This window comes from Mycobacterium sp. NGS51, from assembly GCF_059812525.1.
The window spans coordinates 1-115,343 of sequence record NZ_JCALCV010000017.1 but is presented as its reverse complement, the minus strand read 5'-3'; the positions used below and the strand labels follow the sequence as shown (position 1 = coordinate 115,343).

The window sequence follows — 115,343 nt, the reverse complement described above, 5'->3', positions numbered from 1 at the left end:
GCAGTCTGCTGTGACGTTGTGTCGTCGTGCTCGACCGCGAACAAACCGCCCGGCCGCAGCCACCGTGCGGCAAGACCGACGACCTCGGAAATCACCGTCATGCCATCCGGACCCCCAAATACCGCATGCTCCGGATCATGTTGGGAAACCTCGGGTTCCACCGGCGTGCCATCGGGAACATAGGGCGGGTTGGCGACGACGAGATCGACCTGACCGTCGAACTCTGAGAGCAGGCCCGGGACGGTGACGTCGGCGTGTACGAGTTCGACCGCGGTGTCCGTCGCATTCTCACGCGCGTACTCCAGTGCCGTATCGGCGTTGTCGATTCCCAGCACCCGGGCCGCCGGCCAGTACCGTGACAGGGCGACGGCCAATGCCCCCGATCCGGTACAGACGTCGACGATGACCGGATTGGCGGGAAGGCGTTGCGCGATAGCCCATTCCAAAAGTGTCTCGGTTTCAGGTCGCGGGATGAATACGCCAGGACCAACACGAAGAGTTACCGGCCCGAAATCCACGCTGCCGGTGAGGTGCTGTAGCGGCACCCGGCGCGAACGCTCGGTGATGACCGCGTCGTAACGCGCGAAGAAATCGTCATCGGGCGCGTCGAGCAGCGATAGCCTCCCGCGGTCACTACCTACCAAATGCGCAGCCAACTGTTCGGCATCGTAACGGGCAGAATCGATTCCGGCCTGTGCTAACGCAACTACAGCGGAGTCGATCGCGCGCCGCAGTGGGGTCGTCATGACTGTTGCAGCCGGGACTGCCGGTCAGCGACGCTCAGCGCGTCGAACAAGGCGTCGAGGTCGCCGTCGAGAACTTGGTCGAGATTGTGTGCCTTGAAACCGATTCGGTGGTCGGTGATGCGGTTCTCCGGGAAGTTGTAGGTGCGGATTCGCTCGCTGCGGTCCACAGTCCGGATCTGGCTGGCGCGGTCGGCCGATGCGTCAGCCAGCGCCTGCTCCTCAGCTATTGCCTGCAGACGGGCCGCGAGCACCTGCAGCGCGCGAGCTTTATTCTGCAGCTGGGAGCGCTCGTTTTGGCAGGTGACCACAATACCGGTGGGCAAATGGGTGATTCGCACCGCGGAGTCGGTGGTGTTGACGCCCTGACCGCCCTTGCCGGAGGAGCGGTAGACGTCGATCCGCAGATCCGACTCGTCGATCTGTACCTCGCCGACCTCCTCGGGCTCCGGATACACCAGCACACCGGCTGCCGAGGTATGCACGCGCCCTTGAGATTCGGTTACCGGGACGCGTTGCACCCGGTGCACCCCGCCCTCGAACTTCATCCGCGACCACACGCCGTCCGCGGAGTCGCCCTTGCTGGCAATGGTTAACGTGGCGTCCTTGTAGCCGCCCAGATCCGAGGTGGTCTCGTCGAGTACGGTCACCGTCCAGCCGTGCCGCTCGGCGTAGCGGATATACATCCGCGCCAGGTCGGCGGCAAACAACGCCGACTCTTCGCCGCCCTCCCCCGACTTGACCTCGAGCACGATGTCGTCGGCGTCGTGCGGGTCGCGGGGCGCCAGCATGTCGGTGAATTGAGTTTCCAGTTCGGCGGCCTGTGCTTCCAGCTCGGTGACCTCAGCAGCGAACGACTCGTCGGACGAAGCCAGCTCCCGCGCGGTCTCCAAATCACCGCGCACCGTCTCCAACTTGCGGTGAGTCGCGACGATCGGCGCCAACTGCGCGAACCGCCGCCCGACTTTGCGGGCGTCGGCGGGATTGCTGTGCAGTTCGGGGTCGGCCAGTCGAAGCTCGAGTTCAGCGTGTTCGGCCAGCAGCGCATCGATGGCTTGGACGCTTTGCGTCATGCTGGTCCCTTTCCGCAATGCCACCGACCCGAACACAAAACGACGCCCGACCTGTGCGGGTTCCGCGACAGGTTCGGGCGCCGGTGCTACTTGTCGGCTTCAGCCTGCTCGGTCTTGGCTGCCTTGTCGGCGCCAGCCTTGCGCTTGCCGTAGCGCTTCTCAAAGCGGGCCACCCGGCCGCCGCTGTCCAGGATCTTCTGCTTGCCGGTGTAGAACGGGTGGCACTGCGAGCAGACCTCGACCACGATGCGGCCGCTTTCCTTGGTGCTGCGCGTCTGGAACGTATTGCCGCAACCGCAGACCACGGTGGTCTCGCCGTATGCGGGATGAATGTCAGATTTCATGATTTCCTCTTCAATCGTCGGCCGCCGGGTCGCCCGCATCACATCGGCGATGGGACGTGAACCGGAACCTGAGGTGTCGGCGGTTGATTATGCCAGGTCAGCCGCCCTCATCCCAAACGCAGGGATGGGCCTGGGCATTCCCGGGCACCGGTTCGCTCAACCGGCGCTGGCCTGGCAGTCGCCTGGGCGGTCCAGGATGGCATAGGCGTTACCGCGTCCGATCCGGGTCCACAGCTGCCCGCCTTCAGGTGCGGCGCCCCGCGCCCTCAGTTCCCGTTTCAGGATCTTGTTGGTCGCCGTGCTGGGCAGGCTATCGGTGATCCAGACATAACGCGGCCACGCCTTGGGTGACAAATCGGGTTGGCCGGCCAGAAACTCGCCGAACTCCTCGGGCGTCAACCCGACGTTGTCAGCCAACACCGCCGCGGCCATCACCTGGTCGCCGACCTGCTCGTCGGGCACGGCGTAGACCGCGACTTGGCTGATGGCCGGCACCCGTTGCAGGATGCGTTCGATCGGCGCCGTCGTCATGTTCTCGCCATCGACGCGCAGCCATTCGCCGCTGCGACCGGCGAAGTAGATCCAGCCCTCCTCGTCGCGGTAGGCCAGGTCACCCGACCAGAACATGCCGTCCCGCAGCCGCGCGCCGGTGGCATCCGGGTCGTTGTAATAGCCCGCGAACAGCCCGGCGCCGGACGTGTTGACCAGCTCCCCGATCGCTTCCTCGGCGTTGGCCAGTGCGCCGTCGTCGTAGAAGGTGGCCACCGGGCATTCGCTGTTCGTGTCGGGGTTGTAGATGGCCACGCCGGGAAAGCCCCGGCCCAGCGAACCGGGCGGGCATCCGTCCTCGCGGGTGATGATGATGGCGCCCTCACTGGAGCCGAAGCCGTCCCACACCGTGCAGCCGAAGCGCCGGCCGAACTCGGCGATGTCGCGATCGCTGGCCTCGTTGCCGAATGCGACGCGGAGCGGGTTGTCGTGATCGTCGGGTTGCTCGGGCGTGGCCAGCACATAGGCCAGCGGCTTGCCGACGTAGTTCAGGTAGGTCACGCCGTAGCGGCGAAGGTCGGGCAGCAAACCGGACGCCGAGAAGGTTGCGGGCACCATCGCCGCGCCCGAGCCGACGGCCACGCTCCACCCCGCCAGTAACGCGTTGGAGTGAAACAGCGGCATCGACAGATAGCAGACACCGGAGGCGTCGACTCCGAAACGCTCGATCAGCGACGCGCCAGCGAACAGCACGGTCAGATGCATGACCTGTACCGCCTTGGGTTCGCCGCTGGTGCCCGAGGTGAAAATCATCATGAACGTGTCGGTTGCTGCGACCTCGCGGTACGGGGTCAGCTTGCCGGCACCATCCCGCACAGCCGACCAGTCGCTGCTCGCGGTGTCCACCACCTGCACTCCGGGCAGGTCCAGACCGTCGAGCAGCGCGCGGTGTGCGGAATCGGTGAGAAGTATCTGGCAATCGGCGCGCAGAATGTCTCGGGCCAGGGCGTCGCCGCGGCGGGTGTCGTTGATGCCGCACAACACATAACCGCCCAGGGCGGCCGCCGCCATCGCAGTGAGCATCTCGGGGGTGTTGCCCAGCAACGCGCCGACATGCATTGGTCGGTCGGGATCGGCGATGCCGATCAGCGCGGCGGCGGTCGCCGAGGCATCCGCCAGATGTTCACGCCAGGTCCACACCCGGTCGCCGCATTTCACCGCTGGAGCGTCGTCGGCAACTCGTTCGCGAAGCAGTTGCTGAAGAGTGTCCGCCACGGACTCGCACATTACCGACGCGACGTCCATTGCTTGGCGGTACGGCCGTGTGCCTCGCCACCGTCGATGTGCTACGTACGGTCAGTCGTTGTCTAAGCCGCCCGGCGTCGTCTTGGACACCTGCACCAGGAACTCGTAGTTGGTCTTGGTTTTCCGCAGCTGCGACATCAGCAAGTCGATGGCTTGGTGGGAATCCAGCCCCGACAGCACGCGGCGTAGCTTGTGCACGATGCCGAATTCGTCGGGCGACAGCAGCAGTTCGTCTTTGCGCGTACCTGATGGGTTCACGTCGACTGCCGGGAACACCCGCCGTTCGGAGATCTTGCGGTCCAGCTTGAGCTCGGCATTACCCGTGCCCTTGAACTCCTCGAAAATGACTGTGTCACCGGTGGATCCAGTCTCCACCATCGCGGTGGCGATGATGGTCAGCGAGCCGCCTTCTTCGATGTTGCGGGCGGCGCCGAGGAAGCGCTTCGGCGGGTAGAGGGCCGTGGAGTCCACACCACCGGACAGGATGCGGCCCGAGGCCGGCGACGCGTTGTTGTAGGCGCGCCCGAGGCGGGTGATCGAGTCGAGCAACACCACAACGTCTTTGCCCTGTTCGACGAGCCGCTTGGCGCGTTCGATGGCAAGCTCTGCGGCCTGGGTGTGATCCGACGGCGGGCGGTCGAACGTCGAGGAGATGACCTCGCCCTTGACCGAACGCTGCATGTCGGTGACCTCCTCAGGTCGCTCGTCGACGAGCACGACCATCAGGTGGCATTCCGGGTTGTTCTTGGTGATCGCGTTGGCGATGTCCTGCAGGATCGTGGTCTTACCGGCCTTGGGCGGCGACACGATCAGCGCACGCTGACCCTTACCGATCGGCATGATCAAGTCGATGACCCGGGTGGTCAGCCGATCGGGGGTGGTTTCCAGCCGAAGCCGCTGATTGGGATACAACGGGGTCAGCTTGGTGAAATCGGGACGCTTCTTGGCGTCCTCGACCGGTCCGCCGTTGACGGTGTCCAATCGGACCAGCGGGTTGAACTTCTGCCGCTGATTGGGCTGTTCACCGTCCTTCGGTAACCGCACAGCGCCGGTCACCGCATCGCCGCGCCGTAAACCGTTCTTGCGCACCATGTTCATCGAGACATAGACGTCGTGCGGCCCGGCCAGATAGCCGGACGTGCGCACGAACGCGTAGTTATCCAGTACGTCGAGGATGCCGGCCACCGGCTGGACGACGTCGTCCTCGCGCAGTTCGGCTTCGCCTCCGTCGCCCGACCGTTCGCCGCGGCGCCGCCGTTCGCGGAACCGGCGGCCGCGTCGGCCCTGGCGGCCGTCGCCGTCGTCGTCGCTGCCGCGGTTCTGCTGCCCGCCGCCGTCGCGTTGGCCTTGGTCTCCGGCTTTGTCCGAATCGCGCTCGTCGGTCTTCGTGCCCTGTTGGTCACGTCCGCGCTTGTCGGCGTCGTCTTGCTCGGCTTTGTCGGCCTGCTTGCCCTGCTCGGGTGCATCGTTGGCCGGTGATCCCGCCTGGCGTGAGGCGCCGCGGCGTTCCCGGCGCGGGGCGTCGGACTCGGAGGAAGTTGCGGTTTGGTCGGCCGAGTTGTCGTCGGACTTGCCGCTATCACCGGCCGATGCACCATTGGTGTGCCCGCGGCTTTCGCGGATCGCGGCAATCAGTTCGTTCTTGCGCATCCCGGATGTGCCTTTGACACCCGCTCGATTGGCCAGCGCGCGCAGTTCGGGCAGCACCATCGTCGACAGCGAACCGTCCGACTCCTTATTGGCATCCACCGCCGACGTAGCTTCGTCTGAGGCGGCGGGAGTGTTTGTGGTCACGGAATTCGACAGCTTCTGGTCGTCAGTGCTGTCGCCAGCCGTGATGAGGTCCGTATCAGTCACGGATTTCCTTTCTTTCCCTCACTGATCAGCTCACGCGAGGGGTTCGTAGCATTCAGCCAAATCGCCGAGTGCTGCCAACCATCGACTCTGCAACGGTGATCACCACGATCGGCGGTATATATGGCGAACCATCGTCCATGAGAAGAATTGGTGGTCGTCCTAGCCGCAATCCAGTATTGATGCAGATGCAGATGCTGCGATTGGCTGGACGGCTCCGAGGATAACCCGCTTTGTGGTCGGAAGCAAGAAACCCCCGCCCTGGCCTGTTGGGGTCAATTGGAGGCGGCAACGCCGGCGCTCCAGCGAACTCCGTCGCCGACGGTCATCTCGCTGACAGCGAACCCATTTACGAGGCCGTACTCGACGGCCTCAGCGGGCAACTCTGGCTCCGTACTCAACGCGATCACCGCAGGTCCGGCACCGGAAAGCACAGCTGCAATGCCACAACGTCGCAACAGCCGAAGATATTCCGCAGAGGTCGACATCGCGGGGGCACGCTGCGGCTGGTGCAGCACATCCTCAGTTGCCGTCATCAGCAGATCGGGCCGCTCGGTGAGCGCGACCACCAACAGTGCTGCGCGGCTGATATTGAAGCGGGCGTCATCGTGGCTGACCTGGGTGGGAAGCAGCATCCGCGTCTCGGCGGTGGAGGAGCGATCTTCGGGAATCGCGGGAAACAAGTGGATGTCGGGATGAAGTCGCAGCCGTACCGCCGCGTAGCCCGGCGGGTTGCAGCTGCGGTCGATCCACGACACCACTGCGCCACCCAGTACGGAGGCCGCGGCGTTATCGGGGTGGCCTTCGAATTCCGACGCCAACTGAATGAGTTGGGTCTCATTCAAGAGCGTCGAATCCGCTTGCGCCAGAAGGCCATTAACCGACGCCAGGCCGCCGACCACAGCCGCCGCTGATGAGCCGAGACCGCGAGAGTGTGGAATGACGTTGCGGCATCGCACCACTAAGCCGGGCGCACTGACGCCCGCCGCCCGCAGTCCGCACCGGATGGCTCGAACCACCAGGTGACGCGCGTCCCGTGGAAGCTGATCGGCATCCTGGCCCTCAACCTCAACCTGCACGCCGGAATCTGTTGTCTCTACAATGATTTCGTCATAGACACTCAGCGCCAAGCCGATGCTGTCGAAGCCCGGGCCAAGATTGGCGCTGGACGCCGCAACGGTAGCGCTCGCCAGCAGCCCGGCCGGCAGCATTTGGGTCATGCCAGTCCCAACTTCGCGCCGACAGCTACCGGATCCACCGGCACGGCCGAGACGCTCGGCATGTCCTTCAGCGCGGTGTCCGGATCCTTGAGGCCATTGCCGGTCACGGTACATACCACCGTCGATCCACGCGGCACCCAGCCGTCCTCGATGGATTTGAGCAGACCGGCGACGCTGGCAGCGGATGCGGGTTCGACGAAGACTCCTTCAGCGCGCGCCACCAAGTGATAGGCAGCGAGAATCTCGTCGTCGGTGGCGGCCAGGAAGCGTCCGTTGGATTGTTGTTGCGCCTCGACGGCCGAGGACCACGACGCAGGCGAGCCGATCCGGATCGCAGTCGCGATGGTTTCGGGGTGGCTCACCGGTTCCCCCAACACCAGCGGCGCCGCACCGGCCGCCTGGGTGCCCAACATTCGCGGCAGTCTATCGGTGATCCCCTGCCGGTGGTATTCGTTGTAGCCCTTCCAATATGCGGTGATGTTGCCGGCGTTGCCGACTGGCAGCGCGTGGACGTCCGGCGCGCTGCCCAACGCATCGACGATTTCGAAGGCGGCCGTTTTCTGTCCCTCGATGCGTACCGGGTTGACGGAGTTGACCAAGGAGATCGTCGGGAAGTCGGCCGCCATCTTGCGGGCAAGTTCCAGACAGTCGTCGAAGTTGCCGTCGATTTGAATGATCTTGGCGCCGTGCATAACCGCCTGAGCCAGCTTGCCCATCGCGATTTTGCCCTGCGGTATCAACACCGCACAGGTGATGCCCGCGCGCGCAGCGTATGCGGCCGCCGAGGCCGAGGTGTTGCCGGTCGACGCGCACAGCACGGCCTGCTGGCCGCGGGCCACCGCATCGGTGACCGCCATCGTCATGCCGCGGTCTTTGAACGAACCGGTCGGGTTGAGGCCCTCGACCTTCAAATGCACTGTGCAGCCGGTCTGCTCGGAGAGTCTGGTCGCGTGGATCAACGGGGTGCCGCCCTCCAGCAGCGTGACCGGCGTCCAGTCATCACCGACCGGCAACCGGTCGCGGTAGGCGGCGATCACGCCCGGCCAGGGCTGGTGCGTGCCGGTTTTGGCGGTGCTCGTGGGACTCATGCGCTGGTTCCTTCCAGTCGCAGCACGCTGGCGACGGCCTGAACCGCATCCAAATCGGCCAGCGCGGCGACAGTCTCCGACAATGCGCTGTCGTTGGCCCAGTGGGTGACGACCACGACGCGTGCGCCGACCCGCTGGCCGTCGTCGTCGACGACCCCTTCCTGGCGGACCTCGGCGATACTGACTTCGCGTTTGGCGAACTCAGCTGCGACCGAAGACAGTACGCCCGGTTCGTCGGTAACGTTCATCCTGACGTAATAGCGAGTCAAGATGAGGCCCATCGGGGCGATCGGCAGCTGGGCATATCGGGACTCGCGCGGGCCACGGCTGCGCATTACCCGGTTGCGGGCGGCCATCACCAAGTCGCCGGTCACCGCCGACGCCGTGGGCGTCCCGCCGGCGCCCTGACCGTAGAACATCAGCCTGCCGGCGGCTTCGGCCTCGACGACCACGGCGTTGAATGCGCCGTTGACGGTGGCCAGCGGATGCTCGAATGGCACCAGCGCTGGATACACCCGTGCTGAAACCCGTTGCTTTTCGCCGGCGCGCGTAATGCGTTCACAAATCGACAACAGCTTGATGGTGCAGCCCAGGGCCCGTGCGGCCGCGAAGTCGTCGGGGGTGACCTTGGTGATGCCTTCGCGGTAGACGTCATCGGCGGTAACCCGGGTGTGGAACGCGATCGACGCCAAGATCGCGGCTTTGGCGGCGGCGTCGTAGCCTTCGACGTCGGCGGTGGGGTCGGCCTCGGCATAACCCAGCGCGCTCGCGTCGGCCAGTGCACTCGCGTAGTCGGCACCGGTCGAATCCATCTCGGAAAGGATGTAGTTGGTGGTGCCGTTGACGATGCCGGCCACCCGCTGCACCGTGTCGCCGGCCAGCGACTGGGTCAGCGGGCGGATGACGGGGATCGCACCGGCCACAGCCGCCTCGAAATAGAGGTCCACGTTGGCGCTTTCGGCTGCCTGCGCGAGCTCCCCGGTGGAGGTCGAGAGCAGGGCCTTGTTGGCGGTGACCACGGACTTGCCGCGTTCGAGCGCCGACAGGATCGCCTTGCGGGCCGGTTCGACCGGTCCCATCAGTTCGATGACGATGTCGACATCTTCACGCGAGACCAGTTCTTCGACATTGTCGGTGAGCATCTCGACCGGAACACCCCGGTCGGCGGCGACCCGTCGCACACCGATACCGCGCAGTACCAGCGGCGCGCCGATCCGGGCCGCGAGGTCGTCAGCACTGTCTTCGATGATCCGGACGACTTCGCTGCCGACGTTGCCCAGTCCCAGTACCGCTACCCCGACTGGCGTTTCAACTCTGCTCACGACTCACCTCCAGACACAGTAGATCGTCGACCGTCTCCCGGCGCAGAATTAGCCGAGCCTGCCCGTCCCGCACCGCGACGACCGCGGGACGGCCGATCAAGTTGTAGCGACTCGACAGCGAATAGCAGTACGCGCCGGTCGCTGCGACGGCCACCAGGTCACCCGGCCGTAAGTCGGCCGGCACCCAGGTATCGCGAACAACGATATCGCCACTCTCACAATGCTTTCCGACGACGCGGGCCAGCGTCGGCGGGGAGTCGCTGGCACGAGAGACCAGCCGAACGTCGTACTCCGCCCCGTAGAGCGCAGTGCGGATGTTGTCGCTCATGCCGCCGTCGACGCTGACATAACAGCGTTGCACAGCCGCGCTCACATCGACGTTCTTGACGGTGCCGACCTCGTAGAGGGTGATGGTCCCCGGCCCGGCGATGGCGCGTCCGGGTTCGACGATCAGCCGCGGTGCGGGCAAGCCCACGGCCGCTGACTCGTTCTGCACAATCGTGCTGAGCTTGGCGGCCAGATCGTGTATCGGCGGCGGATCGTCGGGCGGGAGATACGAGATACCCAGTCCACCACCAAGATCGACGATGGACATCTGCGCGGTCTTCTCGACGCCGAACTCAGCCACCACGTCGCGTAGCAGCCCGATGACGCGGTGCGCGGCCAACTCGAACCCGCCGACATCAAAGATCTGCGAGCCGATGTGACTGTGCAGGCCGACCAGCCTCAGGTGATCGGCGGCAAAGACCCGGCGCACCGCGGTCATCGCCGCGCCGTTGGCCAGCGAGAGCCCGAACTTCTGGTCCTCGTGTGCCGTGGAGATGAATTCGTGGGTGTGCGCCTCCACGCCGACGGTGACCCGGACCAGGACGTCCTGAACGACGCCGGCCTCACCCGCGATCACGTCGAGACGTTCGATCTCGGTCATCGAGTCCAACACGACATGACCAATTCCGGCCTTGACCGCCGCGGTCAACTCCGCCACCGATTTGTTGTTGCCGTGCAGAGCGATCCGCTCAGCGGGGAACCCGGCGTGCAGCGCCACGGCAAGCTCCCCGCCGGTGGCTACGTCAAGTGAGAGACCTTCCTGGTCGACCCAGCGGGCAATCTCGCTCGACAGGAACGCTTTCGCGGCGTAGTGCACGTTGCCCCCGCCGCCGAAGGCTGCCGCGATCTCTCGGCAGCGCGAACGGAAGTCGTCTTCGTCGATGATGAACAGCGGCGTGCCGTACTCGCGTGCCAGCTCGGTCACTTTCGTCCCAGCGAGACTGACCACGCCGTCGTCGCCGCGAGTCACGTTGCGCGGCCACACATTCGGCGCCAGCTGCAGCATCTCCTGCGCGGTCTGCGGCCGCGGTGGAGCGCTGGCGTGATGACTCTCTTCGGCGTGCCGCGGACCGGCGGGATGCGCGTTCACATTCGCTCCGGAGCGCTGACACCCAGGATCGCCAAACCGTTGGCGATGACCTGGCGGGTGGCCTGGCACAGCGCCAGGCGGGCGGCGTGCAATTGGTTGGGTTCCTCGTCGCCCTGCGGCAACACCCGGCACGAGTCGTAGAAGCGGTGGTAGTCCCCGGCGAGGTCTTCCAGGTAGCGGCACACCCGGTGCGGTTCCCGCAGCGACGCCGCGGTTTTCAGTACCCGGGGGAATTCACCCAGCCCGCGGATGAGCGTGCCCTCCTTGTCGTGGGTGAGCAACTCCAGGTGACCGGTGTCAGGGATCAGTCCGAGTTCGACGGCGTTGCGGGCCAATGCGGAGAGCCGGGCATGTGCGTATTGCACGTAGTAGACCGGGTTTTCGTTGGATGCCGACGACCACAATGCCAGGTCGATGTCGATCGGGGTATCCACTGAGGACCGAATCAGGCTGTAGCGGGCGGCGTCGACGCCGATGGCCTCCACGAGGTCGTCGAGGGTGATCACGGTGCCGGCCCGCTTGCTCATCTTCACCGGCTGGCCGTCGCGGACCAGGTTGACCATCTGGCCGATGAGCACCTCGACGGTGGCCGGGTCGTCGCCGAAGGCGGCCGCCGCGGCCTTCAGCCGGGAGATGTAGCCGTGGTGGTCGGCGCCGAGCATGTAGATGCACAAGTCGAAACCGCGTTCGCGCTTGTCCAAGTAGTAGGCGAGATCGCCGGCGATGTAGGCGGGTCGACCGTCGCTTTTGATGACAACACGGTCCTTGTCGTCACCAAAGGCGCTGGTGCGCAACCATGTTGCGCCGTCCTTTTCGTAGATGTTGCCGTTTTCCCGCAGTCGGGCGATGGCGTGCTCGACACGGCCGCTGGTGTGCATCGACTCTTCGTGGGTGTAGACGTCGAAGTCGGTGCCGAACTCGTGCAGCGACTCCTTGATGTGGGTGAACATCAAGTCGACGCCGATCGCCCGGAAGGTTTCGTGCTGCTGGGCTTCGGGTTGGCTGAGCGCCTCAGGGGCTATTTCAAGCACCTGGGCGGCGATGTCGCTGATGTAGCTGCCCGCGTAGCCGTCCTCGGGCGTCGGCTCCCCCGTGGCGGCGGCGATCAGCGAGTTGGTGAACCGGTCGATCTGTGCGCCGTGGTCGTTGAAGTAGTACTCACGGGTGACGGCGGCGCCCTGGGTCGTCAGCAACCGGCCCAGCGCGTCGCCGACGGCGGCCCAGCGGGTGCCGCCGATGTGGATCGGTCCGGTGGGGTTGGCCGAGACGAACTCCAGGTTGACCCGGTGGGCGGCCTGGGTGTCGGAGTGGCCGTAGGTGGGGCCGGCGTCGATGACGTTATTGACGATGACACCCTGCGCCGAGGCGTCCAGGCGCAAGTTGATGAAGCCTGGTCCGGCCACCTCCGCCGAGGCGATGCCGTCGGCCTGGGCCAGTGCCTCAGCAAGCCACCCGGCGAGCTCGCGAGGGTTGGCGCCGACCTTCTTGGCGAGTTGCAGCGCCAGGTTGCTGGCGTAGTCGCCATGCTCGGGGTTACGCGGCCGCTCAACCGTCACCGCGTCCGGCAGCGCGGCAGCATCGAGCCCGTGCTCGGTCAGCACCGCGGTCGCGGTGGCCTTGAGCAACTCGGCCAGGTCGGCGGGGGTCACGAGGGTCCATCCTATTGGCTGGGGTGCCTGGGCCCCGAATCGCTCCGGTCGTCGGACAGCCGCTTTGATGAGTTAGTCTGTCGGAGCCCCACGGCGCAGCATGTCACGCGTGCGCCCCCGTAGCTCAGGGGATAGAGCGTCTGCCTCCGGAGCAGAAGGCCGCAGGTTCGAATCCTGCCGGGGGCACTCCCGTCGTCGCAGGTCACTCGCCAGACGATTCGGCGGATTTGGTGGCGCGAATGATCGCGGCGTGCATTCCGTCGGCGACTTGGTGAGTGAAAGTGACTGAGGCATCGGTGAATCCGGCCGCGCCTAGGCCGTCGAGGTATTCCTGTTTGGACAGGGCTCCGGCGATGCAGCCGTAATAGGAGCCGCGCTCGGCGCGGTCGGGCGGGGTCAGATGGTCCTCCGCGACAACGTCGGAAATCCCGATCCGGCCACCGGGGACCAGGACGCGAAACATTTCGGCGAGCACGGTCGCCTTGTCGACGGACAAGTTGATAACGCAGTTGGAGATCACTACGTCGACGGCAGCGTCCGGCAGCGGGATGTCCTCGATGGTGCCTTTGCGGAATTCGACGTTGGTGGCGCCGGCTTTCGCCTTGTTCGCTTCGGCAAGGGCCAGCATCTCGTCGGTCATATCGACGCCGTAGGCGAACCCGTCCGGCCCGACACGCTGCGCCGAGAGCAGAACGTCGATCCCGCCGCCGGAGCCCAAGTCAAGGACACGTTCGCCCTGGTGAAGCTCCGCGACGGCGGTCGGGTTGCCACAACCCAGGCTCGCTGCAACAGCATCAGCGGGTAATTCGGAATGTTCACCAGCGCTGTATAAGCCGGCGCCGAATGAGATGTTGAGGTCCGCCGAGCCGCCCGACGCGCAACAGCTCTCCGCAGTCAGCACGTCGGTGTTGGTCGCGCCGGTGCTCACCGCCGCCGCGGCCGCGGCGTAGCGCTCCCGTACTTGTTCGCGGAGTTCCGAGTCTTCGGTCGCCATTTCCAATGCTCCTTCATATCGATGTCTGTCGATGTGACAAAGGTGCCGCATCCATCGATGGTTGTCAATGGGTGTGGCAGAATCGGGGCGTGCCACGCACTGCTGCGCCCACGACTGCGGAATCGTCGCTCGTCGCCGACATGGCGGCGTGCTGCAGCCCGCTCACCGGTGCGGTGCTGGACAGTGCGGCCGCCGAACAGTTAGCTGCAGTGCTCAAAGCGCTTGCCGAGCCGACGCGGCTGCGCCTGGTATCCCTGATCGCGGCGCATGAGGGCGCCGAGGCGTGTGTCTGCGAGCTGACCGACCCCGTGGGTCTATCGCAGCCGACCGTGTCGCACCATTTGAAGATCCTCGTCGAGGCCGGGCTAATTGAACGGGAGCAGCGCGGCAAATGGGCGTATTACCGGCTCGTACCTGACGTGTTGGACACGCTGGCCGACACACTGGGCAGCACCACTCGGCCACATCGGCGGGTGTGAACTGCCCGAGAACCTTGATCTAGGACAGTTATTAACGCCCGCGTCGCCGCGTCACCGCGCAGCGGAGTCGGCCTGGGGCTTATCTTGGCGTCCGCGAATCTCTCTGCGTAACGCGATGATCTGCTTTTCCAGCTCGAAGATCGCGGTGCTGGTGTGCCGGATCGCGACCAACATGACGACGAGCAGCTTGAGCGGGTTGCGCCCGGCTTTCACGCCCAGCTTGGCCAGCGCGTCGCGGAGCTCGCGGCTGGTCACTGCCTCAGGATCGAGTTCATAGTTACGAATCTGGCTGAAACTTTGGTGTTCTTCCTCATCCAGCTGTTCATCTTTTTTCATAAGTCCCGACCGTAGAGCAGGACACGACAAGCGCACTGCGGTTTGGTCCCAACACCTCAGCGCATCGGTTACGTAATGTCGACGTGGACACGGGGCCAGGAATTGTTGGCGTAGCCCTTCGGGTTCCAGAGCGACGCAGCCGATTCGGGGTGAGTGGCACCCGTCGCGTCCCATGCGCGGGCCATCACCGTCAACGGTCCCGGCCGAGTCGTCACGGTCAGCGACCAGTGCTGCCACGCCCATCGGCTCGCTGGCGGGTTGAGTTCGGCTGTGCGCCAGCTGCGACCCTCATCGAGCGACACGTCAACCCGGGCGATGCCGTGATTGCCGTCGGCGAAGGCATACCCGTGAATGGTCAGCGATCCACTGGGAACTCGGCCACCGTCGGTGGGAGCAAGAATGTCGCAATTCAGCGGCACCGACGACAACGAGATGCCTTCACCCGGAGCGACGGTGTCGGGGTCGCGGTCCGCGGGCAGCAGCCGGTAGGCCACTGCTTGAAAATAGTTCTGCGACGGCGACTCTTGCACCGTGACGGTGTCGACCCATTTGACGCTGCGGGCGCCGATGTATCCAGGCACGACTACCCGCACTGGGCCGCCGTGGATCCGTGGCAGCGGTTGATGATTCATCTCCCAGGCCAGCAGCACTTCGTCCGACATGGCCTTTTTCAACGGAATCGAACCACCGAAAACCTGAGCCGGCGAGGCTATCGAAGACCTGTCGGGAGCCGCGAACGCGACGTGCAAGCCGTGGTCAGGACGGGCATCGGCGGCGTCGAGCACGTCTGCCAGTGCGACGCCGCGCCATACCGCCGTCGAGGTCGCTCCCGAGCCCCACGGATCCTCACCGACAATGTGGCGAATCTCGTTGAACTCGTCGCGCCGGTTGCCCGCGCACTGCAAAGTGGCGATAACAGTGTGGACCTTGAACGCGCTGGTCAGCTCCTCGAAGCTCAAACTCAGCGGCTTGGCGACGAGTCCATCGACACGCAGGCGCCAACTGTGGACCGGGATGTCGGGAATCGGACCGTGATTGCGGCAATAGAACGTATTCAGCGGGGTGATTTCGCTCCTGGCCAGCTCCGCGGCTGCAGCTTCAGCGTTGAACGGGCAGTGCTCGTGCACGATGGTGGCCGCGCTCTTACCCCACATCTGTCCAGCTTGCCGCAAGATCGCGGTTTGCTGAGCGATTGCGACGCGGAGCCGGCAATCTCCGCCTAAAGCTCAGCTGCGACGTCGGCGGCTCGCCTAAGTTGGTCCAGATCGGAACTGGTTGGAATGAGTTGGATTTCGTCGGTGCCGATCGCTTTGAAGCTGCGCAGCACCGCCAGCAGTTCTTCCTCACTACCGGCAAATCCCGTCGCGGGGGCCATCGCATCGACGTACTCCGCCGGTATCCAGTTCATGTAGCGGCGCAGGTGCCGGTGCACCTGTTCCCGGGCATCATCGCCGGACCCGAGCGCAAACCAGAACGACGTTGCCAAGTGGGGTGGGGCCTTGCCGGCCTCGGCCCACGCGGCCCGTGCCACGTCGAACAGCTCGTTCTGCTTTGTGGCGTCGACGTCCAACGTGGTACCGGCCAGCCCGTCGGCCCAGGCGGAAGCGCTGCGGATGGTCTTGGGCCCGATGCTGCCGACCAGCAGCGGCGGCCCACCTGGCTGCGCCGGTGCCGGCCCCACTGGCGACACCGACTCGGTGATCTTCTCGCCCGCCCACACGCGCTTCATGATCGCTACCCGCTCAGCCATGCCGCGCATCGTTTGCGTCGCCACGTCTGCGCCCACCGCCTGGTAGTCCTCGTTGCGCCCGCCTATCCCGATACCGACCGCCAGGCGGCCGCCGCACAGCATGTCCCCTGTGGCCAGCGCCTTGGCCAGCATCACGGGGTCATGCAGCTGGGGCACGATCACCGTCGTCACCAACCGGGCTCGATCGGTCCATGCGGCCAGCGCACCCAGCAGGGTCACAGTGTCGGGGTTTTCGAATGCGATCCGCTCGCCCCAGCACAGTGACGAGAACGGCCCCTCGTCGATCGCACGCGCCCAGGCCGCTAGCACACCCGCATCCAAATCCGGCTCCATCACCGGCATCGTCATTGCTATCTGCACGACCGTGATTCTGGCAGCATGTCTCGGGTGGGCATCACCACCACCTCTATTGCGCACCTTCGGCTCACCGTGACCGATATCGAGCGATCCCGCCGGTTCTACGAGAGTGTGTTCGGTTGGCCGGTTTTGCTTGAGGTGCCCGACAACGCCGGGGCCGCGACCCGCAACCAACTCGGGTTTCTATTCGGTGGTGTCATCTACGACCTGGGCGGTGCGCTGATCGGTTTACGTCCGGTTGCGAACGACCGCTTTGACGAGGACCGCGTCGGCTTGGACCATCTCGCTTTCCGGGCCGCCAGCAAGGACGAATTAGATGCTGCAGCCGAGCATCTCGACGATTTGGGTATCGACCACGAGCCGGTCAAGGACATCGGACCGTCCTACATCCTGGAGTTCCGCGACCCGGACAACATCGCCTTGGAGTTGACCGCCCCGAAGTAGTCGACACCCCCCGCGAGTGTGCGCAGAATGACATCAGTTGCGGCGTGTCGACGTACAAACACGCACGCTCGCCGGAGATCCGGAGATATGGAGCAGCACAATGCCGATTGCTTTCAACCACACCATCGTCGCGGCTCGCAACAAGCGGGAGTCGGCGACATTTCTGACCGAATTGTTTGGGCTGCCGGATCCGGTACCGTTCGGGCACTTCTTGAGCGTCCGACTCGAGCACGGCGCCGACCTCGACTACTCCGAGGTCCCCGACGGCGCGGAGATCCATCCACAGCACTATGCGTTTCTGGTTTCCGAAGAGGACTTCGACGCGATCTACGGCAAAATTCAGTCGCGCGGGCTGCAGCACTGGGCGGATCCGCGAGGCCAGCGGCCCGGCGAGATCAACCACAACGACGGCGGTCGCGGCGTGTACTTCCAAGACCCCAGCGGTCACTTCCTGGAGATCATCACCCGGCCATACGGTTCGGGCTGAAACTAATCGTCAAGTTTGCGAGCGACGCGAGCGTGCGCAAAACCGGCTTTTGACTCGGCGTGTCGGCCGCGGACACGCACGCTCGCGCGGTTACGGGCGGGGGCCGTGGCGCTGGCTTTCCTGGTCCCGATAGTCATCGGCAAGCTGCGCGACGTGTTTGGGCAGGTTGCTCGACGCCACGTCGGCCACCGTCGTTTCCTCCAGCACCGAGCGCATGCTGGCCCGCAACGCCCGCCATACGTCGGTGAGCGCGGCGGTCGGACCGGAATAGGGCAGATCGCCGAGCCCGATGTCGCGGACACTGGCCAGCGGCCCGTCAATGCAGCGCAACACGTCGCCGATGCTGATTTCGGTGCCGGGGCGCGCCAGTTCATAGCCGCCGTCGCGGCCGCGGTGGCTGCGGACCAGACGATCAGTGCGGAGGTCGGACAGAATGTCGACGAGAAACTGCGAAGGTATGCCCTGCGCTTGGGCCAGCTCGTCGGTTTTGACCAGTGCGCCGTCGTCGACCGTTGCTAGTTGCACCATCGCGCGCACCGCGTATTCCGCCTTGGCCGACATCCGCATGCTGTGGATTCTGCCACTGCTCTGCGGTTAGCCGGTCGCAGCCAACACGGCCTTGGCGTATTCGGGACGGCATACCACCACGTCGGGCAACAGCGGGTCGGCACGGTTGTACTCCAGTGGTGTCCCGTCGATCCGCGAGGTGTGCAGTCCGGCCGCCCGGGCCACTGCGACAGGTGCTGCGGAATCCCATTCGTATTGCCCGCCGGCGTGGACGTAGACATCGGCCAAACCCTGCACGACGGCGGCCACCTTGGCTCCGGCCGATCCCATCGCCACCAGGGTGCCGTCGAGGTGGTCACGGACCCGCAGGACAATGGCCGGCGGCCGGGTGCGGGATACCACGATTCGCGGCGGACCGGAATATGCCGGTGGGAACGCGACGTCGGGTGTGGCCAGCGTGACACCTTGCGCGGGCAGCGCGACCGCCCCGGCAACGAGTTCCCCAGATTCCCACAGGGCGACATGCACTGCCCAGTCATCGCGGCCGAGCTCAGAGAACTCCCGAGTGCCATCCAACGGGTCGACGATCCACACCCGGCGGGCCTGCAACCGCACCGGATTGTCGGCGCCTTCTTCGGAAAGCACCGCATCCTCGGGCCGCTCACGCGCCAGGGCATCCATCAACAAATCGTGGGAGCGCTTGTCCCCCGCCGCTTTTCGCTCGCCCTCCGTCGCGTGGGACAGCTCGTCTCGCACGGCAAGCAGCAGCTCACCGGCCTGACCGGCTAGCTGCGCGGCCAGCTCGCGATCGTTCACGCGCCGGGCTCGAGCAGGTCGATGACTTGCTGCGCCAACTCCTCGAGGCTGCGGTCCGACGCGAGCCGCAGATCGGGGTTTTTCGGCCGCTGATAGGGACTGTCGATACCGGTGAAATGCGTGATCAATCCGGCGCGGGCCTTCGCATAAAGACCCTTCGGGTCCCGTTTCTCGCAGTCCTCCAGCGGCGTGTCACAGAACACCTCGACGAATTCGAGGCCGGCCTCGACGTGGACCTGTCGGGCCAGTTCGCGGTGCTCGACAAGTGGGCTGATCGCCGGTACCAGCACGGTGTGGCCCGAATCGGCGAGCAAGGCCGCCACGTGCGCCAGCCGGCGCAGATTCTCGGCCCGGTCGGCCATGGAAAATCCCAGATCGGCGTTCAGGCCGTGCCGCAGGTTGTCGCCGTCGAGAACATAAGCAGGCACGTCTTGTTCCAGTAGCTTGCGCTCGACCAGCATGGCCACTGAGGACTTGCCCGACCCCGACAGACCGGTGAACCACACGGTGCGACCCCGCGCCATCCGGTCCTCGGCGGTCACCAGCGACGTGTGCCGCACCGTGTTCGGGCTCGCGGTGCGGGCCGAGACGTCGCGCAGCACCATGCCCGCCGCCACGGTGCCATTGGTGGCCGGGTCGATGAGGATGAACGATCCGGTGCTGGCGTTACGGCTGTATTCGTCGAGCAGCAGCGGCACCTGGGTGCGCAGTGAGATGCGGCCAAGCTCGTTGAGCTGCAATGCTGTTGCGGACTTGTCGCGGTGCAGGGTGTTGACATCGAGCCGGTAGTCCAGCTCGGTGACCCGCACCCGAGTGGTGCGGGTGGTGTGTTTGATGATGTAGTCGCGGCCGGCCTCCAGGGCCGCGGAATCGGCCATCCAGCACACCGTCGCGTCGAATTCCTGGGCCACCCTGGGCTGATTGGTGGGCCGGGCGATCATGTCGCCGCGGGATATGTCGATGTCGTCGGCGAGGCTCACCGAAACCGCCATCGGTGGGAACGCTTCCTCCACCGGTCCGGTCGCCCCTTCGATCGCCGTGATGCGACTGGTTTTACCGGTCGGCAGCACCGTTACGTCGTCGCCGGGACGCATGACCCCACTGGCCACGGTGCCGGCGTAGCTGCGGTGGTCTTGATGCTCGCGAGTCTGTGGCCGGATGACGTACTGAACGGGGAACCGCACGTCGACCATGTTGCGGTCGCCGGCGATATAGACCTCCTCGAGGTGCGACAGCAGCGCCGGCCCGTCGTACCAGGGTGTCTGGTCGGACTTGGTCACCACATTGTCGCCGTGCAGCGCCGACATCGGGATGGTGGCCACGTCATGCACGTCCAGACGCGTGGTGAAGGCATGGAACTCGTCGCGAATCGCGTCGAACACCTGCTGGTCCCAGCCGATCAAGTCCATCTTGTTGACCGCGAGCACAATGTGCTGGATGCCCAACAGCGACGCCAGGAAGGTGTGCCGACGGGATTGCTCCAGCAGGCCGTGGCGGGCATCGACCAACACGATCGCCAACTGGGCGGTGGACGCCCCGGTCACCATGTTGCGGGTGTACTGGATGTGGCCCGGCGTGTCCGCGATGATGAATTTCCGCTTGGGCGTGGCGAAGTAGCGGTAGGCCACGTCGATCGTGATGCCCTGCTCGCGCTCGGCGCGCAGACCGTCGGTGACCAACGCCAGATCGGTGTAGTCGTGGCCGCGCTCTTTGGAAGTGCGCTCCACCGATGCCCACTGGTCTTCCATGACGGCCTTGGAGTCATACAGCAGCCGCCCGATCAGCGTGGACTTGCCGTCGTCGACGGAGCCCGCCGTCGCGATGCGGAGCAGTGTCGCCATCAGAAGTACCCCTGCCGTTTGCGGTCTTCCATGCCCGACTCGGAGATGCGGTCGTCGGCCCGGGTCGCGCCGCGCTCAGTCAGCCGTGACACTGCAGTCTCGGCGATGACCTCGGCCACGGTGGTCGCAGTCGATTCCACGCAGCCGGTACAGGTGACGTCGCCAACGGTGCGGAATCGCACCGTCGTCTCGAACACCTCTTCCTCCGCGCGGGGTTGCATGTGCCGGTGGACGGCCAGCAGCATCCCGTCGCGCTCGAAGACCTTCCGTCGGTGGGCGAAGTAAATCGACGGCAACATCACCTTCTCAGCGCCGATGTAGGACCAGATGTCGAACTCGGTCCAGTTCGACAGCGGGAACACCCGAATGTGCTCACCCTTGTGATGGCGCCCGTTGTAGAGGTTCCACAGCTCTGGGCGCTGGGCCTTGGGGTCCCATTGGCCGAACTCGTCGCGGAAACTGAACACCCGCTCTTTGGCGCGGGCCTTCTCCTCGTCGCGCCGCGCGCCGCCGAACGCCGCGTCGAATTTGTTCTCCCGGATCGCACGCAGCAGCGTCACCGTCTGAATGGGGTTGCGCGACGGGATGGTCTCGACGACCCGGCCGGCATCGATGTCGTCTTGCACCGAAGCCACCACCAGTCGCACGCCTGTCTGCGCGACCAGCTCGTCGCGGGTGGCGATGACCTCGTCGAAGTTGTGCCCGGTGTCCACGTGCATGACCGGGAACGGCAGCCGGCCCGGGCGGAACGCCTTGAGCGCCAGATGCAGCATCACAATGGAGTCCTTGCCGCCGGAAAACAACAGCACCGGACGCTCGAACTCGGCGGCCACTTCGCGAATGATGTGGATGGCCTCGGCCTCCAGTAAACGCAGATGGCTGAGCTCGTATTGCCCGGGAACCGGGCGGCGATCATCGTGTCCGGCCGCTGGGCCGGCGGTCACATGGCTGGTCATGGGCCCCCGCAGGATTCTGGGTAAAGTAGGCTGGATTGGCCATCTTTCTGAGCTTTACCACGTATAAAACCAGCGGTGACCGCGGCTTGTCAATCAACTGGCGCGCGGGACAGGAAGCTCAGGCCGGCGCGCTCGTCCCCGCGCCTAGACGGTGACCTCGTTCAGCTTGCCGGTGGCGACGTCGAAGACGAAGCCGCGCAGCGACTCGTGCTTGGTGACGAACGGGCTGGACTCGATGCGACGTAATGACTGCCGAACATCTTCGGCCGAGTCGGGAAAGGATTCGGCGGCCCAGGACGGTCTGATACCGGTCTCGTCGACAATGCTGCGCTTGAAGTCGTCATCGGTGAAGGTGAGCATTCCGCAGTCGGTGTGGTGAATCAGGATGATCTCCCGGGTACCCAGCAACCGCTGGCTGATCGCCAGCGACCGGATCGCATCGTCGGTAACCACGCCGCCGGCATTGCGAATGACGTGCGCCTCGCCCTCCTCAATCCCGAGCATGCGATAGACGTCCAGTCGTGCATCCATACACGCGACGATTGCCACGTGTTTGCTTGGCGGCATCGGCAGCGGCCCGTTGAAGGAATTTGCGTATTCGGCGTTGTGAGCCAGGTAGTCATCGGTAACCGTCACGCCAATCTCCTTGATTTGTTTGCTGGATCAAGCACTCGGGTGGCTGATTTTAACAATCGGCGACTCCGGTTTCACCGGTCCGAATCAACCGGATCGGATCTGTTCGCGTGAATCGGTGAGTGCATCTCATACCCTGTGCCCATGCGACACGGGCGGGGCCGGCGGGCATGATCGGCTTCCTGGTGCGCCGGTTACTGAACTACATCGTGCTGTTGGCGTTGGCGTCGTTTTTGGCGTTCTGCCTGACCTCGCTGACCTTTCATCCGCTGGACAGTCTCATCCAGCGCCACCCAACGCCGCCGCCGGAGGCCATTCACGCCAAAGCCGCTCAGCTTGGCTTGGACAAGCCCATACCCGTCCGGTACGCACACTGGATATCCGGCGCGGTCCGCGGTGACTTCGGCGCCACGGTGGACGGTCACCCCGTCTCCGAACAGCTGTGGCGCCGGATCGGGGTCAGTCTGCGGCTGGTCGTGATCGGTTCGGTGCTGGGCACGGTGATCGGCGTCGTCGCGGGGGCCTGGGGAGCGATTCGGCAGTACCGCTTGAGCGACCGCGTGGTCACGGTGTTGTCGCTGATCACCCTGAGCATCCCCACCTTCGTGATGGCGGGTCTGCTCATCCTGGCCGGGTTGCGGGTGAACATGCTGACCGGGGTGCGCATCTTTCTGTACACCGGTGAGACGTCGCCGATTCCGCTCGCTGGATTTTGGGACCAGTTCGTCGACCGCGCGCAGCACATCGTGCTGCCGACGCTCGCACTGGCACTTGGCGCGATCGCGAGTTTCAGCCGCTACCAGCGCAACGCGATGCTCGACGTGCTGGGCGAGGACTTCATTCGGACCGCTCGCGCCAAAGGCCTGAGCCGTCGGCGCGCCCTGTTCAAACACGGCCTGCGCACCGCGCTGATCCCGATGGCCACGCTGTTCGCCTACGGGGTCGCCGGGCTGGTCGTTGGCGCGATTTTCGTCGAGAAGATCTTCGGCTGGCATGGCATGGGCGAATGGGCGGTGCAGGGCATCTCGACTCAAGACACCAACGTTGTCGTGGCGATCACGGTGTTCTCCGGCTCGGCGATTCTGCTTGCCGGACTCTTATCCGACGTCATCTACGCGGCGCTGGATCCGAGGATTCGGGTGTCATGACGCAGGAAGCTGCCACACCGGTGCGATCGGCCACGCACCCGGCCGTATTCATGTCGCGACGAAACCTCGTGGTACGTCGGTTCCTCCGCAACAGGCCCGCGGCGGTGGCATTGGCTCTGTTGGTGTTGCTGTTCGTCGGCTGTTACGCGCTGCCACTGCTCCTTCCCTACGGCTACACCGCTCTCGACTACGACGCGCTGCTGCAGCCGCCGTCACTGCAGCACTGGTTCGGCACCAACGCGCTTGGCCAGGATCTGCTGGCGCGGACCCTGCGCGGCATGCAGAAGTCGATGCTGATCGGTTTCTGCGTGGCAGTGATCTCGACCAGTATCGCCGCCGCCGTGGGGTCGGTGGCGGGTTACTTCGGCGGCTGGCGCGACCGGACGCTGATGTGGCTGGTGGACCTGCTGCTGGTGGTGCCGAGTTTCCTCCTGATCGCGATCATCACCCCCCGCATCAAGGGGTCAAGCAGCATTCTGTGGCTCGTCGTGTTGCTCGCGCTGTTCGGCTGGATGGTCAGCTCGCGGATGGTGCGCGGTTTGACGATGAGCTTGCGTGAACGCGAATTCGTCCGGGCGGCACGGTATATGGGAGTGCCAAGCCGCCGCATCATCATTCGTCACATCGTGCCGAACGTGGCTTCGATCCTCATCATCGATGCGACGCTCAACGTCGGCTTCGCGATCTTGGCCGAAACGGGCTTGAGCTTCCTGGGGTTCGGTGTTCAACCACCCGACGTGTCGCTGGGCACGCTGATCGCGGACGGCACCCCTTCGGCCACCACGTTCCCGTGGGTCTTCCTGGTTCCGGCGGGGGCGTTGGTGCTGATCGTCTTATGTGCCAACCTCGCCGGAGACGGTCTACGGGACGCACTGGATCCCGGCAGCCGATCACCAGGCCGCAAGAAGCGACACCCACGGTGAGTGCGCTGCTGGAGGTGACGGATCTGAACGTCAGCTTCGAAACCGACGACGCGCGCGTGCCCGCGGTACGCGACATGAGTTATCACATCGATCCGGGTGAAGTCGTCGCTATCGTCGGCGAATCCGGCTCGGGCAAAACCACTGCCGCGATGGCCGTCGTCGGATTGCTACCCGAAGACGTTGACGTGTCGGGATCAGTACGGTTGCACGGCGAGGAGCTGCTCGGGCGGTCCGACCAAGCGATGTCACGGATTCGCGGTAAGGCGATCGGCACCGTGTTTCAAGACCCGATGTCGGCGCTGACGCCCGTCTACACCGTCGGCGACCAGATAGCCGAGGCCATCGAGATCCACAACCGCCAGATCAGCCGAGCCGGTGCCCGCAAGCGCGCCGTGGAACTGCTCGAACTGGTCGGCATCGCGCAGCCAGGGCGCCGGGCGAGAGCCTTCCCGCACGAGCTGTCCGGCGGCGAGCGGCAGCGGGTGGTGATCGCGATCGCGATCGCCAACAATCCGGACCTGCTGATTTGCGACGAACCGACCACCGCGCTGGACGTCACCGTGCAGGCGCAGATCCTGGACGTACTGCGAACCGCGCGCGACGCCACCGGCGCCGGCGTGCTGATCATCACCCACGACCTGGGTGTGGTGTCGGAGTTCGCCGATCGCGCGCTGGTCATGTACGCCGGACGTCCAGTCGAAATCGCTGCCGTCGACGAGCTTTACCGTGACCGTCGGATGCCGTACACGGTCGGGTTGCTGGGTTCGGTGCCGCGACTTGACGCCCCGCAGGGCACCCGGCTGATTCCGATCCCGGGCGCGCCGCCAGTGATGACGGCGCTGCCCCCTGGAGCCTGTCCGTTCGTTCCCCGCTGTCCGCTGGCGATCGACGAATGCCGTTCGGCCGAGCCCGATCTCGTCACTGTCCGGGATGGCCACTGGGCAGCCTGCATCCGCACCGACGACGTCGCGGGACGCAGTGCGGCCGAAGTCTTCGGCGTGTCAACGGAACCGGTGACCGGCGACAACACGGACGGCGAACCACCGGTGGTGCTGCACGTCACCGACCTTACCAAGACCTATCGACTCACCAAGGGTGTGGTTTTGCGCAGACAGGTAGGTGAGGTACGTGCGGTCTCTCGCGTCAGCTTCACTGTGGAACAGGGCCGCACCCTGGGCATTGTCGGTGAATCCGGTTCGGGCAAGTCGACGACGCTGTCCCAGATTCTCGAGCTCGCCAAGCCCCAGGCGGGTTCCATCGAGATTCTCGGCACCGACGTTGCGACCCTGAGCTCGGCTGCCCGTCGCAAGCTGCGAACCGAGTTGCAGGTGGTGTTCCAGGATCCGGTCGCGTCGCTGGACCCCCGGCTGCCGGTGTACGATGTCGTCGCGGAACCGTTGGCCGCCAATGGGTTTGACAGAAGTCAGCGCGAGAAACGGGTCGCCGAGCTGCTGACGATTGTTGGACTGAACCACGCCGACGCCAGCCGCTATCCCGCCGAGTTCTCCGGCGGGCAGAAACAGCGGATCGGTATCGCGCGGGCACTGGCACTGCGGCCGAAGATTCTGGCGCTCGACGAACCGGTGTCGGCACTTGACGTGTCGATCCAGGCGGGCATCATCAACCTGCTGCTGGACTTGCAACAGCAATTCGGATTGTCGTATCTGTTTGTATCGCATGACCTTTCGGTGGTCAAACACCTGGCACACCGGGTGGCGGTGATGTACCGGGGAACGATCGTGGAACAGGGTGACGGCGAGCAGGTGTTCACCAACCCGCAGCACGAATACACCCGTCGACTACTGGCCGCGGTCCCGCAGGCGCACGCAGATGTTCGTTAGCATCGTCCGGGTGATCGTTCGCTGGCTTGCGCTGCTGGCTTGTGTGATCGTTGCGGGCTGCTCAGCCGGGTACCAGGACGTGCCTGAGACACACGCCGCACGGGTCGGCACCACCAGTGACATCAACCCCCGCGACCCGGCGACGCTGCGCGACGGCGGCGACCTGCGACTCGCGCTGACCTCTTTCCCGCCGAACTTCAACAACTGGAACATCGACGGCAACACGGCCGACCTCGGTTCGGTTATCTCCCCGACGCTGCCGGGGGCGTTCATCACCCAAGCCGACGGGTCGCTCAAACTCAACACCGACTACTTCCTCGGCGCCGAGCTGACCGGTACCGACCCTCAGGTCGTCACGTACACCATCAACCCGAAAGCAGTGTGGAGCGACGGCACCCCAATCACCTGGGAAGACCTCAAATCGCAGGTCGACGCGTGCAGCGGCCGCGACAAGCGGTATTTGATCGCCAGCCGAGCCGGGTTCGAACAGGTGAAGTCGGTGACCAGAGGCGTTGACGAGCACCAAGCGGTGATCACGTTCGACAAGCCGTACGCGGAGTGGCGCGGGATGTTTGCCGGCGGCATGCAACCACGCAGCATGACAGCGAACCCCGACGTCTTCAACAAGGGCCAACTCGACGCTCCGGGCCCATCGGCCGGGCCGTTCATCGTGACCACGATCGACCGGACCGCGCAACGCATTGTGTTGAACCGAAATCCGAGCTGGTGGGGCGCCAAGCCGCGGCTGAACTCCATCACATTTTTAGTCCTCGACGCCACCGCCGTCATCCCCGCCCTGCAGAACAACGCGATCGATGCCGCCGGCGTAAGCACGCTCGACGACATGGTGACCGCGCAACGCACCCCCGGCATCGTGATCCGGAGCGCACCGGCACCTACCTGGTATCACTTCACCTTCAACGGCGCACCCGGATCCATCCTGGCCGACGAGAAGCTGCGGCTGGCGATCTGTCGAGGCATCGACCGTCAGGCCATCGTCAGCATCGTGCAGCACGGGCTGACCGGCAATCCGGCGCCGCTGAACAACCATATTTACGTCGCCGGCCAGGTTGGTTACGAAAACAACAGCGCGCCAGCAGCTTACAACCCTGACCAAGCGCGCAGGGACTTGGACGCGCAAGGATGGAAGCTCAACGGCTCAGTGCGCGAGAGGAATGGCAAACAGCTCGTTATCCGCGACGTGTTCTACGACGGCCCATCGGCGCGCCAGATCGCCTTGGTGGCCCAGCAGAACCTGGCGCACATCGGTGTCAAGCTGGTACTCGACCCCAAGCCGGGCACCGGGTTCTTCAGCCAGCACGTGGCCGTCGGCGACTTCGACATGGTGCAATTCGGTTGGGTGGGTAACGCTTTCCCGCTGTCTGCGCTACCGCAGATCTACACCTCGGACGGCGACAGCAATTTCGGCAAGATCGGCAACCCCACGATCGACGCCAAAATCGACGAGACGCTATCCGAGCTGGACCCGGACAAGGCCAGCGTGCTCGCCAATCAGGTCGACACGATGATCTGGCAGGAAGGCTTCAACTTGCCGCTGTTCCAATCGCCCGGCGACATCGCGGTGCGCAGCAATCTGGCCAACTACGGCGCGCCCGGACTGGCCGACGTGGTGTACACCGCGATCGGGTTCTTGCGAGAGTAAGCCGATCGCCGAGTGTGAAACCACTGCGAAAAGCCCGCGAAAACATCGCAACAGCTTCACGTTCGGCGAAGCGCACTAACCGCGGATCAAATCCGCCGCCTTCTCCCCGATCAGGATCGACGGCGCGTGGGTATGCCCGCGGATGGTGCTCGGCATCACCGACGCGTCGGCAACTCGCAGCGCATCGACGCCGCGGACCCGCAGCTGCGGGTCCACCACGCTGGCGTCGTCGCTGCCCATCCGGCAGGTGCCGACCGGGTGATACAGGGTGTGCGAACAGGTCTCGAGCGCGTCCTCGAGGGTGGCCTCATTGAGCTCGCCGGCATTGCGCGGTCGTGCGATCGCACCGAGCCGGCCCTTCAGCGCCGGGGCTTCGGCGATCTGCGCGCAGATTCGCAGGCCGGCCATCATCGCGGCGCGGTCCACGCCGGCGGGATCGGACAGATACCGCGGTTCGATGGTCGGCTTGGCGTGCGGATCGGCCGAGCGCAACAGGATCTGCCCGCGGCTTTCCGGTCTGACCAGGATCGGTCCGAACACAACACCATGCCCGGGCGGTGCGGGTAGCAGCCCCTCGTCGTAAAACGGTGCGGGGGCGAAGATCAACTCGAGGTCAGGCAGGGCCAACTCGGGCCGGCTGCGGACAAAACCATATGCCTCACCGACATTGGAGGTGAGCATGCCCCGGTGCCGGAGCAGGTAGTTGATCAGCTGTTTGGGCTTCTCGGCGGCGAACAGGCTGTCCTCGGCTACCTCGAACCCCAGCGGCGTGACCAGGTGGTCGCACAAATTCTGGCCGACCTCGGGCGCATGGCACACCGTGTCGATGCCGTGGTCGTCGAGGTGGTCGCGGTGGCCGATGCCGGAGAGCATCAGCAACTGCGGGCTGTTGATGGCGCCGCCGCAGAGCACCACCTCCCGGCGCGCGTGCGCCATGCGCCGTTGGCCGTCGTGTTCGAATTCGACACCGACTGCCCGGCCACCGTCGATGACGACACGGGTCGCGGTGGCCTCAGTAAGCACTTGCAGGTTCTTGCGACGCATCGCCGGCCTGAGATAGGCGTCGACGATGCTGCACCGGCTGCCGTTACGCTGAGTGACGACCGTTTGGCAGAAGCCTTCCGGCTCAGCGGAATTCGGGCGCGCAGCACCGAATCCGCATTCGCGTGCCGCTGCCAGCCAGGCCGCCGTCAACGGACGCGCGCTGCGCTGTGGCGACACATACACTGGACCGGTCACTCCGCTGTCGTCACCGCTAACGAACGGCCACGCCGACGTGACGTTCTCGATGCGCCGGAAGTAGCCCAGCGCCTCGGCGTAGCCCCATTCCCGTCCCGCGTGCTCGGCCCACTCGTCGTAGTCAGCCTGGAATCCGCGCACCCACATCATCGCGTTCATCGACGACGAGCCGCCGAGTACTTTGCCTCGCGGCCAATATATTTCGCGACCGCCCAGCTCTTTCTGCGGTTCGGTCAGATAATCCCAGTCCACCTCGCTGCGGTATAGCTTGGAGAACGCCGCAGGGATACGGATGAATCTGTTTTTGTCCGGCGGTCCGGCTTCCAAAGCCAGCACCGTGGTCGCTGGATCCGCGCTGAGCCGATTGGCGAGCACCGAACCCGCCGAACCGGTTCCGACGATCACGTAGTCGCAATCGACGTCTGCCATGATGTCTCCCCTATTGTCCTGCTCATTGAATCAGCTATCGGCTCACGTGGCTGCCGGATTTGTTGGGACACGATCCGTGATATTGGCCAGAGTTCAGCGACATCGACACTGCTCAGCCGGACAGGTGGGCCATTGCTACTGTAATGCTACCTAGGTAGTATTCGAGTATGAAGCTGAGCGTGAGCTTGTCCGAGGAGGACATCGCGGTGTTGGACGCGTACGTCAAGAAAGCGGGTCTGCCGTCGCGGTCGGCGGGGTTGCAACGCGCGGTATCGATGCTGCGCTACCCCGCCCTCGAGGACGACTACGCCGCAGCGTGGGCGCAGTGGTCGGCAGACGAGGATTCCGCTGCATGGGAGGGCACCGTTGGAGACGGCGTGACCGATGCTGCGCGGTGAGATATGGCAGGTCGATCTGGATCCCGTCCGCGGGAGCGAGGCGAATAAACAGCGCCCGGCTGTCATCGTCAGCAATGACCGGGCGAACGCTGCCGCGACACGTCTCGGCCGAGGCGTGGTCACTGTCGTCCCAGTGACCAGTAACACCGACAGGGTCTATCCATTCCAGGTGCTGTTGTCGGCGGCGGCAAGTGGTCTCGCCGTTGATTCGAAGGCGCAGGCCGAGCAGGTCAGATCCATTGCGACACAACGTCTGTTGCGTCGGATTGGTCGCGTCTCCCCTCCCGAGCTGACCGATCTCGACGATGCGCTCAGACTCCACTTAGCGCTGTAGCCGTGGGAATGTGCAGAAATCAAATATGCAGGGTTAGCGGTCCGCCCTGTTTATTCGACGGTGCCGCCTCCCGTGGCGAACCGGCCACCGCGAGCGTTAAGCGCTCAATTCGATACGGTGCGCACCCTTGACGCCGTCGTAGCGGTGGGGAGTGCAGGTCAGCACGATCACCTGTCCGTCAGCGCCCAGGGTGTCGAAGACCTCGCCCATCTTTGCCAGCCGCGCCGGGTCGGTGAACCCGAGCGCGTCGTCGATGAGCACTGGGACGGTGTCCTCTTTGGCCACCAGCGCCGCTCCGGCCAATCGCGCCAGGATTCCGAGTTGCTCTTTGGCCCCGCCCGACAGCGACTCGTAGGGCACCGTGCACCCGTCGAGGGTGCGGCTACGGATGCACAACGCGCTGTCGACATCGACCTCGAAACTCGGACCGAACACCGGTCGCCCGAGCCGCTCCAACTCGACGCGGAACGGCTCGACGTAGCGCAGCCGCGTGGTGTCGCGGTGACGCACCATCACCGACCGCAACAGCTGCGCAGCACGGGCTCGCCGGCCCACCCGGGTGTACTCGTTGTGCGTGTGTTCGCGCTTGATTTCGGCGGCGTCAAGCTTGCCCTGACGCCCCTCGGTGCCGAATACCGTGAGTTCGACCGTGATCTCGCGTAGCGCGCGATCGGCCTCGTCAAGGCGGGCCCGCAGTGCCTCGGCCGCCTTGGTAGCCTCGGCCAACTCGGTGGCCACCGCATCGGGCGAGGCAGCGGCCAGCTGCTCGGACAGCTCGGCGACGCGTTGCTGCGCTGCTTGCGTCGCGCATTGATCGGCAACGGCGGTAGCCGCCAGATCGTCGTCGGCGCACGATGCCCGTTGCTGGGCCAGCCGGTCGGCAACCGCAGTCAGCTCCACGCGTTGGGAGGCCAGCTTGTCGCGCAGAACGGTTGCCTGCGTGATGATCTCGGAGAGCTTATGGCGCGCTGCGGCCGCGACTCGTCGGTGTGTTTCGCAGTCTTTCGTGGCTTGCACGCTGGCCGCGTCGGCCGCCTCGAGTTCGGCACGGGCCGCCGCACTATCCATCGCAGCGCCGACCGGATCGGGTTGATCGGCTCGCAGTTGCGCCAATTGCCCACGCAGTTGCCCGATCTGGTCCTCGCCGCACAGCCCGACCAGAGTGGCAGCGAGCCGGTCGCGGTTGTGCTGCAACCCGCGGCGTCGCTGGTCGGCGTTTCGCGCGGCTGCGAGGTCAGTGACCTGCCCCGCAGTCAGTGCAGCCGCCAATTCGTCGTGTGCCGCAGCGTAGGTGGCCTGGACCTCGGCTGCGGTGACCGCCGGACTGAACCGTACCGTCAAGACGCCGGGCAGCTCGACCTCGGTTGCGGCGCTGGCTGTCAGCGACCAGCTCTGACCGGCGGCCAGCGACACCTGTTGCTCATCGACGGACAGGTCGACGTCGGCGGCCGCAGTGAATTCCACCGTCGTCGAAATCAACGTGAGTTGCCCGTCGGCCCGGTCGACGGCGGCAGCGGCCTGCTCGATGCGCTGCGTCGCCTCGTCGGTCAGCGCGATGGCGGCCAACTCGCCGCAGATCTGGTCATGTTCGCGCTGGGCGGCGTCGATCTTGTCCAGCCGGGCCGCCAACCGCTCGGCTTCGTCGCGGCGCGACAGCTCGTCGACGATCCGCCGGGCAGAGCCGGCCCGCTGCTGGGTAGCTGCCAGTCCCTGCTCGGCGTGTTCGACAGCGGAGTCAGCGGCCGCGACGACCTCAGCAGCCGTCGACTCCGCATCGGCGGCTTCGTGCACCTCGGCCTCCAGCGCGGCGATCGTTGCGGTGCGCGTGCCGATTTCGTTGCCCAACCGCACCCGTTCGCTGTGCGCGGCCGTCGACGCGGTACTGGTGGCGGCCGCGGCCGCAGCGATCAGCTCGGCTTCCCGCAACTGTTCGGTGAGCCGGCTGATGTGGTCTGCCGCGGCCTGAGCTGCGATGTGCCGCTCGCCGGTAACGTGCTGCTGCTGCGACAACTCCGCCAACTCCGCGGTCAGGGCGGCATGCCGATACAGGCGGTCGTCGATCTCGGCGACCGCAGCGGCGCACCGCTCCACTTCGGCCTCGGCATCGCGCAGCGCCGACATCGCGGCCGACCACTCTCCCGTCGGCCGTCCGGTCGCGGTGAAGTAGCGGGCGTACTCGGTGTCGATCCGTTCGACGAGCGCCGGCTCGCTGCCCGACAGCGTGACCGCGTCGCCCGCAGCAAGGTCGAGCGCCCGGGACAACGCGTCGCAGCCGGACAGGTCGACCGCCGCCGTCGAGGCTGCCTGCAGCACCCGCTGGGCCTGCCACAACTCGGTGTCGACTGTCTCGGTCAGCATCGCCCGCACCCGCTCGTGCGCCTCGTCCCCGGTCAGCTGTTCGCGGCGGGGCGCCAGCACCGTCAACTGCGTCTCAGGCCTTTTGTGGAAGCGCTTGTGATAGACGAAACGGTAAGGGCCGGTGCTGATCTCGGCGGTGATCTCGGAGCCGACGTCGGCGTGAGTCGGCTTGACCTGCTTGACGTCTTTTTTCGTCGAGCGGTCCTTGGATTCCAGCAGCAGATCCAGCGCCTCGATCATCGACGACTTGCCGACCTCATTGGCGCCATACACCACGACCACGCCATGGTCCGGAAAGTCGACTTCGCGGTGGCCGATGCCGCGGTAATTGGTCAAGACCAGCCGGTGCAACTTCACGCCGCACCTCGGTCTGCGAGCCGTAGCAGCAGCGCCAGCGCCGCCTGGGCATCCTCGGCTTCGGCGTTGTCCGCACGTGCCGTCGCGACCAATTCCGCGACGGCCGCCGCGGCAAATCCCCCGATCCCGAGGTCGTCGAACTCGCCGTCGCCCGGGATCACCGCCAACTCGGTGTGACGATCCCAGCAGCCCAGCCAGGCGAACAACCGCGAATATCGGTCCAGGCAGGCATCCAGGGCAGCGCGGTCGGTGACGGTCAACGAGCCCTCCAGGGCCAGTCGGATCACCGTACGGTCCTTGTCGCCGATCTGGTCGAGGTTGAGGTCCAGATCGACGATGTCGCGGTTGTTGTCGAGGTGATGGCGCAGGGTGAGAAACCGCCACCGGCCAACCCGGCGGGCGTCGATGGTCACCTGGCGCTGCGGATCCGCTTCGTCGATGTCGACGACCAATACGTGTCCCGGTCGCGGTTCGATGTCATCGAAGTTGGTGACTTCCGGTGACCCGGAATACCAGACCCGACCGCTGCTGCCCACGTCGGTGACCGAATGCTTGTCACCCAACGCGACGTAGTGGATGGCGCCGCGGGCCAGCGCGTCGTCGACCCCGGCCAGCCGAATCAAGGATGGCTTTCCGGGATCCGGGTCGAGCACATCGAGGCCGCCGTGCGCGACCAGCACCCGGGTGACGCCGTCGGCCGGCAGCGACTCGAGCACCTCGCCGGTCAGGTCGGTGGTGGGTGCTTTCGACCGCCACGGGGCGGCCACGAGCTGCAGACCCGGGCGCACTTCATGGCTTCCGGCCCGGCTGAGGACCACCACGTTGTCGGGACATTCGGCGATGAAAAGTGCGCTGGTGTAAACCGATGCCGCATCCAGCGGGTCATGGTTGCCCGGCAACAGGTAGACCGGAATACCGATGGCGCGCATGGCTTCCAAAGACTGGCTGACGACCTGCGGGGCGAGCTGGTTGTGTTCGAAGACGTCGCCGGCGACAACAATGAACTCGGCGTTGACCTCGGCGGCCAGCGCGCCGAGGCCGACCACCACGTCGCGCCGCGCTGCCGAGTATCGGGGCTGGGCTTCGCCGGCGAGGAAGTGACGGGTCATGCCGAGCTGCCAGTCGGCGGTGTGTAAGAACCGCATGTCGATCCCGTCCCCTCTGCCCTTCGTGATCAGGCATCGCGAGTGTAGGACTGGGCCCCGACAAGTGTGGGGAGGCCGCTCGGCAGGTCTGAGTTCAGTAGCGGTGCGGTGCCTTACCGTTGGTTGAGTGACTGGTCGACGCCACATGCTGGTGCTGCTGCGGCATGCGAAATCCGCGTATCCCGATGAGGTAGCCGACCACGATCGGCCGCTGGCACCGCGCGGCGAAAGGGAGGCGGCATTGGCCGGTGATTGGCTGCGCGCCCAACTGCCCGCCGTCGACGCCGTGCTGTGCTCGACCGCCACCCGCGCCCGCCAGACTCTGGCGCGAACGGCTGTCGATGCGTCGGTGCAATTCGTCGAGCGGCTCTACGGCGCCAGCCCCGGGACGGTGATCGATGAAATCAACGCGATCGACGACGAGATCGCCACGCTGCTCGTTGTCGGGCACGAGCCGACGATGTCTGCAGTGGCGATCATCCTGGCCGGCGCCGAGGGCACCAATGCGGCTGCCGTCGACGCGGTTGCGGCGAAGTTTCCGACGTCGGGCATCGCGGCCCTGCGGGTCGTCGGTTCGTGGAAGGATCTCGCGCCCGGCGGCGCCGCGCTGATCGACTTTCATGTGCCCCGCTGAGGCGAGTGGCACCCGCCGACCTTCTTCGATAAGGAGAACATTAGTGAATACGCGCTTCCCTCAGGTTTATCTCAGCTACTCTCGGACAAGCCGAGTATTGCCTGAGAGCGCCTTTAACGCTGAGTAGCGACTGCCGTCAGAGGACATGGTCATGGAATCAGTCGTCCGCCCGTATGCGGTGGCGACCGTGCTGCTCATGGGTGCCGGCATCGTCATCGCCAATCCGGTGAGGCCGTCGTTGCCCGAAGTGCAGACGCCCTCGACCGAGCTCACCACCAATGAATCGGTGTTCTTCAATCCCGGCGGTATCAGTGCCGACCACGAAGTCCTCGCGCCGGGAAGCGAGGCCCTGGGCGGATCTGGGCCGGGCGGCGGCATCAGCCAGGTGCCGATCCTCGACGACTTCGACCCGCTCCCGATGCAGGTGGAGGTGTTCGGCAACTCGCCAGATTCGCCGCCGATGATCGGCGACGGCGAGGCCGACGATCCCGGTGCCGGACCAACCCCTGGTGACGAGTAATTCCCGTTAGGAGTTTGTCGACAGCGTCAGCTCCATGAGCTTGATCGCCTGCGCACACGCGTCGATACCGGGCGCCTGCGGGTTGACCCACCACCCCACGACACCGGCAGCGTCGCTGGCCACACCGCATGAGCCGTTCGGGTCGTTGGGCCGCATCACGATCGATGGCACACCGTTGATCGACCGGGTTTCGATCTGGTACTTCAGCCCCTCGGCGACCTTGCGCTCGTTGTCGAGGCTGCCCTGCTCGAACCAGAAGCGGGTGATGTCGATCAGGCCGGCCGGGTTGGCCGCCTGCCAACGGCAAATCGCACCGACGAAGGTGCTCTGGATATCGAGCGGGTCGGCGCCCACGGTCTTGGCGAGGAGGTCGGTAGTCAGCACCTCACATTCCTTGAGCAGGTTCGGGTACTGCTGTTCGGAATTGTTGTTGCGCTGGACGTCGCCCGAGCCCGCTTTGACGGCGGTGCCGCCCACCGACCTGGTGCAGCCGGTCAGTACAGCCAGCGCGGCGAGTACAACGGCCGCAGTGACGAGCAGATGGTGCCGCGCCGATCGACTCATTTCGAGTTCGCAATCGATTGCCGCGTCAGTTCTTTGGCGACGTTGCACGGGTCGGGAAACGGCTTCTGGTTGAAGCTGACCGACCATTCGATGAAGTCGTCCTGGAACTGGATACCGATCTCGCACAAAGAGTCACCCAACGTCGGCTCGCTGCCGATAGCGATGAAACCGCCATGGCCATTGATGTTGATGTCTTCGACGCTCGACCGCGACAACTCCTCGGTCTTGCGTTCCCGCCCGATCGGGCTGCCGCGATACCAGGAGAAGGAGAAGTGTGGGCCGAGGATGCCGCCGCCCGCCAGCCACTGGCAGCCAACCGAGTTCTGGGCGGTGTTGATCAGCCCGCTCATCTCGGTCAGCTGCCCCACCGTCTCGTCGCTGATACCGCCACATTGCGGGAAGAACGGGCCATGATGTCCCTGCGCGGAGGCCGGCCGCGAGGTATCGCTCGACTGCGGCTGGTCGGAGTTGGAATCGGAACAGGCGGCCACCGTCGGGATCAAAGTCGCTACCGCGAGGGTCAGCGCTGCCACATTGCGTCGCACCACTACGCGCACCTTCTGCTGATCACACGATGCACTGTAGCGGCAGCGCCGGTGGTCAACCACCGACACGCGCGCTGACCTGGACTTTGTTATCCCATCACGGGTGCGAACCGTGCACCGATCCAACCGGCGGTCGTCCCGAGTCGACGCCACCGGATGTGGGACAGTTACCAAATGCTTCTGGCACTGCTGCGCCAGTACGTCCGGCCGTACCGCTGGCTGGTCGCGGCGGTGATGACGCTGCAACTGATCAGCACGTTGGCGTCGCTGTATCTGCCCACGTTGAACGCATCGATCATCGACGACGGGGTCACCAAGGGCGACACCGGCGTGATCGTTCGGTTGGGCGCGGTGATGCTGGCAGTCACCGGACTGCAGGCGGTGTGCGCGATCGGCGCGGTCTACTTCGGCTCCCGCACCGGAATGGGGTTCGGGCGGGATCTGCGCTCGGCGATGTTCCATCACGTCACCACGTTCTCTGACCACGAGACGGCCCGGTTCGGTGCGCCGTCGCTGCTGACCCGGACTACCAACGACGTCCGCCAGATCCAGTTCCTGGTGCAGATGAGCTGCACGGTGCTGGTCACCGCACCGATCATGTGTGTCGGCGGCATCTTCATGGCCATTCATCAAGACGCCGGGCTGTCCTGGCTGTTGCTGGTCAGCGTCCCGGTCTTAGCCGTGTCGAACTACTGGATCGTGTCGCACATGCTGCCGATCTTCCGCAGCATGCAAAGGCTGCTCGACAACATCAACCGGGTGATGCGCGAGCAGCTTTCCGGCGTGCGGGTGGTCCGGGCATTCGCGCGGGAGCCGTTCGAACGTCACCGATTCGATGAGGCCAACCTCGCCTTGTCGAACACTGCGCTGGCCGCCGGAAACTGGCAAGCGCTGATGTTGCCGCTCACGACGCTGACCATCAACTGTTCCAGCGTCGCGCTGATCTGGTTCGGCGGCCTGCGCATCGACCAGGGCCAGATGCAGGTCGGCTCGCTGATCGCCTTTCTGGCGTACTTCACCCAGATCCTGATGGCGGTGCTGATGGCGACGACGCTGGTGATGGTATTGCCGCGAGCCTCGGTGTGTGCGGACCGGATCACCGAGGTGTTGGGCACCCGTCCGGCAATCAGCAACCCGTCGAACCCCGCGCGCCCACCGGCAGATCTGCGCGGGGTGGTGCAGCTCGACCGGGCAACGTTCTGCTATCCGGGCGCGGATCGTCCGGTGCTGCAGGATATCTCGTTGACCGCGACACCGGGCACCACGACCGCCATTGTCGGCAGCACCGGTTCGGGCAAGTCGACGCTGGTATCGCTGATCTGCCGGCTCTACGACGTCACCACCGGTTGCGTTCGTGTCGACGGTGTCGACGTGCGTGACCGCGACATCGAACAGCTGTGGGCAGGCATCGGCCTGGTGCCGCAGCGCGGGTATCTGTTCTCCGGCAGCGTCGCCGACAATCTTCGGCTGGGCGCGACCCCGGGACAGGTCGTCACCGACGAACAGATGTGGGAAGCACTGCGGGTAGCCGCCGCCGACGGATTCGTGCGGGCACACGATGACGGCTTGGCGATGCGGGTTGCGCAGGGCGGCATCAACTTTTCCGGCGGGCAGCGGCAGCGGCTGGCGATCGCCCGCGCGGTGATTCGCCGTCCGGCCATCTACCTGTTCGACGACGCTTTCTCGGCCCTCGACGTGCACACCGACGTACGGGTACGCGCGTCGTTACGCGAGATCGCCGCGGACGCAACGGTGATCGTCGTCGCGCAACGTATCTCCACTGTCACCCAGGCCGATCAGGTAATCGTCGTCGACGACGGACGGGTGGTCGGCACCGGCACGCATGAATCGCTACTGGCCGACTGCGCAGCCTATGCGGACTTTGCCGAGTCGCAGTCGATGTCGGCCGGTGTGGGAGATACCCGATGACCGCTGCAATGAACCGGCCGATGCGCGGTGTGGTGCAGGCGCCGACGGAGCGGTCCCGCGACTTCTGGACTTCAGCCATCCGGTTGGTGAAACGCCTGGCGCCGCAACGCGGGTTGGCGTCGGCGGTCATCGCGCTGGGGGTCTGCGGCACCGCGATAGGAGTAGTGGTTCCGCGGATACTGGGACACGCGACTGATCTGCTGTTCAACGGCGTGATCGGCCGACAGTTGCCGGCCGGTCTCAGCAAGGCAGAGGCCGTCGCGGCGGCCCGGGCGCGTGGCAATAACACCTTCGCCGATCTGCTGTCCGGGATGAATGTGGTGCCGGGTCAAGGGGTGAATTTCTCCGCTGTGGCCCGTACCCTGGCGCTGGCGCTGGCCTTGTATCTCATTGCGGGCCTGATGATTTGGGCGCAGGCCCGGCTGCTCAACGTCACGGTGCAGCGCACGCTGCGGGCGCTGCGCTCCGACGTCGAGGCGAAGGTCCACCGGTTGCCACTGGCTTACTTCGACGGGCGGCAGCGGGGTGAGGTGCTCAGCCGGGTCACCAACGACATCGACAACGTGCAGACTTCGCTGTCGATGACAATCACCCAGTTGTTGAGCGCGGTGCTGACCATCACGACGGTGCTGGTGATGATGCTGACGATCTCGCCGCTGCTGACCGGGATCATCCTGCTGACCGTGCCGTTGTCACTGTTGGCCACTCGGGCGATCACCCGCCGCTCGCAGCGGCTGTTCGTCGCCCAATGGGCCAACACCGGGCGGCTCAACGCTCACATCGAGGAGACCTACAGCGGCTTCACACTGGTCAAGACATTCGGTCACCGGACCGAGGCCGAGGATCAGTTCTGCCGCCTCAACGACGACGTGTACCAGACCAGTTTCGGCGCCCAGTTCTTCTCCGGGCTGGTGTCACCGGCCACGATGCTCATCGGCAACCTGAGTTATGTCGCGGTGGCGGTGATCGGCGGGCTGCAGGTGGCGACCGGCCAGATCACTGTGGGCAGCATCCAGGCGTTCATCCAATATGTCCGCCAATTCAATTGGCCGCTGACCCAAGTGGCGGCGATGTACAACACGCTGCAGTCCGGAGTGGCCAGCGCCGAGCGGGTGTTCGAACTGCTCGACGAGCCCGAGGAAAGTCGCGATCACCCGGCGCTATTGCCGTTGCTCAATGGCCAAAGCCCCACCGGACGAGTGGAATTCGAGCACGTGAGCTTCGCCTACCGCCCGGGAACACCGGTGATCGATGACCTGTCGCTCGTCGCGGAACCCGGCAGCACCGTGGCGATCGTCGGGGCGACCGGGGTGGGCAAGACCACGTTGGTGAACCTGTTGATGCGTTTCTACGACCTGGACTCCGGCCGGATCCTGATCGACGGTGTCGACATCGCTTCGGTGAGCCGGCATTCGCTGCGATCCCGTATCGGCATGGTGCTGCAGGACACCTGGCTGTTCGGCGGGACGATCGCCGAGAACATCGCCTATGGCCGGCCGGGCGCCAGCGACGATGAGGTGATCGCGGCGGCCAAAGCGGCCTACGTGGACCGGTTCGTGCACACGCTGCCGAACGGCTACCAGACTCGGGTCAGCGACGACGGCGGCAACATCAGCGCCGGCGAAAAACAGCTGATCACCATCGCGCGTGCTTTCCTGGCCCGACCGCAACTGCTGATCCTCGACGAGGCGACCAGTTCGGTGGACACTCGCACCGAGCTGCTCGTCCAGCATGCCATGCGCGAGCTTCGGCGTGGCCGGACGAGTTTCCTTATCGCTCATCGTCTTTCGACGATCCGCGACGCCGATGTCATCCTGGTGATGGAGTCGGGCAAGATCATCGAGCGCGGCAGCCACGCCGCGCTGATGGCGCGCCGGGGCGCCTACTGGGAGATGGCGAGGGTCTAGCGGCGGGTCACCTTAAAGCTCGGGGCCCTCCGCTCGGAGGTCGTCGACTGCCGACATAGCGTCACGCAGCTTGGCCAGCCAGTCTTCGGTGTGCTCACCAACCAGCTTGACCGCCCACGCCAGCGCATCCGATCGGGACCGGGCCACCCCGGCGTCGACCAGGGTATCGAGCACCTGGCGCTCCGGTTGCTTGAGCCGGGTCATGACCGGAACCGCGATGTGGGTGAACAGGATCCGCTCGCCGGCGACCTCCACTCCCCAGGAAACCTTGCGGCCGTAGCGTTCCTGCGCCTCGTCGGCGATGTTCATGCGCTCCGCGCGGGTGTCTTCGCGGAACCGCGAGACGCGGCCGGAGGAACGCGCTTCGCTTTCTTGCGTATCGGACGCCGCGGGCAGTCTGCCGATGACCGTGATTTCTTCGCGGTCGACGATGACCGCGGGATCGCCGTCGAACCAGCCTTCGGGCAGTCGTCCGGCGAACCAGTCCGCGGCGTCGCCGGCGTCGGGTTGATTGGCTTGCTGCCAGCCACCAGGGCGGCCGTAGCGCCGCCCGTGTACATGATGATGTCGCATGCTTACATAATTACATCGTTACAGTCATTGCGAAAGGGCATTTCACTGGCGGCGAACGCGGTCAGTTGCCCACCACGGGCGGCGCCCCGAAAGCCTGGGCCAGAACCGGCCGTAAGGCCGATGTCGATGGGCGAAAACCGTTGATATGGCGCGTCGCGAGTTGTAGCTTTAAGGGCGAAGCAGGTCCGGAAGTGGCTAATCCAAAGTGCCGGCATCAGGGGTGACAGAGCCGGCCGCGCGGCATAAGAGAGACGCAACCCCAGTGCCCTCCGGGCCTGCCTCATGTGGTCTGGCGACCGAGGCGCTACGCCCCGTCATCAACGCCGTCGCCGCGGCGGGCGCGATACAGCTTTACTTCGCCCTTGATGCCTTTGAGGTGGCGTGCCCCGGCGAATGACCAGCTGAAACCGTTGCCGTCGCCGACTGCGGTCTGCACCGACTCGGCGACCAGGACGGCACCCGCGCGCGCCACCCCGGTCACCCGGCTGGCGGTATTCACCGGGCTCCCGAACCAGTCACCGGCCCGGCTCACCGCCTGCCCGCAGGCGACACCGGCGCGCAGCCGGGGCAGGCCCTCGTCGGTGTCTGTGACTTCGACCAACTTCAGCACCGCGTCCAGCAGCGGAACCGGATCCGGGCAGACGAGCATCACCGCGTCGCCGATGGTCTTGACGAACCGCACCGGCGGCACGGCCATGTCACGAGCGAGGTCGGCCAGTCGGTTCGCGAGCTGCTCCAAATCCTCGGGTGGGACCGCCTCCCCCAGTCGGGTGAAGCCAACGAGATCGGCGAACGCGATCGTGACCTCTCGGGCGCCCGGCAAGGCACTGCCTGCCGCACGCTCACTGGCGTTGACGGCCTCGGTTTCCATCTGGTGCCGCAGATGCATGAACAGCATGTCTTCGATCCACGGACCCAGCAACGGGGCGATCTGGCTGACCAGCGCCTGAGATCCCTTGGCGATCTCCAGTTCAGTCGCACCGGGTCGCAGGATCGCCGCGAGTGCGGTGTAGCGCATCACCTCAGCGGCATGCGAAAGTCCCTCGGCGAGCACCCGAACGACTTGTACCAGGTGGTCTGGATCCAGCCCGGTCTCGAGGAACCGTTGCACATGGGCGGCGGCCTCAGCGTCGGCCCGCATGTGCACAGCCGCGTCGGGATCCTCGACCCTGGCCAACCCGATGGCACGTTGCACGCGTTGCAACAAACCAAGGTCGATGCCGTAGCGTTCGCTGATTTCCCGCGTCGAGACGTAGACGCCGTCGTCACCGACGACTCGGCGCGACGCCAGCAGCATGGGCGGATCGGCGGTCCTGATCTCATCGACGGTGATCCCCTGGTCGAGCAGCCACTCGATCAGCTCGGCGCGCTCGCTGCGCGCGGTGCCGTCAAGACCGTCGAGCAGCGGCTCGATGTTGGGATCGGACACAGTGGCCAAGGTATATCGTCGGCAGGCCATCATGTGAGGTGATGGCCGCCACCAGTGCTGCCGTCCACCAGTCCGGCTCGCGCGATGCGGCACGGCGAGAAGCTGGCCGCCTGGCGGGTGGTTGCCGCGTCATGACACCGGTGGGCGGCGCTGCGTCCACGGCCGCGCCGCTTCGATCTGGGCGCTGAGCGCCAGCAGCGTCGCCTCGTCGTAGGGGCGGCCGATCAACTGGACCGACAACGGCAGGCCGGCGGCGTCGAGATCCCACGGCACCGCGGCGGCCGGTTGACCGGTCAGATTCCAGATTTCGAAGAACGGCACCCGGGCCGAAACCAGCAGCAACGAGGAAATCGCCCCGCGGCGTTGGTAGGCGCCGACACGCTGTGGCCCGGTGGCGTTCGCAGGAGTGACGAGCACGTCGACGTCGTCGAAGATCGACTGGATGCGCGCGGCCAGCGCCGCCTCGCCGGCACGCACCGACGCCATCCGCCGGTCGGAGAACAAGCGCCCGATCCGCGCCATGTTGCGGGTGCGCGCCTCCAGCCGCTCCGGATGAGGCAATGACCGAAAATCGTTGTAGATACCGCGGAAATAGCGTGGCAAATAGTTGCGGTAGATCGCCGTCGGCGGGTAGTCGGGGTCGCGGGCGATGACGTGGTGGCCCAAGTCGCGCAGCAACGCGCCCGCCTGCTCGACCGCCGCCCGCTGCTGCTTGCCGCATCGCACCATCAACGGTGGTGGAACCTTGGTGCTCAACGCGATTCGCAGCCGGCCGGGCGTCCCTGCCGCGGCCGCGACGAATCCGCCCTCGGGGCCCGGCACCGTCGTCGTCGCATCCAGGAACAGTGCGGCGTCGGTCACCGAACGTGCAATCGGGCCGCTGACGCTGAGGCCACACCAGGCGTCGTCGTGCGGCGCCAGCGAGACGCGGTCGCGCTGCGGTTTGAGACCGAACACACCACACCAACTCGACGGGATGCGGATCGAGCCGCCACCGTCGGAACCCAATGCCAACGGGGCCAGCGCGGCGGCCACCGCTGCGCCGCTACCGCCGCTACTGCCGCCCGGTGTGCGAGACACATCCCATGGGTTGCGGGTTGCACCGAACGTCACCGATTCGGTGTAGGGCATCATCATCAGCTCGGGCACGGCGGTCTTGCCGAGGATCACCGCGCCGGCCGCGCGTAACGCACGCACCACCTCGGCGTCATGGGTTACCGCCGGACCATGTGCGCTGGTGCCGTAAGCCGTTGTCTGCCCGGCGATGTCGACGTCGTCCTTGATCGCGACCGGAACCCCGAGCAGCGGCAACCGTTCGCCGGCGTCGAGGCGGCTCTGCGCCGCCAGCGCCTCCTCACGCGCGGTGCCGGCCAGCACGGTGCGATACGACCGCAGCTGCGGGTCCAGCTGTGCGATGCGATCCAGGTAGACCTCGAGCAGTGCGGGAGCGGTGACCGTGCCGGCAGCCAACATTCGGGCCTGCTCGGCCGCCCCGGCGAAGGCGAGCTCGCGAGGGTCCATGTGCAGGCACACTACTGGTATGCCGGACAGGACGTTCGATCTGTTGACCGAGGACCAGCTGCGCGGGCGCAACACCATCAAGTGGAACTTCTTCGGTCCCGATGTGTTGCCGCTGTGGATCGCCGAGATGGACTTCCCCACCGCACCGCCGGTGCGCGACGCAGTCCGCGCCTGCGTTGACAACGAGGAGTTCGGCTATCCGCCGTTCGGCGAGGACGAACTGCCGCGGGCGACCGCCGAGTGGTGCCGACAGCGCTACGGGTGGCAGGTGCAGCCCGAGTCGGTCCGCGTCGTTCCCGATGTGCTCAAAGGAATGGAAACCGTCGTCAATTTCCTCACCCGGCCGGAGAGCCCGGTGGTGTTGCCCGTTCCGGCATACATGCCATTTTTCGACGTGCTGCGGGTCACCGGCCGGCAACGCGTGGAAATCGTGATGAATCAAGACGTTTCGGGCCGGTACGTGATGGACCTGGACGCGCTTGATGCGGCGTTCGCCAGCGGGGCCGGGTCGTTGATTCTGTGCAATCCCAACAATCCGCTGGGCACCGCGTTCACCGCCGATGAGCTGCGCGCCATCGTCGACATCGCAGCCGCCCACAACGCGCGCGTCATCGCCGACGAGATCCACGCGCCACTGGTCTACGGGCGACCGCACGTGGCCGCCGCCTCGGTCTCCGAGACGGCTGCCGATACCGTGGTCACGCTGCTGTCGGCATCCAAAGGGTGGAACCTGCCCGGCCTGATGTGCGCCCAGGTGGTGCTGTCCAATTCCCGTGACATCGACGAGTGGGACCGGATCAACATGCTGCACAAGATGGGCGCCTCCACCGTCGGTATCCGCGCCAACATCGCCGCCTATGCCCACGGCGCGGCATGGTTGGACGAGGTGCTGAGCTACCTGCAGACCAATCGCGACCACCTGGCCCGCGCCTTGCCCGAGTCGGTTCCCGGAGTGCGGATCAACGCTCCGGAGGCCACCTATATGTCGTGGGTGGATTTTCGCGCGCTGAATCTGCCCACTGAGCCTGCGGGCTACCTGTTGGCCAAGGCCAAGGTGGCGCTGTCTCCCGGCATCCCGTTCGGGCCCACGGTGAGCTCCGGGTTCGCGCGGCTGAACTTCGCGACGCCGCGGGCAATCCTGGATCGCGCACTTGCGGCGATGGCGGCCGCCTTGTCGGCCTGATCTGTCGCTACCGTGGCCTTATGTCCTGTGTGTTCTGCGCGATCGTCGCCGGAGAAGCCCCGGCCATCCGCATCTACGAAAACGACGACTACCTGGCGATCCTCGACATCCGCCCATTCACCCGGGGCCACACGCTGGTCGTGCCCAAACGGCACACGGCCGATCTGACCGACACTCCGCCGCAGACACTGGCCGACATGGTGACAATCGGACAGCGCATCGCCAAGGCGGCCCGCACCACCGAGTTGGCCGACGCCACCAACATCGCGATCAACGACGGGCGCGCCGCGTTCCAAACCGTTTCCCACATCCACTTGCATGTGCTGCCGCGCCGCAATGGCGACAAGCTGGCGGTGGCCAAGGGAATGCTGCTGCGCCGCGACTCCGACCGGGACGCCACCGGGCAGATGCTGCGCGACGCGCTGGCGCGAATCGACGCCCGGCAGTCAGACTGAAGGAATGAATATCTCCGGATGGGTCGAGCAACGCGTCGGACCGTTACTGCTGCGGGCGCACGACGCGATCTACAAGGCAACCAATGGCCGCATTGGTCACCGGATACCTGGCATCCCGCCAAGCTTGTTGCTGCATACGGTCGGCGCCAAGACCGGCAAGGCGCGAATCAACGCACTATCGTATGCACGCGATGCCGACAGCTACCTCATCGTGGCGTCCAAAGGGGGTGACCCGAAAGCGCCGGGCTGGTATCACAACCTGAAAGCCAACCCGAACGTCAAAATCAATGTCGGTCCAAAGCGTTTGGCTGTTACGGCGCGGCCGGTCCTGCCTGGCGACGCTGACTACGCCCGGTTGTGGGAGGTTGTGAACAAGAACAACGCCAACCGCTACAAGGCCTATCAGGAAAGGACGTCGCGGCCAATTCCGGTGATCGTGCTGACGCCTTAGCGCCGAGCGTGAAGCTGTTGCGAAAATTTTCGAGTTTTTTCGCAACAGCTTCACATTCGGCGATGGTCGGCCCGCTTAGAACAGCTCTTTGGCCAGCAGCTCCAACGTGGTTTCCCGACCGGGAGCGGTCGCCGGGTCGGTGCCGCGACGGGCCGCGGCCACCGGGTTGACCATCACTTCGTCGACGTCGAACCGCGCAGCCAACCCACGCGCTTGTTCGGCCGCCTCGGCCGGTGTGCCGACGACCGCGCGCCGCAGGCCGCTTTCGACGATGTGCTGCTGTTGCGGTGTCAGATTGGCGTTTTCGGCGTCTTCGACGAGCTGTAAAGGCCCCAACGGTTGGCCGGTGCGCAACCGCGCCATCATCTGCAGGTTCGGCAGCATCAATGCCGTTGCCTCGTCCCGCGTTTCGGCGACCACGGCGTTGACCGTCAGAAACGTGATCGGCTCGGCGGCCAGCTCGCTGGGCACGAACTGCGACCGGTAGAGCGCCAGCGCCTCGTCGGTCCCCTTGCCGGAGAAGTGGTGGGCAAACACATAGGGCAGCCCCTTGGCTGCGGCCAGCCGCGCCGAGTACATCGACGACCCCAGCAGCCACAACCGCGGCTCGGTGGCTGCGGCCGGAGTGGCCTTGAGCAGGTACTCACCGTCACGCAGTTGCACCCGCACGCCACTGCTGCTCATCATCGCCCGCACGTGGTCGAGATAGTCCGGGAACTGCTCGATATCTCGGTCGTCGCGGCCGGCTGCGCCGCGCAGCATCACCGATGTAACCGGGTCGGAGCCGGGCGCCCGCCCGATGCCGAGATCGATGCGGCCCGGCGCGGCCGCTTCCAGCAGCGCGAACTGTTCGGCCACGGCCAGCGGCGCGTGATTGGGCAGCATGACACCACCGGACCCCAGCCGCAGCCGGGTGGTCTGGGCGGCGAGGTAAGCGATCAGCACCGGCGGGCTGGTGGCGCCCACCGACGGCATGTTGTGATGCTCGGCGACCCAATAGCGGGTGTAACCCAGCCGGTCAGCGACCTGCGCCAGTCGTACCGTGGCCGCCAGCGCATCGGCGGTGGTCTGGTCGGTGCGCACCGGGACGAGATCGAGAACGGAAAGCCGCATGTTGCCCTCAACGCCGCCGGTCATCGGGATAGTCCGGCCAGCACGGCGGCCCGGCCGAAAACGTCGTCGAGCATCGCGGTGGTCAGCTTGCCGGTAAAGGTGTTCTGCTGGCTGGGGTGATAGCAGCCCACCAGCGCCACCTCGCCGTGGGCGGCCCGCACCGTCGCGGTGGCACCGTGCCCGAACTTCGGTAGCGGCCGCGGAACCTGGCCGCCGCCCGAGCGGACCATGTCCAGCGCCGATCGCCAGCCGAAGCCACCCAGCGCAACGATGACCCGCACGTCGTCGCCGGTCAGCCGCCATTCAGCGGTCAACCACGGCGCGCAGGTGGCCCGCTCGGCGGGTGTGGGCGCATTGGCCGGCGGTGCGCATCGCACCGCGGCCGCGATCCGCGTGCCGTGCAGCATCAACCCGTCGGCGGCGTCCACACTGACCGGCGAGCTCGCCAACCCGGCCCCGTACAACGCCGCATACAGCACATCGCCGGAGCGGTCGCCGGTGAACATCCGGCCGGTCCGATTGGCGCCATTGGCGGCCGGAGCCAGGCCGACGATCAACACCCGCGGCCGCTCGACACCCCAACCCGGCACCGGCCTGCCCCAATACGGCTGATCGGCGAACGAGCGCCGTTTAGTCAGAGCCGCCTGTTCGCGCCACTCGACCAGTCGCGGGCAGGCCCGGCACACCGACACCTCCGCGTCGAGTTGGTCCACCGTCTCGGCGGCCTCGGCCATCGCAGCGACCTGGGCCGCCGCGGAAGCCACCGCGGTGTGGGGGGTGGCGGGATCACCAGGCCAGCCGGTCCCGGGCGGCACCGGCGAATCGAACAACGCTCCAGTGCGCGGGTGGGCAAGGCTCACCCGTCTACTGTGCACGCCGAACGAAATTCAACGGCCGACCGGGGTCGGCATTGTTTCCCTCATCACGCGAACGGCTAGTCACCGGGGATGCCGCAGACGAGGATTGATCCATGAATGCACTTCGCTCACCCGAGCGGTCCGCCCGCGACGTCGGCCCGCTGCTCGAAACGTTGGCGCGGCACGTCGAAGCTGCCGACGGCAGTCGGCACCGGCAGATCACCAATGCGATGACCGGCGAGCCGCTGGGCAAGGTGCCGCACTGCTCGGCAGCCGATGTAGCAGCCGCCGCTTCGCGCGCCCGCGCTGTCCAACCGGACTGGGCGGCACGTCCGATCGGCGAGCGGGCAGCCGTGCTGCTGCGTTTCCATGACCTGGTGTTGGCACGCCAGGACGAGGTGCTCGACCTGCTCCAATTGGAGAACGGCAAGGCGCGCCGGCACGCCTTCGAGGAGGTCATCGACGTCTGCCTGACTGCCCGTTATTACGCGCACACCGCCGAGGAGTACCTGAAGCCCAAGCGGCGCCAGGGTGTGCAATTGGTGCTCACCGAAGTCTGGGAGCACCGCCACCCGAAGGGGCTGGTCGGCATCATCTCGCCGTGGAACTATCCGCTGACCCTCGGCATCAGCGACGCGATTCCGGCGATCGTCGCCGGCAACGCGGTGTTGGCCAAACCCGATGACAGGACACCCTTTTCGGCGCTGTGGGCGGTCAGCCTGCTCGAGGAGGCCGGGATGCCGAAGGGTTTGGTCCAGCTGGTCACCGGACCTGGATCGGAGTTGGGCACCCCGATCATCGAGCAGGCGGATTATTTGATGTTCACCGGTTCCACCAATACCGGACGCCATGTCGCCAAGCAGGCCGCCGAGCGACTCATCGACTGCTCGATGGAACTCGGCGGCAAGAACGCGCTCCTGGTCCTCGACGACGCCGACGTCTCGCGCGCGGCAGCCGGGGCGGTGCGGGCCGCGTTCTCCAACGCCGGCCAACTGTGTATTTCCATCGAACGCATCTATGTGGCCAAGTCGCTGTGGGAGGACTTCGTCGGCGCATTCGTCAAAGCAACCAAGGCGATGACATTGTCAGGCGCACTGGACTATTCAGCGGACATGGGATCGCTGATCAGTGAGACACAGTTGCAAACCGTCACCGATCACGTCGACGACGCGGTGGACAAGGGCGCCACCGTGCTGGCGGGCGGACGACCACGACCCGACATCGGCCCCTACTTCTACGAGCCCACCATCCTGAGCGGCGTGCGTGAGGGCATGGACGCATTCGCCGACGAAACCTTTGGGCCCGTGGTCTCGCTTTATCCCGTCGAGTCGGAGCAAGAGGCCATCGACAAAGCCAACGACAGCGACTACGGGTTGAACTTCGCGGTGTGGACCAACGATGCGGCCCGGGGCCGGCGGGTGGCCGCGCAACTGCAGGCCGGCACGGTGAACGTCAACGGGGCGTACGCCGCAGCCTGGGCGTCCGTCGACGCCCCGATGGGCGGCATGAAGGACTCCGGCGTCGGACGGCGGCACGGCGAGCACGGGATCCTGAAGTACACCGAGTCCCAGACCATCGCGACCGAACGCTTGCTGCCGGTGGGTGCCCCAACCTGGGCGCGCGCCGACCGGTATGCGCGAGTGATGACCACCGGTCTGCGGTTGCTGCGCCGGTTGCCCGGGGTGAAATAGGTCGCGGTCCGTAGGATCGCCTGCGTGGGTGCGGAAGTGCTGGCGGGCCTGATCGCCGAGTTGCCGGACGGGATGGTGGTCACCGATCCGGCCGTTACCGAGGGCTATCGGCAAGACCGCGCGTTCGACCCGTCGGCGGGTAAACCGCTGGCGGTGGTGCGGCCGCGCCGTACCGAAGAGGTGCAGATCGTCATGCGCTGGGCCAGCGAGCACCGGGTTCCGGTGGTGACCCGCGGCGCCGGCACCGGCTTGTCGGGCGGGGCCACCGCCGTCGACGACGGGATCGTGTTGTCGACGGAGAAGATGCGCGACATCGTCGTCGACCCGATCACCCGGACCGCGGTGTGCCAGCCCGGTTTGCTCAATGCCGAGGTGAAGAAGACCGTCGCCGAGTACGGACTGTGGTATCCGCCCGACCCGTCGTCCTACGAAATCTGCAGCATCGGCGGCAATATCGCGACCAACGCCGGCGGGCTGTGCTGCGTGAAATACGGCGTCACCACCGACTATGTGCTCGGCGTGCAGGTGGTACTGGCCGACGGCACCGCGGTGCGACTGGGCGGCCCGCGGCTCAAGGACGTCGCCGGGCTTTCGCTGACCAAGCTGTTCGTCGGCAGCGAGGGCACCCTGGGAGTGATCACCGAGGTGACGTTGCGGCTGGTTCCGCCGCAGCAGCCGTCGTGTGTGGTGGTGGCCAATTTCGCGTCGGTGGAGGCCGCTGCCGAGGCAGTGCTGGCGGTGAGTGGGCGAATCCGCCCCGCGATGCTGGAGTTCATGGACTCTGTCGCGATCAACGCGGTGGAGGACAAGCTGCGGATGGGGCTGGACCGCGGTGCCGCCGCGATGCTGCTGGCCGGCTCCGACGAGCGCGGCCGGGCGGGCGCTCAGGACGCCGAGTTCATGGCCGGCGTGTTCACCGAACACGGTGCCTCCGAAGTGTTTTCCACTGACGACCCGGAAGAGGGCGAGGCGTTCGTCGCTGCCCGCCGATTTGCGATTCCGGCAGTAGAGGCCAAAGGCCCACTGCTGCTCGAAGACGTCGGTGTCCCGCTGCCCGCGCTGGCCGACCTGGTCGGCGGGATAGCCCGGATCGCCGCCGAGCGCGAGCTGATGATCTCAGTGATCGCGCACGCCGGCGACGGCAACACCCATCCGCTGATCGTCTACGACCCCGCCGACCCGGCGATGACCGAGCGGGCGCAGTTGGCCTACGGGGAAATCATGGACCTGGCCACCCGACTGGGCGGCACGATCACCGGTGAACACGGTGTCGGCCGGTTGAAGCGGCCCTGGCTGGCCGACTATCTCGGCCCGGACGCGATGGCGCTGAACCGCCGCATCAAAGACGCACTGGATCCGCAAGGCATTTTGAACCCCGGCGCCGGGGTATGACGGCGCCGGCGCGGTCCTGGTGGGGCTGGGGCGCCGTCGCCGACGAGTTGTCGCAGACCGAGTCCGCCGACCTGGTTGCCCGGACCGCGGCGATGTTGCCCGGCCATGACTTCACCGATCATCCCCCGCCCGACCCGGCGACGCTCGGTGTCGCCGCGGCCCGGGTCCGTCCGCCGGCCGCACTGGCACAGCTCTGCAGCGACGACCCCGTCGACCGACTCTCCCATGCCCGCGGCAAGGCGTTTCGAGACGTCGTGCGCAATCTGCTCGGGCAGCTCGATCATGTACCGGACCTTGTCGTCCGGCCCCGCACCGAGCAAGACGTGATCGACCTGCTGGACTGGTACTCGGCCACCGCCACACCCGTGATCCCTTATGGCGGCGGCAGTTCGGTGGTCGGCGGCGTCGAGCCTCGGTTCGACGGTCCGGCAGTCTCACTCGATCTCGGTCACCTCGATCGCGTCGTGGACGTCGACCCGGTCAGTCGCACCGCGCGGATCCAAGCCGGCAGCTACGGGCCCGCCCTGGAGAACGCGCTTCGCCCGCACGCGCTGACGTTGCGGCACTACCCGCAGTCGTTCGCCTACTCCACCCTGGGCGGCTGGTTGGCCACCCGCGCAGGCGGACACTTCGCCACGCTCTACACCCACATCGACGACCTCACCGAGTCGATGCGGATCATCACCCCGTCCGGCGTCGTCGAATCACGGCGACTGCCCGGCTCGGGCGCCGGCCCCTCGCCGGACCGGATGTTCCTCGGCTCCGAAGGGATCCTCGGCGTCATCACCGAAGCCTCGATGCGCCTCCAGCACCGGCCCCGCTGGCAAGTCACCGCGTCGATCACGTTCGAGCAGTACGAGCACGCGGTCGCAGCCACCCGGTCGATCGCCCAAGCCGGGCTCTACCCGTCGAACTTCCGGTTGCTCGACCCCGCCGAGGCCTTCATCAATGCCGGCGTCACCGTCGGCGGGGGTCTGTTACTGGTCGCGTTCGAATCCGCGGATCATCCGGTGGACGTCTGGCTGGACCGCGCGGTGCAGCTCGCCGCCGACCACGGCGGCACCGTCACCGCCCGGCGAAGCAAAGACGCCGACCGCGATCCCGACGACTCGGCGTCGACGTGGCGCTCAGCCTTCCTGCGGATGCCCTACCAGCGCGACGCGCTGGCCCGCCGCTCGATGATCGTGGAAACATTCGAGACCGCATGCACCTGGGACCGTTTCGAGTCGTTGCACCAGGCCGTCACCGCGGCCGCGCATGCCGCCATCGCCGATGTCGCCGGCGCCGGGCTGGTGACCTGCCGGTTCACCCACGTCTACCCCGACGGGCCCGCGCCCTATTACGGCATTTATGCCGCCGGCCGCTGGGGCAGCACCGTCACACAGTGGGACGACATCAAGGCCGCCATCTCGCAAGCCATCCTCGACAACGGCGGCACCATCACCCACCACCACGCCGTCGGCCGCGACCACCGGCCCTGGTATGACCGGCAGCGCCCCGATCCGTTCGCGGCCGCACTCGCCGCGGCCAAAGCCGCGCTGGACCCAGCCGGAATCCTGAATCCCGGCGTGCTGATCCCCGCCCGGGGTTGACACATACTGCCCATTGTCGTACCAATGAGACATGACAGCTATAGTGTCTCATCAGCCACGGTTCGAACTAGCCACCGCCGAGACCTGGCCGAACCCCTGGCCGATGTACCAAGCACTGCGCGATAACGATCCTGTGCACCACGTCGTTCCGGACACCAGACCCGACGACGACTACTACGTACTGTCCCGCCACGCCGATATCTGGGCAGCCGCGCGCGACCACGAGACGTTCTCATCAGCCCAGGGCCTCACCGTCAACTACGGCGAACTGGAACTCATTGGGCTGCAGGACAACCCACCGATGGTGATGCAGGATCCCCCGGTGCACACCGAATTTCGCAAGCTGGTGTCGCGCGGCTTCACTCCGCGCCAGGTCGAAGCGGTGGAGCCCAAGGTGCGCGAATTCGTCGTGCAGCGCATCGAGCGGTTGCGCGCCGACGGCGGTGGCGACATCGTCGCCGAGTTGTTCAAACCGTTGCCGTCGATGGTGGTCGCTCATTACTTGGGCGTTCCCGAAGAGGACCGGACCCAGTTCGACGGTTGGAGTCAGGCCATCGTCGCGGCCACCACCTCCGACGGTGGGGTGGTCAGCGCTGGTGACGCGGTCGGGTCGATGATGGCTTACTTCTCCGGGCTGATCGAACGACGCCGGACCGAACCCGAGGACGACACGGTTTCGCATCTGGTTGCCGCCGGCGTCGGGGCCGACGGCGACATCGCCGGGACGCTGTCGGTGCTGGCGTTCACCTTCACGATGGTCACCGGCGGTAACGACACCACCACCGGAATGCTCGGCGGATCAACCCAATTGCTGCATCAGCGCCCCGACCAGCGTCGGCTGCTCGTCGACAATCCCGAGCTGATTCCGGATGCGGTGGACGAACTGCTGCGGCTGACCTCGCCGGTGCAAGGCTTGGCCCGCACCACGACCCGCGACGTGACGATCGGCGACACCACGGTGCCGGCCGGCCGTAGGGTCCTGTTGCTCTACGGATCGGGCAACCGCGACGAGCGCCAGTACGGGCCGGACGCCGGTGAACTCGATGTGCGCCGGTGTCCACGCAACATCTTGACGTTCAGTCACGGCGCCCACCACTGCCTGGGCGCCGCGGCCGCCCGCATGCAGTCGAGGGTGGCATTGACCGAATTGCTGGCCCGCTGCCCGGATTTCGATGTCGACGAGTCCGGCATCGTGTGGTCCGGAGGGAGTTATGTGCGGCGCCCGCTGTCGGTGCCGTTCCGGGTCAGGTCGTGATGGCGGGCAACGACTGGCTGGCGGCCCGTCGCAGCGAAGTGGCTGCCGACAAGATCCTCGACGCCGCCGAGGAACTTTTCACGCGCCAAGATCCCGCGTCGGTCGGCATGAACGAAATCGCCAAGGCCGCAGGGTGTTCCCGCGCGACCCTATACCGCTACTTCGAGAACCGCGAGGTGCTGCGGTCGGCCTACGTACACCGTGAGACCTATCGGCTCCACCACGCGATCAAATCGCACATCGGCGGCGTCGACGACCCACGCGAACGACTGGTCGCCGGCATCACCACCACATTGCGCCTGGTTCGCGAGAGTCCTGCGCTCGCCGCCTGGTTCGCGGCTACCCAGCCGCCACTCGGTGGCGAGATGGCCGAGCGGTCCGACGTGATCACCGGCCTGGCTGCTGCGTTCGTCACCTCGTTGGGCGCCGACGCTTCAGCGGCAACCGAACGCCGTGCGCGCTGGCTGGTTCGGGTGATCACGTCGCTGCTGATCTTTCCGGGCCGCGACGACGTTGACGAGCAGGCGATGATCGAGGAGTTCGTGGTCCCGATCGTGACGCCGGCGGCTCATTCCATCGAGCGTCCCACCATCCAATAAGCCCGCGACGCAATCGATTTGCGCGGGATCCCGAAGTCTTCACGGAGCACCTTGGCGACCGACCGGGTGGTGCGAGAGTCGCAGGCGACCCAACCGAAGTGCTCGCTGGCGTCGAAGGCCGCCGACCGCACCGTTTGCACCAACGCCTCGCCCGCATTCTTGCGGTCCACCCAGTTGACGTCGGCACCACGTGCCACCGGTAGGTCCTTGTCCTCGTCGTATCCCGCCTCGAGGAACACCTGCGCCGGAGCGTCCCCGATCGCCCCGAGCAGTGAGTTGATCGCCGGCAATGAAGCGGCGTCTCCGACGATGACGTACCCCGCCGGCGGCGGCTCCGGAATGGCGAACTTACTGCCCATCACGGTCGCCTCGATGGTGTCACCGGGCTGCGCATTCCGCGCCCACTGCGACGCTATCCCGCCGTGCAGTGCGAACTCGATATCCACCGTATCGGCGGCCGGGTCGGGGTTGACCAGCGTATAACCGCGCTGGTGGGCTTTGCCGCGGTTGGCGAACCACATCCGGATCCACATCGTCGGATGCACGGAGTGGTCGGCGAGCATCCCGCCGGCGTCGAAGCTCAGGCGCAGGTAATGCGGGCTGATCTCGCGCTTACCGGTCACGGTCAGCCGATAATCACCGGCGCCCATCAACTTCAGCACCGCGCCCGCGAAACCACGGGACCCCTTCTGATCGGCCATTCGCCTTAACGTCCCTTCCGTGTGACTTAGGCGAGCCTATCCTATTATGGAGCGGTCAGCGCCGCACCCGGGTAAGCCGATGCAACAGCCACGCCAGCGGAGTGGTGATCACCAGCGTCGCCACGAACAGGTTCACCGCCGACCCGGTGTAGATCCGATAGCGCACGATCTCAACCATCGCGATCTCCATCGTCACCAGATGGATCAGGAAAATCTCGTAGGAGATCTCGCCCAGCCACACCATCGGACGGCTCGCCAACAGCGAGCTGTACCAACCGCGGTCACCCAGCGCCAGCGGCGCGACCGCCAGGGTGGCGATGGCCGCATAAAACCCGGACTTGACCAACGCCTCGACCAACCCCTGCGGTGATGTGGTCGGTGCGCCGGCGATCGGCGTGGAGACGATGAAGTAGCTGATCACCGCCAGTGGTATCGCGACGACGGCGTAGCAGCGCGCGCCCATCGCCTGCAGCACCGCCAGCATCATGCCGCCGATGAACCAGGCCAGGTAGCCGGGCAGCCACACTCGTGCCCCGTTGGGCACCGAGGTGGCGACATGCACGAAGGCCAACCACGCCGGAGTGATCAACGCCAGTACCCCAAGTGCGACCAGCAATCGCACCGGCTGCCATTGGCGTTTGCACAGCACCACCAACAGCAGGTAGGCCAGCAGCGGAAGGACGGCATAGAAGGCGACTTCCACTGCCAGGCTCCACATTTGGGTGAGTCCTTGATGCAGATACGACATCAGGTAGTTGCCCGTGTAGATCTGCGTCAGGGTGAGGTTGCGAAACAGCCCAAGCCAAGTGTGCCCGGGGTTCGGACCGGCGGTCCGGAACTGATAGACCAGGTAGGCGGCCAGCACCGCGACGATATAGGCGGGCATGATGCGCCGAACCCGATGCCACGCATAACGACTGACCGACGGTGCGGGCGCGCCGGTGGCGACCGACTGCACCCAGGGACGAAACAGCAGGAATCCGGACAGCACGAAGAAGATCGGCACACCGATCTCCATTCGCGATCCGACCAAACCGAAATAGCCCTGGACGTACTTTCCGGTGGTGTAGGCGGCGTGGGTGCCGACCACCAGCAGTGCGGCGACCGCGCGGATGCCGGTGAGGGACGCGACCCGGTCCGGCCCGGAAGTCTGTTCCAGCCCGCCCTGGGCGGTGGTGGGTTCTGAGACGGTCATCCGGTCTTTTTCCGGCGTGTTTTGCCGGTGCTGGGTCCACTATGGCGGTGGTCGGGTCGAAGATTGATGAGCACTCCCGAAATACGGGTGCGTTCAAGGGCTTTAAGCGCTGCACGAGGTAACTTCGCGGGAAGTTCCACTAGTGAGAAGTCCGGCCCGATGGTGATGTGGCCGAAATCGCTACGGTGCAAACCGCCCTCGTTGGCGATAGCGCCCACGATGGCGCCAGGACCGACCTTGTGCCGCTTGCCCACTGCGATGCGGTAGGTGGCGAATCCCTCCTTCGGCCCTTGGCCCCGTTTGGATTTGGCCGGCCGGTCGCGATGTTCTTTAGCGCGCCGCTCGGGCGGTGGTTCGGGAGCCATCAGGAACGCGTCGCCGTCGCGTGACTGCAGCGCCAGCGCCGCTGCGATGTCTGCCATCGGGACGTCATGTTCGCGTTCGTAATCCTCGATCAGGCTGCGGAACAGCTCGATTCCCGGCGAGCCAAGCGTGTCGGTGATCGAGTCGGCGAACTTCGCCACCCGCTGGGCGTTGACGTCCTCGACGGTGGGTAGTTCGGCTTCGGCGAGCTTTTGCCTGGTCGCCTTCTCGATGGCCTTGAGCAGGTGGCGTTCTCGCGGGGAGACGAACAGCAGCGCGGCGCCCGACCGCCCGGCCCTGCCGGTACGCCCGATCCGGTGCACGTACGACTCGGTGTCATGCGGGATGTCGTAGTTGAGCACATGCGAGATGCGCTCCACGTCCAGTCCACGGGCGGCCACATCGGTGGCGACCAGAATGTCCAGGCCGCCGTCCCGCAGCGCGGCGATGGTCCGCTCGCGCTGGGCCTGCGGAATGTCGCCGTTGATGGCGGCGGCGGAAAACCCTCGGGCACGGAGCTTTTCGGCGACTTCTTCGGTGGCCTGCTTGGTACGGACGAAGACGATCATCGCCTCGAACGGCTCCACCTCGAGGACTCGGGTCAGCGCGTTCATCTTACGCGGACCGGCGACCTGGATGTAACGCTGCGAAATATTCTCTGCCGTCGCGGTTTTCGTTTCAACGGTAACCTCGAGCGGCTCATGCAGGTATTTGGCCGTCAGTTTGCGGATCGCCGGCGGCATCGTCGCCGAGAATAAGGCGACCTGCTTGTATTCCGGGGTATCCGACAAGATGCGCTCGACGTCTTCGGCAAACCCCATGGTGAGCATCTCGTCGGCCTCGTCGAGCACCAGGTAGTCGACCCGGGACAGATCCAGCGTTCCCCGTTCGAGGTGGTCGATGACTCGGCCGGGAGTGCCGACGACGACCTGTGCGCCGCGTTTGAGCCCGGCCAACTGCACGGCATAGGACGACCCGCCGTAAATCGGCAGCACATTGATCCTCGGCAGATGCGCGCCGTAGCGGCTGAAGGCCTCCGCCACTTGCAGCGCCAGTTCGCGGGTCGGGGCCAGCACCAGCGCCTGGGTCGCTTTGCTGCCGGTGTCGATCTTGGACAGGATCGGGATCGCGAAGGCGGCCGTCTTGCCGGTACCGGTCTGTGCCAGGCCCACGACGTCGGACCCCGCCAGCAGCGCCGGGATCGTCGCTGCCTGGATCGCCGAGGGCGACTCGTAGCCGACGTCGACGACGGCCTGCAGCACCGAGGGGTGAATCTGCAGGTCGGCAAACGTCGTAGTCGCGGTATCTGGGGAGGTCATCGGACCTGCAGTCTAGTGGTCGCGACGCGACGAGATCGTTCTCAGCCGCGCCTGCCACGCCCGCATGTCTCGTGGCGGTACGGTGCAGCGTTGTGTGCAGGCATGCCGGACGCGTCGTGGTCGTGCTCTTGGCCGCGGCGCTGGCCGGTTGCAGTCCGGGCGACTCGACGGTGTCCAAGACGCCACAGGCGTCGACGCCCCCTGCAAGTGCGCCCGCCGGCAAGCCCGGCGGCCCGGTCCAAACTGCCCCGACCAGCACCTCCGCCGGGCCGGCCGACCCGTGCGCGATCGATCTCGCCGATCCCGCGATCGCCCGGGCGGTTTCGGAGTTGCCCCGCGATCCGCGCAGCCAGCAGCCCTGGAACCCCGAGCCGCTGGCGGGCAACTACAACGAGTGCGCTCAACTGTCCGCGGTGATCGTCAAGGCCAATACGAACGCCACCAATCCCAATACCAGAGCGGTGATGTTCCATCTCGGCAAATACATCCCGCAGGGGGTGCCCGATACGTTCGGGTTCAACGGCTTGGACACGGCGCAAAGCACCGGCGACACCGTGGCGCTGACATACTCCAGCGGCATCAACGGCTTGGCCAGCGTGGTGAAGTTCCGCTGGAACGGCAATGGGGTGGAGTTGATCGGCAACACCCCCGGCTGAGCCGGCCACTCTGCCGCGAGTGTGCGTGTCGCCGGTCGACACGCCGTTGAATTTCCCGGGTCTGCGCACCCTCGGGCCGAGTTGACGGCCCGATTCTGTCGGTGGCCTCACCTACAGTTGCTGCTGTGTTCGTGACCGGCGGGGATGTCATCTACAGCGCGTCGGACCTCGCAGCAGCGTCCCGATGCGAATACGCGCTGCTGCGCAACTTCGACGCAAAGCTCGGCCGCGGACCCAAACTGGCCGTCGAGGACGAAATGCTGGCCCGCACCGCCCGCCTCGGCGACGCGCACGAACGACGCCGGCTCGAGCGGTTTCGGAGCCAATTCGGCGCCCGGGTCGCCGTCATCGGCCGTCCGGCATACACCGCTGCCGGGTTGACCGCCGCGGCCGCGGCCACCAAACATGCCATCGTCGGCGGCGCGCCGGTGGTGTATCAGGCGGCGATGTTCGACGGGCGTTTCGTCGGGTTCGCCGACTTCCTGGTGCGTGACGGCGAGCGGTACCGCGTCGCCGACACCAAGCTGGCCCGCTCGGCCAAAGTCACCGCGCTGCTGCAACTGGCCGCCTATGCCGACACGCTGGCCCGCTCGGGTGTTCCGGTGGCGCCGGAAGCCGAGTTGATCCTCGGCGATGACACTGTGCTGCGCTACCGCGTCGACGAGCTGATCCCCGTCTACCACGCCCAGCGCGCGTCGGTGCAGCGGCTACTCGACGAGCACTACGCCGCCGACGGGCCGGTGCGCTGGGACGACGAGCGGGTGCGGGCATGTTTCCACTGCCCGGAATGCACCGAGCAAGTCCGCGCCGCCGATGATTTGCTGCTGGTCGCCGGCCTGCGCGTCAGCCAGCGGGCCACGCTGCTCGACGCCGGCATTGGCACACTGGCCGACCTCGCCGATCACACCGGACCGGTGCCGGACTTGGCGACGCGGACGCTCGACAACCTTACCGCGCAGGCTAAACTCCAAGTGCAGCAACGTGATACCGGAATCCCGCAGTACGAAGTCGCTGATGCTAAGCCGTTGGCGCTGCTGCCCGAGCCCGACGACGGCGACCTGTTCTTCGACTTCGAGGGCGATCCGCTCTGGACGGCAGACGGCGGTGAATGGGGACTGGAGTATCTGTTCGGCGTACTGGAAGCCAGCGGCGCATTCTGCCCGCTGTGGGCGCACGACCGGGTCGACGAGCGAAAAGCGTTGGCGGATTTCCTCGCGATGGTGGCTGACCGCCGCAAGCGACACCCCGACATGCATATCTACCATTACGCGTCGTACGAGAAGACCGCACTGCTGCGCCTGGCCGGACGGTATGGCGTCGGCGAGGACGACGTCGACGACCTGCTGCGCAGCGGCACCCTGGTCGACTTGTATCCCCTCGTGCGCAAGAGTATTCGAGTAGGCGCCGAGTCTTTCAGCCTCAAGGCGCTGGAGCCGCTGTTCATGGGACGAGAGCTGCGCTCCGGCGAAGTCACCACGGCCACCGATTCGATCACCCAGTACGCCCGATTCTGCGACCTGCGGGCTGAAGGCCGCGCCGACGACGCGGCAACCGTGCTGAAGGAAATCGAGGACTACAACCACTACGACTGCCGTGCGACTCGTGCGCTCCGCGACTGGCTGCTGAGGCGGGCATCCGAATCCGGTATCACACCGCTTGGCGCCCAACCGGTATCGGACGGGGAAGACATAGAACAATACGACCCGCTGACGACGGCCCTGGCGGAGTTCACCGGCGATGCCGCCGCCGCCGACCGCAGTCCAGAGCAGACCGCGGTTGCCCTGATGGCCGCAGCCCGCGGCTACCACCGTCGCGAGGACAAACCCTTCTGGTGGGCACACTTCGACCGCTTGAACTACCCCGTCGACGAATGGGCAGACGACTCCGACGTTTTCATCATCGACGGCGGTTCGGTGGCGGTCGACTGGCATACGCCGCCACGCGCGAAGAAGCCGCAGCGGCGAGTACGACTGACCGGCGCACTGGCACGCGGGGAACTCAAATCGTCGGTGTTCGCACTATACGAAGCGCCGGCGCCGGCCGGCATGGCCGAAGATCCGGATCGCCGAGCCGCCGGCAAAGCCGAAGTTATGGAGGTCGACGACCCCACAGTCCCCACCGAAGTGACAATCCTCGAGCGAACGCACAAGAACGACGATACGTTTCACCAACTTCCGTTCGCACTTACCCCGGGGCAGCCCATCCCGACAAACAATCAGCGGGACTCGATCGAATCGGCGGCCGCCGGCCTCGCCGCCGCTTTACCCAAACTTCCCCACACCGCCGTCTTCGACATCCTGTTGCGCCGCGCGCCGCGAACCCGCAGTGGCGCCGCGCTGCCACGCAGCACCGACACGGCAGCAGATATCGCCACCGCGGTGCTGGACCTCGACGCGTCGTACATCGCGGTGCATGGACCACCCGGAACCGGCAAGACCTATACCGCCGCCCGGGTCGTCACCCGGCTCGTCGCCGAACACGGTTGGCGCATCGGCGTTGTCGCACAATCACACGCCGTGGTGGAAAACCTGCTGGACTGCGCGGTCTCAGCGGGAATCGACCCGCAGCGGGTCGCCAAGAAACGACACGGCCACAAAGAGCCACAATGGCAGCACATCCACGAGAGCCAGTATCCCGGATTCATCGACAACACCGCCGGCTGCCTGATCGGTGGCACGGCATGGGACTTCGCCAACCGCAATCGTGTCCCACCGGCCAGCCTGGACCTGCTGGTGATCGACGAGGCCGGCCAATTCTGTTTGGCGAACACCATCGCGGTGGCGCCGGCAGCCAAAAACCTGCTGCTGCTGGGTGATCCACAACAGCTGCCTCAGGTCAGCCAGGGCACCCACCCCGAACCGGTCAACGCCTCCGCGTTGGGCTGGCTGGTCGACGGGCAGCGCACGCTGTCGGCCGAGCGCGGATACTTCCTCGATCGCTCATACCGCATGCATCCCGCCGTCTGCGGGCCGGTCTCGAGGCTGTCGTATGAAGGCCGACTGGAGTCGTATGCCGAGCGCACCGCCGCACGCCACCTTGACGGGTATGCGCCCGGAATTCATGTGGTGGCGGTCCGCCATGACAACAATTCGATCGAAAGCCCGCAGGAAGCCGAGGCGATCGTGGCCGAGATCGCGCGCCTGCTCGGCTCGTCGTGGACCGATGAGGACGGCACGCGTCGGCTGCGCGGCGCCGATGTGCTGGTGCTGGCGCCCTACAACGCCCAAGTGGTGCTGCTGCGACAGTACTTGAGCGCCGCGCGTCTCGGCGACGTCCAGGTCGGAACCGTCGACAAGTTTCAAGGCGCCGAAGCGCCGGTGGTCTTCATCTCGATGACGGCGTCGTCCATCGAGGATATCCCGCGCGGAGTTCCATTCCTGCTCAACCGAAACCGGTTGAACGTAGCAGTCAGCCGTGCGCAATACGCGGCGGTGATCGTGCGGTCTGAAACGCTCACCGACTACCTGCCGACTACTCCGGGCGGCCTGGTGGACCTGGGTGCGTTCCTGGCGCTGACATCGACCGGCGCGCCGACTGGCTAGTCGTCGCGGAACGAGTGCCTTCCAAATCCCGGCGGCCTTTCGGGATCGGTTCGGTCGGGATCGGTTCGGTCGGGATCGGTTCGGTAATGCTTGTTGCGCGGGGGTTCATCGTCACCGAATCGGTGGCGGGCGACGTCGCGGTGGTGATTCGCCGGCGGCGAGAACTGCGCGATCGACCGCAGGCGGCGCTCCTCGTCGACGTGGAAGCCGTTGTGGGCGAAGCCAATAGGACCGGCGGAGTCGGCGGGTGAGTATCGGCGTTCTCCGGCGGGGGCTCTGAGCGGCTCCGTATCGCTGTCGTCGGCATCCGGCTGTCGGGGCGGTCGGCGCGGCGCACGGGGAGCGCGAGGCACCAGGTACTCCACGTAATCGTCGAAATCGTCTGAGACGTTCGGCATCGCACGCAGCCGGCCGGTTCGAGTAGCCAAACGATCGCCGGAAACGTCGTCGTCGGCATCGCTACGCCGGGAACTACGTTGGCTGCCAACGGCCGAAGCGCCGAAGCCGAGCATGAACATCGCAGCGGCCACCCCGAACAGCGCGATGAAGGCGGGTAACAGCATCGACTGGGACATCGCGGCCGCGAACGGATCGCGCAGGAACTCGGGCAACTGCAGGGCCCCGCCGTCCGCAGCTTCTGGGTGCAGACCGCCCGGCATCGGCGGCAACTCCGCAGTGATCCGTGAGGTCATGAATGCGGCGACGCTGGCGCTACCGAGCACCGCGCCGACCTGACGGGTCGCGTTGTAGACACCCGAACCCGCACCCGCCAGGCTGGGCGGCAGGTTCCGTGTTGCGGTGGCGCCCAGCGGTTGCCACACGAACGCCATCCCGAACCCCATCGCGATGAACACCAGCACCAGCTGCCAAATCGGGGTGGACGGTGTCATCTCGATCGAGAGCCAGGTCAGCGCGATCGCCAATACCGAGAAGCCGAAGCCGACAACCGACCGCGGATGGGCCCGGTCGACGATCCTGCCGACGATCGGGGCGAGCAGGCCACTGGTGATCGCCATCGGCGCGGTCAGCAGAGCCGAGCGAGTGGGAGACAATCCGCATACCGCCTGCGCATAGAACATCAATGGCAACACCATCGCCGTGGAGGCGAACCCGATGACCGCTACGCCGAGGTTGGACAGGCTGAAGTCGCGATCGCGGAAGATGTCCAGCGGGATCAGCGGTTCGCGGGTGTTCACCGACTGCCAGTACACGAACGCCACCATGAACCCGATACCTGCCACGATCACCGCCCAAATCCAGGGCGCCCACCCCGCGGACTGCCCCTCCTGCAGAGCGAAGACGATGAGGAACATGCCCACCGCGGACAGCGCGACACCGGCCAGATCGAATCGGTGAGTGTGCATGGGCAACTGCGGAATCAACCAAACTCCGAGTCCCAGCCCGATGATGCCCACCGGGACATTGACGAAAAAGATCCACTCCCAGCCCAGCGCGTCGACCAGCAGGCCGCCGGCCAGCGGTCCGACCAGGGTGGCGACGCCGGCGGTGGCGCCCCACACGCTCATGGCCATCCCGCGACGCTCGGCGGGGAAGATTCGGGTGATCGTCGACAGAGTCTGCGGGGTCAATACGGCGGCACCGATTCCCTGGACCACCCGGGCGCCGATCAGCATGCCGATGCTTCCTGACAGGCCACACAGCATCGAGGCAGCGGTGAACACGGCCAGACCGGCCAAATAGAGGTTCTTCGGGCCGAAGCGGTCACCGAGTCGGCCCGCCACCAGCAGCGGCACCGCGTAGGCCAGTAGGTAGGCGCTGGTCACCCAGATCACGGTGTCGTATCCGGTTTCCAGCCTTGTCATGATGCTGGGATTGGCGACTGCGACGATCGTCGAGTCCAGCAGGATCATGAAGAAGCCCACCATCATCGCCCAGAGCGCGTTCCAGGGGTTCGGCGTGTTCGCGCGCGTGCGCGGCGCCGTCGCAGCGCCGCGGTACGGACCGCCGGCGGATCGCGCCCGGACCCTCGCCCCGCTCGGCGCCGTCATATTCCCACCTCGTCTCGGCTTGCCATGCTCGTGTCAGCTCGGACCGACTGCGGCCACGGCAGCCGACCGGAACGCAGCGACTCGGCAAGCCCTCGCAGCCAGACAACTTCGGCTTCCACTGTCGCCAGCAGGTAGTCGAACGCCAGTTGGTGGGCGCTGGCCGGTGCGACACCACCGTCACGGAGCGCCATGATTTCGGCGGCCCGGGCCTCCATCGCCCCGACGCGGTCGTCGACGGCGTTCGCCGCGGCTTCCGGATCGAGCGTATCGATCGCGGCAAGCGCGGCGGCGAATTGCGGGAACTCCTCGACCGGAGTGGCCACCATGCGGCGCACCCGCTCGCCGAGCATCTCCACGCCGGCGTCGGTGATCTCATAGATGGCGCGCTCGGGCCGGTTGCCCTCGCGCCCGGCGGTGGCGCAGCGAATCAACTTCTCCTCGGTCAACCGGTCGACAACGTGGTACAGCGATCCCGGCCGGATTTTCACGATGCGGCCCGCCTGCCGCTGGATCAAGGTCTGGAACATCTCGTAGCCGTGCATCGGGCGCTCCTGCAGCAGCGCCAACACCGCGACGCCCAACGAGGTCGGTTGGTAGGCCATTGCGTGCTTCCTGTTCGCCCGAAGTAGTCGGCCCGGATTATTCCGGGTGGAGTAATCGACCTTGATGCCTCCCCCGGCTTTGGCTGGAGCGGCGCTAACCTGAGGTGACGCCATCTCGTCCGGCAGCGATGCGGATCGTGCAATGGTCCGAGGGAAGGCCGGGCACTGGATTCGGAGGCACTATGAGCGCCCGACGGACCGGGTCAGCGGGGATTCCCCAGACCGCCGGCAACAACAAGCCAAAAGCATCGGTGCGCGCTTTGGCGCACGTCATCGAACGCACCGCGCGGGCACAGGAGCCGGTGGCCAGGGCTTACGTGGAACGGCTGCGCCGCACAAACCCCGGGGCCAATCCGGCCGCCATCGCCTCGAAGCTGGAGAAGCGTTACCTGGCCGCAGTCACCGCCAGCGGTGCGGCGGTCGGGTCGGCAGCAGCCTTGCCGGGCATCGGCACCCTGGCGGCGCTGTCTGCGGCCGCCGGAGAAACCGCGGTTTTCCTCGAGGCCACCGCATTCTTCGCGTTGGCGACGGCCACGGTACATGGCATCCCCACCGAAAACCGGGAACGGCGCCGCGCCCTGGTGCTCGCTGTGCTGGTCGGCGACGACAGCAAGCACGCCATCGCTGAGCTGATCGGCCCGGGCCGCACCAGCGGAGCCTGGCTATCCGACGGCGTGGCGTCGCTGCCGATGCCGGCGGTGTCGCAGCTGAACTCGCGACTGCTCAAGTACGCCGTCAAGCGCTACACACTTCGCCGCGGCGCTCTGCTGTTCGGCAAACTGCTGCCGGCCGGTATCGGTGCCCTCATCGGCGCGATCGGCAATCGGATGGTCGGCAAGAAGATCGTCGGTAATACCCGTAAGGCGTTCGGCGGGCCTCCCGCTCGGTGGCCGGTGACGCTACATCTGCTGCCGACCGTTCGCGACGCAGCCGGCTAGCCGGCGATGCACGATTGGCGGGCTGTCCTCGGCGCGCCTGGCAGATCGTCGGCAAAGAGTTAGCCTTTATGGGGCGGAAGCGGTCGGGTCCGCCGCGGGTGGCAGATGCGCCGGTACACCCGGCGCAATGAGTGGCAAGCGTCGCTTGGCGCGCGTGCCGGACAGAGGAATCGAGGCGAGCAGCTGCCGTGAGCAGTACAAGTTCACCATTCGGGCAGAACGAATGGCTGGTCGAGGAGATGTACCGCAAGTTCCGGGACGACCCCTCCTCGGTCGATCCGAGCTGGCATGAGTTTTTGGTCGACTACAACCCCGAGCCGACGATTGACACCCCGACCACGAGTGACGGGCAACCGGCCACCTCAGCTCCAACCGCTCCAGAGCCTGCACCGAGCCCCAAACCGTCTGCACCACCCACCACCACCGCAGCGCCGGGCAACGGCGCCGCCAGCGCACCGGTCGCGCCGGCCAAGCCGGCCGGCCCGACACCGGGCGAGGGTGATGAAGTCCAGGTGCTGCGGGGCGCCGCCGCCGCAGTCGTCAAGAACATGTCCATGTCGCTGGATGTGCCGACGGCGACCAGCGTGCGCGCAATCCCGGCCAAGCTGCTGATCGACAACCGAACCGTCATCAACAACCAACTCAAACGCAATCGCGGCGGCAAGATCTCGTTCACCCACCTGCTCGGGTATGCGGTGGTGCAGGCGATCAAAGAGTTCCCCAACCTCAATCGGCACTTCGCCGAGGTCGACGGCAAACCCAGTGCAGTGACACCGGCGCACACCAATCTCGGGCTGGCGATCGATTTGCAGGGCAAAGACGGTAAGCGTTCGTTGGTGGTGGCCGGCATCAAGCGCTGCGAGAGTATGCGATTTGCGCAGTTCGTCACCGCATACGAAGACATCGTGCGTCGCGCGCGCGACGGCAAGTTGACCGCGGAAGATTTTGCCGGCGTGACGATTTCGTTGACCAATCCCGGCACCATCGGCACCGTGCATTCGGTGCCGCGACTGATGGCCGGGCAGGGTGCGATCATCGGTGTCGGCGCAATGGAATACCCGGCCGAGTTTCAGGGCGCCAGCGCCGAACGCATCGCCGAACTCGGGATCGGCAAGCTGATCACGCTGACCTCGACCTACGACCACCGCATCATTCAGGGCGCGGAATCCGGCGACTTCCTGCGCACCATCCACGAAATGCTGCTCTCGGACGGCTTCTGGGACGAGATCTTCCGCGAACTGTCCATCCCGTATGAGCCGGTGCGCTGGCGCCCGGACAATCCGGATTCGATCGTCGACAAGACCGCACGGGTCATCGAATTGATCGCCGCCTACCGCAACCGCGGGCACCTGATGGCCGACACCGATCCGCTGCGGCTGGACAACACCCGGTTCCGCAGTCACCCCGACCTGGACGTGCTGACGCACGGGCTGACACTGTGGGATCTCGACCGGGTGTTCAAGGTCAACGGTTTTGCCGGCGCGGAATACAAGAAGCTGCGCGACGTGCTGTCGGTGCTGCGCGATGCCTACTGCCGTCACGTCGGTGTGGAGTACACCCATATCCTCGAGCCCGAACAACAGCAGTGGCTGCAGGAACGAGTCGAGGTCAAGCACGACAAGCCGACGGTGGCCCAACAGAAATACATCCTGTCCAAACTCAACGCCGCCGAGGCGTTCGAGACCTTCCTGCAGACGAAATACGTTGGACAGAAGCGGTTCTCGTTGGAGGGTGCCGAGACCGTCATCCCGATGATGGACACCGTCATCGACCAGTGCGCCGAGTACGGACTCGACGAGGTCGTCATCGGCATGCCGCACCGCGGGCGGCTCAACGTGCTCGCCAACATCGTCGGCAAGCCGTACTCGCAGATCTTCACCGAGTTCGAGGGCAACCTGAACCCGTCGCAGGCGCACGGCTCCGGCGACGTCAAGTACCACCTGGGCGCCAGCGGCGTCTACATCCAGATGTTCGGCGACAACGACATTCAGGTGTCGCTGACCGCCAACCCGTCGCACCTCGAAGCCGTCGACCCAGTGCTGGAGGGGCTGGTGCGGGCCAAGCAGGACCTACTCGACAAGGGCACCAGCGAGAGCGGGTTCTCGGTGGTGCCGATGATGCTGCACGGTGACGCCGCCTTCGCCGGGCAAGGCGTGGTGGCCGAGACGCTGAACCTGGCGCTGCTGCCCGGTTACCGGGTCGGGGGCACCATCCACATCATCGTCAACAACCAGATCGGCTTCACCACCTCACCGGAGCACTCCAAGTCCAGCGAGTACTGCACCGACGTCGCGAAAATGATCGGGGCGCCGATCTTCCACGTCAACGGCGACGACCCCGAAGCCTGCGAGTGGGTGGCACGGCTGGCGGTGGACTTCCGGCAGAAGTTCCACAAGGACGTTGTCATCGACATGCTGTGCTACCGCCGCCGTGGTCACAACGAGGGTGACGACCCGTCGATGACCAACCCGGCGATGTACGACGTGATCGACGCCAAGCGCGGTTCCCGCAAGAGCTACACCGAGGCGCTGATCGGCCGCGGCGACATCTCGATGAAGGAAGCCGAGGACGCCCTGCGCGACTACCAGGGCCAGTTGGAGCGGGTGTTCAACGAGGTTCGCGAGCTGGAGAAGCACGGCGCACTACCCAGCGAATCGGTGGAGTCTCATCAGATGATTCCGGCGGGATTGTCCACCGCGGTGGACAAGTCGCTGCTGGCCCGGATCGGCGACGCGCACCTGGCCGTTCCCGAGGGGTTCACCGTGCACCCGCGCGTCAAGCCGGTGCTGGAGAAGCGCCGGGAGATGGCCTACGAGGGGAAGGTCGACTGGGCGTTCGGCGAGCTGCTGGCGCTGGGATCGCTGGTGGCCGAGGGCAAGCTGGTGCGACTGTCGGGCCAGGACACCCGTCGCGGCACGTTCTCCCAACGGCATTCGGTGATCATCGACCGCATGACCGGCGCGGAGTTCACCCCGCTGCAGCTGCTGGCCACTAATCTCGACGGCAGTCCGACCGGCGGCAGGTTTCTGGTCTACGACTCACCGCTGTCCGAATTCGCCGCCGTCGGTTTCGAATACGGCTACACGGTCGGTAACCCGGACGCAGTCGTGATGTGGGAGGCGCAGTTCGGCGACTTCCTCAACGGCGCCCAGTCGATCATCGACGAGTTCATCAGCTCCGGCGAAGCCAAGTGGGGCCAGTTGTCCAACGTGGTGCTGCTGCTGCCGCACGGCCATGAGGGCCAGGGTCCCGATCACACGTCCGGCCGCATCGAACGCTTCCTGCAACTGTGGGCGGAGGGGTCGATGACCATCGCGATGCCGTCGACCCCGGCGAACTACTTCCATCTATTGCGCCGGCACGCGCTGGACGGAATTCAGCGGCCGCTGATCGTTTTCACCCCGAAATCGATGCTGCGCAACAAGGCCGCGGTCAGCGACATCAAGGACTTCACCGAGATCAAGTTCCGTTCGGTGCTCGAGGAGCCGACGTACGAGGACGGCGACGGTGATCGGAGCAAGGTCAGGCGCATCCTGCTGACCAGCGGGAAGATCTACTACGAGTTGGTAGCCCGCAAGGCCAAGGACGAGCGCGACGACGTCGCGATTGTGCGGATCGAACAGCTGGCGCCGCTGCCTAAACGACGGCTCAACGAAACCCTGGACCGCTATTCCGACGTCAAGGAATTCTTCTGGGTGCAAGAGGAGCCGGCCAACCAGGGTGCCTGGCCGCGGTTCGGTTTGGAGTTACCCGAGTTGCTGCCGGACAAGTTGACCGGGATCAAACGGATTTCGCGCCGGGCGATGTCGGCGCCGTCGTCGGGCTCGTCGAAGGTGCACGCCGTCGAGCAGCAGGAAATCATCGACCTGGCCTTCAGCTGAGTTTTATTGCGCCGAACTGACGCCTTTGCGCCGAGCGTGCGTGTCCCCGCACGACACGCCGAGCCGATCGCGTGTTTTGCGCACGCTCGTGGCGAGCATTGCTCACAGGTCGAGGACGAGGTCGTCACGCGGCGCCGCGCAGCAGATGAGCACTGTCCCCTGCGGCGGCTCTTCCAGCGGCGGTTGCAGGTAGGCCGGCGTGCCCGCGACGATCCCGGTGACGCAGGTGTGGCAGACGCCGCTTCGACAGGCGAATCGTGTTGGCACGTCGCATGTTTCAGCGAGCTCCAGAATGGACCCGTAATTCGCTGACCAGTGGACGGTGAGCCCGCTGCGCGCGAAGGTGATTGCCGGGCCCGCCCCCGGGGCGCCCGGGGGCGGATGCGGGCGTGTGGTCTTCGGCGCGGAGACGACGCCGGGGTTGATGGCAGGCAATGCGCCGAACAGTTCGGTGTGGACCTGCCCGGAACTGAATCCGCAGGCAGCCAGCCCGTCGCGCATGGCATCCATGAATGCCTCTGGGCCACAGAGGTAGACAGCCGCGTCGGTGGGTAGGTTCAATGCGGCAATCGATTGCCGGTCCAGATGACCGAGGGTGACGCCGTCGTCGGCCTGCATGGCGGCTGTGTAGAAAACGAATTGCCGAGCATCGGGTAACGAGGTGATCAGACCAGTGACTTCTGCTGCGAAAGCGTGGCTCTCGGCGTTGCGTGTCGTGTGCAGCCACCTGATGCAGCGGTTGCTGTTGGCCGCGGCCAGAGCGTGCAACATGGCCAGCACCGGAGTGGCACCGATGCCGGCCGAGATCAAGACGACGGGAGCGCTGCCGTCGGTGAGGCAGAAGTCGCCGCGCGGGGCGGCCGCTTCGACAATCGAACCGACTTTGACATGGGCATGCAGCCAACGACTCACCAGGCCGCGGTCTTCGCGTTTGACGCTGATGCGGTAGTCGCTTGCTGCAGGGTCACCCGAGAGTGAGTAACTGCGCATCGGCGGTGGATCACCCGCGGCGGGGATCCGCACCGTGAGGTACTGCCCGGGAAGCGGCCTCGGCAGCCCGGCGTCGTCGTCGGATTCAAACCGAATCGACAACACCGCGGCGGTCTCGTGGTCGATTGCGCTGACGCGCAACGGCCTGAATCCCGTCCATCCGGGTTCGACGCCGGTTGACGGCGCCGCCGGCGCACCCGAACTCTGCGTGAGCATGTCATGGAACGACTGCTGCCAGCCCGGGCTGAGTGCCGCCACGTCGACGGCTTTGCGGAGTTGGGCCATGTCGCGGTCGGGTAGGTACAACAGCGCGTCGACGTCGGCGACGCTGAGCTCGTGTGGGCCGCGCCGGGTCAACACGATCGCGTCGCCGGCTTGCACCTGACCTTCGGTGATCACCCGGAAGTAGAAGCCGGGGCGGTGATGTGCCACCAGCAGATTGGGCATGTCGGGTTCGCCGAGGCGCATGCCGACCCGAAAGCAGGTGACGCGTGGCTGGGTAACCTCAAACTCAGCATCGCCGATGCGGTATCGGTCGCCGATACAGACGTCCCGGTCACTGAGCCCACGGATAGTGAAGTTTTCGCCGAAGTGGGCCGGCCGAAGGTCGTCGCGGCGCAGGTGGGCCTTCCAATAGTCGTACGACTCAAGTTGATAGACCAACACCGCCCGTTGTTCGCCACCATGTCCGGCAAGATCGCCCTGGCCGTCGCCGTCGATGTTGAGCCGGCGCACCATGACCGGGCCGTCCACGGGGGCCTTCCAGATTCCGGTGTGCACCGTCTTGCCTCGCCATTGCACGTCTTTGGGCATGCCGACATTGACTGACACAAGCCGCGCCACCGCTGGCTCCGCAGATTTGCGTACACGCGAAACCGCATCGTCGACCTTGAGCGCCGCCATCGGATCGCCTCCGAGCCTCGGGACAAAATTGGGATGGCCCGCCCAGAATATGCAGGATTCGGCGAATGCGTCAACAGGTACTGACGCCGCTATTGCGAAACGCCGCCGATGGTGCATACTGGGATGTGCAACCCAGAACAATGGCGCGCAAAAGCGCTTCGACGAATCGACCCAGGAGGATCGCTCATGCCGAGCGTTCATCATCGCTACGCCGCCATCGGTGATCACCGGTTGTTCTACCGCGAGGCCGGTGACGCCGACGCCCCGGCGCTGGTTCTCTTACACGGATTTCCGACCAGCTCCTACATGTTCCGTCAACTGATACCCGCACTGGCCGACCGCTATCACGTGATCGCGCCCGATCATCTGGGCTTCGGGCTCTCCGACGCGCCGGGCATCGCGGACTTCGACTACACCTTCGATGCCCTGACCGAGTTGACCGCCGGCTTGCTGCGCACGCTGGGCATCGATCGGTATGCGATGTATGTGCAGGACTACGGCGCTCCGATCGGGTGGCGACTGGCCCTTGAGAACCCGACCGCGATCACAGCGATCATCAGTCAAAACGGCAACGGGTACGACGCCGGCTTCGTGGAAAGTTTTTGGAAAACGGTGTGGGACTACCACTCTGCGCAGAATCCCGAAACTGAGGCGGCGGTACGACAGTTTCTCACCCTCGACGCCACCCGATGGCAATACGTCACCGGCGTTCCTGACGAGACACTGGTCGACCCGGAATCGTGGTATCACGACTATGCATTGATCTCCCGGCCGGGCAACGCCGAGGTGCAACTCAAACTGTTCCTCGACTACGCGACCAATTCCCCGCTGTATCCGCGGCTGCATGAGTACTTCCGCTCCAGCAGGGTGCCACTGCTGGCGGTGTGGGGTCGCGGCGACGAGATATTTGGTCCAGCGGGCGCCGACGCCTTCGCCGACGACTTACCCGACGCTGAGATCCATCTTCTCGACGGCGGACATTTCTTGCTGGAGTCCGCGCTCGACGAAGTCACCGAATTGATCCGAGGGTTTCTCGCCAAGCACCTACCCGCAGCTGACGCCGACCGATGATGACAAGTGGGTTGGATATCCCATAGTCCCGGGGCGGAGCGGCTAGCCTGAGCACATGGTTAGCGCCGAGATGCCCGGCGGAGAACGGTTGACCGCAAAAGGCCGCGCCACCCGCGACCGGATCGTGAACGCGGCGGCGGAACTGATCATCCGCACGGGATGCTCGACGCTCACTATGGACAACGTACGCAAGGCTGCGTCGGTCAGCGGCTCTCAGCTGGCCCATTATTTTGCCGACAAGCAGGAGTTGGTGCGCGCGGTCATCGCCCGCCAGATCAACGTGGTGCTCGACTTCCACCGCCAGCCGCGGCTGCACGGGCTGACATCGTTGCAGGACTTCGAGCGCTGGATTGACCTGAATATGCGTCACTTACGGCGCATCGGCTATGCCGGGACACCGACTTACCATGCGCTCGCAGGCCAGCTCGCGAAGTCCGACGACGCGATACGCGACGAGCTGGCGGCAGGCTACCGGCAATGGGTCGCGTTGCTCGAGCGCGCGATCGAGCAGCTGAAGAATCAGGGCGTTCTGGTCGCCGAGGCCGACGCGCGCCAACTGGCGCTGGTGATCGTTACTGCCCATCAGGGCGGCGCCACCTTAACCTTTACTTACCGCGAGGATTGGCCGCACGCCGACGCAGTGCGATTCGCGGTGAACTATCTTCGGATGTTCGCGGCCGATCCGGCGGAACGGGCGGCCCGGCCACCGCGCCGGCCCCGCACGCGACGCGAAAGACACTGAGCCGCCATGCCGTCGCGCGTCGCAACCCGGTGCCCGGCTGACGGGCGGTACAGTCGCGAACCCGACGACCAGTGACAACTCCCGATTGACGCGTGCCAAAGGCGTGCCCATGGTGTCCGACGACTCGCGATTGACCCGCAAGGGACAGGCAACTCGAGCTCGCATTGTCGACGCCGCCGCCAAGCTCATGTTCGAACGCGGTATCGCGGGCACCAGTATCGATCAGGTCCGCAGCGCCGCCGACGTCAGCGGCTCCCAGGTCGCGCATTACTTCAGAAATAAACGTGATCTGACTCGTCAGGTCGTTGCGGCCCGCCGCAATGATGTCGTGGCGTTTCATACCGCTCCCCCGCTGGCTCCGCTGGACAGCCTTGCAGCGCTGCAGGCCTGGGCTGACACCTGCGTGGCCGACGCCGACACCGTGTACCGGCGGGGCGGATGTGTTTATGGTTCGCTGGCCGGTGAGCTGATCGAAGCCGACGAGGATGTCCACCACGACATCGCCACCGGCTACGAGCAATGGATCGCGCTGTTTTGCGCCGGGCTCACGGCGATGCGCCGTCGGGGCGACCTGCGCCCCGACGCCGACCCCCGACATCTCGCCGTCGCACTGGTTGCCGCGCACCAGGGCGGGGCGATGCTGACCTACACCACCGGCAGTGCAGAGCCGCTGCGCGCCGCGGTCAATGCCGCCGTCGACTACGTGCGCTCTTTCGCGCCGGGCCGACTGGCGGCCGCAGCGCCGCGAACATCCGAACCCTGACTTTCGCACCCTCGTCGCGTCGCTCAGACGGGATCATTCTGCTGCTGGACAACCGTTGTGCAGATAACTCATAATATTGGGTTAGGTATCCCATTCCGGGAGGAGCACATGTCGGCCTGCGATCCGTCGCTTCCAACAGCTCGACCCGGCAATCTTTGACACCGCTTCGCTGGCGTCTTGGACGCCGTTCCGCGGCAATAGCTTTCCGCGCACGAAAGGAAATGCGATGGGTTTGGCATGGCAACAGGGGCCGTTGAACACCGGTTCATTAGGACACTTCCTCACACCGCAGCCACTGCCGGAGCGACTGCTCTATGCCGAGCCGTTGCGCCGCCGGATGCGTGTGCGGTTCGCCGACGAATGGATCGCCGACAGCGAAGATGTGGTGCTGCTGCACGAGCCGGGCCGCTATCCGGTGGCCTACTTCCCCCACCGCGACATCCGCCCCGACACGCTCGTCGATGAAGACCGGACCACTCAGCACCGCGAGTTCGGCAATGTGCAGTGGTTCTCCGTTCACGCAGCGGAGCACGTGGCCAATCACGCCGCCTGGCACTACCCGGCGTTACCCGACTACGCCGATATTCTCGGCGGGCGGGTAGCGTTCGCCTGGCGGGCGATGGACGCCTTCTACGAAGAAGACGACCGCATCGTCGGGCATGCCTCGGACTTCTACCACCGCATCGACGTCCGCAACACCTCACGTCATCTGGTGGTGCGCCACGGTGATCAGGTCATCGCCGATACCCGGGCACCGCTCGCCTTATACGAGTCCGGCTTTGCGCCGCGCTGGTACGTGCCCCGCGCTGACATTGATGAAGCAGCGCTGAATCCCGTTGACGGGCAGACCTTCTGCCCTTACAAAGGCCTGGCCAACTACTACAACATCGGGGACCGCAAACGCGCCGCATGGTCTTACGTCAACGCCTGGCCGGAGGTGGCCGCAGTGCGCAACCTGGTGTCCTTTGAACCCGACAAGATCGACGTCTACCTCGACGGCACCCAGCTGCACCTCGAGCCCGGTCAGACCGTGGTCTCCCACGGCATCGATCGCGGGCTGGACCCCGAAGAAATCCTGCAGAAAAGCGCGGTCTGAGGGTTCGGCGATGAAGGCACAACTGGAAGTCGTGATTTTGCCGGTCTCGGATCCCGATCGGTCGCTGCGGTTCTACCGCGACCAGGTGGGCTTCAGCCTCGACGTCGATTACGCCCCGTCAGCTGATTTCCGGGTCGTTCAATTGACACCCGCGGGTTCAGGAACGTCGATCCAATTCGGCGTGGGACTGAGCGACGCACCAGCGGGCTCGGTTCGCGGCCTCTACCTCGTGGTCTCCGATATCGAAGCGTCTCGACAGGAATTGGAGGACCGCGGAGTCACCGTCAGCGAGATCCGGCACAAGGACACCAACGGCGGCTGGCGCGGCGGCTTCCACCCCGGCATCGACCCGGGCCGCGCTGACTATGCGAGTTTTGCGGACTTCCAGGACCCTGACGGCAATGCCTGGGCCCTGCAAGAACGCGGTCACGTCCCGGCGTGACCACGTCGTCGATGCCGAGCTTGCCGGCAGTGCTGGTATTCGATGACGCCAGCGTCTGGCCATCGCACCAGGATGAAGCCGGAGACTGCGGTGACTGAGCGAAGAATCAGCCCAGACCGGCTCAGGCTGTTCTCCGATGCCGTGTTCGCGGTCCTCATCACGATCCTGGTTCTAAAGCTCAAGCCGCCCGACAGCGCCACCTTCGGTGCCCTATTACCGCTATGGCCAACAGGTTTGAGCTACGTGGTCAGTTACCTTTTCATCGCGATCGTCTGGGTCAACCACCATCACGTGCTCAGCTACGCGGAAGTGGCGACGCCCCGGCTGGTGTGGTCGAACTTCGCCCATCTCTTCTCCGTCTCGCTGATTCCCTTCACCACCGAATGGATCGCGGACAGCAGGCTGGCCGCGGCCCCGATGGTCCTCTATGCGGCTGTGTTCGTGTTCGTCGATGTCACCTACCTCGCACTCTGCTGGGAAGCCGTCGATCGGCCCGCTCGTGACGATGTGCCGACGCGTATGCGCCGGTTGCTGCGCATGCGATCGTTCATCACCATCGGTGTATTCGCCGCCGCGGCAGCGGTCGCGGTCAGATGGCCGGTGGCAGCGATGGGAATGGTTTGCCTGTGTCTGGCCGGATACTTGCGGCCGGATTTTCCAGTACCGAAAGCCACCCCGACGAGAGGAAAAGCAATGGAGATTGCCGGCAACCACGGTTCGCCGACGCCGAACCAACTGCCGACGGCCTCGGACCAACTGCCGACGGCGCCGGCGGTGGTGCGTGAGCAACCGGGGGGAGCCACCATGCGGGCGATCATCCTCGAGAAGTTTGGCGGGCTGGACAGTTTGGTCTACACCGATATCCCCAAACCGCTACCGAAAGACGGCGAAGTCGTCATCCAGGTCAAAGGATTCGGTGTCAACCACGCCGAGATGCACATGCGCCGGGGAGAATGGGCAGAGGCCGCCGAAGTAAGTGGCATCGAATGTGTCGGCATCGTCGAGTCGTGCCCCGGCGGGGAGTTTCCGGTGGGTGCCAAAGTCGCTGCACTCATGGGTGGCTTAGGGCGAACCATCAACGGCAGTTATGCCGAATACACCCGCGTGCGCGCCGGCAATGTCGCGCTCATCGAGTCCGACTTGCCGTGGTCGCAACTGGCTGCGCTGCCTGAAACCTATGCGACCGCCTGGACATGTCTGTTTCGCAACCTCAATCTCGCTGCCGGGCAAACCCTGGTGATCCGCGGTGCGACTTCATCTTTCGGTCAGGCTGCACTGAAAATGGCGGTCGCCGCCGGTGCGCGGGTCATAGCCACCACCCGCAGCCGTGAGCGTTTTCGCCTGCTCGAAACACTCGGCGCCGAACGCGTGGAATTGGAACGGCGCGACTTGGCTCAGCACATCGCCGAAGCCAAACAACTCGACGCAGTCCTTGATCTGGTCGGCAACAGCACCATTCTTGATTCGCTCGACATGTTGCGCCGCGGCGGCACCGCCTGTCTGGCGGGATGGTTGGGTGGACTGGCTCCGATCGCTGACTTCAATCCGCTCCTGCAGATGGCCAGCGGCGTGTACCTGTCGTTTTTCGGTAGTTTCGTCTTCGGCACGCCCGGCTTTCCGCTGTCTGATGTGCCGTTGGCAGACATCGCACGGCAAGTCGCCGACGGCCGCCTCGAGGCGACGCCGGCCCGGGTCTTCTCGTTCCACGAGATCCACGATGCCCACCGGGTCATGGAGGCCGGCGAAGCCAACGGAAAGCTGGTGGTCGTCGTCGAATGAGCGGCCGCTGGCCCGATCGGGTCCGCGAAGTCCTCACATCGACCCAGGCCCGCATAGGCCGTACCGGGGGTACCGACTAGCCTCGACGGCAATCAACGAACAAGGAGTATCCATGGAGGGTTTTGCCGGCAAGGTCGCCGCGGTCACGGGCGCGGGATCGGGCATCGGCCAGGCGCTAGCCATCGAGCTGGGCCGCTCGGGCGCCAAGTTGGCGATCAGCGACATCGACAGCGAAGGCCTGGCGCAGACCGAGGAGCGGCTCAAGGCCATCGGCGCACCCGTCAAAGCCGACCGCCTCAACGTCGCGGAACGCGAGTCCTTCCTGACCTACGCCGATGCCGTCAACGAGCATTTCGGCAAGGTGAACCAGATCTACAACAACGCCGGCATCGCATTCACCGGGGATATCGAGGTCAGCCAGTTCAAGGACATCGAACGGGTGATGGACGTCGACTTTTGGGGAGTCGTCAACGGCACCAAAGCGTTTCTGCCGCATCTGATCGCCTCCGGCGACGGACACGTCGTCAATATCTCCAGCATCTTCGGGCTGTTCTCGGTTCCCGGCCAAGCTGCCTACAACTCTGCCAAGTTCGCGGTCCGCGGCTTCACCGAGGCCTTGCGGCAGGAGATGGCACTCGCCAAGCATCCGGTGAAGGTGACCACCGTGCATCCCGGCGGCATCAAGACCGCGATCGCCCGCAACGCCACGGCGGCCGAAGGGATAGACGCCAATGAGCTGGCCCACTTTTTCGACACCCGACTTGTCTTCACCAGCCCGCAACGAGCGGCGCGGATCATTTTGGCCGCGGTCCGCAAGAACAAGCCACGGGTGCTGGTCGGCCCGGATGCCAAGGCGCTGGACCTGATCGTGCGCGCGACCGGCTCGGGTTACCAGGGACTGTTCTCCGCGGTAGTCGGCCGGATGCTGCCGTCGACGCGCTAGCCACCCGTCGTCCTGGCCGCCGCGAGCGTGCGCAAAACACGTGATTTCGGGCGGCGTGTCGGCCGGGGACACGCACGCTCGCGGCAAATAAAGGGGTTAGCGGCCGAGGGGGTGTTCGCCCAGCCACGCGTCGGCCACTTTTTGCGGGTCGGCGCCGTTGGCGACTTGGCGGCGCATGTCGACCAGCGCGGCGGTGTCCAACACACCGGCCACCTCGTTGATCGCCAGCAGCTGCCGATCAGTCAGCACGTTGCGCCGGTAGAGCGGCACCACGTTTTCGGCCTGCACCAACGCCGGCTTGCCGTCGGCCAGCACCACCACGTCGGCGGGCATGTCGGGTGCGGCGGTGGTGGTCCACGCCGCGGTGACCCGCCCATCCCGCAATGCGGCGAACATCGCTGCGGAATCAGGGAATTCGCGCGGAGCAGGCAATTGACACCGGCTCACCTTCGCGGGCGTCTGGATGCCGCGGATCGCCCCGATGACGAGGCCAGCACAGTGCCGCGGCAGTGCGCTGAGCTCAGTGCCGCCCCACGCCCTGGCGGTTGCCGGGGTCACCGCCAACGCGGGCTTGTCCTCGGCGGCGGTGGTGTAGTCGCCGGCCGCGATCCCCTCCGGCAGCACGCCGATCATCGCTCGGTAGACCTGCTCGTCTGATCGCACCTTCGCGCCCGGCTGAAAGACCTGTAACACCTGCCCGGTGAAGCCCGGAACGACGGTGAACGCTCCGGAATCCAACCCGGTCAGCGGGTCGGGCGCCGGCTCGTTGCGCGCCGGAAAACCGTACGAACGCAGCGCCCCGACGTAGATGTCGGCGAGCAGCACCGAGTCGGGATGCGATCCGACCACCAGCTCGCGCGGGTGATGTTGGGTGTCGCCGCATCCGGCCAGCGCCAATGCCGCGACGAGCACCACTGCGCAACACGCAGCGGCTCGCCGCCGAAAAACAAGCCGGGCGCTCACTCCGCGGTGTCTGCGGCGGCCGCCACCGCGGCGGCAACCGTCGGGCCGACCTTTGGCTCCAGCGGGCTCGGGACGATCCGGTCGGGTGCCAGGTCATCGGCGACGACCGAGACGATCGCCTCGGCCGCGGCCACCTTCATCTTTTCGGTGATCTTGCGGGCACCGGCATCCAGCGCGCCGAGGAACACCCCGGGGAAAGCCAGCACATTGTTGATCTGGTTGGGGAAATCACTTCGGCCGGTCGCGACAATGGCGGCGTGCCGGGCGGCCACATCGGGATGGACTTCGGGGTCCGGGTTCGACAACGCGAACACGATGCTCTCCGGGGCCATCGACGCGATCAGCTCTTCGGGCACCACGCCGGCGGATACGCCCAGGAAGACGTCGGCGCCCTTCAGGGCCTCCACCATGCCGCCAATGAGGCCGTCCGGATTGGTGCGCCGTGCCAAGTCGGCTTTGACAGTGGTCAGATCATCGCGGTCCGGATGCAGGATGCCGCGCGAGTCCAGCACGGTGATGTGCGAAATACCTGCGGCCATAAGGATTTTCGCGCAGGCCACGCCGGCCGCACCGACACCGGAGATCACCACGCGCAGCGAGGCCATGTCCCGCCCGAGTACTTTGGTGGCGCCGATCAGCGCCGCAAGCACCACGATGGCGGTGCCGTGCTGGTCGTCGTGCATCACCGGGCAGTCCAGCGCATCGATGAGGCGGCGTTCGATCTCGAAGCACCGCGGCGCCGAGATGTCTTCGAGGTTGACCGCGCCAAAGGTCGGCCGCAGCCGCACCAGCGTCTCGACGATCTCGTCGGGATCCTTGGTGTCCAGCACGATCGGGATCGAGTCCAGACCGGCGAATGCCTTGAACAGCGCGCTTTTGCCCTCCATCACCGGCAGCGCTGCCGCCGGCCCGATGTCGCCGAGGCCCAGCACCGCGCTGCCGTCGCTGACCACGGCCACCAGTCGGTTCGCCCAGGTGTAGCGGGCCGCCAGGGTGTGATCGGCGGCGATCGCGCGACTGACCTGTGCCACGCCGGGGGTGTAAGCGATCGACAGCGCGCGCTGGGTGTCGAGCGGAGCCCGCAACTGCACGGCAAGCTTCCCGGCTACATGAGCCTCGAAGATCTCTTCGTCTGTTAAGACGATATGCGGGCTGTCCGCAGGGATGCTTTCAGACACTGCCTCAGGGTACTGCCGCTCAGATCAGGCCAAGATCGGTGACCGCGGTGCGCTCGTCGGCAAGCTCAGCGGTCGACTTGTCGATCCGGCCGCGGGAAAACTCGTCGACGTCCAGGCCACTCACGATGCTCCAGTTGCCGTCCTTGGTGGTCACCGGGAACGACGAGATCAAGCCTTCCGGCACGCCGTAGGAGCCGTCGGAGATGACCGCCATCGACACCCAGTCACCTGCCGGGCTACCCAGCAGCCAGTCGCGGGCAGCGTCCACGGTTGCCGAGGCCGCCGAAGCCGCCGAGGAGGCTCCCCGCGCGTCGATGATGGCCGCTCCGCGCTTGGCGACGGTCGGGATGAAGTCGTTCTCAATCCAGCTCTGGTCGTTGACCACCTCGGCGGCGCTGCGGCCGTTGATTTCGGCGTGGAAGATGTCGGGGTACTGGGTGGCCGAGTGGTTGCCCCAGATCGTCATCTTCTTGATGTCGGTGACCGCCGCACCGGTCTTCTGGGCCAGTTGCGAGATCGCCCGGTTGTGGTCGAGGCGGGTCAGCGCCGAGAACCGCTCCCGCGGAATGTCGGGGGCGTTGCTCATCGCGATCAGCGCGTTGGTGTTGGCCGGGTTACCGGTGACACCGATGCGGATGTCGTCGGCGGCGACCTCGTTGAGGGCTTTGCCCTGCGCGGTGAAGATCGCGCCGTTGGCCTCCAACAGGTCGCTGCGCTCCATGCCCGGCCCGCGCGGACGTGCGCCGACGAGCAGCGCGAGGTTCACACCGTTGAAGATCTTGTTCGGGTCCGCGCCGATCTCGACGCCGGCCAGCAGCGGGAAAGCGCAGTCGTCGAGTTCCATCACGACGCCCTCGAGCGCCTTGAGGGCAGGCTCGATTTCGAGCAGGTGTAGCTCGATCGGGCGGCCGGGCCCCAGCAGCGAGCCGCTCGCGAGGCGGAACAACAGGCTGTAGCCGATCTGACCGGCGGCACCGGTGACGGCGACCTTGAGGGGAGTTGTGCTCACGTCGTTGGCTCCTTGTGCAGGGTTGCGTCGGGTCGAAACTAGCGCACCGAAGCCGGCCGGCAATCCCCCGGTCCCCCGAGCGGCTCACAGGCAGTGCCACGCTGCGGCGCGTAGCATTGCCGACGCTTGGTCAGCTGCGGCGGGAGGTGACCCGATGCCATCGTTTCGAGGGTTGTCACCATCACTGCGGCCGGTCGCCCGGCCTAAGGTCACCGCTTCTGGCACGCCGCCGGTTACCCAGGTCATGGTCGACTGCGGTGTCTACGTCGACGGGGTGCGACTGGCCGGCACCTATACCCACGCCGAGGCGCTGGCCCAGGTACACGAGGTCGAGCAGACCGGCCAGAACGCATTCGCCTGGATCGGATTGCACGAGCCCGATGAACGCCAGATGCAGGATGTGGCCGACGTTTTCGGGATCCATCCACTGGCCGCCGAGGACGCGGTCCACGCCCATCAGCGACCCAAACTGGAGCGCTACGACGAGACTCTTTTCCTGGTTCTCAAGACGGTCAATTACGTTCCGCACGACTCGGTGGTGCTGGCGCGCGAGATCGTCGAGACCGGCGAGATCATGATCTTCGTCGGCAAGAATTTCGTGGTCACTGTCCGGCACGGCGAACACGGCGGGCTTTCCGAGGTGCGCAAGCGAATGGACGCCGAGCCCGGCCACATGCGGCTGGGGCCCTATGCAGTGATGCACGCGATTGCCGACCGGGTGGTGGACCACTACCTGGCGGTCACCAACCTGATGGAAACCGACATCGACACGATCGAGGAGGTGGCGTTTGCGCCCGGCCAGCGCACCGACGTCGAACCGATCTACCACATCAAACGCGAGGTCGTCGAGCTGCGCCGCTGCGTCAACCCGCTCTCGATTCCGTTCCAGCGGATGCAGACCGAACACAAGGACTTGATCTCCAAAGAGGTACGGCGCTATCTGCGGGACGTCGCCGACCACCAGACCCACGCCGCTGACCAGATCGCCGGCTACGACGAAATGCTCAGCTCGCTGGTGCAGGCCGCGCTGGCCCGGGTCGGCATGCAACAGAACACCGATATGCGCAAGATGTCGGCCTGGGCCGGCATCATCGCAGTGCCCACCATGATCGCCGGGATCTACGGCATGAATTTCGATTGGATGCCCATCCTGCACCGCCCCTGGGGCTATCCGGTGGTGCTTGCGGTGATGGCCACGTTTTGTGTGGTCTTGTACCGCACCTTCCGCCGCAACCGCTGGCTCTAACGGCGAGCAGACGCAAAAGCACCCAATTTCGGTGAGAATCCGGGACTTTTGCGTCTGCTCACGCGGAAGCGGCGCGACGGTTGGGGTCCAGAACGTCGACGCCGTCGGTCTGCCAGGCCTCCCGCATGGCGTCGGCGCCCTTCAGTCGCACCCAGGCCGCCTCGGTCGCGGTGATCGGCGTCGCCGTGACAAAGCTCACCGGATCGCGGGGCGGATCCAGCGGCAACTCGGCAATATCGCTGCGGCCCAACAACACCGCGGTGAACGGTGCCCGCCCGGAGGGCCGCGTCCACAGCGGCGAACCGAGGTCGATCAGGGCGTCCGGCACCAAAACCACGCCCTCGACCGCGGGAGTTGCCGCTACCACTGCCAGGCTTCGGGCCAGCCCGGCGGCCGGCCCGGGATCATGCAGCTGCAGAACGACTTCGGCGCGCGGACCACGCAGCGGATCGGCCAGCAGCACCGTTGGATCGACCATCGGATGCCGCGAGCAGCCCAGCGACACATAGTGCACCATCCCGTCCGCGGCGGCCCGGAAGCGCAGCACCTCGATGGGCTGGGCACCCACAAACGTCACGCTGGCGACGTCGGGCTCCGCCTCGACGCCCGCTGCGGCAAAGTGGGCGCGCACATGCGCACGCACTTTGGTCAGCTCCGGTGTCACTCGACTTCGGGTGGTGGCGGAACGGTCAGATTGACGCCCGAATCGGCATCGAAGATTGCCAATTTCAGGGTGTCGAACGCCAATTCGATGGACTGTCCTTTGGCGGCCTTGGACTCCGACGGGACCCGCGCCACGAATTCGTGTTGGTCGCTGCTGGATTCGGCGTCGTCGTCGGCCAACTGGTCTGAGTGCACCGCGGCGCCCTCGGTGGTGAAGTACACGTATTTGTCTGCTCCCAGCGACTCGACCAGGTCGACCTTGGCCTCGAAGACCAGCGCTCTGATGCGCTGATAGCCGTCGATCAGGGCGGCATCAGCCAGATGCTCCGGGCGGATGCCTACGATCACGTTGTCCGGCGCAGGGTGCTGCGCGAGGACGTCGTGCACCGGCTGGGTCAGCGTCACCTCACCGAACGGCAGGTTCAGTCCGGTGGGCGTCAGGGTGGCCGGGAAGAAGTTCATCGCCGGGGAGCCGATAAAGCTGGCGACGAACAAGTTGGCCGGCCGCTCGTACAGCTCGTCGGGGGTGCCGATCTGCTGCGCCACCCCGCCGCGCATCACCACCACCCGATCGCCCAGCGTCATCGCTTCGGTCTGGTCGTGGGTGACATAGACGGTGGTGGTACCCAGTCGCCGTTGCAGTCTGGCGATCTCCCCGCGCATCTGTACACGGAGTTTGGCGTCCAGGTTCGACAGCGGTTCGTCCATCAGAAATGCCTTGGGATGACGCACGATGGCCCGGCCCATCGCGACCCGCTGACGCTGACCACCCGACAATTGGGACGGCTTGCGATCCAGAAAGTCAGTCAGGTCAAGGATTTTCGCAGTCTCCTCAACCTTCTGGGCGATCTCCGCTTTCTTCATCTTGGCCAAGGTCAGTGGGAAGGCGATGTTCTGCCGCACCGTCATATGCGGGTAGAGCGCGTAGGACTGGAACACCATCGCGATATCGCGGTCCTTGGGGGGCTTCTCGTTGACCCGCTCGCCGCCGATTCGCAGCTCGCCGGATGAAATATCCTCCAGTCCGGCAATCATATTCAGCGTTGTGCTCTTGCCACAGCCGGACGGCCCGACCAGAATGACGAACTCGCCGTCGGCGATGTCAAGGCTCAGCTCCTTCACGGCCGTCGCGCCGTCGGGGTAACTCTTGGTCACGTGAGCCAACACAATCTCGGCCATCGAGTTACCCCTTCACCGCGCCGGAGGTCAAGCCAGCAACAATTCGTCGTTGGAAGATTAGAACAAAAACGATGATCGGGACGGTGATCACCATCGCGCCGGCCGCGATCGAACCGGTCGGTTCCTCGAATTGCGAACTTCCGGTGAAGTTGGCGATCGCCACCGGCGCAGTGATCGCCGCCTTGGTTGCCGTCAACGACAACGCCAGTAGCAGGTCGTTCCAGGCGAAGATGAACACCAGGATCGCGGCGGTGACGATCCCCGGTGCGGCGAGCGGCGCGATCACCTTGCGGAAGGCCTGACTCGGGGTGGCGCCGTCCATCTTGGCGGCCTTCTCCAGATCCCAAGGTATTTCCCGGAAAAACGCCGATAGTGTGTAGATGGCCAACGGCAACGCGAAGGTGATGTAAGGAATGATCAGGCCCGGCCAGGTGTCGAACAGGCCGAGGCTACGTTCGATGTTGAATATTGGTGTGACGAGCGAAATCTGCGGGAACATCGCGATCAGCAGGGCCGCACCGATCAGCAGATTCTTGCCCGGGAACGCCAGCCTCGCCACCGCGTACGCCGCCATCGCGCCGATCACCACCGCAATCGCCGTCGTGATCACCCCGATTCCGATGGAATTGACCAGCGCCGAGCTGAAGAAGTTGCCGTGAAAGATCCCTCGATAGTTGTCAAAGGTCACCGAGTCCGGAATCAGCTTGCCGTCCTTGACCGTTGACGTCGACTTGAGCGACAACGACAAGATCCACAGCACCGGAAACAGCGCGTAGAGCACCACCAAGGTGTCGATCACCACCCAGCTGGTGGCCCGCCGGACATCGATCCGCTCAGCCATCGCCGTCACCACCGGGGGCCGAGGCGCCGAACACCTTGACGAACAGCAACGCGATGATGGCCACGCACACGAAGATCAACACCGAAATCGCCGATCCCAGGCCAACATTGAAGGCTTTGAACAAGTTGTCGTAGCCCAGGATCGACACCGAACCGGTGTCGTTGGAGCCACCGGTGAGCACATAGATGTTGTCGAAGATCCGAAACGCATCCAGGGTGCGGAACAGCAATGCGACCAGGATCGCCGGTTTGATCAACGGCAGGATGATCTTGACCAGCCGTCGCCACGCGCCGGCACCGTCGACTTGGGCGGCCTTCAACAGGTCATCGGGCACCAACGCCAGCCCCGCCAGCAGCAACAGCGCCATGAACGGCGTCGTCTTCCAAACCTCGGCGAGGATCACGATGCCCAGCGACGGGATCTGTTGGGTCAGTGGGGCGCTACCCTGCGGCAGCAGGTTGGCCAGGTAACCAGTCCCCGGCGTCCAGGCGTAGTACCAACTGTAGGAAGCAGCCACCGTGACGATGCCGTAGGGAATCAGCACTGCGGTGCGCACCAGACCTTTACCGACCAGACTTCGGTGCATCACCAGTGCCAATGACAAGCCCAACACGAACTCGACCGCCACCGAGATCACCGTGATCGCCGACGTCACGGCCAACGCGGTCCACCACAACCGATCGGAAAGGATGGTCTGGTAATTGGCCAGCCCGACGAATGCGGTCTGGCTGGGTGTCGTGAAGTTATAGCGCTGCAGGCTCAGCCATACCGCGTAGCCGATCGGGTACGCCGTCACCGCCAGCATCAGGATCACCGCAGGGGCGACGAGGAAGAACGCCAACCGCCGCTCCGCCGTGCGGTTCTCGGTGGAAGCGGCAGCGGTCGCGGTCACGGGATCAGCCCCTTGCCGTCAATAGCTTTCTGCACCTGCCTGGTGAGCTGGTCGGCCGTGTGCTCGGGATCGATCTTGGTGATCGGAGCCAGCGTCGCCGAGATCCGCGTGGACACGGCCTGATAGACCGGTGTCACCGGCCGCACCGCGGCGTTGGTGAGCTGCCGGCGAATAACGTCATACATCGGGAACTTGGCCTGAAACTGCGGATCGGAGTACAGCGACGTGCGTACCGCCGGCAAGCCGCCTTCGATCGAGACGTACTTCTGGTTGGGCAGACTGCGCAGACAGCGCACCGCCTCGAAAGCTTCCGCCCGGTGCCGCGTCGTCTTGGCCACTGCCAGGTTCAGCCCGCCGATCGTCACCTTGGCCGGCCGGCCGGGCTGCACATCCGGATAGGGAGCGAACCCGAACACCGACTTGGCGGCTTGATAAGCGGCGCGGAACTGCTGATCGGTCGGCGCGAAACCGCCCAGTTTGTCGATGCTGCCGGCCAACTCCGGTCGCTGGTTCAGCGGTAAAAACCGCACGCCGCCTTTGACCGCGTTCTCCAGCAAGGACGGCAGCACGAACGGCCAGTTGACCTCCAACGCGGCCTTGCCTTCCTCGAACGCCAACCGTGCGGTGCCTTCGTCGGTCTGGGTGATCGACGGGTCGGCGCCCGGCGCGGTGGCCACCGACCTCAGAATCTGCAACGCCTTGACGGTCGCCGCCCGGTGGGCGGGCGTGTCGGTCAACGTGACGGTCTTGCCGTCATCGGACAGCACCTGTCCCCCGGCGCTGACCAGCAGCGTGTTGAACCATGCCACCAGCCCCTCATACTGCTTGGCCTGCACGGCAATCCAACTGGGTTTATCGGCGGCGTGCAACCGGGTTGCCTCCGCCACCATGGCGTCCCAAGTGGTCGGCGGCTTGTCCATCAAATCCGCGCGATACCAAAGCAATTGGGTGTTCGTCGTCATCGGCGCGGCGTACAGCGTGTGCTGTCGACGGGCCGTGGCCAGCGGTCCCGGCAGCGTGTCGGACGTGGCGTCGGCCTCCGCTCGTCCGGCCGGATCCTCGGACAGCGGCAGGGCCCATCCCGCGTCGGCGAATTCTGCGGTCCACACCACGTCGAGGGCCATCACGTCCAACGTGCGGTCATTACCGGTGAGCCGACGGGCCAGTTGCAACCGCTGGTCGTCGGCTGAGCGGGGCAGGCTGAACTGCCGAATGGCGAACCGCCCGCCGAACTGGCCGGTGCAGCGCTGAGCGATCTCGGTGAACGTCGCGCCTTCGTTGGCCGGGGTGTAGAGGCTGATCACCACGCCGTTGTCAGCCGATCCGCACGACGACAACACCGACGCGGTGGTCAACGCCGCCAACGCAGCCGCAGCCAGCCTGCGTGGGCGCCAGCGACGCTTCGCCACCACACCTGCCTCTCGTCCGTCCCCCCCGTGGCCCCGCGCCAGAACGGTAGAGCGAGGTGCGCGTGAGATGCAACACGTCGGCGGGCGCGTCGCGCTCGTCGGCGCTGCTATTCAGATCGCCAGGTGTGCGAGCAGATCGCGGGCCTTCTCGGCATTCTGCGGATCGCACAACACGTCGTATCGACCGGCGACCAATTGCATCGTCGAGCTGAAATCCCGGGTGCCGCGCGCCATCGCATAGGGGACCGCGGAGGTGATCAAGCCGAAGAACACCCCGGCAACCAGACCGGTGCCCAGCGCGCCCCAGGGGTTGGGGCTGAAGAAGCCGAGGATCAAACCGATGAACAGGCCCAGCCAGGCGCCGGTCAACACGCCGCCGCCGAGCACCTTGGGCCACGTCAGCCGGCCGGTGACCCGCTCGACCTGCATCAGGTCGACGCCCACGATCGTCACTTGCTGCACCGGGAATTCTCGCTCGGACAGGTAGTCCACCGCTCGCTGCGCCTCGGCGTAGGTGGGATAGGAGCCGACCGGCCAGCCTTTCGGCGGGGTCGGCAATCCGGGCGCGCCGCGGCGGCCCGCGGCCGGGCCGGCGGATGTGGCACCGGGAACCTGTCCCGGCTGGTAAGGGCTGGTCATGCTCCCATTCTCCTCTGCCGACGCGGTGGCGGACGGTGCGGCCGTCAACCGCCCGCATCATTTAGGTTGAACAGCATGACAGTTCCCGGCGGCGACTCCGGCGAGAAGCCGCAAGGCGAACCAGACCAACCTTCGCAGCCTGGACAGACGCCGTTTGGTCATCCGCCGCCCTATCCGCCGACGCCGCCGCAGTACGGCGGGCCGCCGCCGGGGTACAGCCAGCCCTACCCGGGTGGCCCGGGCGGCTACGCCGGACCTCCGCCGCCCTGGTATCCCGACCCGTACGATCCCTACCGCGCTGTCCGGCCGACGGGTACCAACCCGTTGGCGATCGCATCGCTGGTTACCTCGATCATGGGATTTCCGCTGCTGTTCGTCTGCTACATCGGGATCGGAGGCTGGATCGCCGGGATCGTGCTGGGCATCGTCGCGCTCGGTCAGATCAAGCAGACTCAGCAAGACGGATACGGCCTGGCCGTGGCGGGCATCGCTGTCGGTGCCGTCGCGCTGCTGCTGGCGGTAATCGGCCTGATCGTGTTCTTCGGCCTGGTCGCCGCATCGGCCTGAGCCGTACGGGCTTTAGCCGCCCGGCGGCACGAAGGAGTCCGATTGGCGCCGCATGCCTGCTGCGCGTCCCTTGGCCGCGATCACCAGCGCCATCTTTCGGCTGGCTTCGTCGATCATCTCCTCTCCGAGCATGACCGCGCCGCGGGCACCGCCCGCGCTGGAGGTGTGCCATTCGTAGGCTTCCAGGATCAGCTCGGCGTGGTCGTACTCGTCTTGGCGGGGGCTGAAGATTTCGTTGCCGGCAGCGATCTGGTCGGGGTGCAGGACCCATTTGCCGTCGTAGCCCAGGGCCGCCGAGCGGCCCGCCACCCGCCGGAACGCCTCGATATCGCGGACCTTGAGATAGGGCCCGTCGACGGCGGCAACGCCGTGGGCGCGCGCTGCCACCAAAATCGTCATCAATGCGTGGTGGTAGGCGTCGCCGACGTCGTAGCCCTCCGGCTGTTCGCCGACGACCAGCGTGCGCATGTTGAGGCTGGCCATCAAATCAGCGGGACCGAGCACCAGCGCCTGTACCCGCGGCACGGCCGCGATCGCGCCGACATTGCACAGACCCCGGGCGTCTTCGATCTGCGCGTCGATACCGATGCCGCCGACCGGAAGGTCATGAAGCGTCTCCAACTGGGTCAGCAACAGATCGAGTGCCTGGACATGTGAGACATCGGAGACCTTGGGCAGCACAACGACATCGAGTTTCGCGTCGGGTGCAGCACCGACGGCCGACACCACTTCGATGATGTCGGCGTGGGTCCACGGCGTGGTCCAGCCGTTGACCCGAACGCCGCGCAGTTGTCCGGCCCAACCCGGCCCGGCGAGCGCGGCGGCCACCCGGGAACGGGCCGGCGCCTTCGCTTCCGGCGCAACGGCGTCCTCCAAATCGAGAAACACCTCGTCGGCCGGCAGACCTTTGGCCTTGTCGATCATCTTCTGGCTGCTGCCCGGAACCGACAGGCAGGTCCGGCGGGGCCGATAGGCGTTATTCACCGTTCCACTCCTACAGTTTGAACCATGACGTCGATCAACCGGGTGTACGCGGCGCGGCTGGCGCGAATGCTGGTACTCGGCCCGATGGGCGAGTCGCTCGGCCGCGTGCGCGACGTCGTGGTCAGCATCAGCATCGTGCGCCAACAGCCACGTGTGCTTGGCCTCGTCGTCGATTTGCCTTCCCGCCGAAGGATTTTCGTGCCGATCGGTCGAGTGTCGGCGATTGAACCCAATGCGGTGACGCTCAATACCACCAGCCTGTCGTTGCACCGGTTCGAGCAGCGGCCCGGCGAGGTGCTGGCACTGGGTCAGATTCTCGATACCAAAGTGCGGGTCAACGACCCAGAGTTGCCGCAGCTGGCCGACACCGAGGTGGTGATCACCGACCTCGGCATCGAGCAAACCCGAACCCGCGACTGGATGGTGACCCGGCTCGCCGTCCGCAATCAGCGCCGGCTGGGCCGCCGGGCGAACGTCTACGTCGTCGACTGGCACAACGTGGTGGGCCTGACCCCGTCAGCACTGGCGATGCCCGGCCAAGGCGTGGCGCAGTTGCTGCACCAGTTCGAAGAATGGCGGCCGATCGAAGTGGCCGACGCTCTGCGTGAACTGCCGCCGAAGCGGCGCTACGAGGTGGTCACCGCGCTCGACGACGACCGGCTCGCCGACATCTTGCAGGAGCTCCCTGAAGACGACCAGGCCGATGTGCTCAGGCAGCTGGGCACCGAGCGCGCCGCCAGCGTGCTCGAGGAGATGGATCCCGACGATGCCGCCGACCTGCTCGGCGCAATGAATCCGACCGATGCCGAGCTGTTGCTGGGCCGGATGGACCCGGGGGAATCCGATCCGGTGCGACGGCTGCTGAAGCACTCACCCAACACCGCCGGCGGCTTGATGACGTCGAATCCGGTAGTGCTGGGACCCGACACGTCGGTTGCTGAGGCGCTGGCCCGGGTCCGCGATCCCGACGTCACGCCGGCGTTGTCGTCGCTGGTGTTCGTGGTGCGCCCGCCCACTGCCACGCCGACCGGCCAGTATCTGGGTTGTGTGCCGCTGCAGCGGCTGCTGCGTGAGCCGCCGGCCGCGTTGACCGGCGGGATCATCGACACCGACTTGCCGTGGTTGGCGCCGGAAACCTCGCTGGCCGCGCTGACCCGCTACTTCGCTGCCTACAACCTGGTCTGCGGGCCGGTCGTCGATGAACAGAACCACCTGCTGGGTGCAGTGACGGTCGACGACGTGCTCGACCACTTGCTGCCGCATGACTGGCGCGAAAGTACCGAGGAACCCGCGCTGAATGCGGCCGGAGGGGCGCCGTGAGCAAATCATCGGCACGGCAACGGCTCTACACGCCGCGGACCTCGCGAATTTTCGCGCCGCGGGTGGACCCCGAGACCGTCGGGCAGGTCACCGAATCGGTCGCGCGCTTCTTCGGCACCGGCCGGTATCTCCTCATCCAGACCCTCGTGGTGGTGGCCTGGATCGTGCTCAACGTGTTCGCGGTCCGACTGCGCTGGGACCCGTACCCGTTCATTCTGCTGAACTTGGCTTTTTCCACCCAGGCCGCCTACGCGGCGCCGCTGATTCTGCTGGCTCAGAACCGCCAGGAGAACCGGGACCGGGTGACCTTCGAAGAGGATCGCCGGCGCGCCGAGCAGACCAAGGCCGACACCGAGTATCTGGCCCGCGAGTTGGCCGCATTGCGGTTGTCCATCGGCGAAGTGGCAAAAACGCGCGAATACCTGCGCCATGAGCTGGAAAGTCTGCGGGTCCTGTTGGAGGAGCGGCAACCGGAAGGCGCGGACACCGCCGCGGTGCGTGCCGGCGACGGCAGCGACGGTCGCGCCAAGAAATCGAGCTAGCCGGAATACAGGCTCACATACTCCGCCATTGTTGCCACTGGCGTCACAACTGTTATGTATGGTGACTTAGTTCACGGGGCCGGCATGGCGTCGGGAGCACCCGGATACGACTCGAATACTCAAGGACGGTCGAGTGCGCATAGGGGGACGCTGGGATGCACGCCCGGCCCTAGCCCGGCGTGCCGCCCACCTGCGTGAGGCGGTGCAGCGGTCCGCTACTCGTGTAGCCGGGACGCCGGCATTCGGTCTTGCGGTGATCATCCCGCTGGTGCTGGCCGGGGCGGTCGGTGGTGCGCCGCCGTTCCCCGCCGCCACACACACAGTTCGCGACACCGGCATCACGCCGGTCGCGGCCGTGGCACCCGCGCCGCGTGACCTTTCCGGCCCATCGGTCATCGCTGTCGCGCGTCCACCGGATGCCTTCCACATCGCGGCGGCCACCGCGACGGCTCCGCCGCCAACCGTGGTCGTGAGCGCGCCGGGCGCACTGCGCATCCCGACGATGGCGCTATCGGCGTACCGCAACGCCGAGCAGATGATGGCGAGCTCCTACCCGGCGTGCGGCATCAGCTGGAATCTGCTGGCCGGGATCGGGCGCATCGAGTCGATGCACGCCAACGGCGGGGCCACCGACGCCCGCGGCACCGCGGTACGGCCGATCTATGGACCCACGCTGGATGGCACCCTGCCCGGTAACGAGGTCATCGTGCAGGGCAATGCCGGAGGCCGGGTCACCTACGCCCGCGCGATGGGGCCGATGCAGTTCCTGCCCGGCACGTGGGCGCGTTATGCCTCAGACGGCGACCGCGACGGCGTGGCGGATCCACAGAACCTGTACGACTCGACGTTGGCCGCCGCCCGCTACCTGTGCAGCGGCGGACTGAACTTGCGGGATTCGACCCAGGTGATGTCGGCGATCCTGCGGTACAACAACTCGATGCCGTATGCCCGCAACGTGCTGGGCTGGGCGGCCGCGTACGCCACCGGCGTCGTGCCGGTCGACCTGCCGCCGCTGACCGGGCCGGCGCCGCCGATCGCCGACCCGCGTCTCGAGCATCTCGAGCACCCGGAAGGCCTTGGCCCCGGCTTGCCGCTCAACATGCACGGCCTGCCCTCCACCGACCCGTTGTCGCGGTCGCCGCTGATCGATCTCAGCCAGTCCGCCGCGCCGACCCAACAACCGATGTGGCCATGGCAGTCGCCCGCTCCTCGCCCCGCTACCTGCACGGTGATCTGCATCGGGGCACAAGAGGCGGCGCCGGCGCAACAGCCGTCGACGCCACCGTGGCTCGCCCCGCCGCCAGCTGAGCCCCCGGCTCCGGCTGCCGTACCTCCGGCCCCCGCCGCCCCGCCGGGCCCGCCGGCCGCGCCCGCACCCCCGGCACCTGCTGCCGCGCCTGCCGCGCCATCACCGGCCGGACCGCCACCGGCCGCCGCGCCAGCAAACCCGCCGTCCGGACCGGGGCCCTTACCTGGCCCAACCGGCTGACTCCCGAGCGGAGTGACCCCCGTCTCACGCCGTCTCGATCCGCGTCGCCGCGGCACTACACTCGGCGGTGATGTCTGGAACTCATGATGACGCCGAACTGACTTCGGCTGTCCGCGCCGCGCTGGGCAAGGTGATCGACCCTGAACTGCGACGGCCCATCACGGAACTCGGGATGGTCAAAGGTGTCGAGATCGCCCCGGATGGCGGGGTCCACGTCGAGATCTACCTGACCACGGCCGCCTGCCCGAAGAAGACCCAGATCACCGAGGAAGTCAGCGGAGCCGTCGCCGATGTGCCCGGCACCGGCGCGGTGAAGGTCAGCTTGGACGTGATGAGCGACGAGCAGCGCACCGAACTGCGCAAGCAACTGCGTGGCGACACCCGTGAGCCGGTCATCCCGTTCGCCCAGCCGGGGTCGCTGACTCGGGTCTATGCCGTCGCCTCCGGCAAAGGCGGCGTCGGCAAGTCGACCGTGACGGTCAACCTGGCCGCCGCGATGGCGGCGCGCGGGTTGTCGGTGGGGGTGCTCGACGCCGACATCCACGGTCACTCCATTCCGCGGATGATGGGCACCACCGACCGGCCCACTCAGGTCGAGTCGATGATCCTGCCGCCTATCGCCCATGAGGTGAAGGTCATCTCGATCGCCCAATTCACCCAGGGCAACACCCCGGTCGTGTGGCGCGGACCGATGCTGCACCGTGCGTTGCAGCAGTTCTTGGCCGACGTGTACTGGGGCGACCTCGACGTGCTGTTGCTTGATCTGCCGCCGGGAACCGGCGACATCGCCATCTCGGTGGCCCAGCTGATTCCGAGCGCCGAGATTCTGGTGGTGACCACACCCCAGCACGCCGCCGCCGAAGTGGCCGAGCGCGCGGGCAGCATCGCGTTGCAGACCCGTCAGCGGATCGTCGGCGTGGTTGAGAACATGTCCTGGCTGATGCTTACCGACGGCTCACAGCTGCAGGTGTTCGGCGAGGGCGGCGGTCAGCAAGTGGCCGAGCGGCTTTCGCGTGCCGTCGGCGCCGACGTGCCGCTGCTGGGGCAGATCCCGCTGGATCCCGCGCTGGTCGCCGCCGGCGACTCGGGCGTGCCGATCGTGCTCAGTGCACCCGACTCGGCGGGTGGCAAGGAACTGCGCAGCGTTGCCGACGCTTTGTCGTCGCGGCGCCGCGGACTGGCCGGAATGTCGCTGGGCTTAGACTCCACGCGGCGGTAAGCGACTGTGGTTCCATACGCTTGCCGCGGCGTGTCGCGTATGAAACTCTCGCCAGAGGTTTTGCCCGACGACCTAGGTCGCGTCGGTGTCGAACGGCGCCGGGCCGGCGCGCGGGGGTTCCGGCTCACCTAACGGCGGGTGGGCGGCCGGCTCGGGCACACCTTCCTCAACCCGGTCGAATTTTCCGGTGAACAGCGAATCGTCGCCGTCGAGTAGGTGCTTGGTCAGCGCCGCACGCGGCGTCATCCCGCGCAGCTTCTGCAATTCGCGCAGCGGCTCCCGCAGATCTTCGAACTCGGGGCCGATGTCTTCGCGTAGCTGCGTCGTCATTCCGCTGAGGTAGTCGCGGGCCTGGCGCAACGCGTTGGCACTCCACCTGATGGCGCCCGGAAGCCGCTCGGGGCCGAGCACCACCAGCCCGACCACGACGAGGACGAGCATTTCCCCCCAGCCGACATTGGCGAACACTTAGCCGTTGTCCGGGCCGGGTTTCACCGTCAGCGTGACGTGCCGGCCGTCGCGCACCACCTCGATCGGCGCATCCTGCCCGATCGTCAACTGCCGCACGGCAACCACCATCTCGTCGGCGTCGGCGACGGCACGGCTGCCAACCTTGACGACGACGTCGTTCTCCAGGATGCCGCCCTGCTGCGCGGGGCTGCCCGCCTTCACGTTGGCCACTTGAGCGCCGGAGGCGACCGCGTTGCTCACCGACCGGGTGCTCAACCCCAGCGTCGGGTGCACGATCTTGCCGTCCTTGATCAGCGTCTCGGCAACCTGTTTTGCCTCGTTGACGGGGATCGCGAAGCCCAACCCGCTGGCGCTGTCCGACAACGACTTCCCGGCGGTGTTGATGCCGATGACCTGCGAATCCATCCCGATCAGCGGGCCACCGGAGTTGCCGTGGTTGATCGACGCATCGGTCTGCACCGCGTCGATCACCGTGTCGGTGTCCGAACCGTCACCCGACAACGGGATCGGGCGGTGCAAGGCGCTGATGATGCCGTGCGTCACGGTGCTCCGCAGTCCCAGCGGCGCGCCGGCCGCCAGCACCTCGTCACCGACCCGCACCTTGTCCGAGTCGCCGAGCCGGGCCACGGTCAAGTTGTCGACGTTGTCCACCTTCAGGACGGCCAGGTCTGTTTTGGGATCGCGGCCGACCAGGTTGGCGGGCACTTCCTTGCCGTCGTTGAAGACAACGCTGGTCTTGAACTGGCTGGGGTTGTTGGCCGCCTCGGAGATCACGTGGTTGTTGGTGACGATGTAACCGCGACCGTCGATCACCACCCCGGAGCCCTGCATGCCCTCCTGGTCGCTGACCGACTCGACAGTCACCACGGAGTCCGCCACCGCGGCGGCGACCTTGGCGAATCGGCCAGCGGGCCCTTCGCCGTTGTCGCCGGTGGACAGCGTGACCTTCGACGTGGTGAACGCCTCGGCAACCTCGGCGGTCTTGTTGCCCACCCAACCGCCCAGCACTCCGATCGCCAGCGCGATGGCGGCGAGCAGCGCCAAGGCACGGTAGGAGACTTTGCCGCCAAACAGCACGTCGCGGGCGCCGAGCTTGCCCTGAAACCGGCCGCCGCCGCGCGGGGCGGACGGCGTCAGCGCTGGGCCGCCCAAGGCGGCGGCCGCTCCCGGGTCGCGCCAGGGGTCGTCACCGTCCTCGGACTGGTCTTTGTCCTTCTCGCCGTCCAGCGCGCCGGCGTCGGTGGGATGACGCTGCAGCGAGTCGGCGCCCGGGAACGGCCGGCCGAAGGCTTCGGCCATCACCGGGTCAGCCGGCTCGTCGTGCGGCGTGAAATCACGCTGGTCGCGGTACTTCTGCGGACGGACCAGCTGGGAGATGAACGATCCGCGCACGCCCTCGGGACGGCTGAAGGTCTGCTGCGAAGCGGGATCGACCGACGGCCGCGAGACGGGCCGCGGCGCCAGGCGGTGGCCGCCGTACTTGTCCTGGTCGGAGGTCACGTCATCCTCTTCCGAGCAGTTGGGAAATACGCGCTATGACAACGAGCGCGGCGTCAGACACCGGCTCAGCCAGCCTAGTATCCACCAGGCTACCGGCGCTTACGCCGGTCAGGCGTGGTGTCGTCGGCCAAGTGATCCGAGAAGGCCGCGGCTTCGTCGGGCGGCGAATGCGGAATCTGCGACAGCATTCCGAGCAGGGTGCTGGGGATGCTGATCGGGCTGGAGTCGCGCAGCGCGGCACTCGCTCGGCCCTGATCCTCCACTTCGGTGGCGCACTGCGGGCACAGCGAAATGTGATGGGCGGCGCGCAGGTGGGCGTTCATTCGCAGCTCACCGTCGACGAATGCAGCGATGGCCTCGGTGGACAGGTGCTCGGTAGAGCCGAACTGGCGCGGCGCACCGACCGGCGCGTCGCTCTGTGAGGCGAACTGGGACGGGAGCCAGGAGAACGCACGGCGGAACACATGTCCCCGGTCGGGCATCACCAGCTCCTCTCGACACTGCGTTGTGTATGCATGGCGGCACTACCTTGAATGTAGCGCGCTGCCCGCGACGCGACAGCACTGAACAGCCGAGAAGCCCGAGTGTCGCCGGTTAGGCGCTGGCGCCCTCGGATCGCTCGGTGTGCTCAGGATGGGCCGCCAGATAGTCGCGCAACGCCTGCCGTCCACGGTGTATCCGGCTACGCACGGTGCCGAGCTTGACGCCCAGCGTCGCACCGATCTCCTCATAGGAGAGACCCTCGATGTCGCACAACACCACCGCGGCCCGGAATTCCGGCGGCAATGAATCCAGCGCCGCCTGCAGGTCAGCGCCCAGCCGCGCATCGTGGTAGATCTGCTCGGGGTTGGGCTCGTCGGCGGGCACCCGGTCGTAATCCTCGGGCAACGCCTCCATCCGAACCCGGCTGCGCCGGCGCACCATGTCCAGAAACAGGTTGGTGGTGATGCGGTGCAGCCAGCCCTCAAAGGTCCCCGGCTGATAGTTCTGCACCGATCGGAACACCCGGATAAAAGTCTCCTGAGTGAGGTCCTCGGCGTCGTGCTGGCTGCCCGAGAGGCGGTAGGCCAGCCGGTACACCCGATCTGCGTGCTGACGCACCAGCTCGTCCCAGGACGGCATCGCCGCCTTGTCCCCGGTTGCGTCGAAGACCGCAGTTCCGTAGGGCTCGTCAGCTGGCTCGACCCAGTCGGCGTCGCGGTACCGCTCGGGGTGCGACATGCTCGCCGGGCTCATCAATGTGGTGATGTTCGGATCCTCCGGGTTGATCTTGCCGTCAAAGGTGGACAGTGCGTCACCGCGGGCAACACGCAGACACCCGGCTGTATTCCCGGCCCAGCGCTCTCCGCGTTCCATATAGCTACCGTCGCTTATCGGCGTGTGGCCGATATGTGATGGCACTGTGCATTCACTGAGAAACCGGCCAGGCAGCCCTTTGCGCTGGGGGTTTAGCGCGCGATGTGACATTGTGCGGCTTGGACTTCCGGGCGTGTCGCGGCTCACGGGGCCAGACCGTCGTTCGGGCGCGCCTGCCCGCGTGGAGCATAGGTTGGTCTTACGCTGCGGGCATGGCCAGCACCGACGACGCAACCGGCCGGACGGCCCAAACCAGTCGGGCCGCAGCGATCTCCGCGCATGCCGAGGGGTCGATCTCCGAGGATGCGGTTTTGGCGGCAGCGCGAGACCGTGCCGTCGAGATCGGCGCCGGCGCCGTCACGCCCGCCGTCGGCGCGTTGCTGAGCTTGCTGGCCAGGCTAAGTGGCGGCAAAGCCGTCGTCGAGGTCGGCACCGGCGCCGGGGTCAGCGGATTGTGGCTGCTCTCCGGTATGAGCGACGACGGTGTGTTGACCACGATCGACATCGAGCCCGAGCATCAGCAGACCGCCAAGCAGGCGTTCAGCGACGCCGGGATCGGTCCGTCGCGCACGCGGCTGATCAGCGGTCGTGCCCAAGAGGTGCTGACCCGGCTCGCCGACGAGTCGTACGACCTGGTGTTCATCGACGCCGACCCGGTCGACCAGCCGGACTACGTGGTCGAAGGTGTACGGCTGCTGCGCTCCGGCGGGGTGATCATCGTGCACTGCGCGGCGCTGGGCGGCCGGGCCAATGATCCAGCCGCCCACGACGTCGAAGTCACCGCAGTCCGCGAAGCCGCGCGGCTGATCGCCGAAGACGAACGCCTCAACCCCGCGTTGGTGCCGCTCGGCGACGGCTTGCTCGCTGCTGTCCGCGACTGACATCTTCTGGCGCTGATGGTCTGGTGAGTCATGCTTGACAGTCGACTGAACGCGCGTTTAGCCTACTGAACATGCGTTCAGCCGACTTGACCGCAGCCGCACGAATCCGTGATGCGGCCATCGAGCAATTCGGTCAGCACGGTTTCGGGGTCGGACTGCGCGCGATCGCCGACGCCGCCGGGGTGAGCGCGGCCTTGGTCATTCATCACTTCGGATCCAAAGACGGCCTGCGCAAGGCCTGCGACGACTACATCGCCGAAGAGATCCGCAGCGGCAAGTCGGAGGCGATGCAGTCGACCGACCCAGGCACCTGGTTTGCTGCGATGGCCGAAATCGAGTCGTACGCGTCGATGATGGCCTACCTCGTTCGCTCCATGCAATCGGGCGGTGGCCTTGCAAACACATTGTGGCGCAAGATGATCGACGATGCCGAGGAATACCTTGACGAAGGCGTGCGGGCGGGCATACTCAAGCCCAGCCGAGACCCCAAGGCGCGGGCAAAATATTTGGCGATCACCGGCGGGGGCGGCTTCCTGCTCTATCTCCAAATGCACGACTCCCCGACGGATTTGCGCGCAGTGCTGCGCGACTACGCCCGCGACATGGTTCTGCCCGCTCTGGAGATCTACACCGACGGCCTGCTGGCAGACGACACCAGGTACAACGCATTCCTCGCCGCAGCAGAACAGGGAGAATCCAATGCCAGTTGACAACGGCCAGGCGGCAATCGAAATCCACCACCTGACAAAATCCTTCGGCGCAGTGCGGGCACTCGACGGGCTCGATCTGACGGTCCGCCAAGGTGAAGTGCACGGCTTTCTCGGGCCCAACGGCGCCGGGAAATCGACGACGATCCGCATCCTGCTGGGCGTGGTGAAGGCCGACTCCGGTACGGCCCGACTGCTCGGCGGCGACCCGTGGACCGACGCTGTGGAATTGCACCGCCAGATCGCCTACGTGCCTGGTGATGTGACGCTGTGGCCCAACCTCACCGGCGGTGAGACCATCGACCTGCTCGCCCGCATGCGCGGTGGTATCGACGAGCAACGCCGAGCCGAACTCGTCGAGCGCTTCGAGCTCGATCCGCGCAAGAAGGCGCGCACCTACTCGAAGGGCAACCGGCAAAAGGTCTCTCTGATTTCGGCGTTCTCGTCGCGGGCCCGGCTACTGCTGCTCGACGAGCCCAGCAGCGGCCTGGATCCTCTGATGGAAAACGTGTTTCAGCAGTGCGTTGCCGAGGCCCGCGATCGCGGCGCCACGGTCCTACTGTCGAGCCACATCCTGGCCGAAACGGAGGCACTCTGCGAACGGGTGACGATCATCCGGGCCGGCCAGACCGTGGAGAGCGGGTCGCTGGATTCGATGCGCCACCTCAGCCGCACTTCGATCAAGGCTGAAATGATCGGCGACCCCGGCGATCTCACCCAAATCAAGGGCGTGGAGGACGTCAGCGTCGAGGGAACCACACTGCGCGCACAAGTCGATGGTGAGAGCCTCGGCGAACTCATCCGGGTGCTCGGCGACGCCGGAGTGCGCAGTCTGATCAGCCAGCCCCCCACGCTGGAAGAGCTGTTTCTGCGTCACTACGGCACCGATGGTCAGGATGTGCACAGCGGAGAACAGGTGCCCGCATGAGTACCGCCACGCTGGATCGGCCGGCTCATCAAGCGCCGCAGCGTAGTTCGAGCTTTTCAGGCACCGTAGGGATGCTGCGGCTATATCTGCGCCGCGACCGAGTCGTGTTACCGCTGTGGGTGCTGTTGCTTTCGCTGCCGCTGGCCACCGTTTACATCGGCAGCATGGCGAAGGTGGCGCCCACCCAGGCAGAGCGCGCGACGTTCGCATCGTCGATCATGGCGAGCCCGGCTCAGCGCGCGCTGTACGGACCGGTCTACAACGACAGCCTTGGCGCGGTCGGCATTTGGAAGGCCGGGATGTTCCATCTACTCATCGCGGTCGCGGTCATCCTCACCGTGATGCGTCACACCCGTGCCGACGAGGAGACCGGACGCGCCGAATTGATCGACTCGACGGCGGTGGGGCGCTACGCCAGTTTGACCGCCGCGCTACTGCTGTCGTTCGGCGCGTCGATCAGCACCGGCGCGATCGGTGCGGCCGGACTGCTCACCACCGACGTCGCACCCGGCGGATCGCTGGCATTCGGGGCGGCGCTGGCCGCCTCCGGGTTGGTGTTCACGGCGGTGGCCGCGGTTGCGGCACAACTGTCGCCGAGCGCCCGATTCGGCCGGAGCGCGGCATTCACCGTGCTGGCCGCCGCGTTCACCGTGCGCGCTGTCGGTGACGCCGGTTCGGGCACCTTGTCCTGGCTCTCACCTTTGGGCTGGTCGCTGCAGGTCCGGCCGTATGCCGGAGACCACTGGTGGGTCCTGGCGCTGCATCTGGTGACGACGGTGCTGCTCACCGGGCTGGCCTACCGACTGCTCGCCGGCCGCGATGTCGGCGCCGGGCTGATCGCCGAACGCCCGGGTCCGGCGCGAGCCGCAGCGACATTGCGCAGCGTGTCAGGGCTGGCGTGGCGGCTGGACCGCGGTGCGCTGCTGCTGTGGACGGTCGGACTGTGCCTGTATGGCTTGCTGGTCGGCAGCGTCGTGCACGGGATCGGCAATCAACTTGGCGACAGCACCGCCGCGCGTGACATCGTGACCCGGATGGGCGGCACCAACGCCTTGGAGCAGGCGTTCATCGCGATCGCGTTCGCCATGCTGAGCATGGTGGCCGCCGCGTTCGCCATCTCGCTGTCGCTGCGATTGCACCACGAGGAAACCGGCCAGCGGGCTGAAACGCTGCTGAGCGGTGCCGTGAGCCGAAGCCGTTGGCTGGCCAGCCATCTGATGACTGCGTTGGTGGGATCTGGCGCCGCGATGCTGGTTTCCGGACTGGTCGCCGGACTCACCTACGGCGTCGCCGCCGGCGATATCAGCGGCAAACTGCCCGCAGTCGTCGGCACCGCGGCCGCACAGCTGCCCGCGGTGTGGCTGCTTGCCGCCGTGACGCTGGCGTTGTTCGGGCTGGCGCCACGGTTGACTCCGGCGGCGTGGGGCGTGTTGGTCGGATTCATCGCGTTGTACCTTGTCGGTTCATTGGCGGCTTTGCCGCAGTGGCTGTGCGACCTCGAGCCGTTCGCACACATTCCCCGAATCGGCGATGGTAGTTTCACGGCGGTTCCGCTGCTGTGGCTGCTGGTGATCGACGCGTCACTGATAGGCCTCGGCGTGGCGGCTTTCCGGCGCCGCGATCTTAGAAGCTGAGGAGGCTGCTATGAAAACCGTTGTCAAGGCAGCACTTTCGAGTGTGTGGGGACTTGTGGTGTTTGGGTTGGTGGTGTTTCTGCCGGCCAGCACCTTCCATTACTGGCAAGCGTGGGTTTTCCTTGGCGTATTCGTCGTGTCCACCTGGATTCCCGGCATCTACCTATTGCGAACGAACCAGGACGCCCTTGATCGGCGGATGCGCGCGGGACCGTTGGCCGAGGACAGAACACTGGAGAAGGTCATCATCTCCGTCGCCCTGTTTTCGCTGGCTGCCATGTGCGTAGTCAGCGCCCTGGACCACCGGTTCGGGTGGTCATCGGTTCCAACCGCGGTGTGTTTGGTAGGCGATGTTTTGGTCGCGATCGGTCTTGGCCTCTCGATGCTGGTGGTCATCCAAAACGCTTATGCGGCCGCCAATGTCACCATCGAGGAGGGTCAGCGGGTCGTCTCCACCGGCTTATACGGGATGGTGCGACACCCGATGTACACCGGAAACCTGATCATGATGCTGGGGATCCCGCTGGCGCTCGGCTCGTATTGGGGGCTGGTTTTCGTCATCCCGGGCCTGGTCGTGCTGGCTGTTCGCATTCGCGATGAAGAACAGCTCCTGCAAGAGGATTTGAGCGGATACCGGCAGTACACCGAGCAGGTGCACTACCGGCTGTTGCCTTACGTGTGGTGACCGAGCGCCGCACCCCCGCCGCGACCGTGCGCAAACCCGGTAAAGAGCTCGGCGTGTCGACCGGGGACACGCACGGTCGCGGAAAAATGGCGCGGGTTAGATCCAGACGCCTTTGCCCACCGCGACCACTCCGCCGGCGCTGATCGCGAAGCGTTCGCGGTCTTTCTCCAGGTCCACCCCGACCATCTCGCCCGGTCCGACGACCACATTTTTGTCCAGGATCGCGTGGCGCACCACCGCACCGCGACCAACCCGGGTGCCCGGCATGATCACGCTGCCCTCCACGATCGCGCCGTCGTCGACGACGACGTTCGACGACAGCACCGAGTTACGCACCGACGCCGCCGAAATGATGCTGCCCGCGCCCACCACCGACTCCTGGGCGGATCCGCCGTTGACGAACTTCGCCGGCGCCAGGTTCTCCGTCGCACCGTGGATCGGCCAGCGTCGGTTGTACAGGTTGAACACCGGATGTACCGATACCAGGTCCATGTGGGCGTCGTAGAACGCGTCCAGCGTCCCCACGTCGCGCCAGTAGCCCCGATCGCGATCGGTGGCACCGGGCACCTCGTTGTCGGAGAAGTCGTAGACCGCGGCCATCCCGTCGGACACCAGCCGCGGAATGATGTCGCCGCCCATGTCGTGGTCGGAGTGGTCGTCTTCGGCGTCGGCGCGGATGGCGTCGATGAGCACCTTGGTGGTGAAGATGTAGTTGCCCATCGAGACGAACGTGGCCTCGGGATCGTCGGGCGTGCCCGGTGGCTCAGTCGGTTTCTCGACGAAGCTGTGGATGCGGCCGGACTCGTCGGCGTCCAGACACCCGAATGCAGTGGCCTCCGCCCGCGGCACCCGGATCCCGGCCACCGTCGCGCCCGCCCCGCTGCGAATGTGAAATCGCAGCATCTGCTCGGGGTCCATCCGGTAAACGTGGTCAGCGCCGAAAACCACGATGTATTCCGGGTCTTCGTCGAAGATCAGATTCATCGACTGATAGATCGCGTCGGCGGAGCCGGTGTACCAACGCGGGCCGAGCCGCTGCTGCGCCGGAACCGGGGTGATGTACTCGCCGGCCAGGCCGCTCAGTCGCCAATTCTGTGAGATGTGCCGGTCCAGCGAATGCGACTTGTATTGAGTGAGAACGCAAACCCGCAGGTAGCGGGCATTGACAAGGTTGGACAGCACGAAGTCGATCAGCCGGTAGGCGCCGCCGAAGGGAACCGCGGGTTTGGCCCGGTCTGCGGTCAGCGGATACAACCGCTTGCCCTCCCCGCCGGCCAGGACGATGCCCAGCACGTGTGGCGCTTCCCTCATGGTTTCAAACCTATCGGCCGCTGAACACTGCTGCCACGTCAATCGACTGATTACCCGGCGTGGACGGGCTGTCCGTCAAGGTATTTGGTTCGGCGCGACGCGCCGCAACCGTTACCGTGCGGAGTATGCGGGTGGCGATGATGACTCGGGAGTATCCCCCTGAGGTGTACGGCGGCGCCGGGGTGCATGTCACCGAACTGGTCGCGCAACTGCGCAACCTGTGCCGCGTCGACGTGCACTGCATGGGCGCCCCCCGGCCGGGGGCCTTCGTTTACCAGCCCGATTCGCGGCTAGAAGGCGCAAATCCGGCGCTGGCGACGCTGTCGTCCGATCTGGTGATGGCCAACGCCGCCCTGAACGCCGACGTGGTGCACAGCCACACCTGGTACACCGGCCTGGCCGGGCATCTGGCCGGTCTGCTCTACGACATTCCGCATGTGTTGACCGCGCATTCGCTGGAGCCGTTGCGGCCGTGGAAGGCCGAACAGCTCGGCGGTGGCTACCGGCTGTCGTCTTGGGTGGAACGCACTGCCATGAGTGCAGCCGATGCGGTGATCGCCGTCAGCTCTGGGATGCGCGATGACGTCTTGTCCACTTATCCGGCTTTGGATCCGTCCCGGGTGCATGTGGTGCACAACGGTATCGACACCGACGTGTGGCATCCCGTCGAGCCGAAACCAGGCGAGTCGCTGCTGGCCGAATTGGGGGTCGACCCTCGCCTGCCCACGGTGGCGTTCGTCGGGCGGATCACCCGCCAGAAGGGCGTTGGTCATCTCTTGGCCGCCGCCCACCGGTTCAGCCCCGAGGTGCAGTTGGTGTTGTGCGCCGGGGCGCCCGACACCCCTGAGATCGCCGCCGAAGTCGCGGCGGCCGTCGCCGAGCTGGGTCAGCGGCGCAACGGCGTGTTCTGGATCCGCGAAATGCTCCCCATCTCGCGGCTTCGTGAAATATTCTCGGCGGCAACGGTTTTCGTATGCCCATCGGTATACGAGCCGTTGGGAATCGTCAACCTCGAAGCAATGGCTTGCGCGACGGCCGTGGTGGCCTCAGACGTCGGTGGGATACCTGAGGTGGTGGCCGACGGCGTCACCGGCTCGCTGGTGCACTACGAGGCTGACGATTCAGCCGGTTACCAGAGCCGTCTGGCCGAGGCGGTCAACGCTTTGGTCGCCGACCCCGAGCGGGCAAAGCGCTACGGTCAGGCCGGACGACAGCGGGCTATCGCGGAATTCTCCTGGGCGAACATCGCCGAGCAGACGTTGGAGATCTATCAAAAGGTGGGTAGCTAGCGGCGGGCGCTCAGCTGGTGACGCCCTTGAGTTCGTCGCCGAGTGCGGCGGCTTCGTCGGGCGTCAGCTCGACGACGAGTCGGCCACCGCCCTCCAGCGGCACCCGCATCACGATGCCGCGCCCCTCTTTGGTCGCTTCCAGCGGACCATCACCGGTCCGGGGCTTCATCGCCGCCATCGAGTGCTCCCTCCAGGTTCGAGCTGCCCCGCCGTCAACTGCCAATTCACCCCCCCATTGTTCCCTATCGACACCGGCAGGGTGTACAAGACCCGGGTGCTGGCCTACGCGGGCGTGTCTAACCCGCTAGCCGATGGCACCCAGCAGGTGCGCAGGTGGTCGTCGACCATCCCCGTCGCCTGCATCAAGGCATAGGCGGTGGTAGGTCCCACGAACCGGAATCCGCGCCGCTTCAATTCCCGGGCCATCGCGGTGGATTCCGCGGTCGCCGACGGCACTTCGGAGGCGTCGGCGGGCCGTCGCGAGATGGGTCGCGGCGGCGGCGCAAACGACCACAACAGGTCGGAGATATCAACTCCGCTGGCGACTCGCGCGTTGGCGATGGTCGCCTCGATCTTGGCGCGATTGCGCACGATGGAATCGTCAGACATCAGCCGGGTCACGTCGGCATCGGTGTAGCGCGCGACCGACTCGATGTCGAAACCGGAGAAGGCGCGGCGGAAGTTCTCCCGCTTCTTGAGGATGGTCAGCCAGGACAGCCCGCTTTGAAACGCCTCCAGGCTCAGCCGCTCGAACAGCGGCACCCGGCCATACAGCGGCCGGCCCCATTCGTTGTCGTGGTAGTCGCAATAGAGGTCACCGGTTGCCCAACTGCAGCGGCTGCGTCCGTCGTCGGTCACTCGGGGTCCTCATCGGCGTCCGGTTGTCCGGCCTGCACCGACGCGAGTTGGCCGCGCAACTGGTCGAGCTCCCGGCCGAGCCGGTCCAGTACCCAGTCGACCTCGCTGGTCTTGTAGCCGCGCAGCACCTGGCTGAACTTCACTGCGTCGACATCGGCCCCGGTGACACCGGAGGCCGGCAGCACCGTCGCGGTCGTCGCCCGGGGCAGCGGCGGCAGCTGCTCCCCGCGGCCGTACAGCATGCTGGCCACGCCGAACAGCACGATCGCCACCAGGATCAGCACCACCAGATACAGCAACACCAACGCCACGTCACCGATCCTGCCTTATCCCGGCCTGCTCAGCGCGGCCGCAGCGTACTCATTGGTGGGCGGTCGGACAGCGACACCGGCGACGTGCGCGGCGTGAACCCGTCACCGTCGACGAAGAACTGGGTCAGGCCCACCCCGGAATCGGGGATGCCGCAGCGGGAGAGCAGCGTGGCCACCACCTGCCGGCTCATCGGGCCCAGTTCGGCAAGCGGCCGGTTGCGGTGGGCCCGCACGCCGAGGTTGACCTGGGCGATTGCATCGAAGCCCAGCCTGTCGTAGGTGTCGACCAGCAGGCCGATCTCCACTCCGTAGCCCGGCGCGAAGGGCAGTGACATCAGCAGTTCGCGAGTGGCCGCGTATTCGCCGCCCAGCGGTTGCAGCACCCGGGCCAGCTCGGGCCGCAGTGCCGCGAGCAGCGGCCGCGCCACCAGCTCGGTGACCCGACCCCCGCCGGTGCCGTCGGTGTTGAATGGCCGCCGGTAGAAGCTTTTGACCAGATGGACGCCGTCGCCGGCGAGCAGCGGGCCGACCAGCCACGGCACGAACATCGGGTGCGGGTCGATCAGGTCGGAGTCGACGAACACGATGATGTCGCCGCTGGTGGCCGCCAGCGAGCGCCACAGCACCTCGCCCTTGCCGGCACGCGGGGCGACATCGGGCAGCGCTTGTTCGCGGGTGACGACCCGGGCGCCGGCGGCGATGGCGCGGATCTCGGTGTCGTCGGTCGAGCCGGAGTCCAGCACGATCAGCTCGTCGACCAGCCCGCCGAGCACCGGCGAGATGCTGTCGATGACCGATTCGATGGTGCTTTCCTCGTTGAGGGCGGGCAGGACCACCGAAATGGTGCGGCCGGCCTTCGCGGACACCAGCTCGTCGACCGTTTTGGGGTGACTCCAACTGCGGTCGGGCAGCCAGGTGTCGCCGGGCAGCGCGGCCAGGATTCCGTCGCCGACGAGATCGACCAGCTCTGATGCCGTCATGCCAATCCTCTCACCGTGCGTGTCGGCGGTCGTCGTCCTTGAATCGACGCCACCATCTCCAGCACGCGTCGGGTGGGGCCGACCTCATGCACCCGGAACATCCGGGCGCCGGCCGCGGCGGCCAGCGCGGTCGCGGCCAGGGTCCCCTCCAGCCGTTGCGTCAGATCCACGCCCAGAGTCTCCCCGACGAAATCCTTGTTGCTCAACGCCATCAACACTGGCCAGCCAGTGTCAACAAGATCGTCCACATGACGCAACAACGCCAACCCGTGGAACGTGTTCTTTCCGAAGTCGTGGGTCGGGTCGATCAGTACCCGGTCGCGGTCCACCCCGGCGGCGACGGCTCGTTCAGCGGCGGCGGTGACTTCACCGATCACGTCGTCGACCACGCCCCGGGTGCTCAGGCCGTAGCTGACCCGAAAGGGCCGGGTGCGCGGAGACACGCCGCCGGTGTGTGAACAGACCAGGCCGGCGCCGAATTCGGCGGCCACCTCGGGCATCTCGGGGTCGACGCCGCCCCAGCTGTCGTTGATCAGATCGGCACCCGCCCGGCAGGCTCGTCTGGCCACCGTGGAACGCCAGGTGTCGACGCTGATCAGTTGGTCGGGGTAGGTCTCGCGCAGCCATTCGATGAACGGCACCACCCGGGCGGTCTCGGTTTCGGTGTCGATGCTCTCCCCTGGGCCGGCCTTGACGCCGCCGACGTCGACGACGTCGGCCCCATCGGCGATGACCCGGTGCGCGGCGGCCTTGGCAGCATCGTCGCTGAAAGTGGCGCCGCGGTCGTAGAACGAATCCGGGGTGCGGTTGACGATCGCCATGATCAGCGCACGGTTGGCCGCGACCGGGCGGCCGCACAGTGTTGACTGCACCCGTCTATGGTGCCTGCCCTGGCCATCGAGACTGCGCTCAGGGCGCGCTAGCCTTGCGGTCGCTTACCGGCTGCGACCTCGTCGGGGTAGTCGTCGTAGAACGGCACGTAGCCGTCGTCGCGGCCGGCCAGTACGTACAGCGGGTCGTCGATGCCGGGGCCGTAGGCCTGCTCACGCAGATCCACCTTGCGGCTCTTGAAGGTCGTGGTGTGCTCCATGGACTCCACCACCCGCACGAACAACGGCAGCGCATACACCGGCAACCGCTCGTAGAGGGTGCGCGCCAACGCCTGGCCGTCGAACTCGGCGCCGTCGCGCAGCTTGACCGCAGCCATCCCCGCGCGGCCACCGGTGCGCGGGATTTCCACGCCGAAGACCGCGGATTCCTCGACAGCCGAGTCGAGTCCCAGCGCCGCTTCCACCTGGGTGGTGGCGACGTTCTCGCCCTTCCACCGGAACGTGTCGCCGAGCCGGTCGACGAACGCGGCATGCCCCATGCCTTGCGGATTCATCACGTCACCGGTGTTGAACCAGCAGTCGCCCTCACGAAAAGCGTTGCGCACCAACTTCTTCTCGCTGGCAGCGGGGTCGGTGTAGCCGTCGAACGGCTGCAGTTTGTTGACCGGGCTGATCAGCAGACCGGGCTCGCCGGGAGGGACCCGGCGCACCCGGCCGTTCTCGTCGCGCAGCGGGGCTCCGGTGTCGGGGTCGTACTCGACGTAGGCCAACGGCAGCGGTGAGATCCCGGTCGTCTTGGGCACATTGAAGATGTTGATGAACGCGGTGTTGCCCTCGCTGGCGGCGTAGAACTCACAGACCCGCTCGATGCCGAACCGGCTGGTGAACTCTTCCCAGATTTCCGGGCGCAGGCCGTTGCCGGCGATCAGCCGTACCTTGTGTGCGCGGTCGGTCGGCTTGGGTGGCTGGTTGAGCAAATAGCGGCAGACTTCGCCGATGTAAATGAACGCCGTTGCGTCGTAGGCGATCACCTCGTCCCAGAACTGCGACGCTGAAAACTTCTTACCCAGCGCCAGTGTCGCCCCGGAGTTGATCACCGACGACACCGCAACCGTCAACGCGTTGTTGTGGTAGAGCGGCAGGCAGCTGTACAGCGTGTCGCTGCTGTGCAGTCGCAGACCCAGCCCGCCGAACGCGGCCAGCGCGGCCAGCCACCTCCGATGGGTCATCACACTGGCCTTGGGATGCCCGGTGGTGCCGGAGGTGAAGATGTAGAAGGCGGTGTCCTTGGCCAACACCGCCGAGGCCGACGGCGGATTGGTCGTGGGCGCGGTGGCGGCCAGTCGCTCCAGTTCCTCGATGGTCAGCGGCTCGGCGCCGGGAGCGCCGCATTCACTGATGACGTCGACCAGGTCGGACTCGGCGACCAGCACCTTGGCGTCCAGCAGACCCAGGCTGTGGGCCAACACCTCGCCGCGTTGGTGGTAGTTGATCATGCCGGCGACGGCGCCGCATTTGACCACGGCCAGCATCATCAGCACCGCGTTGGGCGAGTTGCGCAACACGATCCCGACGACGTCGCCGTGGCCGACACCGCGGGCGGCCAGCACCGCGGCGTAGCGATTGGCCGTCGCGTTGGCCTCGGCGTAGGTCAGTTGCTGCTCACCGAACCGGAGGAACACCCGGTCGCCGTAGCGGGCAGCCCGGTCCTGAAACACCTTGCCGATCGACGCCTTGGACGTGGGCCGGGCCAGCAGCCCGGTCAGCGCTCCGCGCACCATCACCGGCACGTCGGCGATGAGGCCAGGCACCCGGCTTGCGATATCGACCAGCCCGACTTCGGACACGTTCTTCCTCATTTCGCTGCATACGTTCTCTGGCGGCGAGCCTAACCCCGTGCTGCTCAACCGGGCGCGCAGGCGTCCAAGGCGGCATCGACCTCGTCGACCACGATCAGTCGGTCCAGCGCGGCCTGAGCGACGTAACCGGTATCGATCAGCCCGTAGAGCCAGGCCCGTAGCCCGTCGAAGTGCCCGCTGGGGTCGAGCATCACCACGGGTTTGTCGTGCATACCGAGGTATCCGCCGGTCCAGGCCTCGAACAGTTCCTCGAGTGTGCCGATGCCGCCCGGCAGGGCCAGGAACGCGTCGGCGCGGTCTTCCATGACTTGTTTGCGCTCCCGCATGGTGTCGGTGACGATCAGCTCGTCAGCGTCGGTATCGGCGAGTTCGCGGTGGACCAGCGCTTTGGGGATGACGCCGACGGTCCAACCGCCGCGGGCTCGGGCCGCGGTGGCCAGCGCGCCCATCGCCGAGACGTTGCCGCCGCCCCACACCAGCGTCCAACCGCGGTCCGCGATCGCCTCACCCACCTCGGCGGCCAGGGCCAGCAATTCGGGGTGCGTGGGTCCCGAGGCGCAGTACACGCACACCGTCCGGTTCACACCCGAAAGGTTATCCGGCCCCGTAAACTCCGCGGCGATGCCGATCCGGTGGAATGTTCCCCAACACGCAGCCGCCCTGGAGCAACTAAAGACTGCGGTAGAGGACACGGCAGGGGCCGTCGTACTCGGGCCCGACGGTATCGGCAAATCCACATTGGCCCGGTTGGCTGCCGAGCATGTCGTCCAACAGCACCCGGCCACGCTCACCCAGTGGGTCACCGGCACGCCGACCGAGCGCGTCGTGCCGTTCGGAGCCTTCAGTCATCTGGTCGAGATCGCCGACATCGGCAAGCCGGCCGCGCTGTTGCGCGCGGCCCGGCAATCGCTGGCCCGCGGCGCGCAGGAAAGCGATCTTTTGCTCGTCGTCGACGACGCACACCACCTGGACGTGCTCTCGGCCACGCTGGTCTACCAGTTGGCCCTGGCCGGTGTGGCCCGGATGGTGGTCACCGCCCGTGCCGATGCCGCGCCGGCGGCGATCGCCGCGTTGTGGACCGACAACCTGCTCGGTCGCGTCGACATCGAGCCCCCCGCCGGCGCCACGTCTTCCACGGAGGTCGACGCGTATCTCAACGAGTTGCCCGCCGGCGCCCGCTCGGTGCTCGACTATCTCGCGGTACAAGAGCCGCTGGCGCTTACCGACCTCACCGCCCTGACCGGCGACGGCGCTATCGAGCAGGCCATCGAACTCGGTGGGGCCGAGACCCGGGTGCGCGGCGGGCAGAGCGCGGATCCTGTCGTGTACACCGCTCACCCGCTGTTCGCCGAACGTGCGCTGATCGCCCTCGGCAGCGAGGGCACACGGCGACTGCGCACCGAGGTGGTGGCGGTGCTGTCGCGGCAGACCTCGACCCATGTCAGCGACCGGCTGCGGCTGGCGTCGCTGGCGGTGGACAGCGATGCGCCGCCGCCCGTCGACGAGGTGACAGCGGCCGCGCAGCAGGCGTTGCGGCTGGGCGACCTGCCGTTGGCCCACCGGTTGGCCGCCTCGGCCGTCGACCGCGGCGCCGGGTTGCCGGCGCGGCTGGCGCTGGCCTATGCGCTGGCGTGGCAGGGCCGGGGACGGGAGGCCGGCGCGGTGCTGGCCGCCGTCGATCCGGACACGTTGTCGGAGACCGAGTTGATGGCCTGGGCGCTGCCGCGGGCGGCCAACCAGTTCTGGATGCTCAGCGAGCCGGAACGGGCGACCACGTTCCTGCAGACGACCCGTAACCGGGTCACGGCGCCGGCGGCGCGGGCCATGATCGACGGTCTGGCGGCGACCTTTGCCATGAACGCGGGCTCCCCCCTGCGGGCGTTGCGCGTGGCCGATGAGGTGCTGGCTTCCCCGCATGCCGGCGACATCGGGTGGGCGGCTTCAGCCGCGGCGCTGTGCTCGGCCCGGATCGGCCGCTTCGGCGACGTCGAGTCGCTCGCAGCCAGAGCGGTGGCCGCCGAGCATCCGGGTTTGTTGAGGTTCACCAGCGGCTTCGCCCGGGTCACGGCGCTGCTGATGGCCGGGCGGCTGGACGCGGCGCGCTCGTTGGCGCAGCGCCATACCGATTTCGCCGAGCTGCAGCAGCCGGGACGGGCGATCGGCGAGGTGTTGGTCGGGTATGTGGCGATTGCCCAGGGCGACTTCGGCACCGCGGTGACGCTGCTGGAGCCCGCTGCCGCCACGCTGGAGCGCACCGGCTATTCATGGGGTCCGCTGTCGCTGTCGCTGCTCGCGCAGGCGCTGGGCCAGCAAGGCGAACAGCTTGCGGCGGCAAAGGCTTTCAGCCGCGCGGAGTCGAGGCACGGTCTGAAGTCGGCACTGTTCGCTCCGGAGCTGGCATTGGCCAAGGCGTGGTCGAAGGCGACGCGCAGCGATACCACCGGCGCCATCGTCGCCGCCCGGGAAGCCGTGCAGGCCGCCGAACGCGGCGGGCAGTCGGCGATCGCGCTACGGGCGCTGCAGGACGCTGCCCGACTCGGCGACACCAGCGCGGTGTATCGCGCCGAACGCCTGGCGCTCGAAGTGGACTGTAAGCTCGGCCGGCTCACGCTGGCTCATGCCCGCGCGCTGGCGGCCGGTGATCCGGTCGCGCTGGCCGATGTGTCCGCCGCCCTGGCCGATGCGGGATTGCTTCCGGCGGCCGTCGATGCCGCCGGGCAGGCCAAGCGTGCCGCCAACGAATAGAGGCGAGTATGTTGGCGATGTATGCTTGTTCGATACATCACCAACAGCATCGGAGGTTGCCGTGTCGGTGACACAGATCGACCTCGACGACGAAGCGCTGGCCGAGGTTATGCGGATCGCCGGGGTGCATACCAAGAAGGAAGCCGTGAACCTCGCGATGCGTGGTTACGTCGAGCAGTTCCGGCGCATCGAAGCGCTGGCGCGCTCGCGTGAGCAGGCCAAGGACTGGGACTACGAGGGTTGGCTCGCGGCGCGGGCCGACGAGAAGTCCGTCGGAACTTGATCCACTTCCTGGTGGACTCCTCCGCGGTCTGGCGTCTCCAACGACAACCCGAATTCACCGCGGACTGGAACCCGTTGCTTCTCAGCGGGGCGGTCGGCTCGTGCGAACCCCAACGAGCCGAGTTCCGTCGATCAGCGCGGAATACGGACGAATTCGATCAGATGAACCAGGCTTTTCGTGACATTTACCCTGATGTGCCTGTGCCCAAATCCGTGTGGCGGTGGATCGATTCGGCGCAGCATCGACTTGCCGGCGTGGCTGCGGTGCGTGCCCTCTCAGTCGTCGATCTTCTGGTCTGCGGCACCGCGGCGGCCCGGGGTCTGATAGTCCTCCACGACGACACCGACTACGAACTTGCCGAGCGCCACCTGCCCGATGTCAGAGCGCGACGGGTCGTGAGCACCGGCGCCCTCTAGCTCGTCAAATAACGACGCAACATGTCCACCGCGGCGCTGATCTGCCCAACCGGCACCCGCTCGTCGCGACAATGCGCCACGTTGGGGTCACCAGGACCGTAGTTGACAGCGGGGATACCGCGGGCCGCGAACCGCGAGACGTCGGTCCAGCCGTATTTCGCCCGAACTTGCCCGGCAGCCGCCTCGACCAACGCCTTGGCGGCGGGCTTGGCCAGGCCCGGCAGCGCGCCGGCGGCGGAGTCGGTCTGTTCGATCCGCACATCGAGCCCGTCGAACACCTCGTGCACGTGTTGCAGCGCGGCCTCCGGCGAGCGGTCGGGGGCGAACCGGAAGTTGACCGTCACCGACGCCGCATCGGGGATGACATTGCCGGCCACGCCGCCGTCGATGCGCACCGCCGAAAGGCCCTCGCGGTAGGTGCAGCCGTCGATGTCGACGTCGCGGGCCCGATAGGCCGCAAGCCGGTCGAGCACCGCGCCCAACTTGTGGATCGCATTGTCGCCCAACCACGATCGCGCCGAATGAGCGCGTGTTCCGTTCGCGTGGATCACGACGCGCAGCGTGCCTTGACAGCCGGCCTCGATGTAGCCGGCGGTCGGCTCGCCGAGGATCGCCACATCGGCGGCCAGCCATTCCGGCAACTCACGCTCGATGCGGCCCAAACCGTTTGAGGCGGCGTCGATTTCCTCACAGTCGTAGAACACCAGGGTCAGGTCGTGCGCCGGGTCGGTGACGGTGGCCGCCAGGTGCAGGAACACCGCGTCACCGGACTTCATGTCGGCGGTGCCGCAACCGTAGAGCAGGTCGCCGTCACGGCGGCTGGGCACGTTGTCGGCGATCGGAACGGTGTCGAGGTGCCCGGCCAGCAGCACCCGCGTCGGGCGGCCGAGGTCAGTGCGGGCCAGCACGGCATCACCGTTACGCACGATTTCGAACCCCAGAGACCGGGGCGACTGAGCGCGCAGCGCGGCCTCGACCTCGTCGGCGATGAGCGCTTCGTGCCGCGACTCGCTGGGGATGTCGACCAACGCCGCGGTCAGCTCGATCGGATCCCCGGCTAAGTCCAGCACACTTCCAGCCTAGTAGCGTGGCCACCGTGACTGCAGCTTCGGGTATTGGGCTGGCGACACTCGCCGCCGACGGGTCGGTGCTCGACACTTGGTTCCCCGCACCAGAACTGATCGATGCCGGTGAAAGCGGCACCGTACGACTGTCGGTGGCCGAGGTTCCCGACGAGTTCGCCGCCTTGGCGGGCCGCGACGACGACCGCGGTACCGAGACCGTCGCGGTGCGCACGGTGATCGGTTCGCTGGACGACAAGCCTGCCGACGCCTACGACGCCTATCTGCGCCTGCATTTGCTCTCGCATCGGCTGGTCGCGCCGCACGGGCTCAACGCCGACGGGTTTTTCGGCGTATTGACCAATGTGGTGTGGACCAATCACGGGCCTTGCGCCGTCGAAGGTTTCGAGGTGGTGCGGGCACGGCTGCGCAGTCGCGGACCGGTCACCGTCTACGGCATCGATAAATTTCCGCGGATGGTCGACTACGTGGTGCCGGCCGGGGTGCGGATCGCCGACGCCGACCGGGTGCGGTTGGGCGCGCACTTGGCGCCGGGCACCACGGTGATGCACGAGGGATTCGTCAACTACAACGCGGGAACGCTGGGCGCGTCGATGGTGGAGGGCCGCATCTCGGCGGGCGTGGTGGTCGACGACGGCTCCGACATCGGCGGCGGCGCGTCGATCATGGGCACGCTGTCGGGCGGCGGCACCGCGGTCATCTCGATCGGCAAGCGTTGTCTGCTCGGCGCCAATGCGGGGTTGGGCATCTCGTTGGGCGACGACTGTGTCGTGGAGGCCGGCTTGTATGTCACCGCCGGCACCAAGATCGCGATGCCCGACGGCACTGCAGTCAAGGCCGGTGAACTGTCCGGCGGCAACAACATGCTGTTCCGCCGCAATTCGCTGAGCGGCGCGGTCGAGGTGGTGTCCCGCGACGGACAGGGCATCGCGCTCAACGAAGACCTGCACACCAACTGACTTTCGCCGCGAGCGTGCGTGTCCCCGTACGACA

The 115,343-nt window shown here is 66.1% G+C and carries 104 protein-coding genes, 1 tRNA gene and 3 pseudogenes (1 of these 108 running past the window's edge); 50 read left to right on the top strand and 58 right to left on the bottom strand.

Going from position 1 to position 115,343, the window contains the following annotated elements:
- From prmC to argS, 10 genes are all read right to left on the bottom strand, one after another.
- Positions 1-746, bottom strand: partial view of a peptide chain release factor N(5)-glutamine methyltransferase gene (prmC, locus tag AC5Y5W_RS19770; RefSeq protein ID WP_500012166.1) — the 5' portion only. The gene continues 103 nt to the left of window position 1, outside the view; the window shows 746 of its 849 coding nt (coding positions 1-746); the start codon lies at positions 744-746; its stop codon lies beyond the left edge, outside the window.
- Complete coding sequence (gene prfA / locus AC5Y5W_RS19765) at positions 743-1,816, bottom strand: peptide chain release factor 1 (RefSeq protein ID WP_500012164.1); 1,074 nt, start codon at positions 1,814-1,816, stop codon at positions 743-745. The genes prmC and prfA overlap by 4 nt, the downstream gene beginning before the upstream one ends.
- Positions 1,817-1,902: 86 nt before the next feature.
- The gene (gene rpmE, locus AC5Y5W_RS19760) at positions 1,903-2,160 is read right to left on the bottom strand and encodes a 50S ribosomal protein L31 (RefSeq protein WP_500012203.1); all 258 of its coding nucleotides are present in this window, start codon (positions 2,158-2,160) and stop codon (positions 1,903-1,905) included.
- Positions 2,161-2,316: 156 nt separating this feature from the next.
- On the bottom strand, positions 2,317-3,924 hold the full coding sequence (gene fadD1, locus AC5Y5W_RS19755) for a fatty-acid--CoA ligase FadD1 (protein WP_500012162.1): 1,608 nt from the start codon (positions 3,922-3,924) through the stop codon (positions 2,317-2,319).
- Between the two features lie 81 nt (positions 3,925-4,005).
- Complete coding sequence (gene rho, locus AC5Y5W_RS19750; RefSeq protein ID WP_500012160.1) at positions 4,006-5,811, bottom strand: transcription termination factor Rho; 1,806 nt, start codon at positions 5,809-5,811, stop codon at positions 4,006-4,008.
- 272 nt (positions 5,812-6,083) lie between these two features.
- The gene (thrB, locus tag AC5Y5W_RS19745; RefSeq protein WP_500012158.1) at positions 6,084-7,028 is read right to left on the bottom strand and encodes a homoserine kinase; all 945 of its coding nucleotides are present in this window, start codon (positions 7,026-7,028) and stop codon (positions 6,084-6,086) included.
- Complete coding sequence (thrC, locus tag AC5Y5W_RS19740; protein ID WP_500012156.1) at positions 7,025-8,116, bottom strand: threonine synthase; 1,092 nt, start codon at positions 8,114-8,116, stop codon at positions 7,025-7,027. Before thrC ends, thrB begins: the two co-directional genes overlap by 4 nt.
- Positions 8,113-9,438 (bottom strand): homoserine dehydrogenase, encoded by a 1,326-nt coding sequence (locus AC5Y5W_RS19735; protein WP_500012154.1) that lies wholly within the window; start codon positions 9,436-9,438, stop codon positions 8,113-8,115. Before AC5Y5W_RS19735 ends, thrC begins: the two co-directional genes overlap by 4 nt.
- Positions 9,425-10,771, bottom strand: coding sequence for a diaminopimelate decarboxylase (gene lysA / locus AC5Y5W_RS19730; protein WP_500012201.1), 1,347 nt, complete (start codon positions 10,769-10,771; stop codon positions 9,425-9,427). Before lysA ends, AC5Y5W_RS19735 begins: the two co-directional genes overlap by 14 nt.
- Positions 10,772-10,851: 80 nt before the next feature.
- Positions 10,852-12,504 carry an arginine--tRNA ligase gene (gene argS / locus AC5Y5W_RS19725; protein ID WP_500012152.1) on the bottom strand — a complete coding sequence of 551 codons (1,653 nt, stop codon included), beginning with the start codon at positions 12,502-12,504 and terminating at the stop codon, positions 10,852-10,854.
- Positions 12,505-12,617: 113 nt separating this feature from the next.
- Between argS and AC5Y5W_RS19720 the strand changes: the two genes are divergently transcribed.
- Positions 12,618-12,690, top strand: a tRNA-Arg gene (locus tag AC5Y5W_RS19720).
- A gap of 16 nt (positions 12,691-12,706) precedes the next feature.
- Here AC5Y5W_RS19720 and arsM read toward each other — a convergent pair.
- The gene (gene arsM / locus AC5Y5W_RS19715; RefSeq protein WP_500012150.1) at positions 12,707-13,498 is read right to left on the bottom strand and encodes an arsenite methyltransferase; all 792 of its coding nucleotides are present in this window, start codon (positions 13,496-13,498) and stop codon (positions 12,707-12,709) included.
- A gap of 140 nt (positions 13,499-13,638) precedes the next feature.
- Between arsM and AC5Y5W_RS19710 the strand changes: the two genes are divergently transcribed.
- Positions 13,639-13,977, top strand: coding sequence for an ArsR/SmtB family transcription factor (locus AC5Y5W_RS19710; RefSeq protein WP_500012199.1), 339 nt, complete (start codon positions 13,639-13,641; stop codon positions 13,975-13,977).
- A gap of 51 nt (positions 13,978-14,028) precedes the next feature.
- Here the strand turns inward: AC5Y5W_RS19710 and AC5Y5W_RS19705 are convergent, their stop codons facing one another.
- The 3 genes from AC5Y5W_RS19705 to AC5Y5W_RS19695 all read right to left on the bottom strand — a co-directional run bounded on the left by AC5Y5W_RS19705 (position 14,029) and on the right by AC5Y5W_RS19695 (position 16,411).
- Positions 14,029-14,313: a hypothetical protein gene (locus AC5Y5W_RS19705; protein WP_500012148.1), complete on the bottom strand. Its 285-nt coding sequence runs from the start codon at positions 14,311-14,313 to the stop codon at positions 14,029-14,031.
- A 68-nt stretch (positions 14,314-14,381) separates the two neighbouring features.
- Positions 14,382-15,467, bottom strand: coding sequence for a sulfite oxidase (locus AC5Y5W_RS19700; protein WP_500012146.1), 1,086 nt, complete (start codon positions 15,465-15,467; stop codon positions 14,382-14,384).
- A 65-nt stretch (positions 15,468-15,532) separates the two neighbouring features.
- Positions 15,533-16,411, bottom strand: a complete 879-nt coding sequence (locus AC5Y5W_RS19695; RefSeq protein ID WP_500012197.1) for an LLM class flavin-dependent oxidoreductase — start codon at positions 16,409-16,411, stop codon at positions 15,533-15,535.
- 39 nt (positions 16,412-16,450) lie between these two features.
- On the opposite strand from AC5Y5W_RS19695, the gene AC5Y5W_RS19690 reads away from it, so the two are divergent.
- Positions 16,451-16,864: a VOC family protein gene (locus tag AC5Y5W_RS19690; RefSeq protein WP_500012145.1), complete on the top strand. Its 414-nt coding sequence runs from the start codon at positions 16,451-16,453 to the stop codon at positions 16,862-16,864.
- 100 nt (positions 16,865-16,964) lie between these two features.
- On the top strand, positions 16,965-17,351 hold the full coding sequence (locus AC5Y5W_RS19685; RefSeq protein ID WP_500012143.1) for a VOC family protein: 387 nt from the start codon (positions 16,965-16,967) through the stop codon (positions 17,349-17,351).
- 90 nt (positions 17,352-17,441) lie between these two features.
- Here AC5Y5W_RS19685 and AC5Y5W_RS19680 read toward each other — a convergent pair whose 3' ends face one another.
- The 5 genes from AC5Y5W_RS19680 to AC5Y5W_RS19660 form a co-directional block, all read right to left on the bottom strand.
- The gene (locus AC5Y5W_RS19680; RefSeq protein ID WP_500012141.1) at positions 17,442-17,918 is read right to left on the bottom strand and encodes an Rrf2 family transcriptional regulator; all 477 of its coding nucleotides are present in this window, start codon (positions 17,916-17,918) and stop codon (positions 17,442-17,444) included.
- Positions 17,919-17,945: 27 nt separating this feature from the next.
- On the bottom strand, positions 17,946-18,674 hold the full coding sequence (locus AC5Y5W_RS19675) for a 3'(2'),5'-bisphosphate nucleotidase CysQ (RefSeq protein WP_500012139.1): 729 nt from the start codon (positions 18,672-18,674) through the stop codon (positions 17,946-17,948).
- Positions 18,671-20,515, bottom strand: coding sequence for an adenylyl-sulfate kinase (gene cysC / locus AC5Y5W_RS19670; protein ID WP_500012137.1), 1,845 nt, complete (start codon positions 20,513-20,515; stop codon positions 18,671-18,673). The genes AC5Y5W_RS19675 and cysC overlap by 4 nt, the downstream gene beginning before the upstream one ends.
- Positions 20,515-21,471 (bottom strand): sulfate adenylyltransferase subunit CysD, encoded by a 957-nt coding sequence (gene cysD / locus AC5Y5W_RS19665; protein ID WP_500012135.1) that lies wholly within the window; start codon positions 21,469-21,471, stop codon positions 20,515-20,517. The genes cysC and cysD overlap by 1 nt, the downstream gene beginning before the upstream one ends.
- A gap of 144 nt (positions 21,472-21,615) precedes the next feature.
- Positions 21,616-22,107: a beta-class carbonic anhydrase gene (locus tag AC5Y5W_RS19660; RefSeq protein WP_500012133.1), complete on the bottom strand. Its 492-nt coding sequence runs from the start codon at positions 22,105-22,107 to the stop codon at positions 21,616-21,618.
- Positions 22,108-22,274: 167 nt separating this feature from the next.
- Between AC5Y5W_RS19660 and AC5Y5W_RS19655 the strand changes: the two genes are divergently transcribed.
- The 4 genes from AC5Y5W_RS19655 to AC5Y5W_RS19640 are packed head-to-tail and all read left to right on the top strand — an operon-like array spanning position 22,275 to position 27,679.
- Positions 22,275-23,252, top strand: a complete 978-nt coding sequence (locus tag AC5Y5W_RS19655; RefSeq protein ID WP_500012131.1) for an ABC transporter permease — start codon at positions 22,275-22,277, stop codon at positions 23,250-23,252.
- On the top strand, positions 23,249-24,175 hold the full coding sequence (locus AC5Y5W_RS19650; protein ID WP_500012129.1) for an ABC transporter permease: 927 nt from the start codon (positions 23,249-23,251) through the stop codon (positions 24,173-24,175). Before AC5Y5W_RS19655 ends, AC5Y5W_RS19650 begins: the two co-directional genes overlap by 4 nt.
- The gene (locus AC5Y5W_RS19645; protein WP_500012128.1) at positions 24,172-26,016 is read left to right on the top strand and encodes a dipeptide ABC transporter ATP-binding protein; all 1,845 of its coding nucleotides are present in this window, start codon (positions 24,172-24,174) and stop codon (positions 26,014-26,016) included. Before AC5Y5W_RS19650 ends, AC5Y5W_RS19645 begins: the two co-directional genes overlap by 4 nt.
- A 1-nt stretch (position 26,017) precedes the next feature.
- Entirely contained in the window at positions 26,018-27,679 is a 1,662-nt protein-coding gene (locus tag AC5Y5W_RS19640) for an ABC transporter family substrate-binding protein (protein ID WP_500012195.1), read from the top strand.
- Positions 27,680-27,754: 75 nt separating this feature from the next.
- Here the strand turns inward: AC5Y5W_RS19640 and AC5Y5W_RS19635 are convergent, their stop codons facing one another.
- Positions 27,755-29,347, bottom strand: a complete 1,593-nt coding sequence (locus AC5Y5W_RS19635) for a GMC family oxidoreductase (RefSeq protein ID WP_500012126.1) — start codon at positions 29,345-29,347, stop codon at positions 27,755-27,757.
- Between the two features lie 167 nt (positions 29,348-29,514).
- Between AC5Y5W_RS19635 and AC5Y5W_RS19630 the strand changes: the two genes are divergently transcribed.
- Both AC5Y5W_RS19630 and AC5Y5W_RS19625 read left to right on the top strand, forming a co-directional pair.
- The gene (locus tag AC5Y5W_RS19630) at positions 29,515-29,745 is read left to right on the top strand and encodes a ribbon-helix-helix domain-containing protein (RefSeq protein ID WP_500012125.1); all 231 of its coding nucleotides are present in this window, start codon (positions 29,515-29,517) and stop codon (positions 29,743-29,745) included.
- The gene (locus AC5Y5W_RS19625; protein ID WP_500012123.1) at positions 29,732-30,079 is read left to right on the top strand and encodes a type II toxin-antitoxin system PemK/MazF family toxin; all 348 of its coding nucleotides are present in this window, start codon (positions 29,732-29,734) and stop codon (positions 30,077-30,079) included. Before AC5Y5W_RS19630 ends, AC5Y5W_RS19625 begins: the two co-directional genes overlap by 14 nt.
- A 96-nt stretch (positions 30,080-30,175) precedes the next feature.
- Here the strand turns inward: AC5Y5W_RS19625 and AC5Y5W_RS19620 are convergent, their stop codons facing one another.
- Both AC5Y5W_RS19620 and AC5Y5W_RS19615 read right to left on the bottom strand, forming a co-directional pair.
- Entirely contained in the window at positions 30,176-32,794 is a 2,619-nt protein-coding gene (locus AC5Y5W_RS19620; protein ID WP_500012121.1) for an AAA family ATPase, read from the bottom strand.
- Positions 32,791-33,939 (bottom strand): metallophosphoesterase family protein, encoded by a 1,149-nt coding sequence (locus AC5Y5W_RS19615; RefSeq protein WP_500012119.1) that lies wholly within the window; start codon positions 33,937-33,939, stop codon positions 32,791-32,793. Before AC5Y5W_RS19615 ends, AC5Y5W_RS19620 begins: the two co-directional genes overlap by 4 nt.
- Before the next feature lie 145 nt (positions 33,940-34,084).
- Between AC5Y5W_RS19615 and AC5Y5W_RS19610 the strand changes: the two genes are divergently transcribed.
- Together AC5Y5W_RS19610 and AC5Y5W_RS19605 are read left to right on the top strand one after the other, a co-directional pair.
- The gene (locus tag AC5Y5W_RS19610; RefSeq protein WP_500012193.1) at positions 34,085-34,573 is read left to right on the top strand and encodes a SixA phosphatase family protein; all 489 of its coding nucleotides are present in this window, start codon (positions 34,085-34,087) and stop codon (positions 34,571-34,573) included.
- Positions 34,574-34,724: 151 nt separating this feature from the next.
- Positions 34,725-35,093, top strand: a complete 369-nt coding sequence (locus AC5Y5W_RS19605) for a hypothetical protein (RefSeq protein WP_500012117.1) — start codon at positions 34,725-34,727, stop codon at positions 35,091-35,093.
- A 6-nt stretch (positions 35,094-35,099) separates the two neighbouring features.
- On the opposite strand, the gene AC5Y5W_RS19600 is transcribed toward AC5Y5W_RS19605, so the two are convergent.
- Positions 35,100-35,657: a DUF3558 domain-containing protein gene (locus AC5Y5W_RS19600; RefSeq protein ID WP_499891412.1), complete on the bottom strand. Its 558-nt coding sequence runs from the start codon at positions 35,655-35,657 to the stop codon at positions 35,100-35,102.
- Positions 35,654-36,202: a DUF3558 domain-containing protein gene (locus tag AC5Y5W_RS19595; RefSeq protein ID WP_499900263.1), complete on the bottom strand. Its 549-nt coding sequence runs from the start codon at positions 36,200-36,202 to the stop codon at positions 35,654-35,656. The genes AC5Y5W_RS19600 and AC5Y5W_RS19595 overlap by 4 nt, the downstream gene beginning before the upstream one ends.
- A 174-nt stretch (positions 36,203-36,376) precedes the next feature.
- Between AC5Y5W_RS19595 and AC5Y5W_RS19590 the strand changes: the two genes are divergently transcribed.
- Positions 36,377-38,131: an ABC transporter ATP-binding protein gene (locus AC5Y5W_RS19590; protein ID WP_500012115.1), complete on the top strand. Its 1,755-nt coding sequence runs from the start codon at positions 36,377-36,379 to the stop codon at positions 38,129-38,131.
- Positions 38,128-40,038 (top strand): ABC transporter ATP-binding protein, encoded by a 1,911-nt coding sequence (locus AC5Y5W_RS19585; RefSeq protein WP_500012113.1) that lies wholly within the window; start codon positions 38,128-38,130, stop codon positions 40,036-40,038. Before AC5Y5W_RS19590 ends, AC5Y5W_RS19585 begins: the two co-directional genes overlap by 4 nt.
- Positions 40,039-40,050: 12 nt before the next feature.
- Here the strand turns inward: AC5Y5W_RS19585 and abmR are convergent, their stop codons facing one another.
- The 3 genes from abmR to AC5Y5W_RS19570 all read right to left on the bottom strand — a co-directional run bounded on the left by abmR (position 40,051) and on the right by AC5Y5W_RS19570 (position 43,561).
- Positions 40,051-40,611: an ATP-binding transcription factor AbmR gene (abmR, locus tag AC5Y5W_RS19580; RefSeq protein ID WP_500012111.1), complete on the bottom strand. Its 561-nt coding sequence runs from the start codon at positions 40,609-40,611 to the stop codon at positions 40,051-40,053.
- 304 nt (positions 40,612-40,915) lie between these two features.
- Complete coding sequence (locus AC5Y5W_RS19575; RefSeq protein WP_500012109.1) at positions 40,916-42,040, bottom strand: adenylate/guanylate cyclase domain-containing protein; 1,125 nt, start codon at positions 42,038-42,040, stop codon at positions 40,916-40,918.
- 129 nt (positions 42,041-42,169) lie between these two features.
- Positions 42,170-43,561, bottom strand: a complete 1,392-nt coding sequence (locus AC5Y5W_RS19570; protein WP_500012107.1) for an amidase — start codon at positions 43,559-43,561, stop codon at positions 42,170-42,172.
- Between the two features lie 19 nt (positions 43,562-43,580).
- Here AC5Y5W_RS19570 and AC5Y5W_RS19565 point away from each other — a divergent pair, with 19 nt between their 5' ends.
- From AC5Y5W_RS19565 to AC5Y5W_RS19555, 3 genes are read left to right on the top strand one after another with little or no spacing between them, the layout of a single operon-like run.
- Positions 43,581-44,744, top strand: a complete 1,164-nt coding sequence (locus AC5Y5W_RS19565) for a MalY/PatB family protein (protein WP_500012104.1) — start codon at positions 43,581-43,583, stop codon at positions 44,742-44,744.
- Between the two features lie 20 nt (positions 44,745-44,764).
- A complete protein-coding gene (locus tag AC5Y5W_RS19560; RefSeq protein WP_500012102.1) occupies positions 44,765-45,199 on the top strand; it encodes an HIT family protein in 435 nt (144 codons plus the stop codon).
- Between the two features lie 4 nt (positions 45,200-45,203).
- Positions 45,204-45,650 (top strand): nitroreductase family deazaflavin-dependent oxidoreductase, encoded by a 447-nt coding sequence (locus AC5Y5W_RS19555; RefSeq protein WP_500012100.1) that lies wholly within the window; start codon positions 45,204-45,206, stop codon positions 45,648-45,650.
- 75 nt (positions 45,651-45,725) lie between these two features.
- Here the strand turns inward: AC5Y5W_RS19555 and AC5Y5W_RS19550 are convergent, their stop codons facing one another.
- Positions 45,726-46,763: an LLM class flavin-dependent oxidoreductase gene (locus tag AC5Y5W_RS19550; RefSeq protein ID WP_500012191.1), complete on the bottom strand. Its 1,038-nt coding sequence runs from the start codon at positions 46,761-46,763 to the stop codon at positions 45,726-45,728.
- A 20-nt stretch (positions 46,764-46,783) separates the two neighbouring features.
- Complete coding sequence (locus tag AC5Y5W_RS19545) at positions 46,784-47,623, bottom strand: uracil-DNA glycosylase (RefSeq protein WP_500012098.1); 840 nt, start codon at positions 47,621-47,623, stop codon at positions 46,784-46,786.
- A gap of 110 nt (positions 47,624-47,733) precedes the next feature.
- Here AC5Y5W_RS19545 and AC5Y5W_RS19540 point away from each other — a divergent pair, with 110 nt between their 5' ends.
- From AC5Y5W_RS19540 to AC5Y5W_RS19520, 5 genes are read left to right on the top strand one after another with little or no spacing between them, the layout of a single operon-like run.
- Complete coding sequence (locus AC5Y5W_RS19540) at positions 47,734-49,311, top strand: succinic semialdehyde dehydrogenase (RefSeq protein ID WP_500012096.1); 1,578 nt, start codon at positions 47,734-47,736, stop codon at positions 49,309-49,311.
- Positions 49,312-49,335: 24 nt separating this feature from the next.
- A complete protein-coding gene (locus AC5Y5W_RS19535) occupies positions 49,336-50,703 on the top strand; it encodes an FAD-binding oxidoreductase (protein ID WP_500012094.1) in 1,368 nt (455 codons plus the stop codon).
- Positions 50,700-52,295, top strand: a complete 1,596-nt coding sequence (locus tag AC5Y5W_RS19530) for an FAD-binding oxidoreductase (RefSeq protein WP_500012092.1) — start codon at positions 50,700-50,702, stop codon at positions 52,293-52,295. The genes AC5Y5W_RS19535 and AC5Y5W_RS19530 overlap by 4 nt, the downstream gene beginning before the upstream one ends.
- Before the next feature lie 31 nt (positions 52,296-52,326).
- Complete coding sequence (locus AC5Y5W_RS19525; protein ID WP_500012090.1) at positions 52,327-53,550, top strand: cytochrome P450; 1,224 nt, start codon at positions 52,327-52,329, stop codon at positions 53,548-53,550.
- Positions 53,550-54,149 carry a TetR/AcrR family transcriptional regulator gene (locus tag AC5Y5W_RS19520; RefSeq protein WP_500012088.1) on the top strand — a complete coding sequence of 200 codons (600 nt, stop codon included), beginning with the start codon at positions 53,550-53,552 and terminating at the stop codon, positions 54,147-54,149. The genes AC5Y5W_RS19525 and AC5Y5W_RS19520 overlap by 1 nt, the downstream gene beginning before the upstream one ends.
- Here AC5Y5W_RS19520 and AC5Y5W_RS19515 read toward each other — a convergent pair.
- Genes AC5Y5W_RS19515 through AC5Y5W_RS19505 form a run of 3 tightly spaced genes read right to left on the bottom strand, consistent with a single transcriptional unit; the run spans position 54,119 to position 57,727 of the window.
- Positions 54,119-54,850 (bottom strand): siderophore-interacting protein, encoded by a 732-nt coding sequence (locus tag AC5Y5W_RS19515; RefSeq protein ID WP_500012086.1) that lies wholly within the window; start codon positions 54,848-54,850, stop codon positions 54,119-54,121. The genes AC5Y5W_RS19520 and AC5Y5W_RS19515 overlap by 31 nt on opposite strands.
- A gap of 55 nt (positions 54,851-54,905) precedes the next feature.
- Positions 54,906-56,045 (bottom strand): acyltransferase family protein, encoded by a 1,140-nt coding sequence (locus AC5Y5W_RS19510; RefSeq protein WP_500012084.1) that lies wholly within the window; start codon positions 56,043-56,045, stop codon positions 54,906-54,908.
- A complete protein-coding gene (locus tag AC5Y5W_RS19505) occupies positions 56,042-57,727 on the bottom strand; it encodes a DEAD/DEAH box helicase (RefSeq protein WP_500012082.1) in 1,686 nt (561 codons plus the stop codon). The genes AC5Y5W_RS19510 and AC5Y5W_RS19505 overlap by 4 nt, the downstream gene beginning before the upstream one ends.
- Positions 57,728-57,819: 92 nt before the next feature.
- Between AC5Y5W_RS19505 and AC5Y5W_RS19500 the strand changes: the two genes are divergently transcribed.
- Positions 57,820-58,383, top strand: coding sequence for an LppP/LprE family lipoprotein (locus AC5Y5W_RS19500; protein ID WP_500012080.1), 564 nt, complete (start codon positions 57,820-57,822; stop codon positions 58,381-58,383).
- 125 nt (positions 58,384-58,508) lie between these two features.
- Positions 58,509-61,925 (top strand): TM0106 family RecB-like putative nuclease, encoded by a 3,417-nt coding sequence (locus tag AC5Y5W_RS19495; protein WP_500012078.1) that lies wholly within the window; start codon positions 58,509-58,511, stop codon positions 61,923-61,925.
- Here the strand turns inward: AC5Y5W_RS19495 and AC5Y5W_RS19490 are convergent.
- Positions 61,922-63,934 (bottom strand): MFS transporter, encoded by a 2,013-nt coding sequence (locus AC5Y5W_RS19490; protein ID WP_500012077.1) that lies wholly within the window; start codon positions 63,932-63,934, stop codon positions 61,922-61,924. The two genes, AC5Y5W_RS19495 and AC5Y5W_RS19490, sit on opposite strands and share 4 nt — an antisense overlap.
- Entirely contained in the window at positions 63,931-64,536 is a 606-nt protein-coding gene (locus AC5Y5W_RS19485; RefSeq protein ID WP_500012075.1) for a PadR family transcriptional regulator, read from the bottom strand. The genes AC5Y5W_RS19490 and AC5Y5W_RS19485 overlap by 4 nt, the downstream gene beginning before the upstream one ends.
- 182 nt (positions 64,537-64,718) lie before the next feature.
- On the opposite strand from AC5Y5W_RS19485, the gene AC5Y5W_RS19480 reads away from it, so the two are divergent.
- Both AC5Y5W_RS19480 and AC5Y5W_RS19475 read left to right on the top strand, forming a co-directional pair.
- Positions 64,719-65,474, top strand: a complete 756-nt coding sequence (locus AC5Y5W_RS19480; protein WP_500012073.1) for a hypothetical protein — start codon at positions 64,719-64,721, stop codon at positions 65,472-65,474.
- A 188-nt stretch (positions 65,475-65,662) separates the two neighbouring features.
- On the top strand, positions 65,663-69,355 hold the full coding sequence (locus AC5Y5W_RS19475; protein WP_500012071.1) for a multifunctional oxoglutarate decarboxylase/oxoglutarate dehydrogenase thiamine pyrophosphate-binding subunit/dihydrolipoyllysine-residue succinyltransferase subunit: 3,693 nt from the start codon (positions 65,663-65,665) through the stop codon (positions 69,353-69,355).
- Between the two features lie 102 nt (positions 69,356-69,457).
- Here AC5Y5W_RS19475 and AC5Y5W_RS19470 read toward each other — a convergent pair whose 3' ends face one another.
- On the bottom strand, positions 69,458-71,188 hold the full coding sequence (locus AC5Y5W_RS19470) for an MOSC domain-containing protein (protein ID WP_500012069.1): 1,731 nt from the start codon (positions 71,186-71,188) through the stop codon (positions 69,458-69,460).
- A gap of 246 nt (positions 71,189-71,434) precedes the next feature.
- On the opposite strand from AC5Y5W_RS19470, the gene AC5Y5W_RS19465 reads away from it, so the two are divergent.
- The 8 genes and pseudogenes from AC5Y5W_RS19465 to AC5Y5W_RS19430 all read left to right on the top strand — a co-directional run bounded on the left by AC5Y5W_RS19465 (position 71,435) and on the right by AC5Y5W_RS19430 (position 78,084).
- The gene (locus tag AC5Y5W_RS19465) at positions 71,435-72,319 is read left to right on the top strand and encodes an alpha/beta fold hydrolase (protein WP_500012067.1); all 885 of its coding nucleotides are present in this window, start codon (positions 71,435-71,437) and stop codon (positions 72,317-72,319) included.
- Positions 72,320-72,374: 55 nt separating this feature from the next.
- Positions 72,375-73,061 (top strand): TetR/AcrR family transcriptional regulator, encoded by a 687-nt coding sequence (locus AC5Y5W_RS19460; RefSeq protein WP_500012065.1) that lies wholly within the window; start codon positions 72,375-72,377, stop codon positions 73,059-73,061.
- A 109-nt stretch (positions 73,062-73,170) separates the two neighbouring features.
- A complete protein-coding gene (locus AC5Y5W_RS19455) occupies positions 73,171-73,824 on the top strand; it encodes a TetR/AcrR family transcriptional regulator (protein WP_500012063.1) in 654 nt (217 codons plus the stop codon).
- 226 nt (positions 73,825-74,050) lie between these two features.
- On the top strand, positions 74,051-74,920 hold the full coding sequence (locus AC5Y5W_RS19450; RefSeq protein WP_500022522.1) for a DUF427 domain-containing protein: 870 nt from the start codon (positions 74,051-74,053) through the stop codon (positions 74,918-74,920).
- Between the two features lie 10 nt (positions 74,921-74,930).
- The gene (locus AC5Y5W_RS19445) at positions 74,931-75,362 is read left to right on the top strand and encodes a VOC family protein (RefSeq protein WP_500022521.1); all 432 of its coding nucleotides are present in this window, start codon (positions 74,931-74,933) and stop codon (positions 75,360-75,362) included.
- A 42-nt stretch (positions 75,363-75,404) separates the two neighbouring features.
- A pseudogene (locus AC5Y5W_RS19440) lies at positions 75,405-75,722 on the top strand (TMEM175 family protein); the annotation flags it as partial.
- A 333-nt stretch (positions 75,723-76,055) separates the two neighbouring features.
- The gene (locus AC5Y5W_RS19435; protein WP_500022524.1) at positions 76,056-77,141 is read left to right on the top strand and encodes a zinc-binding alcohol dehydrogenase family protein; all 1,086 of its coding nucleotides are present in this window, start codon (positions 76,056-76,058) and stop codon (positions 77,139-77,141) included.
- A gap of 112 nt (positions 77,142-77,253) precedes the next feature.
- Positions 77,254-78,084: an SDR family NAD(P)-dependent oxidoreductase gene (locus tag AC5Y5W_RS19430; RefSeq protein WP_500012057.1), complete on the top strand. Its 831-nt coding sequence runs from the start codon at positions 77,254-77,256 to the stop codon at positions 78,082-78,084.
- A 96-nt stretch (positions 78,085-78,180) separates the two neighbouring features.
- On the opposite strand, the gene AC5Y5W_RS19425 is transcribed toward AC5Y5W_RS19430, so the two are convergent.
- The 3 genes from AC5Y5W_RS19425 to AC5Y5W_RS19415 are packed head-to-tail and all read right to left on the bottom strand — an operon-like array spanning position 78,181 to position 81,234.
- On the bottom strand, positions 78,181-79,047 hold the full coding sequence (locus tag AC5Y5W_RS19425) for a glycine betaine ABC transporter substrate-binding protein (protein ID WP_500012055.1): 867 nt from the start codon (positions 79,045-79,047) through the stop codon (positions 78,181-78,183).
- Positions 79,044-80,225: an NAD(P)-dependent malic enzyme gene (locus AC5Y5W_RS19420; RefSeq protein WP_500012053.1), complete on the bottom strand. Its 1,182-nt coding sequence runs from the start codon at positions 80,223-80,225 to the stop codon at positions 79,044-79,046. The genes AC5Y5W_RS19425 and AC5Y5W_RS19420 overlap by 4 nt, the downstream gene beginning before the upstream one ends.
- Before the next feature lie 19 nt (positions 80,226-80,244).
- The gene (locus tag AC5Y5W_RS19415; protein ID WP_500012052.1) at positions 80,245-81,234 is read right to left on the bottom strand and encodes a malate dehydrogenase; all 990 of its coding nucleotides are present in this window, start codon (positions 81,232-81,234) and stop codon (positions 80,245-80,247) included.
- A 154-nt stretch (positions 81,235-81,388) separates the two neighbouring features.
- On the opposite strand from AC5Y5W_RS19415, the gene corA reads away from it, so the two are divergent.
- Positions 81,389-82,480, top strand: a complete 1,092-nt coding sequence (gene corA, locus AC5Y5W_RS19410) for a magnesium/cobalt transporter CorA (protein WP_500012050.1) — start codon at positions 81,389-81,391, stop codon at positions 82,478-82,480.
- A 58-nt stretch (positions 82,481-82,538) separates the two neighbouring features.
- Here corA and AC5Y5W_RS19405 read toward each other — a convergent pair whose 3' ends face one another.
- From AC5Y5W_RS19405 to AC5Y5W_RS19380, 6 genes are all read right to left on the bottom strand, one after another.
- Entirely contained in the window at positions 82,539-83,132 is a 594-nt protein-coding gene (locus tag AC5Y5W_RS19405; protein WP_500012189.1) for a suppressor of fused domain protein, read from the bottom strand.
- An 8-nt stretch (positions 83,133-83,140) separates the two neighbouring features.
- Positions 83,141-84,322 (bottom strand): ABC transporter ATP-binding protein, encoded by a 1,182-nt coding sequence (locus AC5Y5W_RS19400; protein WP_500012048.1) that lies wholly within the window; start codon positions 84,320-84,322, stop codon positions 83,141-83,143.
- Positions 84,323-84,326: 4 nt separating this feature from the next.
- Positions 84,327-85,151 carry a carbohydrate ABC transporter permease gene (locus AC5Y5W_RS19395; protein WP_500012187.1) on the bottom strand — a complete coding sequence of 275 codons (825 nt, stop codon included), beginning with the start codon at positions 85,149-85,151 and terminating at the stop codon, positions 84,327-84,329.
- 4 nt (positions 85,152-85,155) lie between these two features.
- A complete protein-coding gene (locus tag AC5Y5W_RS19390) occupies positions 85,156-86,055 on the bottom strand; it encodes a carbohydrate ABC transporter permease (RefSeq protein WP_500012046.1) in 900 nt (299 codons plus the stop codon).
- Positions 86,052-87,464 carry an ABC transporter substrate-binding protein gene (locus tag AC5Y5W_RS19385; RefSeq protein WP_500012186.1) on the bottom strand — a complete coding sequence of 471 codons (1,413 nt, stop codon included), beginning with the start codon at positions 87,462-87,464 and terminating at the stop codon, positions 86,052-86,054. Before AC5Y5W_RS19385 ends, AC5Y5W_RS19390 begins: the two co-directional genes overlap by 4 nt.
- 111 nt (positions 87,465-87,575) lie before the next feature.
- Positions 87,576-88,103, bottom strand: coding sequence for a YflT domain-containing protein (locus tag AC5Y5W_RS19380; RefSeq protein WP_500012044.1), 528 nt, complete (start codon positions 88,101-88,103; stop codon positions 87,576-87,578).
- 75 nt (positions 88,104-88,178) lie between these two features.
- On the opposite strand from AC5Y5W_RS19380, the gene AC5Y5W_RS19375 reads away from it, so the two are divergent.
- Positions 88,179-88,670, top strand: a complete 492-nt coding sequence (locus tag AC5Y5W_RS19375; protein ID WP_499886401.1) for a DUF4190 domain-containing protein — start codon at positions 88,179-88,181, stop codon at positions 88,668-88,670.
- Between the two features lie 12 nt (positions 88,671-88,682).
- Here the strand turns inward: AC5Y5W_RS19375 and AC5Y5W_RS19370 are convergent, their stop codons facing one another.
- On the bottom strand, positions 88,683-89,654 hold the full coding sequence (locus AC5Y5W_RS19370; protein ID WP_499886402.1) for an HpcH/HpaI aldolase/citrate lyase family protein: 972 nt from the start codon (positions 89,652-89,654) through the stop codon (positions 88,683-88,685).
- A gap of 24 nt (positions 89,655-89,678) precedes the next feature.
- On the opposite strand from AC5Y5W_RS19370, the gene AC5Y5W_RS19365 reads away from it, so the two are divergent.
- The 4 genes from AC5Y5W_RS19365 to AC5Y5W_RS19350 all read left to right on the top strand — a co-directional run bounded on the left by AC5Y5W_RS19365 (position 89,679) and on the right by AC5Y5W_RS19350 (position 94,224).
- Entirely contained in the window at positions 89,679-90,974 is a 1,296-nt protein-coding gene (locus AC5Y5W_RS19365; protein ID WP_499886404.1) for a magnesium transporter MgtE N-terminal domain-containing protein, read from the top strand.
- Positions 90,971-91,516: a DUF1003 domain-containing protein gene (locus tag AC5Y5W_RS19360; RefSeq protein ID WP_499886406.1), complete on the top strand. Its 546-nt coding sequence runs from the start codon at positions 90,971-90,973 to the stop codon at positions 91,514-91,516. The genes AC5Y5W_RS19365 and AC5Y5W_RS19360 overlap by 4 nt, the downstream gene beginning before the upstream one ends.
- Before the next feature lie 133 nt (positions 91,517-91,649).
- On the top strand, positions 91,650-93,005 hold the full coding sequence (locus AC5Y5W_RS19355) for a lytic transglycosylase domain-containing protein (RefSeq protein WP_499886408.1): 1,356 nt from the start codon (positions 91,650-91,652) through the stop codon (positions 93,003-93,005).
- A gap of 70 nt (positions 93,006-93,075) precedes the next feature.
- Positions 93,076-94,224, top strand: a complete 1,149-nt coding sequence (locus AC5Y5W_RS19350) for an Mrp/NBP35 family ATP-binding protein (RefSeq protein ID WP_500022520.1) — start codon at positions 93,076-93,078, stop codon at positions 94,222-94,224.
- Between the two features lie 72 nt (positions 94,225-94,296).
- Here AC5Y5W_RS19350 and tatB read toward each other — a convergent pair whose 3' ends face one another.
- The 4 genes from tatB to sigE form a co-directional block, all read right to left on the bottom strand.
- Positions 94,297-94,692, bottom strand: coding sequence for a Sec-independent protein translocase protein TatB (gene tatB / locus AC5Y5W_RS19345; protein WP_500012037.1), 396 nt, complete (start codon positions 94,690-94,692; stop codon positions 94,297-94,299).
- Positions 94,693-96,195 (bottom strand): serine protease HtrA, encoded by a 1,503-nt coding sequence (gene htrA, locus AC5Y5W_RS19340; RefSeq protein ID WP_500012035.1) that lies wholly within the window; start codon positions 96,193-96,195, stop codon positions 94,693-94,695.
- An 89-nt stretch (positions 96,196-96,284) separates the two neighbouring features.
- The gene (gene rseA, locus AC5Y5W_RS19335) at positions 96,285-96,677 is read right to left on the bottom strand and encodes an anti-sigma E factor RseA (RefSeq protein ID WP_500012033.1); all 393 of its coding nucleotides are present in this window, start codon (positions 96,675-96,677) and stop codon (positions 96,285-96,287) included.
- A 112-nt stretch (positions 96,678-96,789) separates the two neighbouring features.
- On the bottom strand, positions 96,790-97,551 hold the full coding sequence (gene sigE, locus AC5Y5W_RS19330) for an RNA polymerase sigma factor SigE (RefSeq protein WP_500012031.1): 762 nt from the start codon (positions 97,549-97,551) through the stop codon (positions 96,790-96,792).
- 212 nt (positions 97,552-97,763) lie between these two features.
- On the opposite strand from sigE, the gene AC5Y5W_RS19325 reads away from it, so the two are divergent.
- From AC5Y5W_RS19325 to AC5Y5W_RS19305, 5 genes are all read left to right on the top strand, one after another.
- On the top strand, positions 97,764-98,432 hold the full coding sequence (locus AC5Y5W_RS19325) for an O-methyltransferase (RefSeq protein WP_500012029.1): 669 nt from the start codon (positions 97,764-97,766) through the stop codon (positions 98,430-98,432).
- 71 nt (positions 98,433-98,503) lie between these two features.
- Positions 98,504-99,142, top strand: a complete 639-nt coding sequence (locus AC5Y5W_RS19320) for a TetR/AcrR family transcriptional regulator (RefSeq protein ID WP_500012027.1) — start codon at positions 98,504-98,506, stop codon at positions 99,140-99,142.
- On the top strand, positions 99,132-100,067 hold the full coding sequence (locus AC5Y5W_RS19315; RefSeq protein WP_500012025.1) for an ABC transporter ATP-binding protein: 936 nt from the start codon (positions 99,132-99,134) through the stop codon (positions 100,065-100,067). Before AC5Y5W_RS19320 ends, AC5Y5W_RS19315 begins: the two co-directional genes overlap by 11 nt.
- The gene (locus tag AC5Y5W_RS19310; RefSeq protein WP_500012023.1) at positions 100,064-101,701 is read left to right on the top strand and encodes an ABC transporter permease; all 1,638 of its coding nucleotides are present in this window, start codon (positions 100,064-100,066) and stop codon (positions 101,699-101,701) included. The genes AC5Y5W_RS19315 and AC5Y5W_RS19310 overlap by 4 nt, the downstream gene beginning before the upstream one ends.
- A 10-nt stretch (positions 101,702-101,711) precedes the next feature.
- A complete protein-coding gene (locus AC5Y5W_RS19305; RefSeq protein WP_500012021.1) occupies positions 101,712-102,386 on the top strand; it encodes a methyltransferase family protein in 675 nt (224 codons plus the stop codon).
- A 96-nt stretch (positions 102,387-102,482) separates the two neighbouring features.
- Here the strand turns inward: AC5Y5W_RS19305 and glgC are convergent, their stop codons facing one another.
- Positions 102,483-103,697: a glucose-1-phosphate adenylyltransferase gene (glgC, locus tag AC5Y5W_RS19300; RefSeq protein WP_499886420.1), complete on the bottom strand. Its 1,215-nt coding sequence runs from the start codon at positions 103,695-103,697 to the stop codon at positions 102,483-102,485.
- A gap of 125 nt (positions 103,698-103,822) precedes the next feature.
- Between glgC and glgA the strand changes: the two genes are divergently transcribed.
- Positions 103,823-104,986 carry a glycogen synthase gene (gene glgA / locus AC5Y5W_RS19295; RefSeq protein ID WP_499886421.1) on the top strand — a complete coding sequence of 388 codons (1,164 nt, stop codon included), beginning with the start codon at positions 103,823-103,825 and terminating at the stop codon, positions 104,984-104,986.
- Positions 104,987-104,996: 10 nt separating this feature from the next.
- Here the strand turns inward: glgA and AC5Y5W_RS19290 are convergent, their stop codons facing one another.
- From AC5Y5W_RS19290 to log, 7 genes are all read right to left on the bottom strand, one after another.
- A complete protein-coding gene (locus AC5Y5W_RS19290) occupies positions 104,997-105,164 on the bottom strand; it encodes a DUF3117 domain-containing protein (RefSeq protein WP_003406247.1) in 168 nt (55 codons plus the stop codon).
- Between the two features lie 104 nt (positions 105,165-105,268).
- On the bottom strand, positions 105,269-105,844 hold the full coding sequence (locus AC5Y5W_RS19285; protein WP_499886422.1) for a DNA-3-methyladenine glycosylase I: 576 nt from the start codon (positions 105,842-105,844) through the stop codon (positions 105,269-105,271).
- Complete coding sequence (locus AC5Y5W_RS19280; RefSeq protein WP_499886424.1) at positions 105,841-106,155, bottom strand: DivIVA domain-containing protein; 315 nt, start codon at positions 106,153-106,155, stop codon at positions 105,841-105,843. Before AC5Y5W_RS19280 ends, AC5Y5W_RS19285 begins: the two co-directional genes overlap by 4 nt.
- A 29-nt stretch (positions 106,156-106,184) precedes the next feature.
- On the bottom strand, positions 106,185-107,135 hold the full coding sequence (locus AC5Y5W_RS19275) for a glucosyl-3-phosphoglycerate synthase (protein ID WP_500022519.1): 951 nt from the start codon (positions 107,133-107,135) through the stop codon (positions 106,185-106,187).
- Positions 107,132-107,956: a dihydropteroate synthase gene (gene folP, locus AC5Y5W_RS19270; protein WP_500022523.1), complete on the bottom strand. Its 825-nt coding sequence runs from the start codon at positions 107,954-107,956 to the stop codon at positions 107,132-107,134. The genes AC5Y5W_RS19275 and folP overlap by 4 nt, the downstream gene beginning before the upstream one ends.
- A gap of 98 nt (positions 107,957-108,054) precedes the next feature.
- A complete protein-coding gene (fadD6, locus tag AC5Y5W_RS19265; RefSeq protein ID WP_500012011.1) occupies positions 108,055-109,812 on the bottom strand; it encodes a long-chain-acyl-CoA synthetase FadD6 in 1,758 nt (585 codons plus the stop codon).
- A gap of 56 nt (positions 109,813-109,868) precedes the next feature.
- Positions 109,869-110,408: a cytokinin riboside 5'-monophosphate phosphoribohydrolase gene (gene log / locus AC5Y5W_RS19260; protein WP_500012010.1), complete on the bottom strand. Its 540-nt coding sequence runs from the start codon at positions 110,406-110,408 to the stop codon at positions 109,869-109,871.
- A gap of 37 nt (positions 110,409-110,445) precedes the next feature.
- On the opposite strand from log, the gene AC5Y5W_RS19255 reads away from it, so the two are divergent.
- From AC5Y5W_RS19255 to AC5Y5W_RS19245, 3 genes and pseudogenes are all read left to right on the top strand, one after another.
- A complete protein-coding gene (locus AC5Y5W_RS19255; RefSeq protein ID WP_500012008.1) occupies positions 110,446-112,569 on the top strand; it encodes an AAA family ATPase in 2,124 nt (707 codons plus the stop codon).
- Between the two features lie 61 nt (positions 112,570-112,630).
- Positions 112,631-112,783, top strand: a pseudogene (locus AC5Y5W_RS19250) (type II toxin-antitoxin system VapB family antitoxin); the annotation flags it as partial.
- A 97-nt stretch (positions 112,784-112,880) separates the two neighbouring features.
- Positions 112,881-113,268: pseudogene (locus AC5Y5W_RS19245) on the top strand (PIN domain-containing protein).
- Here the strand turns inward: AC5Y5W_RS19245 and dapE are convergent.
- Positions 113,265-114,338 (bottom strand): succinyl-diaminopimelate desuccinylase, encoded by a 1,074-nt coding sequence (dapE, locus tag AC5Y5W_RS19240; protein WP_500012006.1) that lies wholly within the window; start codon positions 114,336-114,338, stop codon positions 113,265-113,267. The pseudogene AC5Y5W_RS19245 and the gene dapE sit on opposite strands and share 4 nt — an antisense overlap.
- A 17-nt stretch (positions 114,339-114,355) precedes the next feature.
- On the opposite strand from dapE, the gene dapD reads away from it, so the two are divergent.
- The gene (gene dapD, locus AC5Y5W_RS19235; RefSeq protein WP_500012004.1) at positions 114,356-115,309 is read left to right on the top strand and encodes a 2,3,4,5-tetrahydropyridine-2,6-dicarboxylate N-succinyltransferase; all 954 of its coding nucleotides are present in this window, start codon (positions 114,356-114,358) and stop codon (positions 115,307-115,309) included.
- Positions 115,310-115,343 lie beyond the last annotated feature (34 nt).

Coding starts and splice junctions, on each gene's coding strand:
- prfA (WP_500012164.1), bottom strand. CDS start 1,816: ATGACGCAAAGCGTCCAAGCCATCGATGCGCTGCTGGCCGAACACGCT.
- rpmE (WP_500012203.1), bottom strand. CDS start 2,160: ATGAAATCTGACATTCATCCCGCATACGGCGAGACCACCGTGGTCTGC.
- thrB (WP_500012158.1), bottom strand. CDS start 7,028: ATGACCCAAATGCTGCCGGCCGGGCTGCTGGCGAGCGCTACCGTTGCG.
- thrC (WP_500012156.1), bottom strand. CDS start 8,116: ATGAGTCCCACGAGCACCGCCAAAACCGGCACGCACCAGCCCTGGCCG.
- lysA (WP_500012201.1), bottom strand. CDS start 10,771: ATGCTGCAGCTGGCGCCGAATGTGTGGCCGCGCAACGTGACTCGCGGC.
- arsM (WP_500012150.1), bottom strand. CDS start 13,498: ATGGCGACCGAAGACTCGGAACTCCGCGAACAAGTACGGGAGCGCTAC.
- AC5Y5W_RS19710 (WP_500012199.1), top strand. CDS start 13,639: ATGGCGGCGTGCTGCAGCCCGCTCACCGGTGCGGTGCTGGACAGTGCG.
- AC5Y5W_RS19705 (WP_500012148.1), bottom strand. CDS start 14,313: ATGAAAAAAGATGAACAGCTGGATGAGGAAGAACACCAAAGTTTCAGC.
- AC5Y5W_RS19700 (WP_500012146.1), bottom strand. CDS start 15,467: ATGTGGGGTAAGAGCGCGGCCACCATCGTGCACGAGCACTGCCCGTTC.
- AC5Y5W_RS19695 (WP_500012197.1), bottom strand. CDS start 16,411: ATGACGATGCCGGTGATGGAGCCGGATTTGGATGCGGGTGTGCTAGCG.
- AC5Y5W_RS19685 (WP_500012143.1), top strand. CDS start 16,965: ATGCCGATTGCTTTCAACCACACCATCGTCGCGGCTCGCAACAAGCGG.
- AC5Y5W_RS19680 (WP_500012141.1), bottom strand. CDS start 17,918: ATGCGGATGTCGGCCAAGGCGGAATACGCGGTGCGCGCGATGGTGCAA.
- cysC (WP_500012137.1), bottom strand. CDS start 20,515: ATGGCGACACTGCTCCGCATCGCGACGGCGGGCTCCGTCGACGACGGC.
- cysD (WP_500012135.1), bottom strand. CDS start 21,471: ATGACCAGCCATGTGACCGCCGGCCCAGCGGCCGGACACGATGATCGC.
- AC5Y5W_RS19655 (WP_500012131.1), top strand. CDS start 22,275: ATGATCGGCTTCCTGGTGCGCCGGTTACTGAACTACATCGTGCTGTTG.
- AC5Y5W_RS19650 (WP_500012129.1), top strand. CDS start 23,249: ATGACGCAGGAAGCTGCCACACCGGTGCGATCGGCCACGCACCCGGCC.
- AC5Y5W_RS19635 (WP_500012126.1), bottom strand. CDS start 29,347: ATGGCAGACGTCGATTGCGACTACGTGATCGTCGGAACCGGTTCGGCG.
- AC5Y5W_RS19630 (WP_500012125.1), top strand. CDS start 29,515: ATGAAGCTGAGCGTGAGCTTGTCCGAGGAGGACATCGCGGTGTTGGAC.
- AC5Y5W_RS19625 (WP_500012123.1), top strand. CDS start 29,732: ATGCTGCGCGGTGAGATATGGCAGGTCGATCTGGATCCCGTCCGCGGG.
- AC5Y5W_RS19615 (WP_500012119.1), bottom strand. CDS start 33,939: ATGCGGTTCTTACACACCGCCGACTGGCAGCTCGGCATGACCCGTCAC.
- AC5Y5W_RS19610 (WP_500012193.1), top strand. CDS start 34,085: ATGCTGGTGCTGCTGCGGCATGCGAAATCCGCGTATCCCGATGAGGTA.
- AC5Y5W_RS19605 (WP_500012117.1), top strand. CDS start 34,725: ATGGAATCAGTCGTCCGCCCGTATGCGGTGGCGACCGTGCTGCTCATG.
- AC5Y5W_RS19600 (WP_499891412.1), bottom strand. CDS start 35,657: ATGAGTCGATCGGCGCGGCACCATCTGCTCGTCACTGCGGCCGTTGTA.
- AC5Y5W_RS19590 (WP_500012115.1), top strand. CDS start 36,377: ATGCTTCTGGCACTGCTGCGCCAGTACGTCCGGCCGTACCGCTGGCTG.
- AC5Y5W_RS19585 (WP_500012113.1), top strand. CDS start 38,128: ATGACCGCTGCAATGAACCGGCCGATGCGCGGTGTGGTGCAGGCGCCG.
- abmR (WP_500012111.1), bottom strand. CDS start 40,611: ATGCGACATCATCATGTACACGGGCGGCGCTACGGCCGCCCTGGTGGC.
- AC5Y5W_RS19570 (WP_500012107.1), bottom strand. CDS start 43,561: ATGGACCCTCGCGAGCTCGCCTTCGCCGGGGCGGCCGAGCAGGCCCGA.
- AC5Y5W_RS19565 (WP_500012104.1), top strand. CDS start 43,581: ATGCCGGACAGGACGTTCGATCTGTTGACCGAGGACCAGCTGCGCGGG.
- AC5Y5W_RS19560 (WP_500012102.1), top strand. CDS start 44,765: ATGTCCTGTGTGTTCTGCGCGATCGTCGCCGGAGAAGCCCCGGCCATC.
- AC5Y5W_RS19555 (WP_500012100.1), top strand. CDS start 45,204: ATGAATATCTCCGGATGGGTCGAGCAACGCGTCGGACCGTTACTGCTG.
- AC5Y5W_RS19550 (WP_500012191.1), bottom strand. CDS start 46,763: ATGCGGCTTTCCGTTCTCGATCTCGTCCCGGTGCGCACCGACCAGACC.
- AC5Y5W_RS19540 (WP_500012096.1), top strand. CDS start 47,734: ATGAATGCACTTCGCTCACCCGAGCGGTCCGCCCGCGACGTCGGCCCG.
- AC5Y5W_RS19530 (WP_500012092.1), top strand. CDS start 50,700: ATGACGGCGCCGGCGCGGTCCTGGTGGGGCTGGGGCGCCGTCGCCGAC.
- AC5Y5W_RS19525 (WP_500012090.1), top strand. CDS start 52,327: ATGACAGCTATAGTGTCTCATCAGCCACGGTTCGAACTAGCCACCGCC.
- AC5Y5W_RS19520 (WP_500012088.1), top strand. CDS start 53,550: ATGGCGGGCAACGACTGGCTGGCGGCCCGTCGCAGCGAAGTGGCTGCC.
- AC5Y5W_RS19515 (WP_500012086.1), bottom strand. CDS start 54,850: ATGGCCGATCAGAAGGGGTCCCGTGGTTTCGCGGGCGCGGTGCTGAAG.
- AC5Y5W_RS19510 (WP_500012084.1), bottom strand. CDS start 56,045: ATGACCGTCTCAGAACCCACCACCGCCCAGGGCGGGCTGGAACAGACT.
- AC5Y5W_RS19505 (WP_500012082.1), bottom strand. CDS start 57,727: ATGACCTCCCCAGATACCGCGACTACGACGTTTGCCGACCTGCAGATT.
- AC5Y5W_RS19490 (WP_500012077.1), bottom strand. CDS start 63,934: ATGACGGCGCCGAGCGGGGCGAGGGTCCGGGCGCGATCCGCCGGCGGT.
- AC5Y5W_RS19485 (WP_500012075.1), bottom strand. CDS start 64,536: ATGGCCTACCAACCGACCTCGTTGGGCGTCGCGGTGTTGGCGCTGCTG.
- AC5Y5W_RS19480 (WP_500012073.1), top strand. CDS start 64,719: ATGAGCGCCCGACGGACCGGGTCAGCGGGGATTCCCCAGACCGCCGGC.
- AC5Y5W_RS19465 (WP_500012067.1), top strand. CDS start 71,435: ATGCCGAGCGTTCATCATCGCTACGCCGCCATCGGTGATCACCGGTTG.
- AC5Y5W_RS19460 (WP_500012065.1), top strand. CDS start 72,375: ATGGTTAGCGCCGAGATGCCCGGCGGAGAACGGTTGACCGCAAAAGGC.
- AC5Y5W_RS19455 (WP_500012063.1), top strand. CDS start 73,171: ATGGTGTCCGACGACTCGCGATTGACCCGCAAGGGACAGGCAACTCGA.
- AC5Y5W_RS19450 (WP_500022522.1), top strand. CDS start 74,051: ATGGGTTTGGCATGGCAACAGGGGCCGTTGAACACCGGTTCATTAGGA.
- AC5Y5W_RS19445 (WP_500022521.1), top strand. CDS start 74,931: ATGAAGGCACAACTGGAAGTCGTGATTTTGCCGGTCTCGGATCCCGAT.
- AC5Y5W_RS19435 (WP_500022524.1), top strand. CDS start 76,056: ATGGAGATTGCCGGCAACCACGGTTCGCCGACGCCGAACCAACTGCCG.
- AC5Y5W_RS19430 (WP_500012057.1), top strand. CDS start 77,254: ATGGAGGGTTTTGCCGGCAAGGTCGCCGCGGTCACGGGCGCGGGATCG.
- corA (WP_500012050.1), top strand. CDS start 81,389: ATGCCATCGTTTCGAGGGTTGTCACCATCACTGCGGCCGGTCGCCCGG.
- AC5Y5W_RS19400 (WP_500012048.1), bottom strand. CDS start 84,322: ATGGCCGAGATTGTGTTGGCTCACGTGACCAAGAGTTACCCCGACGGC.
- AC5Y5W_RS19380 (WP_500012044.1), bottom strand. CDS start 88,103: ATGACCAGCCCTTACCAGCCGGGACAGGTTCCCGGTGCCACATCCGCC.
- AC5Y5W_RS19375 (WP_499886401.1), top strand. CDS start 88,179: ATGACAGTTCCCGGCGGCGACTCCGGCGAGAAGCCGCAAGGCGAACCA.
- AC5Y5W_RS19365 (WP_499886404.1), top strand. CDS start 89,679: ATGACGTCGATCAACCGGGTGTACGCGGCGCGGCTGGCGCGAATGCTG.
- AC5Y5W_RS19350 (WP_500022520.1), top strand. CDS start 93,076: ATGTCTGGAACTCATGATGACGCCGAACTGACTTCGGCTGTCCGCGCC.
- rseA (WP_500012033.1), bottom strand. CDS start 96,677: ATGCCCGACCGGGGACATGTGTTCCGCCGTGCGTTCTCCTGGCTCCCG.
- sigE (WP_500012031.1), bottom strand. CDS start 97,551: ATGGAACGCGGAGAGCGCTGGGCCGGGAATACAGCCGGGTGTCTGCGT.
- AC5Y5W_RS19325 (WP_500012029.1), top strand. CDS start 97,764: ATGGCCAGCACCGACGACGCAACCGGCCGGACGGCCCAAACCAGTCGG.
- AC5Y5W_RS19320 (WP_500012027.1), top strand. CDS start 98,504: ATGCGTTCAGCCGACTTGACCGCAGCCGCACGAATCCGTGATGCGGCC.
- AC5Y5W_RS19315 (WP_500012025.1), top strand. CDS start 99,132: ATGCCAGTTGACAACGGCCAGGCGGCAATCGAAATCCACCACCTGACA.
- AC5Y5W_RS19310 (WP_500012023.1), top strand. CDS start 100,064: ATGAGTACCGCCACGCTGGATCGGCCGGCTCATCAAGCGCCGCAGCGT.
- AC5Y5W_RS19305 (WP_500012021.1), top strand. CDS start 101,712: ATGAAAACCGTTGTCAAGGCAGCACTTTCGAGTGTGTGGGGACTTGTG.
- glgC (WP_499886420.1), bottom strand. CDS start 103,697: ATGAGGGAAGCGCCACACGTGCTGGGCATCGTCCTGGCCGGCGGGGAG.
- glgA (WP_499886421.1), top strand. CDS start 103,823: ATGCGGGTGGCGATGATGACTCGGGAGTATCCCCCTGAGGTGTACGGC.
- AC5Y5W_RS19290 (WP_003406247.1), bottom strand. CDS start 105,164: ATGGCGGCGATGAAGCCCCGGACCGGTGATGGTCCGCTGGAAGCGACC.
- AC5Y5W_RS19275 (WP_500022519.1), bottom strand. CDS start 107,135: ATGACGGCATCAGAGCTGGTCGATCTCGTCGGCGACGGAATCCTGGCC.
- folP (WP_500022523.1), bottom strand. CDS start 107,956: ATGGCGATCGTCAACCGCACCCCGGATTCGTTCTACGACCGCGGCGCC.
- AC5Y5W_RS19255 (WP_500012008.1), top strand. CDS start 110,446: ATGCCGATCCGGTGGAATGTTCCCCAACACGCAGCCGCCCTGGAGCAA.